At 28.5% G+C, this 115343-nt stretch carries 104 protein-coding genes, 5 tRNA genes and 2 pseudogenes (1 of these 111 cut by a window edge); 93 read left to right on the top strand and 18 right to left on the bottom strand.

The genetic code is table 11. The features are described 5' to 3' along the window. Positions 1-8 precede the first annotated feature (8 nt). The 5 genes from MBSPM3_RS02575 to rpmB form a co-directional block, all read right to left on the bottom strand. Positions 9-1232 carry a CCA tRNA nucleotidyltransferase gene (locus tag MBSPM3_RS02575; RefSeq protein WP_069028383.1) on the bottom strand — a complete coding sequence of 408 codons (1224 nt, stop codon included), beginning with the start codon at positions 1230-1232 and terminating at the stop codon, positions 9-11. A gap of 392 nt (positions 1233-1624) precedes the next feature. Then, positions 1625-2095, bottom strand: coding sequence for a nucleoside deaminase (locus tag MBSPM3_RS02570; protein WP_069028382.1), 471 nt, complete (start codon positions 2093-2095; stop codon positions 1625-1627). Positions 2096-2153: 58 nt separating this feature from the next. Next, positions 2154-2783: a thymidine kinase gene (locus MBSPM3_RS02565; RefSeq protein WP_069028381.1), complete on the bottom strand. Its 630-nt coding sequence runs from the start codon at positions 2781-2783 to the stop codon at positions 2154-2156. 121 nt (positions 2784-2904) lie between these two features. Then, the gene (gene rpmE / locus MBSPM3_RS02560) at positions 2905-3186 is read right to left on the bottom strand and encodes a 50S ribosomal protein L31 (protein WP_069028380.1); all 282 of its coding nucleotides are present in this window, start codon (positions 3184-3186) and stop codon (positions 2905-2907) included. Positions 3187-3411: 225 nt separating this feature from the next. Then, positions 3412-3600 (bottom strand): 50S ribosomal protein L28, encoded by a 189-nt coding sequence (rpmB, locus tag MBSPM3_RS02555; RefSeq protein ID WP_011160481.1) that lies wholly within the window; start codon positions 3598-3600, stop codon positions 3412-3414. A gap of 608 nt (positions 3601-4208) precedes the next feature. Here rpmB and MBSPM3_RS02550 point away from each other — a divergent pair. The 5 genes and pseudogenes from MBSPM3_RS02550 (at position 4209) to MBSPM3_RS02535 (ending at position 6322) form a co-directional block, all read left to right on the top strand. Then, positions 4209-4388, top strand: coding sequence for a hypothetical protein (locus MBSPM3_RS02550; protein WP_232308830.1), 180 nt, complete (start codon positions 4209-4211; stop codon positions 4386-4388). Between the two features lie 302 nt (positions 4389-4690). Then, the gene (locus tag MBSPM3_RS03020; protein WP_157084489.1) at positions 4691-4837 is read left to right on the top strand and encodes a hypothetical protein; all 147 of its coding nucleotides are present in this window, start codon (positions 4691-4693) and stop codon (positions 4835-4837) included. Further along, positions 4838-5230, top strand: a complete 393-nt coding sequence (locus MBSPM3_RS02545) for a hypothetical protein (protein WP_069028378.1) — start codon at positions 4838-4840, stop codon at positions 5228-5230. Between the two features lie 13 nt (positions 5231-5243). Then, on the top strand, positions 5244-5591 hold the full coding sequence (locus tag MBSPM3_RS02540; RefSeq protein WP_069028377.1) for a hypothetical protein: 348 nt from the start codon (positions 5244-5246) through the stop codon (positions 5589-5591). 134 nt (positions 5592-5725) lie between these two features. Continuing rightward, positions 5726-6322 (top strand): annotated as a pseudogene (locus tag MBSPM3_RS02535) (sigma-70 family RNA polymerase sigma factor). Between the two features lie 315 nt (positions 6323-6637). Here MBSPM3_RS02535 and MBSPM3_RS02530 read toward each other — a convergent pair. Continuing rightward, positions 6638-7579, bottom strand: coding sequence for an IS3 family transposase (locus MBSPM3_RS02530; protein ID WP_069028376.1), 942 nt, complete (start codon positions 7577-7579; stop codon positions 6638-6640). Between the two features lie 147 nt (positions 7580-7726). Here MBSPM3_RS02530 and MBSPM3_RS02525 point away from each other — a divergent pair, with 147 nt between their 5' ends. The 35 genes from MBSPM3_RS02525 (at position 7727) to pth (ending at position 47565) form a co-directional block, all read left to right on the top strand. Beyond that, positions 7727-8533 (top strand): hypothetical protein, encoded by an 807-nt coding sequence (locus tag MBSPM3_RS02525; protein ID WP_069028375.1) that lies wholly within the window; start codon positions 7727-7729, stop codon positions 8531-8533. A 53-nt stretch (positions 8534-8586) separates the two neighbouring features. Further along, on the top strand, positions 8587-8904 hold the full coding sequence (locus MBSPM3_RS02520) for a hypothetical protein (protein WP_069028374.1): 318 nt from the start codon (positions 8587-8589) through the stop codon (positions 8902-8904). 201 nt (positions 8905-9105) lie between these two features. Beyond that, a complete protein-coding gene (locus MBSPM3_RS02515) occupies positions 9106-9822 on the top strand; it encodes a hypothetical protein (RefSeq protein ID WP_069028373.1) in 717 nt (238 codons plus the stop codon). A 265-nt stretch (positions 9823-10087) separates the two neighbouring features. Then, entirely contained in the window at positions 10088-10357 is a 270-nt protein-coding gene (locus MBSPM3_RS02510; RefSeq protein ID WP_011160495.1) for a GroES family chaperonin, read from the top strand. A gap of 182 nt (positions 10358-10539) precedes the next feature. Continuing rightward, positions 10540-12150, top strand: coding sequence for a chaperonin GroEL (gene groL, locus MBSPM3_RS02505; protein WP_069028372.1), 1611 nt, complete (start codon positions 10540-10542; stop codon positions 12148-12150). Between the two features lie 158 nt (positions 12151-12308). Continuing rightward, positions 12309-13010: a hypothetical protein gene (locus tag MBSPM3_RS02500; protein ID WP_069028371.1), complete on the top strand. Its 702-nt coding sequence runs from the start codon at positions 12309-12311 to the stop codon at positions 13008-13010. Between the two features lie 407 nt (positions 13011-13417). Next, the gene (locus MBSPM3_RS02495; RefSeq protein WP_069028370.1) at positions 13418-15364 is read left to right on the top strand and encodes an NAD+ synthetase; all 1947 of its coding nucleotides are present in this window, start codon (positions 13418-13420) and stop codon (positions 15362-15364) included. Between the two features lie 119 nt (positions 15365-15483). Continuing rightward, on the top strand, positions 15484-16620 hold the full coding sequence (gene mnmA / locus MBSPM3_RS02490) for a tRNA 2-thiouridine(34) synthase MnmA (protein ID WP_069028369.1): 1137 nt from the start codon (positions 15484-15486) through the stop codon (positions 16618-16620). Positions 16621-16687: 67 nt separating this feature from the next. After that, complete coding sequence (locus MBSPM3_RS02485) at positions 16688-18925, top strand: RelA/SpoT family protein (protein WP_069028368.1); 2238 nt, start codon at positions 16688-16690, stop codon at positions 18923-18925. Positions 18926-19231: 306 nt separating this feature from the next. After that, complete coding sequence (gene hisS, locus MBSPM3_RS02480; protein ID WP_069028367.1) at positions 19232-20500, top strand: histidine--tRNA ligase; 1269 nt, start codon at positions 19232-19234, stop codon at positions 20498-20500. Positions 20501-20503: 3 nt separating this feature from the next. Continuing rightward, positions 20504-22264, top strand: coding sequence for an aspartate--tRNA ligase (aspS, locus tag MBSPM3_RS02475; protein ID WP_069028366.1), 1761 nt, complete (start codon positions 20504-20506; stop codon positions 22262-22264). A 9-nt stretch (positions 22265-22273) separates the two neighbouring features. Then, entirely contained in the window at positions 22274-23584 is a 1311-nt protein-coding gene (gene tilS, locus MBSPM3_RS02470; RefSeq protein ID WP_069028365.1) for a tRNA lysidine(34) synthetase TilS, read from the top strand. Between the two features lie 121 nt (positions 23585-23705). Next, positions 23706-25634, top strand: a complete 1929-nt coding sequence (gene ftsH / locus MBSPM3_RS02465; RefSeq protein ID WP_069028364.1) for an ATP-dependent zinc metalloprotease FtsH — start codon at positions 23706-23708, stop codon at positions 25632-25634. A gap of 332 nt (positions 25635-25966) precedes the next feature. After that, on the top strand, positions 25967-26878 hold the full coding sequence (locus tag MBSPM3_RS02460; protein ID WP_069028363.1) for an RluA family pseudouridine synthase: 912 nt from the start codon (positions 25967-25969) through the stop codon (positions 26876-26878). Positions 26879-26996: 118 nt separating this feature from the next. Next, entirely contained in the window at positions 26997-27692 is a 696-nt protein-coding gene (locus tag MBSPM3_RS02455; RefSeq protein ID WP_069028362.1) for an ATP-binding cassette domain-containing protein, read from the top strand. A 94-nt stretch (positions 27693-27786) separates the two neighbouring features. Further along, complete coding sequence (locus MBSPM3_RS02450) at positions 27787-28830, top strand: ABC transporter substrate-binding protein (RefSeq protein ID WP_069028361.1); 1044 nt, start codon at positions 27787-27789, stop codon at positions 28828-28830. Positions 28831-28842: 12 nt separating this feature from the next. Further along, entirely contained in the window at positions 28843-29544 is a 702-nt protein-coding gene (locus MBSPM3_RS02445; RefSeq protein ID WP_069028360.1) for an ABC transporter permease subunit, read from the top strand. Positions 29545-29664: 120 nt separating this feature from the next. Beyond that, entirely contained in the window at positions 29665-29988 is a 324-nt protein-coding gene (locus tag MBSPM3_RS02440; RefSeq protein WP_069028447.1) for a cyclic-di-AMP receptor, read from the top strand. Positions 29989-30062: 74 nt separating this feature from the next. Further along, a complete protein-coding gene (gene rpsO / locus MBSPM3_RS02435; protein WP_069028359.1) occupies positions 30063-30287 on the top strand; it encodes a 30S ribosomal protein S15 in 225 nt (74 codons plus the stop codon). A gap of 157 nt (positions 30288-30444) precedes the next feature. Then, positions 30445-30987: a DJ-1/PfpI family protein gene (locus MBSPM3_RS02430; protein WP_069028358.1), complete on the top strand. Its 543-nt coding sequence runs from the start codon at positions 30445-30447 to the stop codon at positions 30985-30987. Positions 30988-31326: 339 nt separating this feature from the next. Continuing rightward, a complete protein-coding gene (rplM, locus tag MBSPM3_RS02425; protein ID WP_069028357.1) occupies positions 31327-31785 on the top strand; it encodes a 50S ribosomal protein L13 in 459 nt (152 codons plus the stop codon). A gap of 4 nt (positions 31786-31789) precedes the next feature. Beyond that, entirely contained in the window at positions 31790-32182 is a 393-nt protein-coding gene (gene rpsI / locus MBSPM3_RS02420) for a 30S ribosomal protein S9 (RefSeq protein WP_011160514.1), read from the top strand. Positions 32183-32281: 99 nt separating this feature from the next. Beyond that, a complete protein-coding gene (gltX, locus tag MBSPM3_RS02415; protein ID WP_069028356.1) occupies positions 32282-33631 on the top strand; it encodes a glutamate--tRNA ligase in 1350 nt (449 codons plus the stop codon). Positions 33632-33798: 167 nt separating this feature from the next. Continuing rightward, positions 33799-35115 carry a cysteine--tRNA ligase gene (gene cysS / locus MBSPM3_RS02410; protein WP_069028355.1) on the top strand — a complete coding sequence of 439 codons (1317 nt, stop codon included), beginning with the start codon at positions 33799-33801 and terminating at the stop codon, positions 35113-35115. Positions 35116-35286: 171 nt separating this feature from the next. Next, complete coding sequence (locus tag MBSPM3_RS02405) at positions 35287-36927, top strand: nucleoside kinase (RefSeq protein WP_069028354.1); 1641 nt, start codon at positions 35287-35289, stop codon at positions 36925-36927. A gap of 302 nt (positions 36928-37229) precedes the next feature. Beyond that, a complete protein-coding gene (thiI, locus tag MBSPM3_RS02400; protein WP_069028353.1) occupies positions 37230-38507 on the top strand; it encodes a tRNA uracil 4-sulfurtransferase ThiI in 1278 nt (425 codons plus the stop codon). Between the two features lie 123 nt (positions 38508-38630). Beyond that, on the top strand, positions 38631-39335 hold the full coding sequence (locus tag MBSPM3_RS02395; RefSeq protein ID WP_069028352.1) for a TrmH family RNA methyltransferase: 705 nt from the start codon (positions 38631-38633) through the stop codon (positions 39333-39335). 93 nt (positions 39336-39428) lie between these two features. Then, the gene (locus MBSPM3_RS02390) at positions 39429-39983 is read left to right on the top strand and encodes an inorganic diphosphatase (RefSeq protein ID WP_069028351.1); all 555 of its coding nucleotides are present in this window, start codon (positions 39429-39431) and stop codon (positions 39981-39983) included. A gap of 247 nt (positions 39984-40230) precedes the next feature. Continuing rightward, complete coding sequence (gene smpB / locus MBSPM3_RS02385) at positions 40231-40689, top strand: SsrA-binding protein SmpB (protein WP_198143619.1); 459 nt, start codon at positions 40231-40233, stop codon at positions 40687-40689. Between the two features lie 207 nt (positions 40690-40896). Further along, a complete protein-coding gene (locus MBSPM3_RS02380) occupies positions 40897-42753 on the top strand; it encodes a DUF2779 domain-containing protein (protein ID WP_069028350.1) in 1857 nt (618 codons plus the stop codon). 244 nt (positions 42754-42997) lie between these two features. Next, positions 42998-44071, top strand: coding sequence for a transcription termination factor NusA (gene nusA / locus MBSPM3_RS02375; protein WP_069028349.1), 1074 nt, complete (start codon positions 42998-43000; stop codon positions 44069-44071). 5 nt (positions 44072-44076) lie between these two features. Continuing rightward, on the top strand, positions 44077-44334 hold the full coding sequence (locus tag MBSPM3_RS02370; protein ID WP_069028348.1) for a YlxR family protein: 258 nt from the start codon (positions 44077-44079) through the stop codon (positions 44332-44334). Positions 44335-44493: 159 nt separating this feature from the next. Beyond that, a complete protein-coding gene (gene infB, locus MBSPM3_RS02365; RefSeq protein ID WP_069028347.1) occupies positions 44494-46353 on the top strand; it encodes a translation initiation factor IF-2 in 1860 nt (619 codons plus the stop codon). Between the two features lie 3 nt (positions 46354-46356). Beyond that, positions 46357-46698: a 30S ribosome-binding factor RbfA gene (rbfA, locus tag MBSPM3_RS02360; RefSeq protein ID WP_069028346.1), complete on the top strand. Its 342-nt coding sequence runs from the start codon at positions 46357-46359 to the stop codon at positions 46696-46698. A gap of 300 nt (positions 46699-46998) precedes the next feature. Beyond that, positions 46999-47565: an aminoacyl-tRNA hydrolase gene (pth, locus tag MBSPM3_RS02355; RefSeq protein ID WP_069028345.1), complete on the top strand. Its 567-nt coding sequence runs from the start codon at positions 46999-47001 to the stop codon at positions 47563-47565. 107 nt (positions 47566-47672) lie between these two features. Here the strand turns inward: pth and MBSPM3_RS02350 are convergent, their stop codons facing one another. Continuing rightward, positions 47673-48953 (bottom strand): hemolysin family protein, encoded by a 1281-nt coding sequence (locus MBSPM3_RS02350; protein ID WP_069028344.1) that lies wholly within the window; start codon positions 48951-48953, stop codon positions 47673-47675. A gap of 487 nt (positions 48954-49440) precedes the next feature. Next, entirely contained in the window at positions 49441-51900 is a 2460-nt protein-coding gene (gene priA, locus MBSPM3_RS02345) for a replication restart helicase PriA (RefSeq protein WP_069028343.1), read from the bottom strand. Positions 51901-52937: 1037 nt separating this feature from the next. On the opposite strand from priA, the gene trhA reads away from it, so the two are divergent. From trhA to MBSPM3_RS02305, 8 genes are all read left to right on the top strand, one after another. Continuing rightward, positions 52938-53627: a PAQR family membrane homeostasis protein TrhA gene (trhA, locus tag MBSPM3_RS02340; protein ID WP_069028342.1), complete on the top strand. Its 690-nt coding sequence runs from the start codon at positions 52938-52940 to the stop codon at positions 53625-53627. 241 nt (positions 53628-53868) lie between these two features. Then, positions 53869-55101, top strand: a complete 1233-nt coding sequence (locus MBSPM3_RS02335; protein ID WP_069028341.1) for an acetate kinase — start codon at positions 53869-53871, stop codon at positions 55099-55101. A 46-nt stretch (positions 55102-55147) separates the two neighbouring features. Beyond that, positions 55148-55235: transfer RNA gene (locus MBSPM3_RS02330), tRNA-Ser, on the top strand. Positions 55236-55661: 426 nt separating this feature from the next. Further along, positions 55662-55737: transfer RNA gene (locus MBSPM3_RS02325), tRNA-His, on the top strand. 85 nt (positions 55738-55822) lie between these two features. Beyond that, positions 55823-55897: transfer RNA gene (locus MBSPM3_RS02320), tRNA-Gln, on the top strand. 50 nt (positions 55898-55947) lie between these two features. Then, positions 55948-56029 (top strand) — tRNA-Leu (locus MBSPM3_RS02315). Positions 56030-56049: 20 nt separating this feature from the next. Further along, positions 56050-56124 (top strand) — tRNA-Trp (locus MBSPM3_RS02310). A 348-nt stretch (positions 56125-56472) separates the two neighbouring features. Further along, a complete protein-coding gene (locus tag MBSPM3_RS02305) occupies positions 56473-57162 on the top strand; it encodes a hypothetical protein (protein ID WP_069028340.1) in 690 nt (229 codons plus the stop codon). A 161-nt stretch (positions 57163-57323) separates the two neighbouring features. Here the strand turns inward: MBSPM3_RS02305 and MBSPM3_RS02300 are convergent, their stop codons facing one another. Beyond that, a complete protein-coding gene (locus MBSPM3_RS02300) occupies positions 57324-57953 on the bottom strand; it encodes a DUF2963 domain-containing protein (RefSeq protein WP_232308829.1) in 630 nt (209 codons plus the stop codon). A gap of 317 nt (positions 57954-58270) precedes the next feature. On the opposite strand from MBSPM3_RS02300, the gene MBSPM3_RS02295 reads away from it, so the two are divergent. From MBSPM3_RS02295 to MBSPM3_RS02170, 26 genes and pseudogenes are all read left to right on the top strand, one after another. Then, entirely contained in the window at positions 58271-59044 is a 774-nt protein-coding gene (locus MBSPM3_RS02295; RefSeq protein ID WP_069028338.1) for a S26 family signal peptidase, read from the top strand. A gap of 81 nt (positions 59045-59125) precedes the next feature. Next, positions 59126-59768: pseudogene (locus MBSPM3_RS02290) on the top strand (uracil-DNA glycosylase). Between the two features lie 183 nt (positions 59769-59951). Continuing rightward, a complete protein-coding gene (gene dut, locus MBSPM3_RS02285; RefSeq protein ID WP_069028337.1) occupies positions 59952-60404 on the top strand; it encodes a dUTP diphosphatase in 453 nt (150 codons plus the stop codon). Between the two features lie 596 nt (positions 60405-61000). Next, the gene (rpsB, locus tag MBSPM3_RS02280) at positions 61001-61816 is read left to right on the top strand and encodes a 30S ribosomal protein S2 (protein ID WP_069028336.1); all 816 of its coding nucleotides are present in this window, start codon (positions 61001-61003) and stop codon (positions 61814-61816) included. A gap of 102 nt (positions 61817-61918) precedes the next feature. Further along, positions 61919-62743, top strand: coding sequence for a translation elongation factor Ts (tsf, locus tag MBSPM3_RS02275; RefSeq protein WP_069028335.1), 825 nt, complete (start codon positions 61919-61921; stop codon positions 62741-62743). A gap of 91 nt (positions 62744-62834) precedes the next feature. After that, the gene (pyrH, locus tag MBSPM3_RS02270; RefSeq protein WP_083985320.1) at positions 62835-63560 is read left to right on the top strand and encodes a UMP kinase; all 726 of its coding nucleotides are present in this window, start codon (positions 62835-62837) and stop codon (positions 63558-63560) included. A gap of 2 nt (positions 63561-63562) precedes the next feature. Continuing rightward, complete coding sequence (frr, locus tag MBSPM3_RS02265) at positions 63563-64117, top strand: ribosome recycling factor (RefSeq protein WP_069028333.1); 555 nt, start codon at positions 63563-63565, stop codon at positions 64115-64117. A 75-nt stretch (positions 64118-64192) separates the two neighbouring features. Continuing rightward, complete coding sequence (locus tag MBSPM3_RS02260) at positions 64193-65110, top strand: phosphatidate cytidylyltransferase (protein ID WP_069028332.1); 918 nt, start codon at positions 64193-64195, stop codon at positions 65108-65110. A 261-nt stretch (positions 65111-65371) separates the two neighbouring features. After that, positions 65372-66196, top strand: coding sequence for a triose-phosphate isomerase (tpiA, locus tag MBSPM3_RS02255; RefSeq protein ID WP_069028331.1), 825 nt, complete (start codon positions 65372-65374; stop codon positions 66194-66196). A 178-nt stretch (positions 66197-66374) separates the two neighbouring features. Then, positions 66375-67172 carry an HAD-IIB family hydrolase gene (locus MBSPM3_RS02250; RefSeq protein ID WP_069028330.1) on the top strand — a complete coding sequence of 266 codons (798 nt, stop codon included), beginning with the start codon at positions 66375-66377 and terminating at the stop codon, positions 67170-67172. Between the two features lie 261 nt (positions 67173-67433). Next, positions 67434-68300 (top strand): class II fructose-1,6-bisphosphate aldolase, encoded by an 867-nt coding sequence (gene fba / locus MBSPM3_RS02245; protein ID WP_069028329.1) that lies wholly within the window; start codon positions 67434-67436, stop codon positions 68298-68300. Between the two features lie 283 nt (positions 68301-68583). Further along, positions 68584-68781, top strand: a complete 198-nt coding sequence (locus MBSPM3_RS02240; RefSeq protein WP_069028328.1) for a hypothetical protein — start codon at positions 68584-68586, stop codon at positions 68779-68781. 165 nt (positions 68782-68946) lie between these two features. Continuing rightward, a complete protein-coding gene (locus MBSPM3_RS02235) occupies positions 68947-70143 on the top strand; it encodes a phosphoglycerate kinase (protein ID WP_069028327.1) in 1197 nt (398 codons plus the stop codon). Positions 70144-70303: 160 nt separating this feature from the next. Continuing rightward, positions 70304-71311: a type I glyceraldehyde-3-phosphate dehydrogenase gene (gene gap, locus MBSPM3_RS02230; RefSeq protein ID WP_069028326.1), complete on the top strand. Its 1008-nt coding sequence runs from the start codon at positions 70304-70306 to the stop codon at positions 71309-71311. Positions 71312-71683: 372 nt separating this feature from the next. Next, positions 71684-72364 carry a hypothetical protein gene (locus tag MBSPM3_RS02225; protein WP_069028325.1) on the top strand — a complete coding sequence of 227 codons (681 nt, stop codon included), beginning with the start codon at positions 71684-71686 and terminating at the stop codon, positions 72362-72364. A 349-nt stretch (positions 72365-72713) separates the two neighbouring features. Beyond that, on the top strand, positions 72714-73118 hold the full coding sequence (locus MBSPM3_RS02220; RefSeq protein WP_069028324.1) for a hypothetical protein: 405 nt from the start codon (positions 72714-72716) through the stop codon (positions 73116-73118). A gap of 142 nt (positions 73119-73260) precedes the next feature. After that, complete coding sequence (locus MBSPM3_RS02215) at positions 73261-74949, top strand: M3 family oligoendopeptidase (protein WP_069028323.1); 1689 nt, start codon at positions 73261-73263, stop codon at positions 74947-74949. A 191-nt stretch (positions 74950-75140) separates the two neighbouring features. Then, the gene (locus MBSPM3_RS02210) at positions 75141-75956 is read left to right on the top strand and encodes an ATP-binding cassette domain-containing protein (RefSeq protein ID WP_069028322.1); all 816 of its coding nucleotides are present in this window, start codon (positions 75141-75143) and stop codon (positions 75954-75956) included. Beyond that, on the top strand, positions 75932-76792 hold the full coding sequence (locus tag MBSPM3_RS02205; protein WP_069028321.1) for an ATP-binding cassette domain-containing protein: 861 nt from the start codon (positions 75932-75934) through the stop codon (positions 76790-76792). Before MBSPM3_RS02210 ends, MBSPM3_RS02205 begins: the two co-directional genes overlap by 25 nt. A 12-nt stretch (positions 76793-76804) precedes the next feature. After that, positions 76805-77851 (top strand): energy-coupling factor transporter transmembrane component T, encoded by a 1047-nt coding sequence (locus tag MBSPM3_RS02200; protein WP_232308828.1) that lies wholly within the window; start codon positions 76805-76807, stop codon positions 77849-77851. 93 nt (positions 77852-77944) lie between these two features. Continuing rightward, the gene (gene glyA / locus MBSPM3_RS02195; protein WP_069028320.1) at positions 77945-79192 is read left to right on the top strand and encodes a serine hydroxymethyltransferase; all 1248 of its coding nucleotides are present in this window, start codon (positions 77945-77947) and stop codon (positions 79190-79192) included. Positions 79193-79674: 482 nt separating this feature from the next. Beyond that, positions 79675-80595 (top strand): ribosome small subunit-dependent GTPase A, encoded by a 921-nt coding sequence (gene rsgA / locus MBSPM3_RS02190; protein WP_069028319.1) that lies wholly within the window; start codon positions 79675-79677, stop codon positions 80593-80595. 193 nt (positions 80596-80788) lie between these two features. Continuing rightward, a complete protein-coding gene (gene ychF, locus MBSPM3_RS02185; protein ID WP_069028318.1) occupies positions 80789-81880 on the top strand; it encodes a redox-regulated ATPase YchF in 1092 nt (363 codons plus the stop codon). A gap of 112 nt (positions 81881-81992) precedes the next feature. Then, positions 81993-84695, top strand: coding sequence for an isoleucine--tRNA ligase (gene ileS / locus MBSPM3_RS02180; protein ID WP_069028317.1), 2703 nt, complete (start codon positions 81993-81995; stop codon positions 84693-84695). Between the two features lie 16 nt (positions 84696-84711). Next, the gene (locus tag MBSPM3_RS02175; RefSeq protein WP_069028316.1) at positions 84712-85530 is read left to right on the top strand and encodes a YitT family protein; all 819 of its coding nucleotides are present in this window, start codon (positions 84712-84714) and stop codon (positions 85528-85530) included. A 154-nt stretch (positions 85531-85684) separates the two neighbouring features. Further along, entirely contained in the window at positions 85685-88423 is a 2739-nt protein-coding gene (locus tag MBSPM3_RS02170; protein WP_069028315.1) for a cation-translocating P-type ATPase, read from the top strand. A 74-nt stretch (positions 88424-88497) separates the two neighbouring features. Here the strand turns inward: MBSPM3_RS02170 and MBSPM3_RS02165 are convergent, their stop codons facing one another. The 9 genes from MBSPM3_RS02165 to MBSPM3_RS02120 all read right to left on the bottom strand — a co-directional run bounded on the left by MBSPM3_RS02165 (position 88498) and on the right by MBSPM3_RS02120 (position 102451). Further along, complete coding sequence (locus MBSPM3_RS02165) at positions 88498-89994, bottom strand: carboxypeptidase M32 (protein ID WP_069028314.1); 1497 nt, start codon at positions 89992-89994, stop codon at positions 88498-88500. Positions 89995-90207: 213 nt separating this feature from the next. Next, positions 90208-91074: an ABC transporter permease gene (locus MBSPM3_RS02160; RefSeq protein ID WP_069028313.1), complete on the bottom strand. Its 867-nt coding sequence runs from the start codon at positions 91072-91074 to the stop codon at positions 90208-90210. A gap of 28 nt (positions 91075-91102) precedes the next feature. Continuing rightward, positions 91103-92029 (bottom strand): ABC transporter permease, encoded by a 927-nt coding sequence (locus MBSPM3_RS02155; protein WP_011160565.1) that lies wholly within the window; start codon positions 92027-92029, stop codon positions 91103-91105. A gap of 182 nt (positions 92030-92211) precedes the next feature. Then, on the bottom strand, positions 92212-93750 hold the full coding sequence (locus tag MBSPM3_RS02145; protein ID WP_069028312.1) for an ABC transporter substrate-binding protein: 1539 nt from the start codon (positions 93748-93750) through the stop codon (positions 92212-92214). 67 nt (positions 93751-93817) lie between these two features. Next, positions 93818-95377, bottom strand: a complete 1560-nt coding sequence (locus MBSPM3_RS02140; protein WP_069028311.1) for an ABC transporter substrate-binding protein — start codon at positions 95375-95377, stop codon at positions 93818-93820. A gap of 62 nt (positions 95378-95439) precedes the next feature. Further along, the gene (locus MBSPM3_RS02135) at positions 95440-97011 is read right to left on the bottom strand and encodes an ABC transporter substrate-binding protein (protein WP_069028310.1); all 1572 of its coding nucleotides are present in this window, start codon (positions 97009-97011) and stop codon (positions 95440-95442) included. Between the two features lie 205 nt (positions 97012-97216). Next, the gene (locus MBSPM3_RS02130; RefSeq protein WP_069028309.1) at positions 97217-98020 is read right to left on the bottom strand and encodes an ABC transporter ATP-binding protein; all 804 of its coding nucleotides are present in this window, start codon (positions 98018-98020) and stop codon (positions 97217-97219) included. 11 nt (positions 98021-98031) lie between these two features. Then, positions 98032-99039, bottom strand: coding sequence for an ATP-binding cassette domain-containing protein (locus MBSPM3_RS02125; RefSeq protein ID WP_069028308.1), 1008 nt, complete (start codon positions 99037-99039; stop codon positions 98032-98034). A 325-nt stretch (positions 99040-99364) separates the two neighbouring features. After that, positions 99365-102451 (bottom strand): hypothetical protein, encoded by a 3087-nt coding sequence (locus MBSPM3_RS02120; RefSeq protein ID WP_069028307.1) that lies wholly within the window; start codon positions 102449-102451, stop codon positions 99365-99367. Positions 102452-102980: 529 nt separating this feature from the next. Between MBSPM3_RS02120 and MBSPM3_RS03220 the strand changes: the two genes are divergently transcribed. The 19 genes from MBSPM3_RS03220 to rplE all read left to right on the top strand — a co-directional run. Next, entirely contained in the window at positions 102981-103223 is a 243-nt protein-coding gene (locus MBSPM3_RS03220) for a hypothetical protein (RefSeq protein ID WP_069028306.1), read from the top strand. Then, a complete protein-coding gene (locus tag MBSPM3_RS03215; RefSeq protein WP_232308827.1) occupies positions 103213-103695 on the top strand; it encodes a DUF2963 domain-containing protein in 483 nt (160 codons plus the stop codon). The genes MBSPM3_RS03220 and MBSPM3_RS03215 overlap by 11 nt, the downstream gene beginning before the upstream one ends. Before the next feature lie 396 nt (positions 103696-104091). Next, positions 104092-105768, top strand: coding sequence for an ATP-binding protein (locus MBSPM3_RS02100; protein WP_069028303.1), 1677 nt, complete (start codon positions 104092-104094; stop codon positions 105766-105768). Positions 105769-107640: 1872 nt separating this feature from the next. Then, positions 107641-107847: a 50S ribosomal protein L32 gene (rpmF, locus tag MBSPM3_RS02095; protein ID WP_069028302.1), complete on the top strand. Its 207-nt coding sequence runs from the start codon at positions 107641-107643 to the stop codon at positions 107845-107847. Between the two features lie 170 nt (positions 107848-108017). Next, a complete protein-coding gene (locus tag MBSPM3_RS02090) occupies positions 108018-108335 on the top strand; it encodes a hypothetical protein (RefSeq protein ID WP_069028301.1) in 318 nt (105 codons plus the stop codon). A 732-nt stretch (positions 108336-109067) separates the two neighbouring features. Further along, on the top strand, positions 109068-109391 hold the full coding sequence (gene rpsJ / locus MBSPM3_RS02080) for a 30S ribosomal protein S10 (RefSeq protein ID WP_069028299.1): 324 nt from the start codon (positions 109068-109070) through the stop codon (positions 109389-109391). 195 nt (positions 109392-109586) lie between these two features. Beyond that, positions 109587-110252, top strand: coding sequence for a 50S ribosomal protein L3 (gene rplC, locus MBSPM3_RS02075; RefSeq protein WP_069028298.1), 666 nt, complete (start codon positions 109587-109589; stop codon positions 110250-110252). Beyond that, positions 110239-110862 (top strand): 50S ribosomal protein L4, encoded by a 624-nt coding sequence (gene rplD / locus MBSPM3_RS02070; protein ID WP_069028297.1) that lies wholly within the window; start codon positions 110239-110241, stop codon positions 110860-110862. Before rplC ends, rplD begins: the two co-directional genes overlap by 14 nt. Continuing rightward, positions 110862-111152, top strand: coding sequence for a 50S ribosomal protein L23 (rplW, locus tag MBSPM3_RS02065; RefSeq protein WP_069028296.1), 291 nt, complete (start codon positions 110862-110864; stop codon positions 111150-111152). The genes rplD and rplW overlap by 1 nt, the downstream gene beginning before the upstream one ends. 59 nt (positions 111153-111211) lie before the next feature. After that, the gene (rplB, locus tag MBSPM3_RS02060) at positions 111212-112042 is read left to right on the top strand and encodes a 50S ribosomal protein L2 (RefSeq protein ID WP_069028295.1); all 831 of its coding nucleotides are present in this window, start codon (positions 111212-111214) and stop codon (positions 112040-112042) included. Between the two features lie 12 nt (positions 112043-112054). Next, on the top strand, positions 112055-112336 hold the full coding sequence (gene rpsS, locus MBSPM3_RS02055; RefSeq protein WP_069028294.1) for a 30S ribosomal protein S19: 282 nt from the start codon (positions 112055-112057) through the stop codon (positions 112334-112336). Positions 112337-112356: 20 nt separating this feature from the next. Beyond that, a complete protein-coding gene (gene rplV, locus MBSPM3_RS02050; RefSeq protein ID WP_024563686.1) occupies positions 112357-112746 on the top strand; it encodes a 50S ribosomal protein L22 in 390 nt (129 codons plus the stop codon). After that, positions 112730-113488: a 30S ribosomal protein S3 gene (gene rpsC, locus MBSPM3_RS02045; RefSeq protein ID WP_069028293.1), complete on the top strand. Its 759-nt coding sequence runs from the start codon at positions 112730-112732 to the stop codon at positions 113486-113488. The genes rplV and rpsC overlap by 17 nt, the downstream gene beginning before the upstream one ends. After that, the gene (gene rplP, locus MBSPM3_RS02040) at positions 113466-113888 is read left to right on the top strand and encodes a 50S ribosomal protein L16 (RefSeq protein ID WP_069028292.1); all 423 of its coding nucleotides are present in this window, start codon (positions 113466-113468) and stop codon (positions 113886-113888) included. The genes rpsC and rplP overlap by 23 nt, the downstream gene beginning before the upstream one ends. After that, the gene (rpmC, locus tag MBSPM3_RS03360; protein ID WP_069028291.1) at positions 113885-114205 is read left to right on the top strand and encodes a 50S ribosomal protein L29; all 321 of its coding nucleotides are present in this window, start codon (positions 113885-113887) and stop codon (positions 114203-114205) included. Before rplP ends, rpmC begins: the two co-directional genes overlap by 4 nt. After that, positions 114205-114468 carry a 30S ribosomal protein S17 gene (gene rpsQ, locus MBSPM3_RS02030; protein ID WP_069028290.1) on the top strand — a complete coding sequence of 88 codons (264 nt, stop codon included), beginning with the start codon at positions 114205-114207 and terminating at the stop codon, positions 114466-114468. The genes rpmC and rpsQ overlap by 1 nt, the downstream gene beginning before the upstream one ends. A 12-nt stretch (positions 114469-114480) precedes the next feature. Then, complete coding sequence (rplN, locus tag MBSPM3_RS02025) at positions 114481-114843, top strand: 50S ribosomal protein L14 (protein WP_069028289.1); 363 nt, start codon at positions 114481-114483, stop codon at positions 114841-114843. Between the two features lie 12 nt (positions 114844-114855). Further along, positions 114856-115203, top strand: coding sequence for a 50S ribosomal protein L24 (rplX, locus tag MBSPM3_RS02020; protein WP_069028288.1), 348 nt, complete (start codon positions 114856-114858; stop codon positions 115201-115203). Between the two features lie 15 nt (positions 115204-115218). Beyond that, on the top strand, positions 115219-115343 hold the beginning of the coding sequence (rplE, locus tag MBSPM3_RS02015) for a 50S ribosomal protein L5 (RefSeq protein ID WP_069028287.1). 421 nt of this gene lie beyond the right edge of the window; the window shows 125 of its 546 coding nt (coding positions 1-125); the start codon lies at positions 115219-115221; its stop codon lies off the right edge, out of view.

Genomic DNA, 115343 nt, shown 5'->3' with positions numbered 1-115343 from the left:
TATTTTATTTATTGTTTATCTAGGATTTGATTTTGGCTAAGTACAAAATTAATCAATTGTTCTTTAATGTTGGGTATTTCTCTATTAAGTACTTTGATAATTAGTTGTTTTTGTGTATGTTTAATCCATTTTCCTTTGGGTTTGTGGGGTAATTGTTTTAAGACTTCTTGCCAACTAAAATTAAGTTCAGTAATTGTTTTTATTGGTAAATATTGATAAATATATTGTATTTTGGCTGCTGCATAAGGTTCTTTTTGCAAAAGATAATTAATTTGATTAGCTAGGAGACAATTTTTTAATCCATGTTTAAATAAATTAAAAGTAATATTTTCCCAAAGATATAAACTTAAAGAGGCAATGTTTTGGTAGCTTTTTTTCTTTTGTTTGGTAAAAGGAAAAGATGCAAGGATTTGGTTGTTGAGTAAAAGCGACATTGACCAAAAAATTCTTCTTTTTAATTTGTTGTGTGCTTGAATGTATTTAAGTTGAGTTTCATGTAGATAAGCTAAACAAAGAACGCTTTGGTTTAGTTGGGGTAAAAATAGATGGGTTTTAGTTTCTATCATATTTTTAAAAGTTTGGTGCCAGTTTTTGTGAGTGATGATTTTTTCGATGTGTTCATATATTCTTTGAGAAGAAATTTTAGCTAATAAATGGTTTTTGTTGATGATAGCTTTTTGGGTAGTTTTTTCTATGCAAAATCCTAGTTTAGATTGAAAATAAAAAGCTCTTAAAATTCTTAAAGGGTCTTCTTGGAATCTAATAAAAGGGTCTTTGATGGTGCGGATCAAACCTTGCTTTAAATCTTTTTTCCCTTGTTTTTCAGGTGTGAAATCAAATATTTTACCAGTTTCATCCATTAAAAGAGCGTTAATAGTAAAATCACGTCTTAAAAGGTCTTGATGGACGTTTTTGGTGAAAAAAATTTCACTAGGGTGGCGATAGTCTTTGTAAGTGCCTTCTTTTCTGTAAGTAGTAATTTCGAAAAGATAATTTTCAAAAGTTATTTTAAAGCTACCATAATTAATTTTTATTTGGGTTGTTTTTTCTGGGCATAAAAGGAGTTTTATTTGTTGGGGGGCGGCGTTAGTAGTGATGTCGATGTCTTCGTTAGCATTTATTTGGAGTAAATAATCTCTGACAGTGCCACCCACAATAAAGGCTTCGAATCCGTTTGTTTTTAAGATAGTAATTATTTTTTGAGCTGTTTTTAGTTGATTGGAATGTTTCATATTTTGGGCTTTTAGCAATATTTCTAATTTTTTTATTTTGTTGTGTTTGATTGGTTGGTTGCCTTTGATGATAAATATAGTTAAGATAAAAGTAAAATAAATAATAGATATAAATATTAAAGGTTGTTTTTAGTTTGTTTTATTATTTATTTTTTGGTAAATGTGGTTTAATATAGTATTTTTTATTAGTATTTATTTGTAATTTTAATGTAGGGTGTATTATTTAGAATGTGTCAATATTTAAAATAACAAAATTTTATTATTGGCAAATTAGTTTTTTTGAAAATAAAAGACCATCGGTTGTGATGGTCTAATTTGGTTGTGATAAGAGTTTTTATTGGATTGCTAAAATTATTTTTTTGTTTTTTTGTTATTTTTATCGGGATAGTAAATTATTTTTTTTTGATTCTTATTTCTTGAAAAAATTTTTGTAAAAGTTGCATGCTTTCTTGAGCTAAAAGTCCTGATTGGATATTTAATTTATCCATAAAAGGCATATTTTGGATAGATGACATATCATTAAAAGAATATGATTTTTCCATGCTTGTGCCATAATAAAGGTTTTTGATGCCTGCTTGTATGATGGCTCCTGTACACATTAAGCAAGGTTCTAAAGTGACATAAAGAGATACATCATTTAAAAAACGGCTGTTTATCTTTTTGCCTGCTTTCATGAGGGCTAAAAATTCAGCGTGTCCAAAAAAAAGTTTTTTAGTGTTTCTGTTATTGTGAGCTCGTGCAATTATTTTTTGGTTTAAAACAGCGACAGCTCCGATGGGGACTTCTTCTTTGAGGTAGGCTTTTTGGGCTTCTTTTAAAGCTTCTTTCATAAAAAAAATATGTTGTTGGTTGTTATTTTCCATATTTTAAGTATTAATCCACATTCCAAACGAATTATTGAGATGAATTATTTTAGTGGAGTTATTTAGATTGTTTGGTGAAGTTCCCCCAGTTAATTTTTGTTTTGTCAATATCTGCTAAACAATGGTGTTTGCGACAACGAGGTTCGTGGTATTCTTTTCCGCCTACCAAAACAATAGGTTCATTGCTTTGAGCAGGTTTGCCGTCAATTAATCTTTGAGTGCGATTGGCTTTTTTGCCACTGATAGCACAAATCGAAGTTAATTTAGTAACGTTGTCTGCAATTGCTAATAAATAAGGCATTGGTCCGAATGGTTTTCCGCAAAAATCAAGTTCTAAACCTGATATAATAACTTCAATATTGCAGTTAGCTAAATAATCTACAATAGCGACAATGTCGTTATCTAAAAATTGGGCTTCATCTATTATGACAACATTAATTTCAGGAGTAATAAACGTGAGAATGTCTTTGCTTTTGTCAATTAAAATAGCAGGAATAGTGTTTTGATTGTGAGAAACTATTTCTTCTTTAACAGAATAACGGTCATCTATTCGCGGTTTAAAGGATAAAATTTTTTTGTTGAGTTGTAATGCTTGATTACTGCGTTGAATTAATGCTTCTGTTTTACCTGCAAACATTGGTCCACAAACAACTTCAATAAACCCTTGCCCTTGTTCTTTTTGGGTCATTCTTTTAAACTCCTTTATAAATAAGATAATTTGAATTAATTTTTTTGGTTTTTGTGGTGTGATAGTTGGTCCAAAAGAACTTGGAGGGTGATTTGCTATTTTATTTTTTTTTAAGTATTTATTATTTATTTTTAATCAATTCTTCGGTGGTTTCTTTTTGGTTATCAACATTTAAAAGAACTGTTTTAACTTTTTGGTCTTGTGTAATACCATAACGTTTGTTAAATTTGTCAATTGGCCCTGCTTTAACTACAAAAGTTTGGGCGCCAGTGTAAAAAGGGTGGCAATTAGAACAAGTTTCTATTTTGATGCTAGTAACTGTGGTGCCAATTGGGTGTTGTTTGCCACAAGTTGCACAAGAAACTTCCACTGTTTCAAATTGAGGGTGAATATTTGCTTTCATGTGTTTAGTACTCCTTATTATTTTTTTTGATTTTATTTATTTTTATTTTGTTATGCGATGTGTTTGTATTTTATTATTTATTATTTATTATTTTTTAATTTTTATTATTTGAACTTTTTGATGGGATTTTTGAACTTTTGATTTCTTATTTCTTTCTTTATCTTTATGAAAAAATCATAAAATATAAATATAAAAAATAAGAAAGAAAGGGAAGGCAAAGAGTTTTTAGGCTCTTTGTAATTTGAGCTTTTTGAGTGCCCTAGCAGAGATTTTTACTTTTTGAACCTTGCCGTTTTCGTCAACAATTTTTACGTTTTGTAAGTTGGCTTTCCAAATTCTTTTAGTTGCGTTCATAGCGTGGCTACGACGATTACCAAAAAGGGTGGTTTTTCCAGTGATATAACATTTACTCATTGTTTTTCTCCTTTGTTAATTACAATATATAAGTTATTATATCACAATAAGGGTTTATTTAGGTGATGTTTTTTTGTTTTTTTTGTTAAAAATAAATTTATTGTTAGTTGTTTGGTTTGGGATAATTTTATATTTAGGATAGGGATTTATTTTAATTGGAACATTATTTGATTTGATTATTTTTATTTTATTTTGCGCACGATTATTATCTTTTTTGTCCATCATCTCCATCATCTCCATCATCTCCATTATATTTGTATATTTATTTGATAATTTAGTAAAATAGTTAAAGCCTTTATTTGGTTTGTACATAAACACTTTGTTTTTTCTTGGATTTTTGCTATATTTTTTGCTACAATTAAAATATAATATATATTTAGATGAAACATTCCAATAATTTGCCCCTAGTAGTAAAGAATGGATATTTTATTTTTTTAGTATATTTTGTTTTTGCTTAGGGTTTATTATATTTGTTGTTATTTATTTTATTTATTATTTTCATTCCTAATTATTTTTCCCTATTTCATTTGAATTATTAACATTTGTATTATTCATATTTTTATTAAGGAGATATTTATGTTTGCGAAAAAAATTTATTGATTGTCTTTATGTGTTCCTTAATTGCAATGTTATTTTCGTTGTTAGTTTTTGTAATTGTTGTAAGTAAGTTAGGATATTTGAGTTTTAAAGATGTTAAAGAACCTAATTTATCCAAAGACATAAAATCACCTAAAACACAAGAGCAAAGAGATAATAAGACAAATCAATTGGCTCAAAGAGTTGCTTAACAAGTAAAGGAACAATTTCAATTGACTACTTTAACAGAAAACCAAATTAAAGAAATTAAGGATGGCAAAATAGTTTTATCCAAAGAACAATTAGAAGCAATAAAAGGAGAGTTAAAGCCTTTGGTGGATCTAAATTTTTAACTGAAGAAAATAAATCTAATATTTTAACAATTGATGCAAAAGAACGTTTTAATCGTATTAATAAAGATATTCATTTATTTTGTAGTTCGTTAGAAAATAAAAAAATTGTTAAAGAACATTCAGTTAAGGAAAAAGAAAATTTTATTGTAGAACTTATTATTATGTATTTACAATTAATTTATCCTGCGCAAATAAAAATCAATAAAGAAGCGATGAATTGTGGAGGTAAAGTTGATATTAAAGTTGATTTTGATGATTTTGTATATATTGCTGAATGTAAAATGTTTGATAAAGTTCTTAATAAATAGATGGAAAATATTGATCATGCCTGTGATCAATTAATGAATTATACCAATGGTCAAAATAAAGAAGGTGCTATTTTTTTGTTTAATAAAAACTCTAATTTTGCAGGACAAATAAAAACTATTGAAAAATGGATTAAAGATAAACACAAATTAGAATCTAATAATTGTAAAGGACCAAATCCTAATTCTTGGGTTGTACCAATAAAACACGTAAATGGGCATGATTTTACATTATATATTGCTTGTTATAATTTGAGTAGTTTTGTAGCTGAAAGTAAAAAACATGAAAAGCAAAAAGATGCAGGAATTAAAACAGTTTCATCCCATAAAGAAGGAAATATACAAAGTAATGAAGGCATTCAAGAAAATTTAACGACAAATAAACAAGGAGAATAAAATCAAGTTTTAGATGTCAATAGAGGTACAAGTAATAATGCGAATGTTTCACATGGTAAAGGAAAACGAGGAAGACCAAACAACCCAAACCCAAATAAAGGGACACAACAACAAAAGCAAAAGAAGAACAACGATAAACCCTCAAACCCCAAAAAGGATTACAAAAATCAAACTCAAAACCAACAAGCGAAAAATAGTTTTTCTCAGTGATTCCCCACCGCTATCACAAATACAAAAAAATACACCTAATTTATTAAAAAAAACCAGTGTTATTAGAAAAGATAGAAACAGTTTAAACAACAACGAAATAAAATATAAAGCTGGAGATATTTACAATACTATATTATCTTTATCACATTGAAGTGTTCCAAAAGTTTAGACACTTTTTGTTTTTTAAAAATTCTTTAAGACTAACTATTAAGTTAGTCTTTTTTTTGTTTCAAGACTAAAGTAATTTTCATATCTTTTCTAAAAACTTTTTTAGAAAGGAATGAAATGTTAAGACAAGAATTGTTTAAAGCATTTTTAAAAAACAAAAATAATTTAGAAAACAGAAATCAACTAATCAATTTACATTTACCATTAGTAAATAAAATAGTAAACATATTTAAATATTATCCACGTGTCCTTCAAAAAGAGGATTTATACCAAGAAGGGGTTTTAGGATTAATCAAGGCTTTAGATAATTATGTAGATTTAGGATATGACTTTATTTCTTACGCAACTCCAACCATCAAATCAGAAATAAGAGAATTAATAAGAAAAAGCCATTCGCCTTCCATTCCTCAAAAAACTTATAAAACTAATAACACTTCTTTTCAAGAAAAAAACATACATGGCATTATCAAATTCCTAACCCTCATCAATTATGGTTAAAACAAGTAAATCATGAACTCTTATTAAAAAAACTAAAAACCAAATTAAGTCAAAACGAATTTAACGTTATTAGATTAGGTTTTGGGATTCATTTAGGAAATATTAACGAAGAATATCACCCCTAGTTATTCTAATCGCAAAATATCCCAAATACTAAATTTAACCAGCAAACAAGTAGAAGTTTGCAAGGCTCATGTGCGCTGTTCCGTTTTTTAAACAATATTTGTCTCTAAAATTATTCTTTAAAACTTAAAATTAAGTGATAATTTCATATCTTTTCAAACTAACAAAGTATTTTGATTAGACGGAAAAGTGTCTAATGTTTTTTTATAATTTGCTAGTTTCAAAAGATCTTTTTGCTAATATTTTATCTCTTCATTATATAGTTAGGTAAAAAAAGTTAAAAACTCATATACAAAATGAAAAGAAAATACATTTTATTATTAATAATATCATTTTATTGAAAAAAAAGGCGCAAAAAGATAACCTTTTTTTAAAAGGTCTAGTTTTTAAGGGATTTTTTTAAATGATTTATCTTAAATTTTGTGCATATTGAATAGGTGAAAGATAGTTTAATTTAGCTAAAAGCCATTTTTTATTCCAAAAAGAGGGGAATTGATTAATTATTTTTTTTATTTTTGTTGGATATTTTTGGAATAAAAAAGGATCGCGATAAAATAAAATGCTTTTCATTTGACCAAAAAAGTTCTCAATGACAGCGTTATCTCTAGGCGTTGCTTTGCGTGACATACTAATTGAAAATCCTTTTTTGGTTAAGTTATGTTGGATTTTTAAAGATTGATAAACTGAACCTTGGTCAGAGTGGATAATACAAGGATTTTTTAGTTTAGGAATTTTTTTGATAGTGTTTAAAATTAAATCCTTATTTTGTTGCTTAGAAACATGAGAAGCGACTATTTGATTGTTAAAAGAGTCGATAATACAAGAAAAATATAAAAATCCTTGTGGAGTTTTAAAATAAGTGATGTCAGTGAAGAGTTTTTGCATTGGTTCAGAGCTTTTAAAATCTTGATTAATTAAATTAGGGGCTATATTTAAATTATCCTTTAAAGAATGATAATGATATTTATTTTTTTTGATTCTGAGACGACAACAAATCCCTTTTTCTTTCATTATGAGATAAACTTTTTTCTTAGTGATGGGTTCATTAAAGATTTTTTGATATAAATCAGTAATTTTTCGATGGCCGAAGAAATATTCGTTAATTTTACATAAAGATTTAATGCGTTTTTGTTGTAAAAGGGATTTTTCTTCTTTTTCTTTGAGTTTTGTTTTAACTTTTAGCCAATAATAATATGTGCTCCGTTTAATATTAATCGTTTTTAAAATGGTGCTTAAATTTAAATTATTTTGAAATTTTTTAACCAAATTAAAAACCATCTTTTTTTCTATCTTTTCTATTTTTTTAATAATTTGTTGTAATAAGTTGTTTTTTTGTTTTAATTTTTTCATTTTAACACCAATTTATCTGCTAATTTTTCATTATATCAACAATTATAACTCTTTAAATGTTTTATAACATTTATTGATGAATGTGAAGAAGCTTTTAAAGATCTAAATGTTGGTGATGCAACAGCCAGAGCTAAATACTTAGATTTAATGATTAATGTTTTAAGAAAAAATCCTTTTCACGAAGAAGCATTAGAATATCTTTTAAAAACTGTTAATCCCTTTCTTGATAAGTTTGATGCAGAATCGCGTTCTAATAGACGTTTAGAAAATATGATTGAATCATCTGTTATTAATATGAATAATCGTTTAAGTGCTGAAAGTCGTGCAAAACAAAAAGAAATTGATGATAAAACTAAAAAATTACAATTAGAAGCAAATACTTTATCTTTATCACAAGAAGAAAAAGACCAACTCCAAAAAGACATTCAAGAATTAAAAACACAATTGCATAATAGAAAAATTAAATTAGAACAAATAGTTGAAAATGAAAGCAAAATGGCACAAATCAAACAACAAGAGACAAAAATAGAAAAAGAAACAGCCGAAAAGAAAGCTCAACAAATTATATTAGAAGAAAAAATAGCTAAATTGAATTTTGAAATAGAGTTTTTGCAAGAAGAATTAAACAAATTAAACGAGAAACAATTCCAACCAAAACCCTTACAACCTCCTACCTCATCAACTCTACAAACATCTGAATCAAATGCTTCTTCAACTCCGCCACAAGATGTAACGCCAACTCCTCCAAACAGTGAACAACAACCTCCACAACCAAATCCAGAGGCTGAAAAACTAAAACAACAAATAAAAGATAAACAAAAAGAAGAACTATTACAAAAAGAAGACCCATTAAAATTAGAAGAAGACATAACAAAATTAGTACAAAAACTGGCACAATTGGACCAAGAAAAAAACCTTTTAAAGCAAAAGTTAAACAATTACAAAAGGACTTAGAAAAAGAAGTTAGAGTAGTTGATTTAAGAGCAGCTTTTTATCAAGTTTATGGTATGAAAATCCTTAATACACCAGAAGAACGTTGTAATGAATTACAAGAATTAGCTAAGGTTTATAATAAAAGAAATACACAAGTTCTTTATTTAACACAAGCAATGCATTATTTCAACCAAACCTTAAATCCTAAAATTAATCAATTAATGGAAGAAGCTCAATGTGATAAATTAATTGCTTATTTTGTAGAAGCTTCTAAAAGAAAGTTTTTAGAAACCAAACAAACATTACAACAAAACGATTTAGATGAAGTCTTTAAAGAAGTGTATGGCGGATTAGATGAATTAACACAAAAATTAAATAATAATTATAAATAAATAATGGATATTTTATATCCATTATTTATTTTATCCTAATTGAAATTATTTATCTTTGTTGGATAAATTGAATAAATTATTTATATTAACATTATGTTATTCTATTTTGATATATGTTATAATTGAGGTGATAAAAGAAATATAATATATTCCTTAAAAATAATTTATCAAGTATATTAGAAAACTAAAAGGAGCAATATTTTGTATTTTTACATCACTCAAAAGACTAAAAAGACTTTGCATAAATATATTCTAGCAGCTCATATACTTGCTTTAGCTCTTATATTATTTCATCTTTCTAAACAAATGGGGCTATATGATTATTTTAGGTCTCCTTTAACTTATAAAGCTTATTTTAATCTGGCTTTAGTACCTTTATTTTATTTAGGGTTTTTCTTTGGATTTAAGAAAGCTTATTTAATGCTTCTTATTTATCTGTTTTGTGAATTTGTAACTACTTTGGGACATTTTTGGATTTTAGCTGATTATGATATTTTTTTGATTGAAAAAATAAATATTAATAAAGTAGCTTTTTTTATACTTAATTATCTTTTAAAAACTTTAATACCTCTTTTATCTTGTTCTTTTACAGGATTATTATATTGTAAAGATTTAAGTCATTTTAATATTAATAAAAAAAATATTATACGTTTATTAAGTATTTTAATTATAATTATGTTAATTCATGCTTGTCTTTATGCTATAAATGGTTATTTATGTTATTTGCCAAGTATTAAATATATTCTAAAAGATAATCCATATTATAATATCTTTTTTGCTAATGAAATAACTTCCTTTATCACTATTTTTGTTCTTAATTTAGAAACAGTTATTACTTGTAATTTATTATTATTTGGTTGTGTTATTTATCTTAATCCAAGATTAAAGATTATTTATCAAACTTATTTTTATGAATAAACAATAACATAAATGAATAAACAATAAAATAAATGAAAAACTTTTTTTCAATCCCAATAAGACAAATTTAATAATATTTACCAAAAATATAAAATAAATTTTTGAATCCTCCAAACCAAATTATTTTTTTTAATACTTGCCAATTATTAAATCTTATGATATAATAAAATTGCTTTGGCACTTAAATTATTTAGTGCCAAAATTAAATCATTACAAAAATATTTTATTTGCTATAATAAATTATTAAATTAAAAGGAGTTTAATCATGAAACAAAAAACAATTATCCCTTTACATGACAATGTTGTTTTAAAATTGAAAATGGAAGAAACTAAAACAGCTAGCGGAATTATTTTGGCTTTATCAGAAAAAGAAAAATCCTCTGTTGGGGTTGTTGTTGGAGTAGGTTCCAAAGTTGAAGGTTTAAAAAAAGATGATGAAGTAGTTTATAAAAGCTATTCTGGTAGCAAAGTTACTTTAGGAGAAAAAGATTATTTAATTGTTGCTGTAAAAGATATTTTGGCACAAATTAAATAAGATAATATAGATAAGATAAATAATTATAAACTAAGTATTAATAAATGAAAAGACAATATTTTAAACTTTTTTAAAATTATAAATCATAAAATTATAAATATTAATTAAATATCAATAAATCAATAAATAAAGATATAATAAGATATAATAATCAATAATCAAAATATTTAAGGAGTAATAAAATGAGTAAAAAAATACTTTATGGCAAAGAAGCAAGAAAAGCTTTATTACAAGGAGTAGATGAAATTGCAAATACTGTTAAAGTGACTTTAGGACCTAAAGGACGTAATGTTATTTTAGAAAAAGCCTATGATTCACCTGCTATTGTAAATGATGGTGTTTCTATTGCTAAAGAAATTGAATTAAAAAATCCTTATCAAAATATGGGAGCAAAGTTAGTATATGAAGTAGCTTCCAAAACTAACGATAAAGCAGGAGATGGAACAACTACAGCAACTGTTTTGGCACAAAGTATGATTCATCGTGGGTTTGATGCAATTGATGCAGGAGCTAATCCTGTTTTAGTAAAAGAAGGAATTGAGTTAGCTGCATTAACAGTTGCCAAAAAACTTTTAGTTAAATCTAAAAAAGTAGACGCCCAAGAAGATATTCAAAATGTGGCTGCTGTTTCATCAGGTAGTCAAGAAATTGGTAAAATCATTGCCCAAGCGATGCAAAAAGTAGGAAAAGATGGAGTTATTAATGTTGATGAATCCAAAGGTTTTGAAACAGAATTAGAAGTTGTTGAAGGATTGCAGTACGATAAAGGATATGCTTCTCCTTATTTTGTCTCTGATAGAGAAAGTATGACAGTACAGTTAGAAAATGCGTTAGTTTTAGTAACTGATCATAAAATTAGTACTGTGCAAGAAATTGTACCTATTTTGGAAGAAGTAGTAAAAGCATCTAGACCTTTATTAATTGTAGCTGAAGCTGTGGAAAATGAAGTTTTAGGGGTTTTGGTAGCTAATAAATTAAGAGGAACTTTTAATGTAGTTGTAACTAATGCTCCTGGTTTTGGTGATAATCAAAAAGAAATGTTACAAGATATTGCAGTACTTACAAAAGCTAATTTTGTTTCTAAAGAACTTAATATGAAATTAGCAGATTTAAAAATGGATGATTTAGGAAATATCAATAAAGCTATTATTAAAAAAGATAATACTACTTTGATAAGTAATTCTAAAAGTCCTGAATTAGAAAAACGTATTCAAGTATTAAAAACTCAAATTAAAAATGCTACTTCTGATTATGAAATTAAAAATTTGCAAGAAAGATTAGCTAAATTATCAGGAGGAGTTGCCTTAATTAAAGTTGGGGCTGCAACTGATACTGAATTAAAAGATAAAAAATTACGTATTGAAGATGCTCTTAATGCTACTAAAGCTGCTATTACTGAAGGAATTGTAGTTGGTGGTGGAAAAGCTTTAGTTGAGGTTTATCAAGAATTAAAAGATACTTTGGTATCTGATAATAAAGAAGTACAACAAGGAATTGATGTAGTAGTACAAAGTCTTTTAGTACCTACTTATCAAATTGCTTATAATGCAGGATTTTCAGGTAAAGATGTGGTAAAACAACAACTTTTACAACCCTTAAATTTTGGGTTTAATGCTAAAGAAGGTAAGTATGTTTGTCTCTTAAAAGAAGGTATAATTGACCCTACTAAAGTAACTCGTCAAGCTGTTCTTAATGCTGCTTCTATCTCTGCTTTGATGATTACAACTGAGGCTGCTGTGGTAAGTTTGAAAGAAAATAAAGATAATAACTTTGATTTAGGAACACAAGAATAATTTTTTTATAACTAATAAAGCTTTATTTTTTTAATTATTATCTCCCATTTTTCCTTTTTTCATGTTAAAATAATAGTAGGTTTTGATTGTCTTTTAACTCTTTGTTAGAAAACAACTCAAACCATATAATTATATAACGCAAGAAAGGAGAACAAACAATGCAAAATCAAAAAACTCAAAAATCTTTAGTTGCTAAAGTTTTAGTTTTATTTGCTGCTGTTGCTTTAATGTTTGTTGGCGTTCAAGTTTTTGCTGATGATAAACTAGATTTAAGCACTTTAGAATGTAAAGACGCTCTTGAACTTACTGCTGCTGATGCTGCTAATGCAGAAAAAGTTGTTAAACAATGGAAAGTTCAAAACACTTCATTGAATGCAAAAGTAACAAAAGATTCTGTAAAAGTAGCGGTTTCTGATAATAAAGTAACAGTTACACCTGCAGATGGTGATGCTGGAAAAGCTTTATCAGGTTCAAAAGTATTAAATTTAGTAGGCGTATGTGAATTAAATAAATTAACTTTAGGCACAGACAAAAAACTTACACTTACAGTTAAAAATGGCAAAGTAGATGCAGAAGCTGGTTTAAAAGCTTTAAAAGAAGCTGGAGCTAAAGTTCCTGCAACTGTAAACAAAGACGACGTAACTTTCACAGTTGGTAAAGACGACGATGCTAATAAAGTTACTGTTAAAGCTGTAGATGGTAAAACTACTGTTTCAGGACAAGTTGTCTTTGAATTTAATGTAGCTAAAACACCTTGGTACAAAACAGTGTGGTTCTTAACATTAGTATCTGTTTTAGTTGTTGCTGCCGTTGCTGGTGGTGTGTTTTTATTTGTTAAAAAAAACAAAAACAATAAATAATCTTATTTAATCATTATTTAAAAAGCTAGGTTTTTTTAACCTAGTTTTTTTTATTTATCTTTATTATTAATAATAGTTTTTAGCAATAAAATAATCTTTATAAATACAATTATAATCAAAAATTATTATTAATAATAAAAAAGAATCAATTATAAGATTTTATTTGGGAAAATTATTAAAAAATTATATAATATATATAATGGTTTTATTTTTTTTTATCATCCCAAACCATAAATTAAATATTTATCAATTTATTTAACATCATAAAAAATTATTAAATTATTTAAATATAAACAATAAAAATTATAGTTATTATTATTAATTATCTTAATAAAAAATATTAATTATCATAAATATTAATCTTTAATTATTAAATAATGAATAACTAAGGAAGCAAATTAAAGAAAATGTACAAAAACGGTTCTATTAAAATTGAATTAGCAAGCCCTCCTTTAACAGTAGGTAATCCCTTAAAAAATGCTTATAGTATGCAAAATGTTCTAAACAAAAGTAAAGCCAGTTTTGTTTTGTTCCCCGAACTTTGTTTAAGTAGTTATACAGCAGGAGATCTTTTTTTTGAAACTACTTTTTTAGAACAAAATTTTCAAGCTCTAGATTGGCTTTTAAAAAATAATTCTTTTGAAGGAGTCTATATTTTAGGTATGCCTCTTGCTTTGCATGAAGTTTTATTTAATGTAGCAGTTATCATTCAAAAAGATAAAATATTAGGAATAACCCCTAAAAAAACTATTCCCAATTATAAAGAATTTAGCGAAAAAAGATGGTTTCAATCAGGCAAAACCTGCGAATCCCAATACATCCAAATTTTGGGTCAAACAGTTCCTTTTGGAGATGTTTTATTTATTAATTCCCAATTTGATCTTATTTTTGGAGTAGAAATTTGTCAAGATTTATGGACTGTCTTTTCTCCTGGTGATCTACTTTCCTTAAATGGCGCTCATTTAATTTTTAATCCTTCTGCCTCAACTGATCACATAGGCAAACTTGATTTAAGAAAAAATGCCGTTCTTGATCATTCGCGCAAACAAATTGGAGGCTATTTTTACACTAGTAGCGGAATTACTGAATCTACTGTTGATAATTTATTTTCTAATCACAAAATGGCTGCTTTGTTAGGCGAAATGGTCGCCGAAAAAGATTTATTCAATCAAGATGTAAGTTTAGTAGTTGATGTTTGTGTTGATTTAATTAAATTTCAAAGAAGAATTGATACTACTTATGGTGACCAAAGAATAGGAAAACAACATCCTTTTTTAAAAGTTTATTTTGAACTCCAAGAAACGCCCCATTATCACTTTGAAAAACCAATTAATAAAACGCCTTTTATTCCTCAATCAAATGTTGCTTCGCATTTAAAATTGGCAAATGAAATCCAAGTATTAGCACTCAAAACTAAACTTAACAATTTAAACGCCAAAATAATTGTAGAAATTACTGAAAATATTAATGATTTGTTAACTTTGGTAGTTGCTTTTCAAAGCTTTTCCTTGTTGCAAAAACCGTTAGAAGATTTCATTGTAATCCTAAATCCACTTCTTTTTCCCAACCAAACTCATTATCAACTCCTCAAAGATTTTTTACAAACCAAAGGAGTTTGCCACATTTGTGAAAGTAGTTTTTTAAAGAAAAAAGATTTGTTAGCCTTTTTGGGACTTGACAAAAATGATGCCACCACTAACACAACTAATCTAACTGATGCCACAAATGACACAAGCGCAACAAATGAAATAAATGAAGCAAATGAAACAGCTACTTTATTCAACGATATTAACAACATTTCTACTTTGTCAAACGAACTTGCTTCTTGTCCCAAAGACCTAGATCAAGTTTTTTTAAAGGAATTAGCTTCCCAAACACAAAAGTTTTTGTTGTTAGAAAATAATAATTTTTCGGATATGGCTTTAGGAAAAAACAATCCTCGTAGTCATTACGACCACATTTATAATGTCAATGCTGGCGTTCCTAATGTTTTAGTCAAAGAATTATTACTTTATCATTTAGAAAAAAACTATTTACAAATTACACCTGCCTTAAAAAAATTATATCAAAAATTAGTGCAAGAAAACATCAATCAAAAATTAATTATGGAAGATTTTATTCTTTGTTGCCACATTAAAAAAGGTTTTACCAAAACCAAAATTGCTTGGTTGTTGCAAATTGCCTTTGATTTGAGTCCAGAAAAAAGCAATCAATTAGTTGTTTCATATCTAAAAACTTTTTATCAAAATCAATTTAAAAGACAAAATATGGCACCAGGTCCTAAAGTTTTAGAAAATAGTCTTTCGCCCAGAAACGAATTTTTGCTTCCTATTTATCTACAAAGACAAGAATAAAAAGCAATAAATCAAAGTTCTAAAAATATAAAATCTCAAAACATCAATAAATATCATCAAAATAACAAATCAACACACACACACACATAACAAATTAAAAAAAAGAAAAGGAGCAAAAAATGACAAAAGTTGTTGTTGGTTTATCAGGCGGAGTTGATAGTGCCGTTGCTGCTTTTCTTTTAAAAAAACAAGGTTATTTGGTAGAAGCATTTTTTATGCGTAATTGGGATAGCAATCTTAATTTTGATATCCAAGGTAATCCCACTTTAAATGACATATGCCCGCAAGAACTAGATTATAAAGATGCCTTAAAAGTGTCTGAACAACTAGGAATTAAGTTGCATCGTGTTGATTTTATTGAAGAATATTGGCAAAAAGTCTTTATGTCTTTTATCAAAGCTTTTGAAAATAATCTTACTCCAAATCCTGATATTTTGTGTAATAATGAAATTAAATTTAGAGCTTTTATTGATTATGCAACAACAAAACTTTCCCCTCAATATATTGCTATGGGACATTATGCTAACATTATATATGAAACTTCTTCAGACCAAAAATTAGTTCCACGACTTGCTTGTGCTGTTGACCAAAACAAAGATCAAACTTATTTTTTATCACAACTAACAACTAAACAATTACAAAATATTTTGTTTCCTTTGGGCAATCTCACAAAACAAGAAGTACGCCAAATTGCTTTAGAAAATAATTTAATTAATGCCACTAAAAAAGATTCCACAGGGATTTGTTTTATTGGTGAAAGAAATTTTTTTCAATTTTTAAGCAACTATTTACCTGCTCAAAAAGGTGATATTAAAACTTTGGATGGGACTTTTTTAGCACATCATAAAGGAGTAATGTATTATACCATAGGGCAACGTAAAAATTTAGGTTTGGGTGATGTTCCCAGCCAAAAACCTTGGTTTGTTGTTGGCAAACACCTTCCAACTAACACTTTATACGTAGAACAAGGTAGCAAACATCCTTATTTATACAGCGACAAAGCCTTAATTGGTGATATTGTTTGGCGCGGCAAAAAAACCAATTTGCACCTACAAGCCAAAATGCGCTACCGCCAACCCAATCAAGACGTTATTTTAACTTGGCTAGACCAAAACAACTTAGAAATTCATTATCCTCAAACAATTAAAGCAGTAACTCCAGGGCAAATATGTGCTTTTTATGATAACAATATTTGTTGTGGGGCAGGCGTTATTAAAGAAGTTTATTTTCAAGGCACAAAAAGACTATACACTTAATTTATTTTTTGATTTCTTTTATTTTCTTTGCGTTTTTTTGCAAATCCTTAAAAAAGAAGGTGATAAGATGATTTTAGATTCCGATTTAACTTTAGAAAAAGATACATTATATCAAGATTTAATGGCTGTGATTTCCAAAAATATTCAAGATGTCACCATTTTGCAAAAAATTACTCAAGCCTATCTTTTTGCCAAAGAAAAACATCACGGGCAAACACGTTTTACAGGAGAACCCTATATTATTCATCCTTGTGCAGTGACTAAAATTTTGGCACAATTAAACAGCGAACCCAATACTTTAATGGCAGGATTACTCCACGATGTTTTGGAAGACACTAATGCTACTATGCAAGATTTAACTTCTTTGTTTGGCGAAGACGTGGCTTATTTAGTTTATCGGGCAACTAAACTTACCAAAATTGCTTTTCACAAAAATCAAGGACATGCCGATAATCAACAAAAAATGTTTTTAGCAATGGCAAAAGATATTAGAGTTGTTATTGTAAAGATTGCTGACCGCTTGCACAATATGCAAACTTTAAATGCGATGCCTTCAGAAAAACAATTACGTATTGCCAAAGAAACCTTAGAAATTAACGCTCCTTTAACACATCGTTTAGGGCTTTTTGAAATTAAATCACAATTAGAAGATTTGTCTCTAAGATATGCTTTTCCTCAAGAATACTATCGTGTTTCTAATTTAATTCGGTTAAAAAAACAACAACGTGAAGAATCAATCACCAAAATTATCACCAATATTAAATCTCTTTTAGACAACCACCAACTCAAAAATTACACTATTAAAGGGCGTGTCAAAAATATTTATAGTATTTATAAAAAAATTGTTAAAAGAAAAGTTAGTTTTGAAGAAATCTTTGACCTTTTAGCTATTCGAATTATTGTGCCTACTGTGGATTTGTGTTATCAATGTTTAGGGATTATTCACGGTCATTTTTCGCCACTTCCCCTAAGATTTAAAGACTATATTGCAGTTCCTAAACCTAATCTTTATCAATCTTTGCATACAACTGTTTTAACTAAGGATGGCTCTTTGTTTGAAATGCAAATAAGAACTCAAGAAATGGATGAAATTGCTGAAAAAGGAATTGCTGCTCACTGGGCTTATAAAGAAAATAAAACTTATGCCCAAGAAGCTAAACAACTAGAACTTGCCAAAAAATTAAGATGGTATCAAGAATTAGTTAAAATTACTATGGATGCCAAAAATCATCCCGAAGAAACACCCAAAGAATTTGTAGATTCTATTAAAAATGATATTTTAAGTGATAATGTTTATGTTTTTACTCCTACTCAAGAAGTATTTGAGCTTCCCAAAGGTTCTACCCCCATTGATTTTGCCTTTCGTATTCATTCCGCAGTAGGAAGCAAAATGACAGCAGCCATCATTAACGGGAAAATTGTACCAATTGATTATCAACTCAAAAATGGTGATATTATTTCGATTAAAACCAATAAAAATATTTTATCAGTTAATAAAGACTGGTTGCGCATGGTAAAAACAACACATGCCAAAAGAAAAATTAAAGGTTTTTTAAAAAAAGATATCAAAGAAAATAAAACCGAATATTTAGCAGAGATTCAAAAAGGAAAAGATATTATTGAAAAAGAATTAACTGCCAATAAAATTGAACTTTCCTTGATTGATAATAATTTTGTCCAAAAACATTTTGAGCGTTACAATATTCAAACTCTTAATGATTTTTATTATGAAATTGCTAAAAAACAATTAAATCCTAAGTCAGTAATTAATAAATTGCTTGTTTTAGCCAAAGAAACTTTAAGTCAAAATATTTTGCAAAAACAAATGGCAAAATCGCATAAAAAACTCAAATATCAAAGTGAGACAGGCGTTATTATTGAAGGCCTTAGAAATCCTAAATTAAAATTGGCAAGTTGTTGCACCCCTGTTTATAACGACGAAATCCTAGGATTTGTCACTAAAGGAAGAGGTATTATTGTGCATCGCAAGGAATGTAATAATTTAGCTCAATGTGATGAAAAAAGATTAATTACTGCTTCATGGCAACAAGACCCTACTATTGCTAAATATCCTGCTTGGATTAGTATTATTGCTTCTACCAAAGATACTTTAGTGCAACAAATTATTAATAAAATTAACAGTTTTAATGTAAGTATTTTAGAATTTAATGTTATTAATAAACAAAAATTAGAAACTATTATTAAGATTAGGATTTTAATAGCTAATACTAAAGAATTAAATAATCTAATTACTAATTTATATAAAATTTCGCAAATTTATCAAATTCAAAGAATCAATAATTAAATAATTTATTATTTATAATGCAGACAATTATTTATTCCCCATTTATTTTATTTTACTCCATATATTAATGATGCCTTATTAAAATTATTTTGTTTATTGTGTGTTTGTGTGTATTTTTTAAATCATTTTCATGTATTTTTTAAAGCTTTATTAGCACTAAAAATTAAAAAATATAAAATCTCCAACAACAAAAACCCAAAAAGCCTTATCAAAACTTTTATCCCAAAACAACAAAAAAAAATAACAAAAAAATAATCATCACAAAATTAAAACCCAAACCAACCCCAAAAGCAAAGGAGCCCAAAGATGTTTTCTAAAATTAAAGGTACTTATGATTTGATGTCAGATCAAATGGTTTGTTGGCAAAAAGTAGAAAATCACATTCGCACTTTGTTTGCCAAGTATCATTTGCAAGAAATAAGAACCCCTATAATTGAATATCGTGGTGTTTTTGATAGAGCAGCTCAACATTCAGAAATGGTTTCCAAAGAAACTTATACTTTTGCAGATAAAAAAGGACGTTTTATTACTTTGCGTCCCGAAGGAACTGCTGGTGTTATTCGTAGTTATGTGGAAAATAAATTAGATAAAACCTCACAATTACACAAGTTTTTTTATTATGGACCTTGTTTTCGCTATGAAAGACCTCAAAAAGGACGCTATCGTCAATTTCATCAAGTAGGAGTAGAAATTTTAGGACAATCAAGCCCTTTTTTAGATGTAGAAGTAATTGCTCTTGCCTATGAAACCCTCAAATCATTAGGGATTTGTGATATTACTGTGAAGATTAATTCTTTGGGATGTAAAACTACATACAATAATTATTTACAAGTTTTTAAAAACTATTTACAAACACACTATCAACAATTATGTCCTTTATGTCAAGAAAGATTTGAAAAAAATATTTTGCGTATTTGGGATTGTAAAAATTGTCACAACGAACCTTTTTTAAAGCAAGCACCACGCATTTTTGAACATCTTGTTGAGGACGACAAAGTTCGTTTTTTACAAGTTTTAGAAGGGCTTAAACAAATGAATGTTAATTTTAAATTGTGTCATGATTTAGTCCGTGGACTTGATTATTATACTCATAGCGTTTTTGAAATTGTTTATAATAAAGAACAAGGACATCAAGCAGTTTTAGGTGGGGGTGGTTGTTATGATAATTTAGTTACTTTATTTGGAGGGAACCCTTCGCCTGGTATTGGTTTTGCCTTAGGCATGGAACGTTTAATGTCGATTTTAGCCACTCATTCCTTTTGCAATAAAAATATCTTACCTTCTTTGGATGCCTTTATATTAGTTAGCGTGCCGCAATTTTTTTATCAAGGACTTGCACTTGCAACAACTCTCCGCCATCAAGGTTTTTCCGCCGATATTAATTATCAGTTTTTATCTTTTTCCAAAAGTCTCAAACAAGCCTTAAAACAACAACCCCTTTATCTTTTAATTCTGGGACCAAAAGAATTTGACAACAATCAAATTACAATCAAAAATACTGACACCCAACAGCAAACCACCATATTGCAAAAAGATGTTGTTTCTTATTTTCAAAACAACAAGGAGTTAAATTAATTCATGAAAACTAAATATAGCCATTATAACAATCAATTACAACTTGCCCATCAAGGAAAAACAGTTTTTCTAAAAGGTTTTATTTTTCGTAAACGCAACTTAGGAAAAACTCTTTTTTTTGACTTACGTGATGTTTCTGGTATCGTTCAATTATTAGTTAAAGAAAATAATCCACAATACGACAAAATAGCTTTAATTAAATTAGAAACAGTCGTGCAAATTAAAGGTCAAGTAATTGAAAGAATCAATAAAAATCCTGATTTGCCAACTGGTGATATTGAAATTTTAGTATCTCATATTGAAATTTTAAGTGAGGCTCAAACCTTACCTTTAAATGTGTTTCACAGTCAAGAAAGTTTAGAAGAAACCAGACTTAAATATCGTTATTTGGATTTAAGAAATCCTGAAGTTAAACATTTTTTGATTCAAAGACACCACATTACCCAAAGTATTCGTCAAACTCTTTTGAAAAATGATTTTTTAGAACTAGAAACTCCCATTTTATCTAAATCAACTCCTGAAGGAGCAAGAGATTATTTAGTGCCTTCCAGAATTTATCCAGGTAATTTTTATGCCCTTCCTCAATCTCCCCAACTTTTTAAACAATTATACATGATTGCAGGATTTGAAAGGTATTTTCAAGTAGCACGTTGTTTCCGCGATGAGGACCTCAGATCTGATAGACAACCTGAATTTAGTCAAATCGATATTGAAACATCTTTTTTAAATCAAGATGAAATTATGTCCTTAACAGAAGAAATTATAGTAGATTTATTTGCCAATATTTGGAAAAAACCACTTTCTCAACCTTTTTTAAGATTAACTTATCAACAAGCCTTTGAACTTTATGGTTCTGATAAACCAGATTTAAGAAATCCCCTTAAAATCACCGATTTTACTACTTTTTTTGATACTAACACTTGCCCCCAAAATATTTTTTCATGCAACATTAAAGGCTTTAAAGTTTCTAAAACAGCAGTTTTGACACGCCGAAAAATAGATGAGTATCAATTGTTTTTTAGTAAACATTTTAACTTGAAATTGTTTTCTTTTGTTAAAAAAAATGATAAAATTATAGATGGAATATCTCAATTTATTAAAGATGATTCTTTTTTAAAAAATGAAGAAATTTGTTTTGTCGTTTCTGGCACAAAAGACATTATGCACAAAGCTTTAGGTATTTTTCGCACCAAACTAGCCCTTGATTTATCTTTAGTTGATACAACTCAAGAAGCGTTATTATGGATTGTTGATTTTCCTTTGTTTGAAACTACTCAAGAAGACTTGCCCCAACCAGATCTTACTTTGGAAAACTCAAATACTTCCAACCGTCTTTATTCTTTGCATCATCCTTTTACTGCTCCTTGTGATATTGCTATTTTGAAAAGCAATCCTCAAAAAGCTCTTGCTAAAACCTATGATTTAGTTTGGAACGGCTACGAAGTGGGTGGTGGTTCGTTAAGAATTAACAATCCCCAAACGCAAGAATTAATTTTTAGTCTTTTAGGATTTTCACAAGAAGAAGTGCAAACTCGTTTTGGTTTTTTAGTCGAAGCCCTTAAATACGGCACCCCACCTCATGGAGGACTTGCCCTAGGTCTTGATCGTCTTGTGATGTTGTTTACCAAAACCAACAATATCAAAGATGTTATTGCTTTTCCTAAAACCCAAAGTGCCAAAGATTTGATGTTAGAAGCTCCTAGCGCAGTTGACCAAGAACAACTCAACACCCTAAAACTCAAATTCAAATGCAATTGTAATTAAGGATGTTTCATGAAAACTATCAAACTTGCTTGTAGTCTAGATGCCAATCAAACCTATATTATAGCTGTAAGTGGCGGCGTTGATTCAATGGCTTTACTTCATTGTTTGGTGGCACAAAAAATAAAACTGCAAGTTGTGCATTTCAACCATTTAGCACGCCCTAATGCTTGGAAAGATAAAGAATTAGTCCAAAGTTATTGCCTGCAAAACTCCCTTTGTTTCCATTATTTTGAACTTAACTGCCTCCAAAAAAACTTTCAAGCCCAAGCACGTTTATTAAGACAACAAAAATTAATGCAAATAGCTACAAAGCACCAAACTCCTTTTATTTTAACAGCCCATCATTTAGATGATTTGGCAGAAACTATTTTACAAAAAATAACTAGAAGCAGCACTTTGCTAGGTTATAGTGGCATGCAGATCCAAACTTCTTGGAAAGATTTCATTTTTTTAAAACCTTTTTTATACGTTCCCAAAGCCAAAATCATAAGTTATGCTGCTTTTTACCAAATCCCTTTTTTGGAAGATTACACCAATCAAAACCTCACTTATCAAAGAAACCAAATCAGGCACCAAGTTATTCCTTACTTAAAAACCCAAACTAGTTTTTTGCAAAATATCCCAAAATACCAACAAACTCTTTTGCAAGCCTATAATTTTATTCGCAAACAAACTCTTTTATTTCTTACAAAACACACAAATCATAGTTGTAACCCACCAAACTCTTTTGCACTTGCACCTTTTTTAAACCTTGATTTAGTTATTCAAAAAGATATCATTTTATTATTATTAGAACAACAAAATATTACTAAAAGTTTTATTTTTATCCAAAATATCATCAAAGGCATTAACAATCCTTATAAGCCTAATTTATCTTGGCATCTGAATTTTGAGTGGCATTTAATTAAAGATTACAAGCACATTACATTAATTAGGCCTGCACCACCACTTTCCTTTGCTTTGTCAAAACCTTTGTTGTGTGTTTCTATATGTAATCTTTGTCTTGCTTGCATTTCTCCTTCGTTACAATCCCTCAATTATAATCCTCAAAAAGTTAGTTTTCCTTTAAAAGTACGTTTGCGCCAACCAAAAGACACATTAAAATTTAGTTTTGGCACTAAAAAATTGAAAAAATTTTTAATTGAAAAAAAAGTGCCCCTTACTCAAAGAAATAATTTATGGTTAGTAGTAGACAATCTAGACAATATTTTATTTATTCCTCACTTATATATCAACCTAACTTTAGGAAACCAATCCAAGATTTATTTAGCTTTTAAAAACTTTTTTACTTCTTCAAATTGTTTTTCTCAAACAAATTAAAAATGAGAATCCAAAAAAATAAATGCAGAAATTACATCCATCCCAAATTAAACTCCAAACATTAAAATATTTGATTTCAATGTTTAACTCAAAGATAATTTCTTGCAAGAAAGGTTAATTTATGTCATTTTTTGATAAAATTTTTAAAAAATTCCATATGGGCGTCCTTTATTTTGCTGTAATTTTAATAGGTGCCACTTTTATTTATTGTTATTTTACTAAGAATGCAAAAAAAGATAACAATACATTTGATGAACTTGCAAAAGATAACAAAATTGAAACAATTATTTATGAACCTCACCATTTTAATTCATATTTTTGTAATGTTGTAGTTACTACTACAGACGGCAAAGTAATTGATTTTTTTAATATGCCTTGTGAAAAAGTATTTGAAAAAAAACCAAACGGCAAATACAAATATAAAATTGATTCTGTAGATCCTAGAACTTGGAATGGTTATCAACCTGTTGTTTGGGTATTTAGACAATGTTTAACAATGTTAATTTTTTACTGTTTTTTTCTCTTTTTTGCCGATACTATCAAACAAATGGGACAAGAAATTTTGGCATCAGCCCCTGGTAAAAAAGGTTCTAAAAGTCGCAAAGTTATTATCAATCAAAAAAGATTTACTTTTTCAGATGTAGCAGGAGCTGATGAAGAAAAAGAAGAAATGTCAGAATTGATTGACTTTTTAAAAAACCCGCGCAAATACGCTGCTATGGGAGCAAGAATTCCTAAAGGAGTTTTGTTGTATGGACCTCCAGGTACAGGAAAAACCTTACTTGCCAAAGCAGTTGCAGGTGAGGCAGGCGTTCCTTTTTTTGCTGCTTCAGGTTCTGATTTTGATGAAGTTTATGTAGGTGTTGGTGCTTCACGTGTCAGAGATCTTTTTAAAGAAGCTCAACTGGCAGCTCCTTGTATCGTTTTTATCGATGAAATTGAGGCAGTTGCTAGAAAAAGAGGCTCCAATATTGGTGGGAGTAACGGTTCTGAACAAACCTTAAACCAACTTTTAGTAGAGATGGACGGATTTAACCAAAAAATGGGTGTTATTGTTATTGCAGCTACTAACCAACCCGAAGTTCTTGACTCAGCTATTTTGCGTCCTGGACGTTTTGACCGTCACTTTAATATTACTTTACCAAATGTTAAAGACCGTGAAGCTATCTTAAAATTACATGCAAGTAATAAAAAACTTTCAGAAGAAATTAGTTTAGAAGAATTAGCTAAACAAACCCCAGGTTTTAGTGGTGCTCAATTAGAAGGCACCTTAAACGAAGCTGCTTTATTAGCTGCTAGAAGAAATGCTACTTTTATCAATAAAAAAGATATCAGCGAAGCTTTAGACCGTATTTTAATTGGACCTGCTAAAAAATCTAAAAAATACAACGACAAAGAAAAACGTATGGTAGCTTATCACGAAGCAGGGCATGCTGTTATTGGAATTAAAATTCCTTTTGCCCAAATAGTGCAAAAAATCACCATTATTCCCCGCGGAAACGCAGGCGGATACAACTTAATGCTTCCTCAAGAAGAAACTTTCTTTTCTTCCAAAAAAACCCTATTAGCCCAAATTACTTCCTTTCTGGGCGGACGTGTTGCCGAAGAATTAATGTTTGACGACGTTTCTAACGGCGCTTACAACGATTTTAAACACGCTACGCAAATAGCTAAACTGATGGTAACTAAATACGGCATGAGTGATTTAGGACCAGTGCAATATTCAGGAAATACTTTCCAAAATGATTTTTCTGATCCTAAAGGTTTAGAAATTGACCAACAAATTCAAAAAATTATTGCTAATTGTTATCAACAAGCCAAACAAATTATTCAAGAAAACCAAGATTTGCTTGACACAATCTCTAAATATTTACTTGAAATTGAAACTCTTAATAAAAGAGATATTGATGAAATTGTAGCTACAGGAAAAATTGCTTGGTGGGAAAAAGAAAAAGAAGAAGCTAACAAACCAACCCAACCAACTTCTCAAATGCCTTCCAACAATGAAACAAATAGCACTGATACAACTCCTTTAAATGATGAATTGTGAAAACAACAACCAATTTAGACAACCAAGAATCAAACGAATCAAATCCAAACAATAAGGAAACAACTTCTCCAGAAGTTGTGTCAACAGATTCCGAATAAAACCAAACCCAATCTATTTTTTCATTTCTAAAAATAGTTTTTTGCAAAAACCAAAAATATCTTTACAATTAACACCAATTTTAAGCTTGCTTAGAGTTGGTGTTCGTTATGATAATTTAAATTTATCACCAATGCTTTTTCTTGATTTTTAACCTTTTTATTTTTTTTTCTTTATTTTTGAAACCCAATTCTTTTAATACATTTTTTTAACTTTTAGAAAACAAGGCCTTTTACATGAATGAAAAAAAAGAGTTTCTTATTTCTGCCAGTGAGGCATTTCAACGTTTAGATCATTTTTTATTGATTCACATTAATTTAAATAAAAGTCAATGTCAAAAATTAATTTTGGCACAACAAGTTTTGGTCAACTCCAAACCTGCGAAAAAAAGTTATTTGCTCAAAGCCCAAGACCTCATTACAGTTATTATCCCTCAAACTCAAGAATCTGTTAATTTACAAACTCCTCAAAATCTTAATTTAGACATCATTTACGAAGACCCCTATTTAGCAGTTATTAATAAACCTGCCAATTTGGTAACACACCCTTCTTTAATTTTTCAAGAAACAACCTTAGTTAATGGCTTGTTGTACCAATTTGCAACTTTAAGTCATGTAGATACCCAAAGACCTGGTATCGTGCATAGACTTGACAAAAACACTACTGGTTTATTAATTATTGCCAAAAATAATGATGTAAGCGACAAACTACAAATTGCGTTCCAACAAAGAAAAATTACCAAAATCTATTGGGCTTTAATTGAAGGTTTTTTAGAAGATAAAGGCACTATCAAACTGCCTATTGGAAGAAATCCTCATAATCGATTAAAAATGCAAGTTATTCCAGACGGTAAAACTGCTGTTACTCATTTTAAAACTTTGCAACGTTTTTCTCACTTTTCTTTGATGGAATTTAATTTGGAAACAGGAAGAACTCATCAACTAAGAGCACATTTTTCCTTCCTCAAACGTCCTATTATAGGAGATCTACTTTATGGTTCATCACACCATATTACTCCTTTAGGTCAATTTTTGCATGCCAAAATGTTAAAATTCAACCACCCTATCACCAATCAAAATCTTATTTTAGAAGCACCCTTACCTGCTAATTTTGAAAAGCTTTTACAATCTCTTAACAACTCCAATTAATGCTTTAAACTTTTTTATCTTTACTTTATCATTTGTGTTTTAAACTTTTTATTTTTTTCACACACTTTCCAACTTTCCAATCATTTAAATTAAAAAAACAATAAACAAGGAATTATTTATGATTAAAATTAATAATCTTTCGAAAACTTTTTTCCTTAAAAAAGAAAAACTTCCAGTTTTACAAAACATTTCACTTGCAGTTTTGAAAGGCGAAATCTTTGGGTTAGTGGGAACTTCGGGTTCTGGCAAAACTACTTTATTAAAAATTATGAATGGATTTATGTTGCCTGATAAAAATGCTAATTCTTCCATGCAAAAAGCTTTTAGTCATCTAGAAAGTGCTATGATTTTTCAAAATTTTAATCTTTTGAGTAATTTAAATCTTTTTGAAAATGTGGCTCTTCCTTTAGAAATAAGAAGCACTCCAGAAGAACAAATTACTACTAAAGTAAATAAAATGATAGATTTTGTAGGACTTCGCCAATTTGCAACTGCCTATCCTAAAATACTTTCGGGCGGACAAAAACAACGTGTAGCCATTGCACGTGCTTTAGTTTACGAGCCTAAAATTATTTTTTGTGACGAGCCTACTTTTGCCCTGGATGAAATGACAAGTCAAGAGATTTTGAAGTTATTGCAAACAACCAATCAAAAACTAAAAACTACCATTGTTTTGGTTTCTCATAATGTTGCAGTAATTAAAAGTTTGTGCCATCGTGTAGCTATTTTGGAGCAAGGAAAATTAGCTAAAATTGCTACCCTTAATCCTTCTTGTAAATTTGAAGCTACTTCTTATCAAAACATTTTTATCTAAATTTTATCCTTTTTCTTATCCTTTTTTATCATACAAATGTTTTTGTCCAACAAAATATTAATAAATAAAATTATTTAGAAAAGAGACACATTACATGTTTAAACTATATTCTTTATCTTCCAAAACTAAAAAAAATCTATTATTTGCCTTATTAACTATTTCTCTTTTGTGTAATTTGCTTTTGGGTTATTTTCTTTGGGATGCTAAAAAATCTTTAGCTCATACTCCTTCCAACCAAAAAAACCATAAATTAACAGTAGCAACTGCTCTGCCAACTATTAAATATTTTTTAGAAGAATATGCCAAAGACCGTTTAAAAGAATACAATATTGATTTAGATGTTCAATATATAAGTTCTGGATTTAAACAAACCAATGAATTACTTTTAAACAAAAAAGTTGATGCTAAATTAGACGCTCATGTACATGATTTAAATATTTTTAATAAAGAAAATCCAAATATTCCAGATCAAGATAAATTAACGTTTAGCCAAGTAGTTTATTTAGCTAAATTTGGGCTTTTTGCTAAACCTAATACTTTTAATAATTTAGAAGGAATTCAAAAAAACAATCATCCTAACAACCTTAAAATTTTGATGCCACAAGACAATTTTCAACGTTCTTTAGCTTTGCGCGTGTTGCAAGAATTAAAAATTATTGAAAAAATAAACCCAGAACGCACTCTTAGCATTGAAGAACAATTTAATTTAAAAACTACAGATTTTAAACCTACTAATTTATATCCTGACATAGAATACACTACTGAATCGAATTTAATGACAATTACATCTAGATTTCTTGCTCCTAATGATTTTGATTTATGTCTTAATTATCCTACTCTTATGGGATTGGGAATAAATAATTTTATATCACTAGGAATAATGCAAAAGCCCACTAATTTAGATGATATTATTTATTCTTATACCATTTCTTTAGTGACTACTAACAATAATAAAAATAACTGGAAAATTAAAATTTTACAAGATATTTTAAAAGAAGCAGAAGCTATTGAATATATGGAAAAAAGCCAATTTGCAACCAATTTTTATATGATTCCAAGACAAGAAGTTAAACAAATAAGTAAAAACATTAAAGATAAATATTTAGGCAAAACAGGCGCTGCTCCTGCTTCTAATTAATGGAAAAACTCAATGGAAAATAATATTTTTATTCGTTTGTGGAATGTTTTAGCTAAAAATCAATTGGTATGGAATGGTTTTAAAGAAACTCTTAAAATTACTTTAATAGGTTGTTTTATTGCTTTTTTTCTAGGGCTTATTTTAGGAGTTTTATTATATTTATTCAAAATACAAAAACATTATAAAAGATATTGGATTTTAAATAGTTTGATGAATTTTTTCATTTCTACTCCTTTTTTAATCTTAATTGTTTTATTACTAAAATTAATTTTAATCCCTTATTTTCGCATGGGTTATGGCTTTGGTACTGCCCTTTTTTTCTTAGTATTAGCTATTGCTCCTCTTTTTGCTCGTCATTGTGAACAAGTTTTTTTAACTACTAATCCAGAATTATACCAAACATCATTTAGTCTTGGAGCAACTAAATTTCAATTTGTGACTAAATTTTTGTTAACAGAAACCCGTTCTGATATCATTTTCAAACTAGCTTCTCTTTTTATCACTTCCCTTGCTTATTCTTCTGTTTTGCAAATTGTAGGGCATCAAGGTATTGCAGCAGTGGCAATTGATAATGGCTATAACGGACATTATGATTTTGATCCCTTTTTTACTCGCTTTGATTTAATTATAGTATCTGCTTTGCTTACCTTTATTTTAACTCAAACAGTTTATTTTTTAGGAAATCACATTGCTTTTGCCCTTGATAAACGCTAATTACATCCATTTTTTACCAATTTTTTTCCTCTCACCAACTTTTTTATCATTTTTTTCCGCAATTTAGTCTTTTTTTTCATCAAATAAAGTAAAATAATGTATAATACTCTTGTGGATAATATGAAATTAATTATAGCTATCGTTTCTAGTCACGATGCTAACAAAGTACAACAATCTTTAATAGAAAATAGTTTTTTTACAACTAGATTAGCTACTAAAGGAGGTTTTTTAAAAGAAGCTAATGCAACTTTTATTTTAGGAGTCAAAGAAGAACAAGTACCCAAAGCTTTAGAAATTATAAAAGCCCATTCTCATAAAAAAACTCAAATGATTCCAAACAATATCATCAATGAGTTTAGTGCTTATAATTCTTTTCCTACCGAAGTTTCTGTGGGCGGAGCAACGATTTTTGTTCTTGATGTGGACCAGTTTTTAAAAGTTTAACATTAATTAATAATTTTATCAAACCTAAAACCTATCAAATTCAACCAAATTTAAATTAAAAAAGGAGTTTTTACGTGGCATTAATCAAAGAACAAAAACAAGAAATCATTAAACAAAATTCACGTTTTGCAAAAGACACAGGTTCATCTGAAGTTCAAATTGCTATTTTATCAGCAGAAATCAAACAATTAAGTGAACATTTAAAACAACACCCTCATGATTTTCACTCTAAAAGAGGTTTGTTTATGAAAAACAGCAAAAGACGTAATTTAGTAAAATATTTAGCAAACCAAAATTAATAATTCAAATATCACAGCTTTTGTGGTATTTTTTTATTTTTATTTTTATTTTCCTTGCATTTAATTTACTCAAAACAACCCCACCCCCCAAAAATTACTTACACACACACGCAACTAAACGCATAACAAAGTTAAAAAGGAGACAACAAGGAACAATATGAAAGGTTTATTAGTTTTATATGACGGATTTGAGGATTGTGAGGCTTTAGTCACAAGAGCTTTATTAAATCGCGTAGACCTTCCTTTAACAACTGCAACTCTAAATCCCCAATTAGAAGTTATGTCTTCTAGCGGGCTTTGTGTAAAAGCAGATGCCAATTTAGCTATTATTAATCCTTTAGAATACGATTTTTTAGTTATTCCTGGAGGACCTTACGTAGCGCAAATTATTGAAAAAGAAACTTTTTTATTAAAATTAATTCAAAAATTTGTTGATGCTAATAAAGTTATTGGAGCTATTTGTGCCGCTCCCATGTTTCTAGGCAAACTAGATTTATTAAAAAATCACCCTTTTACTTGCTTTCCTTCTTGTAATCATTTTATTGAAGGCACTTATTTGCCAAACCAAAAAGCTGTTATTAGTGATAAATTTGTAACTTCGCGTTCTCCTATAACCGTCTTTGACTTTGTTTTTGCTTTAGTAGAAGTGCTGAAAGGCAAAGCTTTTGCTTTTGCTTTTAAAAATTCCCTTAATGTTTAGTAAATTTGGGACTTTTTATTTGTATATAAAAAATATCAAAATTATCTGATAACCATCCAACCATTATCCTCTTTTTTCATTTTTTTTACACAATTTATGCATTCTTTTTTAAAAAAAGTTGACAAAATGATTTTTTACTTGACTTAATGACATTATTTTAGTAAAATATTAAGAGAATGTTGAAAATAAAAAATTACTATTTCATAATAATTAAGACTATTTCATATCTAAATTACAAAAGATTTCATAACTCTTTTGTTTTTGTCGCTTTCAAACAAAACACAAATACACACATAAAATTAATCACTATTTTTTCATTAATAATAAGGAGAAAATTCCATGACAGAACAATTGCAACCAAAAAACAATCAAAAAACTTTAATGGCTAATAAAACAACAGTAAAACCTAAATGGCATCTAGTAGATGCTAAGGGAAAAACCCTAGGCAGATTAGCTACCAAAGTGGCTTCCATTTTAAAAGGAAAACACAAAACACATTACACGCCACACATAGACAATGGCGATTATGTTATTGTTGTAAATGCTGCCTATATTCATTTAACTGGCAAAAAGTGGCAACAAAAAACTTACTACAAACATTCAGGTTATCCAGGTGGTTTAACTAAAGTTGTAGCTTCAGAAATGATGCTTAAATTTCCTACAAGAATGGTTGAAAAAGCAATTTTAGGAATGGTTCCTCATACTAAATTAGGTTCACAAATTGGTAAAAAATTATTTGTTTATGCTGAACAAACCCACAATCACCAAGCGCAACAACCAGAAAGTTTAGAGGTTTAATTAGATGAAAAAAGTAAATTATTTTGGTACTGGTCGTCGTAAAAGTGCTGTGGCAAGAGTTATTTTAACTAATGGTACTGGCAAAATTACAATCAATACTAGAGATTTTGAAAAATATTTACCATTACCTGCAACACGCCTAGAAATGATTCAGCCTTTAGAATTAACTGAAAAAAGAGAAGCTTTTGATGTAAGTGTGAATGTAAACGGCGGAGGGCTTTCAGCTCAAGCAGGCGCTATTCGTTTAGGAATTGCACGCGCTTTAATTGAAAGTGTCCCCGAATTAAGAGCCATTTTAAAAAAAGCTGGTTTATTAACTCGCGATGCTCGTTGTGTTGAACGCAAAAAATACGGTTTAAAAAAAGCTCGTCGAGCACCACAATTTTCCAAACGTTAATCCAAAAAAGAACTTTGTCAAAAAGTTCCTTTTTTTTAAATTTTCCACCAACACCTCCTCTATCGATTTTAAATTAAAAGGAAAACCCTTACTGTAACTATGAAAAAAATTAAAGTTCGTTATGCTCCAAGCCCTACTGGTTTTTTGCATATAGGAAATGCCCGCACTGCTTTATTCAATTATTTGTTTGCCAAACACAATCAAGGAGAGTTTATCATCCGCATCGAAGACACCGATTTTTCACGCAATGTTGAAGGCGGCGAGGCTTCTCAATTAAAAAATTTACGTTGGTTAGGAATTGATTGGAGCGAAGGGCCCGATATCCAAGGACCTTTTGGACCTTATCGCCAATCAGAAAGACTTGCCATTTACCAAAAATACGCCCAAAAACTACTTGATCAAGATCTCGCTTACAAAGAATTTGAAGAAGGACACACCACTTTTGCCATAAGATTTCGCGTTCCTACCAATCAAACTTTTGCCTTTGATGATTTAATTAGGGGCAAACTTACTTTTCAAAGTCAAGAAATCGAAGACTTTATTATCCTCAAATCAAACGGCTATCCTTCTTATAATTTTGCAGTTGTCATTGATGATAACTTAATGCAGATTTCTCATATTTTTCGAGGAGAAGAACATATCACTAACACTCCTAAACAAATTATGATTTATCAAGCTTTCCAATGGCATCTTCCTCAATTTGCTCACATGACTTTAATTCTTAACGACAACAAAAAAAAATTAAGCAAAAGAGATGCTAATATTATGCAATTTATTGAACAATATGAAAAATTAGGATACTTGCCACAAGCATTATTTAATTTCTTATCTTTGTTAGGATTTAGTCCTTTAAGCCAAACCGAAATATTAAGTCCCCAAGAATTAATTAATTTATTTGATGTGGCACGCCTCAACAAAGCTCCTGCTATGTTTGATAAAACTAAACTAGATTATTTGAATAATCAACATTTAAGAAAGTTGCTTCCAGAAGTAATTGCATCATTTATTTTGCAAAAAAAATATTTAGCTCTTACAACCGCTCCTACAAATGACAAAGAGTGGATGACTAAATTTGTGGCTTTGTTTCAAGATAGAATGAATTATATGCAACAAATCACAGATTTTTATCAACTTTTTTTTCAATCCACACCTTTTTTATCGCAAGAAGCTACACATTTTTTACAAACTAATCCCCAAACAACCCTTATTTTAAAAACTTTTTATAATGTTTTTGATGTTATTGTATTTGAAAAAGATGTTATTGCTAATTCCATTAAACAAGTTACTAACCAAAATGATTTTGCTAAAAAAACACTTTTTATGGCTTTGCGTATCGGAACTACTTGCAAAATGCATGGTCCCAGTATCGCCCTTTTATTAGAATTGTTAGGAAAAAAACAAGTACTTAAAAATCTATCTTATGTTTTAGAACAAGCCCAAAAATTTTAATTAATTCCATTTGAAAAATAATATTTATATATTTCATATTTAATTTAATTTACTTATCATTTTATTTTATATAATTCATCCCATCGCAATTTAACCCTTATTTTTTTCTTTTATTTGCCACCCTCATTTTTCTTTATGCCATTTTCCAAACAAAAAGGATTTCTTTAATGCTAAAAATTTATAACTCTTTAACTCGCAAAAAAGAATTTTTTAACCCTGCCCATCCGCCCCAAATTAACATGTATGTTTGTGGACCTACTGTCTATAATCACCTGCATTTAGGAAACACCAGACCGTTAATTTTTTTTGATACAGTGAAAAGATATTTAGAAATGCTTAATTTTAGGGTATATTATGTAGTAAATATTACTGATATTGATGATAAAATTATTGAAAATGCCCTTAAAAACCAAGTTTTGGAACAAGATTTAGCCAATAAATATATTAAATCTTTCAACAATCTCCTCAAAACTCTAAACATTCAAACCATTAATTTTAAACCTCAAGCTACTCAATATATCAATTCTATGATTGTCTACATCCAAACTCTTTTAGACCAAGGATTTGCTTATTTTACCGATCAAGGAATATATTTTCGTGTATCTAAAATTGATGATTATGGTAAACTCAAAAAACAAGATTTATCCCAACTTAAACAAAATGCACGTAAACAATTAGACCCCCAAAAAGAATTTCCAGGAGATTTTATTTTATGGAAAAAAACTTCGCAAGGTATTACATACCCAAGTCCTTGGTTTGCAGGGCGTCCTGGTTGGCATACTGAATGTGCAACTATGATCGAGCAACTTTTTAAATTGCCTTTGGATATTCATGGAGGAGGTACAGATTTAAAATTTCCTCATCATGAAAATGAAATTGCCCAAACACACTCCCATAGCCACCAAAAACTAGCTAATTTTTTTATGCATGTAGAAAGATTAGATTATCAAAATCAAAAAATGTCTAAATCTTTAGGAAATATTATTTGGTGTAAAGATTTATTAAAACAATACAATCCTTGCATAATAAAGCTTTTAATTTTGAGTACTCATTACCGCAAGCCAATCAATTTTAGTTATGATTTGATGGAACAAGCCCAACAAAAATACCAAAAAATAACTGATTTTTTAACTAAAAATAATTTTTATTTAAAAGTTAATCAATTTTCTTGCCAAACCTTAGACCAAGATATAATGCAGTTATTTCATCAATTAATGCAAGATGATTTGGCTACTCATAAAGTAATTGATTTAATGGAACAAACAATTAAACAAACCCATCAAACCCAAATTTTGGATAAGTTATCCCAATTTCAAAACTCTTTATTATTAATTTTAAATATTTTAGGAATTGCAATTCCATTTAACAAACCAACAAAAATAGACTTACAAACATATTTTTTGTGGCAAGATGCAAGAAAATGTAGAGATTTTGCCCAAGCAGATATTTTAAGAAAGCAATTATTAGATAAAGGCTTTATTTAAAAACTTTGAAACGCTCCAATAATTTGCCTCCACATTTTAATTATTTTTTTTACCTTTTTTTATTTTTCAATATTATTTATTGCAATTCACAAACATTACAATAATTTTATTTATTTAGAAAAAGACCTCTTAATTGAGGTTTTTAATATATTATCAGTATCAGAGGGAATCGTGCTAAAAGTTTATTATAATCAAAACATCCTAAATGTTCCTTTAAACACTAGTTTAGAGACTTTAAAAAATCAATTAAACCTTAAAAATGTTTATGCTGCTAAAGTAAACAATAAATTAAAAGAACTTACCTTTAAATTGCATGCCCCCATCAATCAAATTACTTTTTTAGGCGCTTGGAACGCTGCGGCTGTAAATATTTATGAAGCTAGTTTAAGATATTTAGTTGCTATGGCATCTTACAAACTTTTTGAAAATATTTCATTACATTTTACTTATTATAGTTATTCTAGTATTTTGGTATCTTTTCCCAAAGAAATTACCTTTTTGCCAGAAATGTTTCAAAAAATTAAAGAAGAAATGCATTTGTTAGTATCGCAAAAATTAGATATTACCAAAAAGAAATTTCCCCTTGCAAAAGCCTTGCAAATTTATCAATCTTTGGGATTTGGGGATAAAATTAGTCTCCTCAAACAAAAAGCTCCTTCCTTTGCTACCCTTTATTTTTGCCAAAACTATTGTAATTATATGTATCAAGGTTTAGTTCCTAACACTAGTTATTTAGATAAATATCATTTATTTTATCATCAAAATGGGTTTGTTATGCAATTTATAACTCCTTTTAGTGATGAAAAAATTCCTCCTTTTCAACAAGAACCTCTATTTGAACAAATGCTTACTCAAAGTTTGGCTTTTAAAAAAACTATTCAAATGCAAAATGTTTCCCAAATTAATCAATTTGCCAAAACTGCTCAAAGTCAATTTAATTTAATTAATCTTGCAGAAATTAATCATCAAAATCAGTTGCAACAATTAAGTGCTAAAATTGCTAAACGTGCCTCCAATCTTAAAATTATTAATATTTCGGGTCCTTCTTCTAGTGGAAAAACTACATTTGCTAAAAGATTACAATTACAATTACAAGCGTTTGGAATTTGTACTTTTATTATTGCTATGGATAATTATTATTTGCCTTTGAAAGATATTCCCAAAGAAAAAGATGGCATCTCCTTTGATTTTGAAAGTATTGATGCCTTAAATATTCCTTTATTTAATCAAAATATCTATGATTTGCTGACTTGCAAAAAGACTACTATTCCCCAATTTGATTTTGTTACTCGTAGTCATACCCAAAAAGATATTCAAACCCATAATCATATTATTTTGGTAGAAGGAATACATGCCATAAACCCTAAACTTACTCCTTTTATTCCAAGATTACAAAAATTTCAAATCTATATTGCCCCACAACATCAATTATCACTAGATTTCCACAATCCTTTACATTTAACCGATGTGAGGTTTTTAAGAAGAGCTATAAGAGATTATATTTCTAGGAATACTACTATTTTAAGGACTTTTGAGTTTTGGGATTCTGTGCGAAAAGGGGAGTTTAGATGGATTTATCCTAATCAACAAGAAGCTGATTTTGTTTTCAATTCTGAATTAATTTATGAATTTAATGTTTTGAAACCATATTTAATTCCTTTGTTATTGCAAATTCCTGAAACAAGTAAGTATTTTGATAAAGCTCAGTATTTTTTAAATTTGTTAAGTTTTTTTAAATCTTTTGATTCTAATTTAGTGTTTCATGAGTCTTTGTTAAAAGAATTTATTGGTGGGAGTCCTTTTTATTTTTAGATTATTTTATAATTAAATATTTTTTTATATGGAAAGATTAACTTTTGCAAAAGTTAATCTTTTTTGTTGAAAAAGATATATTATATAAATGAGGATGTATAAATTATAATTGCAGTATTTAAGGCAAAAACTTATCAATATGCAGTTGTATCACAAAAATAGTTATATTCATGTTATAATTAAGCTGTAAAAAGTTATTATATTTTAATATTTAAGTGTATAAAGATATTTAAATATAATTTATTCAAAAATATTCATACACAAAATATTGATGTGAGGAACTTTATGTATCAAAAAAAAAAATTTTAATTAGATTTGGAGAATTATTTTTAAAAGGAAAAAATAAAAAAGCTTTCATTAATACATTAAGACAATTATTACAAAATAAAATTAAAGACCTTTGCAACGTTCAAATGTATTTTAAACACGATTATGCTTATCTAGAATATATTTATGATGCAAGTTTAGAAAAAGAAATTCTTAAAAGATTATCTTATGTATCAGGGATTTCTTCTTTTGTTGTAGTAAGTCAAGCAAGTAGACAATTAGATGATATTGTTCAAAAAGCTTGTTTATTGTTGCAAGAAAAAATTACAAAAAATACTTCTTTTAAAATAGAAACCACTAGAAAAGATAAAAGTTTTGCTTTAAAAAGTTTGGAACTTACCCAACAAATTGCTCCTTTAATTTTAAAGCAGTTTGAAGGTAAATTAATAGTTGATGTTAAAAATCCTCAAGTTATTTTACATGTTAGTATTAGAAAAGAAAAAACTTATCTTTATTTAAAAAGTGATGAAACTCAAGCTTTAGGAGGGTTTCCTGTTTCTTCTGTTAGTAGAGGAACTGTTTTGATGAGTGGTGGTATTGATTCTCCTGTAGCTGCTTATTTGGCGATGAAAAAAGGTATTACAGTAGAGTTATTACATTTTGAATCAAGCCCTTTAACTCCTTTAGAATCAATCCAAAAAGTAATTGATTTAGCTAAAGTTTTGAGTCGTTATGCTTTTGGTAATCAAATTAAATTGCATTTAGTGCCTTTTAGATATTTGCAAGAAACAATTACTAAAACAGTTCTAGATTCTTATATCATTAATGTTATGCGTCGGATGATGTATCGTTTAGCTTCTCAATTTGCTTTTCAAAAAAATCATTTATGTTTAATTAATGGTGAATCAGTAGGACAAGTAGCAAGTCAAACTTTGGAAAGTATGCAGACAACTACTCAAGTAACGAGTATGACTATTTTAAGACCTTTAGTTACTATGGATAAAAATGAAATAATTAAAATAGCTAAACAAATTGATACTTTTGATATTTCTATTCGTGCTTTTCATGATTGTTGTACTCTTTATTTGCCTCAAAATCCCACCACTAAACCAACTATTCTAAAAGCTAAAAGAGAAGAGCAAAAAATAGATTATTTCCCCTTATTAAATGATGCTTTTCAAAATACAATTACTCTAAATATAGACCAACATTTGCAATTTAATATCTGTGATTATGGTTTTTTTGATGTAAAAGAATCAATTAAGCATTTTTGCGAACAAAATCCAGAGCAAACAATTGTAAGTCAATATTAAAATACAAAAGATAAAAAACAATTCAATAAAAAACAATTCAATAAAATAATATTTAAAAAGATCGTAAAATGCAAATTAATTTTATATTTTTATGCTTTACTAATTTCATTCAAAGGAACATTTATGATTACATCGAAACAAAATCCTACTTTTAAAAAATTAAAAAAATTACAATTAAAAAAATATCGCGATTTATATCAACAATTTTTAGTATATGGTGATCATCTCATTGAACAAGCACAAAAAAACAACGCTGTTGTTACCATTTTTACTTCTAATGAGGAAAAACCAGGGACTTTTATTGCGCCTTCTTTGATGAAAGAATTATCTCAAACTAAAACTGTCTTTGAGCAAATGGCTCTTTGCAAACCTACCTCAGAGAATAATTTATTGTCTGATAAAATTTTAGTTTTGGATGATATTCAAGACCCTGCTAATTTAGGAGCTTTAATGCGTTCTGCTAGTGCTTTTGGGTTTAATCAAGTTTTTGCCAGTTTTCATAGCGCTGATTTTTATCATGAAAAAACTATTAGATCAAGCCAAGGTGCCTTATTTTCGCTTTTCTTAAAAAAAGGCAACACCAAATCCTTTTTAGAAGAAATTAAAGAAAAAAACTATTCTATTTTTAGTGCTTTTCCCCAAAAAGCCAATATTACTATGGAAGATGCTAAAAAATATCCTAAAAAAGTATTAGTTTTAGGAAACGAAGGACAAGGGATTTCTTTGGAAACAGAAGCCCTTTCTGATTATTTTGTAAATATTTGCACTCAAAATGTCGAAAGCCTAAATGTTGCAGTTGCAGGAAGTATTTTAATGTATCTTTTGTAATTACCAAAGATAAAAATTTATTGAAAAAAAATAAAACAATAAAATATCATAAAACAAATTATAAAATAAATAAAATAATAAAGAGGTTTAAAAATGAATATATTACATGATATTAATCCTGAAAGAATTACCAAAGAAGAGTTTATAGTAGTTATTGAAATTTCTCAAGGAAGTAAAAAAAAATATGAGATTGACAAAGAAACAGGTCTTTTGTTGCTTGATCGTTTTTTGACAACTGCTTTTCGATATCCGATTAATTATGGATTTGTTCCTTTAACTCATTGTGAAGACAATGATCCTTTAGATGTTTTGGTGTTATCTCAAGAAATCCTAGATCCTATGACTTTGGTAAAATGTCGTCCTTTGGGAGTAATTAAAATGATTGATAATGATGAATTAGATGAAAAAGTAATTGCAGTTCCTGTTTTTGATAAGTATTTTTCTCATTTACAAGATTTAAAAGATATGCCTTTGCCAATGATTGCAGAAATTAAGCATTTTTTTGAAAATTACAAAGCTTTGGAAAAGAAAAAAGTAGTTATTGAAGCTATACAAGATAAACAAGCAGCATTTAGTGCTATTGAAACAAGTCTTTTAACTTATCAAAAAGTTATTAAAACTTCTTTAAAGAAAGAAAAAAAGCAATAAAAACCTTCTTATATTTTTGCAAATAAAGTTTATTTGTGTTTTGCCTCCATATCATTTTTCAGTTTTAATAAGGCTCAATTGTAATTAAATTATTTGATTAATATTTGATTAAAATGTTTGAAAAGAAAAGATTTGACAATAATATTGGTGATAAATATACTGTACAACAAACTTATTTTTAAAAAAACTTACTAACTCAATTTTGATTATTGCATTTATTTCATTTTGCAAAGGAAAAGTTTCAATTATGAAAACAATTATCACTAATAAAAAAGCATTTTATGATTATTCTTTAGAAAAGAAAAAATATCAAGCAGGAATCAAATTATTAGGAAGCGAAGTAAAATCAATTAGAATAGGAAAAATTAATTTATTAAACTCCTATATTCATATCAAAAATGAAGAAGCTTTTATAGTGAATATGACTATTTTAAAATATCCTTTTAGTTGTTGTTTGGCATATGATGAAAATAGAACTAAAAAGCTTTTGTTGCAAAAACATGAAATTATCCAAATTCAAAACAAAATTAAAACTGAAAAATTGTCTGTTATTCCTTTAAAAGTTTATTTTAATAAAAATTTAGTTAAATTAGAAATTGCCTTAGCTAAAGGTAAGAAACAACACGATAAAAGAAATGCTTTAAAAGACTTTGATGCTAAATTGCGTATTCAAAAAACATTAAAAAAATTTAATCAAAAACAATAAACCTTAACCCTTGTATTTTTTAATGAATAAAAAACCAATTTTAAAAATCCCCAACTTAAATTGCTTAATATTTTGTATTTTTTTGTAGTTTAACAATAATTTATAACAATTAAATTTTTGCGATAATAATGATACAAAATAATCAATTATTTTGTATTTTTTGCTTTTATGCAGATATCAAATTAGACAATAATTAAGGACACATGAATGAAAATTTCTAAAACTCGTTTTATTAAGTTTTTAAAAGTTTTAAAATATTTGAATTTTAAGTTTTTGTATCAAAATAAATCTCAGTTTCTTTTGGATTTTTCCAATGAACTCAAAGATTTAATTAATGAAGAAACTTATGCTAAAAAACTTGCTTTTTTACAAGAAAATCTAAGCGAGCAAGACGAATATCAAACTGTTTTAAACCAAAAACATTTAAACATTATGCAACCTTATTACAAACAATTAGAGCTTTTGGTAGGTTCTTATTTGGAAAAACATTTTCCAGGAGAAGTTATTTTTTCTTTGGAAACTTATCAACAAAAAAAGTTTCAAATGAATAAACAAGGATATCAATTTTATTGTTTTTTAGATGGATATCAAGAAGACAAAACTACTATTCGTATTTTTGAAACTAAAACTACTACTAGCAAAAAATTCTTAAAATTGCAATTTGTAAACGATAACAAAGAAAAAATGCCTTTTTTCCATTATACAAGTCCTAACACCTTATCACCTTTTTGCAAGGGCTCCAATCAAGACAACCCATCTTATCAAAAAAAAATGCAAACTTTTTTTAATCCCAAATCACAAGAAGGAAAATACATCTATGATTTAACTTATCAAAGATGGGTAATTGAAAACAATTTAACTGAGGCACAAAAAAAGAAAAAAATAGAGTATTATTTGGTAGTTCTTAATTCGGATTATGTTTATGATTGCAAAAGTTGTAATGCGGCTTTGGATCCTAACTTGCTTACTTTTATTGATTTGACTTTGATTACACAACAAGGAACTCAAATATTAGAAAATGATGCCAATCTTTTAATTTCTTATTTGTCTTCAAAAACTAACAAGCCAAACGGCACTTCTGCTTATTATTTGTTGCCTGAAAAAATACTTCATTTTTATGAAAACATCCCTTCCAAAGACAGTATTTTTACTTATTTTTATAATCATTTAGGTTTTTTTGACTCCCAAAACAAACAAAAACACGAAACACAACAGTTAATTTTGCAACAATATTATCATGTTTCTGACATTCCTTTTGCTTGGTTGAATCGTTTTGATAACAAAGTGCAACAAAAAGTTACCCAAAAAAAGCTTCCTTATTATTGTTTTGATAAGATTAAAGCAGGGTTGCAAATTCTAAAATACCCTCTTTATTATTTAGATTTTGAGGCTTTTCCGTGTCCCTTTCCTAGATTTAAAGGCGAAAAACCCTATACCCAATCCTTATTTCAATTTTCACTTCACATCGAAAAAGCCCCTGGTTTGTGCAACAAAGATAAAAATCACGTTTCTTTTTTGGCACCCGATCACGCCGATTACAGAAAAACCCTATTAGAAAAACTAACCAATGCCATTTTAGATGATGGAGGCTCCATTATTGTTTATCATAAAGCTTTTGAAAAAACACGACTTCAAGAATTATCTTTGCTTTTTCCTGAATATTCCTTGCAAATCCAAAACATTATTACGCGTATTTTCGACCTTAAAGACCTTCTAAAAGGCAGCAAAACTTTTTATCAAAACCTAGGATTTGATTCTGAACAAGCCGCAGGCATTAATTTTTATCATCCCCATTTGCAAGGTTCTTTTTCTATCAAAAAAATTACTCCTTTATTTTGCAATTTGAATTATAAAAATTTAGTTATTCAAAATGGTATTGAGGCTTTTTTAACTTACATTCAACTGCCTAAAATGTCTCCTTTGCAATTTCAAGCGCAATTTCAAGCCTTAGAACAATATTGCAAACAAGATACTTGGGTAATGGTAGAAATTTTGAAAGGACTTATCAGCCAAACCCAAAAACCTAATTTCTTATATTTAACTCCTAAAGATATTGTCCAATAGTCAAATTTATTATTTTTTTATCTCCTTTTTACTCACAAAATTCCTTAAGGATGCATAAAAAATTGTTATTTGCCTTGGGAAATGATATAATTATATTATGAGTTATTTTTTTTCATCAAAAGATAAAAATGGTGCTTGTAACAAATCACTGTTTTTTTTATTTTGTATCTGGTTTTAGTTGGTTGCGTTTGTTAATGTTAAATTCGCCCACATCTAACAAGATATATTTACTAGGAGGTATCGTTTGATTAGTAAGAATTTTTTTAAACTTTTAGATAAAATCGCTCAAGAAAGAGATTTAGATAAAGACCAAGTTATTGATGCTTTTGCTAAAGGATTGATTTCTGGTTGCAAAAAAAATCATAAAGTTAAAAGCTGTAAAATCCAGTTAAAAGAAGACAAAAGCGAAATTATTTTATATAAACAATTTTTGGTTGCCGACGAAGCTACTATGAGCACTATTAATTTAAAAGAGTCAACTCCCATTACTCTTGAAGAAGCCCAACAAATTAAGCCTCATGCCAAAATAGGTCAAGTAATTGATATTAAAGTTGATCCTAAAGATTTTAATCTATACGCTGTCAAAGAACTTAAAAATCAATTCAACGAAGAGCTTACCAAAAAGAAAAGAGAAAACATTTATAATTTTTTCAAACAACAAGAAGGCAAATTAATTAGCGCTAAAATTATTTCGGAAAACGATAAATTTTATAATTTGGAATTAGAAAAAGAAATTACTACCTTGCTGCCTAAAAAAGAAATTGCTTCCAATAATGAAATGCAAGTAGGCGAAAGAATTCAAGTTTTTTTGTCAGAAGTAAGAAAAACTACTAAATGGCCTAAGATTTTTGTCAGTTGTAATCATGTGGGACTTGTAGTTAAAGTGTTAGAAGAAAATATTCCTGAAATCCAAGAAGGCATCGTTAAAATTGCAGGGATTGCCCGCATTTCTGGCGAACGTACCAAAATTGGTTTATTGTCCTGCGACGCTCAAGTAGATGCCATTGGCTCTTGTATTGGCGAAAGAAGTAACCGTATTAAAAATATTATCAAAATACTTAAAGACGAAAAAGTTGATTTATTTGTTTGGAGCGACGATCCCCAAGAACTTATTTCAAATGCCCTCAAACCTGCTTCATGCATTCAAGTTGTCATCAAAGACGACATTAACAAATACGCTCTTGCAATTGTTCCTGACGACCAATTTTCTTTAGCGATTGGTAAATTAGGTAAAAATGTTAAATTAGCAGTGGAAGTAACTAAGTGGAATATTGATATCAAAACCTTAGATCAAGCCCAAACAGAAGGATTAATTTAATTGTAATGACTGTTTTGCGAACTTGTATAGTTTCTAAAAAAATTCAAGATATCAAAAAAATGATTAGAATAAATAGCACTAAACAAGGAAAAGTAGCTATTGATTTTAATTTAGCACTTCAAGGAAGAGGAGCATATCTAACTTTAAAACTTGAATATGTTATTTTGTCGCAAAAAAAGAAACTTTTAGATAAAAAACTCAAAACCAAAGTTCCTGAAGAAATATATCAAACTCTTTTAAAATTGATTGCTTTACAAACTTAGCAAACATTTTTATATTTTATTTATGCATTTTTCCATCTTTGAAATATTTTTTGTTCACTTCACACTTCATATTTTTTATTTTGTGCCCAATTTATTTTTTATGTTGCAATCTTTTATTTTCATGCATTAAAAATTATTAAAATTAAAGGAGGGATGTAAATGACCCTTAACAAAAAAACAAATAATGAAAATTCATCCAATACTACCCCTAAATTATCCAAGAAAACGGATTTGAGAAACGATTTTGCTAGTAAAAACTATGTTTTTAATCCCCAAGACAAAGTTTTTCAAATCGCTCAAGTTTTTGGTATTACCAGTGCTGTTTTAATTAAAAAATTATTACAATTAGGACTTAAAGCAGATGTTAATCAAACCTTAGAAAAAGATATTGTTGAACTTTTAGCCAAAGATTACAATATTCAAGTAAGCGAACCCCAAGAAAAACACACCCCACCACAACTTCAACCGCAAAAGCCTTCCCTCACTAAAACCAAAACCAACCAAAAACTTAATTTTCAAAAAAAACCGCCCATTGTAACTATTATGGGACACGTTGACCACGGCAAAACTACCCTATTAGATGCCATTCGAAAAACTCGTGTAGTTGATCAAGAATTTGGAGGCATTACCCAACACATAGGAGCTTATCAAGTTGAATACCAAGGCAATAAAATAACTTTTATTGATACTCCAGGACATGAAGCTTTTGATAAGATGAGGGCTAGAGGAGCTAAAATTACTGATATTTGTATTTTGGTAGTAGCAGTTGATGATTGTGTCAAACCACAAACCTTAGAAGCCTTGAAGCACGCCCAAAAAGCCCAAATTCCTATTATTGTTGCTTTAAATAAAATTGATAAACCCAATAATAACACACAACAAATTATGCAAGAATTATCTAGTTATGATTTGTTGCCTGAAGAATGGGGCGGCACTACTCCTTATATTGCTATTTCTGCTTTAAAAAGAGAAGGTTTGGAAAAAATATTAGAAATTATTCTTTTAGTTAGTGAAATCCAAAATTTACAAGCTAATCCCGATCAAAAAGCTCAAGGAACAGTTATTGAGGCAAGCCTTGATAAATCTTTAGGACTGGTGGCTACTTTTATTGTAAGTGATGGCAACCTCAAAGTAGGCGATATCGTCGTTGCTGGAGCTTCTTATGGAAAAATTCGTTCCATGGAAGATGAAAACAAAAAAAAACTAACCAAAGCCTTACCTTCGCAACCTGTGCGTGTTGCAGGATTAAAAGAAGTGCCTCAAGCAGGAGATATTTTTTACGCCGTTGCTAATGAAAAACAAGCACGCCAAATTGTAGCCGAAAAAAAATCCCAAACTAAAGAAACTTTAGCCAAAACCCCTTCACCTCTTAATTTAGAAGATATTTTACAAGACTTAGAAACCGAAAAAACGCAAGAACTAAATATCATTTTAAAAGCTGATACTCAAGGAAGTTTGGAAGCGCTTCAAGGTATGATTGCTAAAATTAAAGTATCTGATCTTAAAGTGCAACTTTTGCGCGCTGCTGTTGGCACCATTACAGAAACAGATATTGCTTTTGCCAAATCATCAGACAGTTTGTTAATAGGATTCAATATCAAACCTGCTTCTTCCACACTCAAATCTGCTCAAAGACAAGAAGTAAAAATTACTATTCATAATGTTATTTACCGCATTATTGAAGATATTGAACAAAAATTAAAATCTATGATTAAGCCTACTTTTGAAGAAGTGGTTACTGGTAAAGTAGAAGTAAGAAAAATTTTTAATATCAGTAAAGTTGGCAATATTGCTGGTTGTTATGTGACACAAGGTATTGTCAATAATAGCGATTTTGCCAAAGTAATGCGCAATGATGAAGTTTTATTTAAAGGTAAAATTGCATCCTTAAAACATCTCAAAGACAACATTAAATCTGCCAAACAAGGTTATGAGTGCGGCATTTTACTTGATGGTTTTAATGATTTTGAAATTAATGATATAATAGAAACATCTAAACTAAGCAAAGTAGAGGAATAAAAAATGGTAACAACAGCTGAAAGATTGTCTAGTCTAATTCAAAAAGAATTGGTATTAATTAATGATGTTATTCAAGACGAACAAATAGGATATATTAATTTAACCGATGTTAAAGTAACAAAAGACTTGTCTTTTGCTAATATTTATTACACTATTTTAAGCGATGATCCAACTGTTTTGAAATTAACAGAAGAAACTATTGAACAAAATAAAGTTGTTATTCGGTTAGAATTAGCTAAAAAAATTAAAAATTTTCGTAAAATACCTGATTTAGTTTTTAAATATGATAAATCTTTATCTTATGGACGCCGTATAGAAAATATTTTAAAAGATATTAATAAATAATTCTTTCTTTGTTATTTGTTTCAATAATTTATATAAGAGATGCTTTAATAAAGGCATCTTTTTTCTTTATTGGTGTTGGTATTTTGTTATCTTTGTTATTAAAAATAATTTGCGCACAAAATACAAAAATTAAAATCACTTTTCTTTGTGCAATTCCAAAAAATAATGTAATTAGTAAAATAATTCAAATATATAATTGCAAAAATAAATTTGTAAACGGCTTTTGTTTTGCTTTTTGTTTTTGCTTATCATAAATAATAAAATGAAATAATAAAACACAACAAAAAGAAAGGAAAAACGATGAAACTTATTGTAGGTTTGGGCAATCCAGGTACCAAATTTCTAAAAACTCGTCATAATGTTGGTTTTGCTGTTGTTGATTCTTTTTTAAGTCAAAATAAATATCAAATCTTGAAGGAAGACAAAACCGCCCACATTTATCAAATTAATTTTAACCACCACCAATCATTATTGATTAAACCACAAACGTATATGAATTTATCAGGTGAAGTGGTAAAAAAAATTATAAATAAATATCGCATTAAGATAGAAAATATTTTAGTTATTGTAGATGATATTTATTTGGATGAAGGCAAATTAAAGTTAAAAATGCAAGGTGGTCATGGAGGGCATAACGGATTAAGGAATATTATTGATCGTTTAGGCACTAAACAATTTAAAAGGTTAAAAATAGGAGTAAGTTTAGATTCTTGCATGCCTTTGGATCAATATCTTTTAACGCCTGTCAATGCAAGCAGTCAAAAAAATATTTTAAAAAACATTAATATTATTAATAAAATTATATTTAATTTTATCCAAGATGTGGATTTTAATATTTTAATGAATGGGTATAATTCTAAACTTTGATTTTGTATTACCCATTATTATTTATTTGAAAATAAATGATTTCTTAATTGAACAAATTTATAAAGGTATAAAAAAAGAGCAAATATGAAAATATTTGCTCTTTTTATTTATTTTATTTCTTCTTGTAAATCTATTTTTGTGATTTTGATTTGAGAAATTACTTTATCATTGTGTTTTAAGATTGTAAATTTAAAATTCTTGTAAATGATTTCGGTATTTTTGTCATTTGGTTTGGGGAATCTTCCCAATTGTCCTATTAAAAAACCACTTAAAGTATCATAATCTTCAGTGTTAAATTCTAATTTAATTGCTTCTGCGACCTCTTCTAAATCAGCAAATCCATTAACAATATATTCATTTTTGGCAACTTCTTTAATCATTAGATCTTCGTTGTCGTATTCATCCGAAATTTCACCTAAGATCTCTTCAATTAAATCCTCAAAAGTAATTATTCCAGCTGTGCCACCATATTCGTCAATTACTATTGCCATATGGGTTTTGGTTTTTTTCATTTCGCGGAAAAATTCATTAGTATTTTTTGTATCTGGGACCAAATAAGGTTTTCTAATGAATTTTTTCAAATCAAAAATTTTATTTGGGTTTGAGGACATTAAATAATTAAAAATATCTTTAACATGTAAAATGCCTATAATATTATCAATACTATTTTCATAAACTGGAAAACGTGTGTATTTTTCATTTTGGATAGTTTTAATTAATTCTTTTTTGGTAATTTCAACATCAATTGCAACTACTTCGGTGCGGTGGCGCATTACTTCAGAAATGTTTGTGTGATCAAATTCAAAAATATTTTGAATCATTTTATTTTCATCTTTGTCAATGATGCCTTTTTGATAACTTGAAGTTAACATTAAGCGTAGTTCGTCTTCTGAGACTTGTATGCTATTTTTGTTAGGATTTAGTCCGAAAACAATAAGAAAAAGATTACTTACTTGAGTCAAAATCCAAACCAAAGGCGTAATTAACCAAGCAATTAAGGAAATAGAACCAGAAAAAAGATAAGCAATTTTGGAAGGTGCATGCATTGCTATGCGTTTAGGAATTAATTCTCCAAAAATAATAGAAAGGGTAATAATTAAAGCCTCAATTCCGATGTTATGTAATGAAAAATGCCCTTCTGTTTCTCTTAGCCAACAAGATGTTACAATATTTCCTTGAAAAAAAGTAATGATGTGAATCATAATTTGAATTACTGATAAAAAAGTGGTTGGTTTGGCTTTGATTTTTTTGACTCTTAGAGCATTTTTATTGCCCTTTTTGATATCTAATTCAATTTTGCTTTCGTTAGTAGAAATAAAAGATATTTCGCAAGCTGCAAAAAAAGCATTTAATGCGATTAAAATAATCAATATGACTATCGGATTCATAAGAAAAAATAACTTTTGGCATTAATGCACATTTTTTTATTTGCTAAATTTGATTTTTTACCCACAAATGTCTTTTTTTCAAAGATCTTTATTGTGCTAAATTTTATACTATCACTATCGTCCATATTTTTTTGAAACAACACCTCGCTTTTAATTTATATTTTTAATAACTAACTAATCTCATTTTAACATAAATAATAAAAAATGTCAATTTATAAAGTAAAATAATTGCTGGTTTTTCATTGGTTTTTGATCGCTTTTTATGGTACATATTTTTTTGTTAATGGAAAATAAAAGCAATAAAAAAGAATAGTAATTTTATTTGGGTGTTTCTTTTGGTTTTGTGATTTTTTTGTGATTTGTGGTAATTGAAAAAATTGATGACTATTTTCAAAAACTTCTGTTTGCTATTATTGTTGCCTTTTGGTTTGGCGTTTCTTTTTTGCCTCCATGCAATTTTAATTTATCTTTGGATTTTATAATTTGTTCACAATAAATTAGCAAACCTATCAAAAATAATTAAAGCATCTTGGTGAATGTTGTTTTCCAAAATAAAATCTAGATCCAAAGGCCAAATGCTATATTTTAGTGTCAATAAACAGCGATAACGGTTATTTTTTTTAGGAATAAGTGATAAAACAGGACCTAAAACAGTTATTTTGTGTGAAAAGCGATTGGACAATGCTGCTTTGATGCGATAAGCAATATCAAAAGTTTTTTTAAAATCTTTATGAGAGATTAAAATTTGGCTCAGGTATCCAAATGGAGGGTTTTGTGACATTTTTCTTTCTTCTAAAAGTTGTCTCAAAAACTCCTTTTCTTCATATTTGACTGCCGCATTAATTGCAAAATGGTCTATATTATAGCTTTGCACAATTACTTTGCCTTGTTCTTTTCTGCCACAACGTCCTGCTGCTTGAATGAGTAATTGAAAGGTTTTTTCTGAGCCTTTAAAACTAGGAATTTTAAGTAAAGAATCTGCCATTAAAATACCTACTAAAGTAACTTTGTGAAAGTCAAGTCCTTTGGCAATCATTTGAGTTCCTAACAAAATATCTGCTTTTTCTTGATTAAAATCGTTCCATAATTTTTCGTATTGACTAATTTTTGTGATAGTATCTGAATCAAATTTGATAAGTCTTGCTTGCAAAAATTCTTTTTGGAGATAAGCTTCGATGTATTCGATACCAACGCCTACTTCTTTTATTTGTTCTTTGGAGCAGCGCATGCATTTTGGTGTAAATTGCTCTTTATAGTTGCAATGACTACATTTTAATAGTTCTTGTTTTTGATAAAAAGTAAGGCTATTGTTGCATTTATGGCATTTGGGGACAAAGCCGCAAAAACGACATAAAACAAATGGTGCAAAACCTTTAGTGTTGATAAATAAAATGGCTTGTTGTTGTTTGGCTAGAACTTCCCTTAATGCATGTTTTAGGGTTTGGGAAAAAGGTTCTAAATTGCCTTTTTTTAATTCTTCTTTCATGTCTACAAGTTCGATGGGAGGTAAAGCATCAATTAAAGCTCTTTTGGTAAGGCTTAAAAGTTGATAATTTTGTTGTAAAACTTGATAATGACTTTCCAAAGAAGGAGTAGCGCTTCCTAAAATTAAAGGAATTTTGTGGTATTTAGCCCTTATTTGTGCCAAGGTTCTTGCATCATAAGTGGCGCGCTCTTTTTCTATTAAAGCCTCGTCGTGTTCTTCGTCAATGATGACAATTCCTAAATTATTTAAAGGAGCAAAAATAGCACTACGAGTGCCTAAAACAATGCAGGCTTGTTGTTCTTTGATTTTTAAAAATTGGTCTAAATGTTCTTTGGGGCTTAAATAACTGTTTAAAATAGCTATATTTTTGTTTGTGAATTTGGCTTGGAGGCGTTGCATTAAAGGAGCTATTAACATTACTTCAGGTACCAATAATAAAACTTGTTTATTTTGATTGAGAACTTTGGTAATTAAATGGAGATAAATTTCAGTTTTGCCTGAGCCTGTTTTTCCGTGTAAAAGATAAGTTTTGTGGTAGTTAAGATTTATTTTTTGTGCTATTTGTTGTTGTTCTTCATTCAAAATTATTTTTTTGTCTTCTGCAAGTAAATCAAAGTTGTGATTTAGAACTATACTTATTTTTTGTTCTGTTTGTAAAAGAATCTTTTTGCGGATTAAGGATTGAATAATGCTGTTTGAAGTCAATTCTAAGGCTTTTTTTCTTGTGATTTCTTGAGTTTTTATTTTTGGTTTGCTATGTTTGATTTCATTTGAGCTTGTTTTATCTAAAATTTTTAAAGGTTTTAAAGGTTTTAATTGTTTTAATTCTTTTAATTTTGCAATAAAATCTTTTTGCTTGGGTGTTAATTTTATATCTTTTTTTTCACTTAATTGCGGATTAAGGTGGTAAATGCATATTTTTTTTTCATTGTTTTTTTCTTTGAGTTGTAAAATATCTTTGATTATGACAATTTTTTTCTTAGATAGTTTTGTAAAATGTTCTAATAGTTTTTCTTGGGATTTGTTTTTGGGATTTAAAAAAAGTTCCTTTTTGTTTGCGAAAAAACCTTTGAGATTTTCAGGAAATAACTCCTTATTTATAATTTTAATTTCTTTTAAAAAAGATTTTACAAATTCTTTGGGGAAAATAGTTTCATAAACTAAGGCTTTAATAATGAAAGGAGTTTTTAACATTTCTTGGGATAATAAAAAAAATTCTTGATCAAAATAAGGAGTTTCATCTAAAATAGTTATTATTTCTTTTAAGTTCTTATTGAACTTGCTATTTTCTTTTAAATTGATAATATAGCCTAAGCGTTGCGAATTAGTATTACCAAAAGGAACTACAACTCTCATTGTTTTTTTGATTATCTTTTCAAAATGGGGTGGTACCAAATAATCAAAAGGTTTGTTAATTCCTTGATATGTATTTTTTATATCTATAATTACTTCAGCTATCAATTTTTTATCCTTGCTTTCTTTATTGATTTAGTTTTTGAGAGTTTGATACTTCAATTATAACAAAATTATAAATCATTTGGGATTAATAAAAAAAGAGACTTTAAAAAGCCTCTTTGGGATTTGTTTGATTGTAATTAATGTGTGTAAACGATTTTAATTTATTTTTTTACAGTAGCTAATTTATTTTTGTTAGGTTTATTACCTACTTTAGTTTTAGTTTTTGCAGAATTTTCTTTTTGTGCTTTTGGTTGTTGTGTCTCATCTAAAGCATAAATTTCTTTTTGACTTAAAGTATCTTTATCTAATAAAGCTTGGGTTATTTTTTCTACTTATGATTTCATTTTTTCATCATTAAAGTTTAAAAAATAGCAAAAATTTTGTGTTGGATAGCATCAGTAATTTTTTGATTTGCATTACTTTTAGAAAGAATATGATAATTATAAGCAAAAACTTCTTGGTTTCAATCAGGGTTTATTTTTCTAAATTCGGTTTTTAAATTTTCTAAATTAGGATTGAGACCTAAATAATGTTCAATAATGTTTGTCTTGGTATCGGGTTTGATTTCAGGAAGGATGTGGCTTAATTTTGCATTAGGGACAGATTTATTTTTTGTTTAATAAAAATAATTGCAGATAACAAAATTATTAGTGCGATAATAAATGTGATAATTATTAAATACTTGTAGTATTTAGTTTGAATAGATTTCATGAAAAATAACAAAATCCTTTCTATAGAAAACTAGTTTCCTTAAATATTATACTATTATTTACTGACTATACATTATTATATTTGGAAATGTTGAAAAATTCATATTTTATCTTTTGTCAATTTACAAATTTAGTTTAGCAACTACTTTTATGTGGTAAAATATATAAGAATTAGTTTTTATTATAACTTAATCTAATTTATAAATTATTTAATAAAGTTAATTATTATTTTTTAAATGTTTCCTTATTTTCCTTATAACTTATTTAATTTCTAAACTTTTTATAATCTCAGTAATTGCTACATATTCCAAGCAAGAAGGGAGTTTTATTGTGAAATGGGCTACTAAACCAAGTGATAAACAAACTTTGGGCGAAGAAATTGCCAATGCCATTTCCCATGGTTTAATGATTCCTTTAGGAGTTTTTATTCTTGTTTGTTTTTGTCTTAAAGCCTCTTTAATGTCAAATCCTAACGGTTATATTGTACTTGTTTTTGGCATATCGATGATTATTCTTTATTTGATGAGTACTTTGTATCATTCTTTATCCTTTACCAAAGCTCATAATTTTTTTCAAAAGACCGATCACATTAGTATTTATTTATTAATTTGGGGGACTTTTGCCCCTATTTTGTTACTTTTGCCAGAATTGCAAAAACCCTTATTTCCTCAATCAAATGTGCCAATTTCCAAAGGACAATGCTTTTTTGTTTGCCAATGTATTTTGGCTTTTTCAGGTATTATATGTAAAGTTTTTTGGATGAATAAAGGAAAAATCATTCATTTAATCTTTTATGCTTTGCTTGGATGGAGTGGGCTTTTGTTAGTGCCTGCAATGTGGAAAGCCAATATTTTTCATTTTGTTTTACTGGGCGGTGTTTTTTACAGTTTGGGCATCTATTTTTATGTTAAAGATAATAAAAAATATTTTCATTTTATTTGGCATCTTTTTGTTATGGCAGGAACTTGTTTTCATGCTTGGGGCATATATCGTTTGCTTGAAATTTTGCCCAAAAATTAATAACAAATTGAAAAATTTCCAACAATAAAAAGAAATCAAACTTGCAAACAAATAATTACAAACCCAAAAATAATTCCACTCATTAAAAGAAATTATTAATTAAAAATAAAAATAAATCAAATAACAAATAATTAAAATCCCAATCCCAAACCCAACCCAAAAAAATTAAGTCAAAAAACAATTAAAATTAATATACAAACAACAAATAAATTATTACACAACAAAAAACGGAGAAAAATATATGAAAATTATGTCGGTAAATTCTGGTAGTTCTTCTTTAAAATTTCAATTATTAGAAATGCCACAACAAGAAGTAATTGTTTCGGGTTTAGTTGAAAGAATCGGTAGCAATCAGGCTGTTTTTACAATGAAGACCAAAGACAAAAAAGAAAAACAAGTATTAGAAGTGCTAAATCATCAAACAGCAGTAGAGTTATTGCTAGATGCTTTGATTCAAAAAAAAGTTATTAATACTTTCGAAGAAATCGAAGGAGTAGGGCACCGCGTAGTTCAAGGTGGAGAAATATTTAGCGATTCTGCTGTTTTAACTGAAAAAACTCTTGCTCAAATTGAAAGTTTATGCGACCTAGCTCCCTTACACAATCCTGCAAACATCATAAGTATTAAAGCTTTTCAAAAAGTACTTCCCCAAGTTTTTCAAGTAGCTGTTTTTGATACTACTTTTCATCAAAGTATGCCCGCAGTTAATTTTTTATACGCCACTCCTTATTACTGGTACCAAAAATACCAAATTAGAAAATACGGAGCTCATGGTACATCTTATAAATATATAACTGAGCAAATGCAACAAATTTTGGGTAAAAAAAACGCCAAAATCATTATTTGTCATGCTGGCAACGGCGTTTCTTTATGTGCAGTTGATTCTGGTAAATCAGTTGATACTTCTATGGGTTTTACTCCGTTAGAAGGGGTTCCTATGGGGACTCGTAGTGGCAATATTGATCCTGCAATAGTGAAATTTATAGCTGAAAAAGAAAACAAAACTGTTGCTTGTGTTATCGATGATTTGAATAAAAAATCAGGTTATTTAGGAGTATCAGGTATTTCTAATGACACTCGTGATATTTTGGCAAGCATTAAAGAAGGCAACCAGCAAGCCATTTTGTCACACGACATCCAAGTTAAGCGTATAGTGGATTATATTGCTAGTTATTACGTATTATTAAAAGGCGTTGATGCTTTAGTATTTACAGCTGGTATTGGCGAAAATTGTTCTTTTTTCCGTTCTGAAATTATTAAATGTTTATCAGTTTTAGGAATTAAGTTAGACGAAGAAAAAAACAAAGTTCAAGGCAAACAAGAACTTATTACAACTTTTGATTCTGCAATCAAAGCTTTTGTTGTTCCTACCAATGAAGAACTTGCTATTGCTCAAGATGTTTTGCGTTTACAACAAAATCAAACTAATCAAGATAAAGACGATCAGCAAGAATGTTTTTGCTGTTGCGGCTAATAATTAAATCACAAACCCAATCACTTTTATAGTTTTTGGTCTTTTTGGAGGAATACTCAAGTGGCCGAAGAGGCACGCTTGGAAAGCGTGTAGATCCAAAAGATGCGAGGGTTCGAATCCCTCTTCCTCCGCCAACTAAAATTAGCTATTTTTTGTTAGTTTGCAAAGTCAGTTTCATTTTGATAAAAATAATTTCCATAATTTCATCGCTCATATTATTTTTTTAAGAACTTGTTTTTTAAGAATTTGTTTTTTAAGGGCTTGTTATTGGGAAATGTTTTGGTAATTTGTTTTTTGCGTTTTTTTGGCATTTGTTTTTGGAACTTTTTAGACTTATCTTTTTTTCTTTTGAGATTTTTGGAATGCACATTTTTTATCTCAATTTATTCCCTCAAATCTTTTTTAAACATCGCCACCAAAAATATTGACTGCAAAAAACTTATAAAAAACACTCAATTATCATTAAAAAAAACAACCCACCTAACTTTTTTACTTTACAAATTAACAAAATCAAGGTATAATATTCTATGTTATTGAATTTTAATTATTAAAATTATTTGGCGGTTATGGCGAAGTGGTTAACGCGGCGGCTTGTGGCGCCGATATGCGTGGGTTCGATTCCCACTAGCCGCCCCAGAATATATTTCACAAAATATAAAAATACAAAAATTATTACAAACATTATTTAATGATAAAATATCCAGATTATAAAGTTATATTGAGGCCCATAGCCAAGTGGTAAGGCAACGGACTTTGACTCCGTGATTCGTTGGTTCAAATCCAGCTGGGTCTGCCATTTTATAAGTGTTTATGAGTGATTAACGAACAAAAATAACAAAGGTAAACGCGGGTGTGGCGGAATGGAAGACGCACTAGACTTAGGATCTAGCGCTTAGGCGTGCAGGTTCAAATCCTGTCACCCGTACCATGCAACCTACTTGTAAATGAAGGGATATGATGTCAATGGTAGCATAACGGTCTCCAAAACCGCTCGTTCGGGTTCGAATCCTGATATCCCTGCCAAAAAAAATTACCCCAATAAAAATATTTTAATAAAATAAAAAAACAATTAATTTTTTTGACAATCATTTTTTTACTTTATTAAGATATTTTAAAACGCATTTTTTAATCATTTTGCTCTTAAAATCTAAAAAAAAACCTTATTTATCTTTTTCAAACTACCCAAAAAAAAACAACTTTATCTTAAAAAACCACCAAAATCAATTGACAATTGTTTCTTTTTTTGATTAAATAAAGGTGTAGATATAAAGTTTTATGATAAAATAAATATAAGCTATATTTAAGTTTTTTATAAAGCTAACAAATAAAGTATAAAAGTTTTACAAACGCTTTTATTAGGAGGTTGGTTTTTTGAGATTTGAAGAATTGGGAACTTGGGTTTCCAATAATCCTTGGATTTGGGTTGTTGGCGCTGTTTTGTTCCCTGTATTGATATTTCTTTTAGTAAAATTAGTGATTAAAACGCTAATTTTCATTTATGTTGTTAATTTTCGTATTGCAGCTTTTTTTAGTCCTTCCAAACCGTCTAAAGAGAGCAAAAACAACGAAAATAAAAACGAACAACCTCAAATTCCCAATGTTTTGATTAATAACAAAGACTTTGATTCTAATTGTTTAATTAATTTAAAATTAATGGAGATGATGGACAAAAAAAATAACAACCTTTCGCAAACCGATCTTTTAGAATTAAAGCATAAAATGCTTGAAACTTATTTTAATCAAAAGATCTTTGAATTAGAAATGAAACAAAAAATTAAAGAATTAGAAGAAAAACAACAGCAATCCAAAGCTGATACCATTCCTAATAATGCCCAAACTTTTAACTCACAAAAGAATTTTTGGGATGAAATCCCAGAAACTTTAAAACAAGTTTTAGAAAAATTAAATAACATCGAAGAAATGCAGTTCGAAATTTTACAAGATTACACTAAAAAAACTTATTACAGTTCTGATGATAGAGTTTTGTACGTTCATCCAGAAGACTTTTTGCACATCAATAAAGCTTTAGGACATAAAAAACAAAAACAATTAAAAAATTAAATAAAAATATTAGGATGAAAGTATGTAAAAGCTCCTTTTTGGATGCTTTTTCTTTTTATCATTTCGAAAAAACTACCTTTTTTAAACTAGTTTTGATTTTGCCTGTAAACAGATTACCTGATTTTTCCTTGCAAAATCTTTACAAACAATTCTAATTACCATTATTTTTTTATGACATCACCACTATTAGGATCATAATCATAAAACTCTTTATCATCATTTTTGCTTTGATATTTGTATTTTGCACGCCAAATTCTTATTTCTGTTTTGGGGTCATATTTATTTATATAATCAATATTGCCATTAGGGAAATACTTTGTATGTTTAATTTTATTTTGGGTTTGAGGATCATATTCTAAAACATATTCTACTTTGCCATTTTTACTATTATGGTGAGTTTCTTTTATAACATTTCCGCTTTTAGCATCATATTCATACATATATAAAATATTTGATTTGTCTTCTGCAAAAATTATTTCTTTAATTAATTTTTGCGTATGCGGATCGTATTCTTTAATATCTAAGATATTTCTGTCATTTTTAAAGACAGTATGTTTCATTTTATTGGCAGTTTGCAAATCATATTCTATGATATACCAAACACACTTTTCATCACCATTAAACGCTGTGAGTTTAATTTTTTTATTTGTTTTGCTATCATAATCTAAAATATGGTCAATGTTTCCATCCATGTTATAGATTTTTTCTTGAATAACATCCACATTATGATTAGGTTTGTTTTTTGTTAGGATTATATTATCAATATTGTCAAAAGATTTAAAAATTAGCACCACTAACAACAATAATGTAAAAGTAGTTGTAACAGTTGCGAACCTAGTTCTTAATTTTATAATTTTCATAGATTTAATTTAATTTATCTTTCATTTAATTTATTTATTGTGAGATTAAGCATTTTTATAATACTTTGGATTATATTGTATTTTCAGTAATATTATAACATTTATTTTATAATAATAATATTTTTTAGCACTTATAATTGATTCATCAAAAAAAAATCTTGTTCTATGCTATAATTAATTTGTATAGTTAAAAATAATTCATAGTTAATAAATAAAAAAGGAAACAATTATTATTATGGTAATTATTTATGTTCAAAAATAAAACAAAAACTCCGCCACAAAGTCAAAAAAACCAATCTATCCTTTTAATTTTAAAAAAAAGTATGATTATTATTTTAGATTTTTTTATAATCTATCTTTTTATTGCTTCTTTGGGTAATGCTTTTTTTCCTAAATATTCAGCCAAATATCTAGGCATTGCTGCTTTTCCTGTGGCTTCTGGTAGTATGGAACCTTTTTTACATGGTCCTAAAAATGAGGATTCAGGACAAATAGGGGATTTAGTTTTTATTAGAGGTGTTTGGGATGCTTCCAAACTTATGCCTGTTGGTGCTTTTGATGGGAAACAAATCACCAAAAATCCTACAACCAAACCTTATAAAGTAGGCACAACTCATCCAAAAAACGGCGATGTTGTAATTTTTGAAAACCCTAATTATAATAATCCTAATGTTTCTGAACAAGAAAGACAAGCAGCCCAAAAACATCGTTTTATTATTCATAGAGTCGTTTATAATGATTCAAAAAACGAATTAATTGGCACTTGGGGTGATGCAAATGATACCCAACACAAATACGAACAAAAAATTCCTTATCACAAAATTGTAGGCAAATATGTTTGTAAAGACCGTTATATTTTTCCATCCATCAAAAATTTCTTTTCTGATCTGTTTGCTTATATTGGTTCTTTCTTTGCTTTTTTATTCGAAAATCCCTTATATTTGTTTTTAATAATCGTTTATTTAATGATTATGGCGTATCTCTTATATTCCTTAATTAAAGAATTAAAAGCAGCCAAATAATTACAAAAATGCAATCAAATAACACCAAATTACAAAATAATACAACAATTTTACAATAACAAACCAAAAGGTAAACAATTAATGTGGCAACAAATCATTAATAATCAAAAAACTAAACCTTATTTAAAAAAAATATTTACTTTTTTGCAAGAAGAAAAAACCAATCACAAAATTATTTATCCCAATCAAGAAGATATTTTTGCAGCTTTTAATTTAACTCCTTTTGAAAAAGTGAAAGTAGTTATTTTGGGGCAAGATCCTTATCATGGCAAAAATCAAGCTCACGGGTTGTCTTTTAGTGTAAAAACCTTCCAAAAACCACCTAGTTTATCCAATATTTTTAAAGAATTACAAAATGATTTACAAATTACTGCTCGCACCAATAATTTAACTAAATGGGCGCTAGAAGGCGTTTTGATGATTAATGCTATTTTGACTGTTGAAAAAGATAAACCTTTAAGTCACCATCAAATTGGTTGGCAAGAATTTACCAAAACTATTTTTCAAGCTTTGCAAGCTAAACCAAATATAGTCTATATTTTGTGGGGAAAATTTGCTCAAACCTACGAACAATATATTTGTCAATCCCAAAATTGCATAATTAAAAGCCCCCATCCTTCCCCTTTTTTTCGCTCATAGAGGTTTTTTTGGATCTAAACCTTTTTCTCGTGCTAATACTTATTTACAAACTTGTGGAATTAAAGTTGTTGATTGGAATCTTTAACTTTTTTATAATATTTTTAATTTTATAATATTTAAACCTATTTTGTTGAAAATTTTTATTTTTGCCACCTTTTTAATTATTTTTTGTCTCTCGTTTTGTATTATTTTTATTTTGTGATTTGCATTTATTAATTTAAAAGTAAAATTACTAACTACCCCAAAAGAAAGCCAAGGTTTCATTTTTATGAATAAAACAAACCGTTTTTTTGAAAAAGTAAGCAGTTATCAAAATCAAGGAATCAACCTTCCCCAACGTCAAACCAAATTCAGCGCTGGTTATGATTTTGAAGCAGCCCAAAGCATGGAAATCCCACCGCAAACAGTCATTTTGGTTCCCACAGGAATTAAAGCATCTTTTCCTTGGAACGAAGTTTTATTAATTTATGTAAGGTCTTCTTTGCCCTTGAAAAAACAACTAACCCTTGCCAACGGCGTGGGAGTAGTCGATAGTGATTATTATAATAATTTGCAAAATGAAGGTCATATTTTTATTGCCTTGTATAATTTTTCTAAAAACCCAGTTCAAGTTTGTAAAGGCGAAAGAATTGCACAAGGAATTTTTCAACCCTTTTTTCAAATTACCCAAGAAAAAGAAAATAATTTTGCCAGAAAAGGCGGTTTTGGTAGCACAAAGTAACAAAATTGTATCCAAATCAACAAAAACATTGTTAAATGGTTTTAAATATGGTAAAATATGTTAGGAAAAAAGTTATTTATTTTTATTATTTCAAAAACATTTTATTGTTTGTTCTTTGTTCTTGGTTTTTTAATGCATTTGTTTGTTTGTTGCCGTTTTTGCTACTAGGCAAACCATTTTGCCCGTCAATTTTGATTATTTAATTATTTTTTTAATTGTTATATTTGTGATTTATAAATTTATAATTATCAAATAATTATTAAAACGCCATTTTCCTTCCCCAAACAAACTTGCAAAAAAGCTTTTATTTAATTATAAGAGATGTATAAATGCATTGCTCAAACATTTTTGACACAATTAAAAAATTTAGCAATTTAGCAATTTGGCACAATATTTGCAAATAGAAATAAAAACTTGATGATGCATCATCATTTTGGATCAATTTTGATACACAATTCACAATTAAAAAATGTATTAAATAGTTAAAATGCAAAAGCCCAAACACAAACAAAATTATCATTTATTTATTTTTTATCATAATTTAACACAATATTTCAAAAAATATCAATTAAAATAAAAAGGAGTTTTTAATAACAATGGCAGTAGTTACAGCAAAACAATTATTAGAATCAGGAGTATATTTTGGTCATGCCACTCGCAAATGGAATCCCAAAATGAAACCCTACATTTTTACTTCTAGAAATGGCATTCACATTATCAACTTGAAAAAAACCTCAGAAGAAATTGAAAAAGCTTATCAAGAATTGCTAAACATCATTACTTCAGGCGGCAAAGCTTTATTTTTAGGCACTAAAAAACAAATTCAATCAGCGATTAGAGAAGAAGCGCAACGTTCACAACAATACTACGTGGATCATCGTTGGTTAGGTGGCACATTAACTAATTTCAAAACTATTTTAAAAAGAATCGAATTACTTCATTTGCTCCACAAACAAGAAGAAGAAGGACTTTGGAAAAAACTTCTTAAAAAAGAAGTAGTGCAATTAAAGCGTAAAAGAGACAAATTAGAAAAATTCTTAGGCGGCATCAAAGACATGAAAGACTTGCCTCAAGCTATTTTTGTTGTTGACCCAGAAAAAGAAAGCATCGCAGTTGCCGAAGCGCGCAAATTAGGAATCAAAGTTTTTGGAATTGTAGACACTAACTGCGACCCTGATTTAGTAGACTACATTATTCCTGCTAATGACGACGCTATTAGAGGAGTGAAATTAATTATTTGGTTAATGGCTAATGCTTGTGTTGAAGGCACTGGTGGCGTTGCTGAAAAAGCAGAAACTTTTGATGCTAAAAACCCATTAAAACCTCAAAATTACAATACCTCTAACAAACGTCCTTACCAAGATTCACCAAGAAAACCATATTACCAAAATCAAAATCAAAACCAAAGATAATTAAACTTTTTTTTGGTCCTTAACTAACCAATACTCAATTTTTATTTTTACAATTTATAATTAAAAGTAATTAAATTATTAAAATTTAGAATGGAGCAACAAATGAAAATTACAGCCGAAATGATTAAGGATTTACGTCAAAAAACGCATGCGGGAATGAATGAATGTCACAAAGCTTTACAACAAACTGAAGGCAACATCGAAAAAGCCATCGTGTTTTTAAGAGAAAAAGGCATCATTAAAGCAGCTCAAAAACAAGGACGTGCAACTTCTGAAGGCATCACTAATATTGTTTTTGCTGGCAATAACGCTTTTTTATATGAAATCAATTCTGAGACGGATTTTGTTTCCAAAAACGAACATTTTCAACAATTAGTAAAAGTTCTTGGAGAAATTATTTTAAAAAACCAATTATCTAACGCCAAAGACCTTTTAGCCTTTAATTACCAAAATAAAACCGTTCAAGAATTATTGTTAGAAAAAACCTCAGTTTTGGGCGAAAACATTACTCTTAAACGTGTTTTAAAAGTTACTAAAAAGCCTCAAGAATCTTTTGGAACTTACAAACACCAAGGCGGACGTATTTCTGTTTTGGTAGTTTTAAAAAACGACTGCCCTTCTGTATCAGAAGACATAGCGATGCATATAGCTGCTTCCAAACCGCAATTTTTAACTCCTGACAAAGTAGATCCTACATTTTTAGCAGAAGAAAAAAAGATTTTACATAAACAAACTGCCAAAGAATTATCTGACAAACCCGCACAAATGATAGAAAAAATTGTTGAAAATCGTTTAGGCAAAATGTTAAAAGACATGTGTTTATCAGAACAACCTTTTGTCAAAAATGCAGATCAAAAAGTAAAAGATTATCTTAAAGCCAACAACACTGATGTAGTTTCTTATGTGCGTTGGGAAATGTGCAACTAATAATTCCAAAATCTTTATTTCATACTTTATTTTTAACAAACTCAAATTTAGACTCTTTTAAAGATGTTGCAGATGTTTATGAAGAAAGGTTTTGTGGATGCATAAAAAAATTCTTTTAAAATTAAGTGGTGAATCCCTTAAAGGCGAATCTTCATACGGAATTGACCCTCGCACCATTAAAAAAATTGCTTGGGAAATCAAAGCAATCAAAGATTTAGGAGTCAAAATTGCCATCATTGTAGGAGCAGGTAACCTTTGGCGTGGACGCATTGGTGAAGAACTGGGTATGGATCGTTCTCAGGCAGATTATATGGGAATGCTTGGAACTATCATGAATTCTTTAGCTTTGCAAGATGCCTTAGAACAAACAAATACCATCACACGCGTGATGACTGCCTTTCCTGTTTCTTCGGTAGCCGAACCCTATATTCGCCGTAAAGCTATTCGTCATTTGGAAAAAGATAGAGTAGTTATTTTAGGTGCAGGGGCTGGTTCTCCTTACTTTTCCACCGACACTGCTGCTGCCCTAAGAGCTGCTGAACTAAACATTGATGTTATTTTAATGGCTAAAAATAATATTGAAGGTGTTTACAATAAAGATCCCAAAAAACATCAAGATGCCGTTTTAATCAAACACATGAAACACCAACAAATCTTATCTCAAAGACTGGCAGTTATGGATATTACAGCCGCTTCTCTTTGTTTAGAAAATAACATCGATATTTTAGTTTTTAATATGTTAAAAAAAGGTAATATCAAAAAAGTTGTACTCAAAGAAGGCAACATAGGTACTGTTATTAGTTCAAAAGGAGAATAAATATGCAACAACTTGCCAAAGATATTCTTGCGTCGTTAGAAACTAAAATGACTAAAGCCCAAGAAGTAATGTTAAAAAACTTTTGCGATATTCGCACTGGAACTGCTAATCCTAATATTTTAGATAAAATTACTGTTAATTATTATGGAGCACCCACTTTTTTAAAAACGTTAGCCTCTATTAGCGTTTCTGAAGGTAATCAACTCAACATCAAACCTTACGATAGCACTTTAATTCCTAATATTCAAAAAGTTCTTTTGGCATCTAATCTAGGAATCACTCCTCAAACTGATGGGGGAGTTGTAAGACTTGTTTTCCCCAAACCAACCGAAGAGAGAAGAAAAGCTTTAATGAAAGAAGTAGAGCAACTAGCAGAAAAGACCAAAGTAGCTATTAGAAACGTGCGTCGCGAAGGCAATGACAAAATCAAAAAAGTGGAACTTACTAAAGATTTAGAAACTTTTTATTTAAATCAAATTCAAACATTAACTGATAAAAACATTAAACTTATTGAAAAACATACCACCACTAAAAACACTGAATTATTAAAAGCTTAAAATGATTTCGTTTTCCAAATACAACAATTTTACCCAATTTTTTTTACCTTTCGCTTTAAAAAAATGGAGGTTTATATGATAAAAAAGAGAATAATAACAGGGGCTACCTTAGTTTTATTTTCTTTTTTCTTTTATTATTATTCCCCTTTAGAAATCAAATTTGTAGTTTTTGCCCTTTTAGCAATAAAAGCAGTGCAAGAAATGTTTTTTATACTCAAACATCCCAAAGATACCCAAAAACAGACCTTTATTAAATTTGGATTAGTTTCCACTTCTACTTTATTATTTTTTACAGTTGTTTGTTTGATTTTGTATCCAAATATTTGTCAAAATCAAAACTTAATAAAAGACGCAAAACAATTAAACTTTTTATTCCTTAATAAAAACACATTTGTATCCCTAACAAAATCAACTCCCTCGAACCTAAATTTTTTCCTTCTTTTATTCTTGCCTTTTGTGTTAGTTTTAATAATGCTAGTTTTTTTACCTTTTTTGCAAACTAAAGATGTAAGCAAAACCTTTCTTATCACCTTTTATATTGGTTTTTTGATGGCTTGTCTTTTTTCTTTGTTTTTCCTGCATTGGCATTATTTGCTTTTGTTTTTTTTAGCAGTTATGCTCACTGATTCTTCTGCTTTTTTAGCACGTTTCCCGCGTTTTTGCCCCTTTTTAGGAACAAGACCTCTAGCTTTTCACCTAAGTCCTAAAAAAACTCAAAAAGGTGCTATTTTAGGTACTTTTGGCTCTACTATAACAGTTTTGATGGTCTTTTTATTTATTGATTGCAACTCTTGCATTAGTTTCCCCATCTATGCTTTTTTAATTTCTATTATTTCTCAAATTAGCGATTTGTTAGCTTCCAAATTTAAAAGAGATTATGGCATCAAAGACTTTGGAAGTTTCCTTCCAGGTCATGGTGGTTTTTTAGATAGGTTTGATTCTTGGCTTTTGAGTTCTTTTTTTGCTCTCATACTCTTTAATTTACCTTTTTAAACAAATCCAAACTACCATATTTATTTATATTTTTTCAACATTTAATCTTTTTGCCCTTGCCTTGTTATGATATAATTTTATTTGTAAATGTTAATATAAAATAATAACTCTTTTCGCGTTTTTCCTTTCTCTTTATCAAAAATTTAAATTCAATATTTTAAAACTTTTTAACAATTTTCATTTCAAAAATATTGATTTAAAAAATTAGTTCAAATTTGTCCACCATCTATTTTTTGTAAAAAAATATTAAAGGAGTAATTTATGAATTACAAACCAAGAACAAAAGTGATTGCAGGTAATTGGAAAATGTACAAATGCAAAGACGAAGCCCTGGAATTCATCCAAAAAGTAAGCTTGCAAGTTCCTGACCAAACCCAAGTCCAAACTTTAATTTTCCCCCAATTTACCTTATTGGATTCCTTAGCACAACTCCAAGGCACTAATTTACAAGTAGGGGCCCAAAATGTGTTTTATGAATCCGAAGGCGCTTTTACTGGCGAAGTTTCACCACAAAATTTACTTTCATTAGGTGTCAAGCACGTTTTATTAGGACACAGCGAAAGAAGAACTCTTTTTGGAGAAACCGATCAAACAGTTAATCTAAAACTTTTATCAGCTCTCAAACACAAATTAGTTCCTACTGTTTGTGTGGGCGAATCGCTTCTTACCAAGGAAAATAACCAAACCCAAGTGTTTTTAGACCAACAATTAACCAACATTTTTTCAGGTGTTCCAGAAGAAGCATTACAAAACATAATCATCGCTTATGAACCGGTTTGGGCAATTGGTACAGGCAAAAGTGCAACTCCCCAAGATGCTAACAAAGTCATTGAACAAATCAGAGACAAAGTCACTGCACTTTATTCTTCCCAAGCATCTTGTGCCATGAGAATTATTTACGGCGGTTCTGTGTCTGTTGCCAACATTAAAACCATTTTAGAACAACCCGCTATTGATGGCATTTTAGCAGGAAAAGCTTCCCTCCAAACTGAGGATTTTTTATTTTTTGCTCAAATAGCAAGCAAACAAACCTTAGCTTCCACTAAAGATATTTTTCAAAAAAATGATTGTCCCTTTTGCTGTTAATTCCAATTTACAATTAGGAAAATAAGACAAAAATTTAGCAAAAGTTTTTATTTTAATTTGCTATAATTAATTAATTCATCCCCTTTTTTTCTAATTTCATTTTTGCATTTTTTCTTTCATTTTTGCATTTCATCATTTTTTGTGTTTCTCAAATACGATAGGATAATAGGAGTTTCAAATGAAACAAAAAAAAGAATCTTTATTTATTTTTGATATTGATGGCACCCTTTTAAGTTCTAAATATAAAAAAATATTTCCCCAAACAATCAAAGCCATCCAAACTTTAGCCCAAAACCCTGATAATGTTTTAGCAGTTGCCACAGGAAGAAACATTAAAAGAATAGATGTTTTAGGCAATTTGCTACCTTATTTCAAACATTTTGTCTTTTTTAACGGCGGTCTTACTAAATATTTTGATAAAGTAATTGATGATAGACCTTTTAAAAAAGAAGTAGTCAAAGAACTAATCGCAAAAGCCCATCAAGCCAAAATTCACATAGGTCTTACAGGAATGACACAAGAAATTGTACCAAGCCCACAAGACTTAATTCCCTCTTCATTAGGAGAACTTTACTGCACTAATAAAAAATCTGTAGTGGACCCTGAATTTCATCTGCACAACAATGTTTATCAAGTGTGGTTATTCGAACCCAACAAAGAAAAATTGCAAAATTTTCTTAAAGATTTGAAAGATTTGCAAGCGTATTATTGGAGAACTAATGGTGGTGTTGATTTGGTGCCTCAAAGTGTGAATAAAACTTGTGGTATTAAAAAATTAAAAGAACTTTACCCCCATCATCAATTAGTTTGTGTAGGGGACGGCTATAATGATGTTGAAATGCTTAAATTAGCTGATGTAGGAATCGGATTGGAAAACACCAATTGCCAAGAAATAAAAGATAATTGCAATCTTTTAGCTCCTCATATCGACGATAATAAATTCTATGATTTTTTAAAACTACATCATTTAGTTTAATTTTTTCTTTTGGATTTTGATTTTAAAACAGCATGCATTTTTACTTACTTTTATAATTTTTATATTTTTTTCTCTGTTTTGTGATTTTAAAACTGTTAATTTGCATTCCTTTTGACCAATAATAATATATTTTGTTTTTTGCACTTATACTTGCAAAACTACCCATAATCCTAAATTATTTTTTAGTCCAAAAGCCAATTAACAAACCTCATTAATTACAATTTAGATGCAAATCTAAAACCAAAGAAAGGATTAAGTTAAATGTTAACTTCCGATAAAAATGTTCTTTTAAAAGCGCATCAACAAGAATACGCTATAGCTCAAGTAAATATTAATAATTTAGAATGGACCAAAGCTGCTTTACAAACTGCCGAAGAACTAAAATCACCTGTTATTTTAGGAGTATCCGAAGGAGCTGCGAAATATATGGGAGGGCTTAGAACAGTCGTTGCAATGGTAAGAGAACTAGACGCCTTTTATAAGGTTTCTGTCCCTGTTATTTTGCATTTAGATCACGGTTCTTATGAAGGTGCCAAACAAGCAATGGAGGCAGGATTCACTTCTGTTATGTTTGATGGCAGTCATTATGATTTTGCCCAAAATTTAAGTAAAACCAAAGAAATCACCGAGATATGTCACCAAAAAGGACTTTTAATAGAAGCAGAAGTTGGGGGCATCGGCGGCGAAGAAGACGGCATTATTGGTCAAGGAGAAATTGCAGATCCTCAAGAATGCAAACAAATTGCTGATTTAGGTGTTGATATGCTTGCTGCTGGAATTGGTAATGTGCACGGTAAATATCCTGATAATTGGACAGGACTTGATTTTAGTGTTTTTGCCAAAATTAGAGAACTTACCAACAAACAAACGCCCCTAGTACTGCACGGAGGCACTGGTATTCCTGAAGACATGATTAAAAAAGCTATTTCTTTGGGAGTAGTAAAAATCAACGTCAACACTGAATTTCAATTAGTTTTTGCCCAAGCTACTAGACAATACATTGAAGAAAAAAAAGATTTAACAGACAAAGGCTTTGATCCGCGTAAGTTATTAAATCCCGGCTTTTTAGCTATTAAAGAATTAATGAGACATAAATTAGCTCTTTTTGGTTCAATCAACAAAGCTTAATTATTGAATATCAATATTTCCCAATTTTAAATATTTCCCTTAAGAAAATATAGCTACAATTATAAAAAATTTCTTTTTTACATTTTAGAATTGTGTTATTAGCAATTAAAACACTTGTACCTATTGTTGTGGGCATTTTAGCCTTGCGCAGTTATTTTAAAGGCAAAAAATTGAAACTAAACGTTGTTTTATTAAGTGGTTAATTAAAGATATTAAAATTAGGTTAACTGAATGCGATAATTTTAAACTAAAAGAAAAGTTTTCTTTAAAAATTCAATTTATTGTGGAAAGAATTGATGATTTTGAAAAGCAATGGTTAATGGGAGGTGAAATGTTTTTAACTTTTGTAATAGGAGCTTTTACCAATCGCAAATACAACCTTATAGAAGACGGACTTGATCAATACTTAGAAGAACTAAATGCCATTAAAGACGAATTGCCAGAATCAACAATTGAAAAAATTAAAAAACATAAACGATAAAATAATACCAATATTTAAAAATTATTATTCCTCTAAACGATGGATAAAATAAATAAAATAAAACAACAAAAAATAAAATTAACCATTCAAACAAACTATTTACTAATTTAGATTAAAAATAACTTAAAAATAATTAATATTTCCTAATTGAAAGGCAATAAATGCATGACAAAATCCTTAACTAATATGAATATTACAAATAAAAAAGTTTTATTGCGAGCAGACCTAAATGTTCCTTTAGAAAACAGCGTTATCACAGATGACAACAGAATTAAGGCTATTTTACCTACTTTAAAATATTTAGTTCAGCAAAAAGCTAAAGTTATTATTTTTTCTCATTTGGGACGCGTTAAAACTGAAGCTGATAAAGCCCATTTTAGCTTGCAAGTGGTAGCTGAAAAAATTGCTTTTTATTTGCAACAAAAAGTAAAGTTTGTTCCAGAAACTCAAGGCAAAACCTTAAATCAAGCTGTTGGCCAGATGCTTCCAGGGGATGTTTTAGTAGTCCAAAATACTCGTTTTGAAGATGTTCCTTTCAAAAAAGAAAGTAAAAACGACCCCGAATTAGGCAAATATTGGGCATCTTTAGGTGATGTTTTTGTCAATGATGCTTTTGGTACATGCCATCGCACCCACGCTTCTAATGTAGGTATTGCAACATATATCAAAGAAAAATGCTTTGGTTTTTTGGTCGAAAAAGAAATATCTTTTCTCAAAAAAATTGTCCAAACTCCTCAAAGACCTTTGGTTGCTGTTTTGGGTGGTTCCAAAGTATCTGACAAAATTGGAGTTATTCGTAGTCTTTTGCAAAAAGTTGATGTTCTTTTGATAGGTGGAGGAATGAGCTATACTTGTCTTAAAGCCAAATGTTTTAACATAGGGACTAGCTTGTTAGAAGCAGACAAAATCCCTTTAGTAAAAGAATTATTAGCTTCTCCAGAAGGCAAAAAAATCGTTTTACCTAAAGATTTTGTTTGTGGCAAAGAATTTTCGCCAACAACACAAGCAGCTGTTTATAGTTATGATAATATTTCTGATGATGTAATGGGACTTGATATCGGACCTCAAACAATTGAACTTTTCAAAACACATTTACAAACGGCTCAAACAGTTGTTTGGAATGGTCCTGTAGGAGTGTTTGAATTTGAACAATTTTCTAAAGGAACCAAAGCTTTAGCCCAAACAATAAGCAATCTTTCGCCCAATATAACTACCATTATTGGTGGTGGCGATAGCGCTGCTGCAGTCTTTAAATTCGGTCTAGATCAAAATTTCAGCCATATTTCTACGGGTGGAGGCGCTTTTTTAGAATTTTTAGAAGGAAAACCCATGCCAGGGCTTGCATGTATGGAGAAACTGTAATCACAACTCCCCTATTTTTATTTTATTTTTTGATCATTATTATTCTTCAAATTACCAAATATTACAAACATCACAAAATAAAACAATCCACACAACCAACAAATAGATCCATCATTTACATTAAAAAAGGATAAAAAAAGAAAAAGAGGTTTAATTAATTATGAAAGTTAAAGTAGCAATTAATGGTTTTGGGCGTATCGGTAAATTAGCCTTTCGTCTTGTTTTTGGAAATCCTAAATTTGAAGTAGTAGCTATCAATGATTTAGCAACTTTAGAAACTATTTCTTATTTATTAAAATACGACAGCATTCAAAAATCTTACAAATTAGACTCTGTTAGTTTTGAAGACAACTATTTAGTAGTTGAAGGACAAAAAATTCCTATTTTTCAAGAAAAAAATCCTCAAGATTTACCTTGGAAAAAACTAGGAGTAGATATTGTTTTAGAATGTACAGGTTTTTTTACTAGCAAAGAAAAAGCAGCTCTTCATTTAGAAGCTGGAGCTAAAAAAGTGTTAATTAGTGCTCCTGCTACTGGGGATGTAAAAACAGTTGTTTACAATGTTAATGACCAAATACTTACTAAAGAAGATGCCATTGTAAGCGGGGCTTCTTGCACTACTAACTGTTTGGCGCCCGTTGTTAAAGTCTTAAATGACAACTTCGGCATCAACCAAGCTTTTATGACTACCGTTCATAGTTACACCAGTGACCAAAGTTTAATTGATCAAAACCATCCCAAAGGCATTTGGACACGTCGCGGTAGAGCTGCAGCCTTTAATATGGTGCCAAGTTCTACTGGAGCTGCCAAAGCTATTAGTTTAGTTATTCCTGAATTAAAAGGAAAACTGGATGGTACAGCAATTAGAGTTCCTACAATTACAGGCTCTTTAGTTGACCTTACCGCAGAACTGACTCAAGAAGCTACTCCAGAAGCCATCAATGAAGCTTTCAAAAAAGCTGCTAATGAAACCCTAGCCTACGTTACAGATCCTATTGTTTCCTCAGATGTTATTGGAACAAGTTATGGTTCTTTATATGATTCTCACACTTTGCAAGTCCTCAAAGAAAAACCTAAATTTATTAAATTAATGTCTTGGTATGACAATGAAATGAGTTATGTTAGTCAATTAGTAAGATTGCTTCACAAAGTAGCAACTTTAGTTTAATCCTTTTTGAATCTATCTTTATTACAAATAAAACCCCTTATACCATTTTTTTGAAAGTGGTCTATTTTCTTTTTTCTCTCCTTTGCAACCCTTCAAAAATATTGTTATCACCTTATTATTAATTAAATTTATTATCAATATCTTTTATTAATGATTTTCTATTGGCGATCATACCACTATTTTTTCTCCACTTTTTTCCCTTAGTTTATATTTTTATTTGCAACATTATATTATTATAAAATATTATCAAAACCAATAATTATTCCCTTGCTAAAAACACCCCTTCACCTTTATTTTATTTTATTGCCCCAATTATTACTTTGCCTGATGAAAAGTAATTTTGATATTTCTTTAGAAAGAAATTAATCTCATATGCTAAAAACCAACAACAAAGAAACAAAAGTTTTTTTCTCCCCCTTGCAAAAACACATTATTGCTTCTACTTTGTTAGGATTCACAATTGTGTTAGAATTTGCTTATGATAAGTTAGGGATTGCCAAAATGGGAGCAAATATTGGCTCTTTTATTAAAGTTTCTCTCCTTCCCTTAATTTTAATTGGTTTTTTATTGGGCAAAAAACATAGCTTTCTTTTTTGTACTCTTTATGCCTTATTTCATCTATTTAAAGCTATTTTTTTAAGTGAATCCACCAATATTTTAGCTTATATGCAAGCCCAACAAATGCGCTCCTTACAACAAATTGCAGTTTTACTTTTGGATTATTTTTTAGTTGATTTATCTTATAGTCTTTCTTTTGTTTTTTATACCCCTAATTTAAAATATTTTGATAATTATAAAAGCATTTTACTTAATTTATTAATAGTTTTTACCTCTGTTTTTGCTTTTAAATATTTGGTTTCTTATTTTATTTGGTTGCCCCTTATTGCAAATAAACAAAATTTTTTCCCCTTTTTAGCTCCCCTAAACAACTACCCTATTATTTGGTGTTTTTGTTATAATTTAATCCCTGTTTTTGCTACTTTTATCTTTATTTTTATTTTTTTATTTTTCTTAAATCCTAGAATTAAAACTTACCTTAACTATTATAGATAATTTTTGCCCCCCTCCTCTTTTTTCCTCAATGTTGTCAAAGAACATTTTATTAATTCAATATAAATAATAAAATTACACACACAAAGAAAAGAGAAAAACTATGAATAATAATTTTAATCGCAATCAAAAACTTTTAAGACAAATTATCCTAACTTCTTTTTTTAACTTCCTTATCTATTGTTTTATCTAAAATACTAAAAATTATATTCCCAGATAAAACAACATCTTTTCCAGGGTTTCATTTTATTAATATAGATGTAAATATTCTTGTCTATGTGCGTTTTTTACCTTTAATTGTAATGTCTTTTTATGTTATGTTCCTTGGCATCTTTCTTGTCTGGGTGCTTGTTTGGCTGAAACAATTGGATATTTTGTAGGATATGGTTATGAATTTGGTTATCAGTTTGAACTGATTGCTAATTTAGCTTGTGTTTTATCGTTTGGATTATTACCTGGTTTGTTGTTAAGACCCCAAGATAATTTTTTAAAAATGTATTTCGTTGTTGTCCTGTTATCAGCTTTATATCAAACATTATATTGGTATGTAATGTTAAAATGGTGGTGGACAGCCGAAATAAATATTTTTTCCCAAGATATTACCATCCAACAAATTGCAACAACTATGGTAAATAAAGGGCTCTTTATTGCTTTGCCCCTTGTCTTTGTGACTTTCCTTTTTGTAGTTATCCTTTTAAAAGAGCTGTTTAAAAGATTGCAATTTTTAGCAGATACTTACGAATTTTATAAGAAATAATCAAATTTATTAGTTTATAATTAAAATGTAGTTATTCGACAATAAAATATTTTTTCAAACTAACATAAATAAAATTAAACTTGCCACACCGTTGCTATTTAGATATTTTTCATAAAAATTAAAAAGATAGGATTAAATCAAATTGAAATTTCAAGATTTTGAATATCAAAGAGTGGATATTGCTCAAACCAAACAAACTATTTTGCCTATGATAGAGGCTTTTTTGGATGCTTCCTTACCAGAACAAATTAAAATTATTAACCGTCTTAATTCATTAATGGATGAAATTAATTCCATGTTTACTTTGGCAGAAATTAGGCATAGCCTAGATGTAAAAGATACTTTTTATCAACAAGAAAAACATTTTTGTGATCAAAATGCCCCTTTGCTAACCGAATTACAACATCAATTTAGCCAAACTATGGTAAAAAGTAAACATTATGACGCCTTAGTAAAAGAATTTGGGCCCCTGTTATTTGACAAAACCAAACTATTTTTAAAAACATTTGAACCTAAAATTATTCCTTATTTACAAGAAGAAAATACTTTAACAACCAAATATCAAAAATTAATTTCTGATTCTTCTGTTGCTTTTGAAGGCAAACTTTATAATTTAAGTCAAATGGCTACTTTTTTGGAATCGTCCCAAAGGCAAACTAGAAAAAATGCCCAATTAGCTGTTTCGCAATTTTTTGCTAAAAACGAGCAAGAATATGACCTTATTTATGACCAATTAGTCCAAACACGAACCAAGATGGCTCAAATATTGGGATATTCCAATTTCGTTGCCTTAGGTTATGATCTTTTAGGGCGCACTGATTATGATGCTAACCAAATTGCAGATTATCGCACCAACATTTTAAAATATGTTTTGCCGTTTTATACCATGACTCAAAAACGTAAATCCAAACGTTTAGGTATTGCTAAATTGGAAAGTTATGACAAAAGTTTTAATTTTTCAAGTGGCAATCCCAAACCTCAAAGAGGAGTTGATTTTCAGTTAACCCAAGCAAAAAAAATGTATCATGCAATGTCTCTCCAAACCAAATTATTTTTTGATTTTCTCTTAGAAAAAAACCTATTAGACCTAGATAGCAAACCCAACAAAACAGGCGGTGGATACTGTACTTACCTTCCTAAATATAGCGCTCCTTTTGTTTTTGCTAATTTTAATGGCACAAGTCATGATGTAGATGTTTTGACTCACGAAATAGGACACGCATTCCAAGTTTATCAAAGTCGTCATTTAATTCCTGAGTATCGTTGGCCTACTTTTGAAGCAGCTGAAATTAGTTCTATGGGGATGGAATTTTTAGCTTATCCGTGGGTAAAAGATTTTTTTGCCCAAGATGTAGACAAATATCAATTTCTACATTTATCCCAATCCCTTAATTTCTTACTTTATGGTGCTTTAGTGGATCATTTTCAACATGAAGTTTATCAAAATCCTCAAATGACTCCTGCTCAAAGAAAAGAGTGTTGGCGTAATTTGGAAAAAAAATATTTGTTGTTAGAAACTTATGAAGGCGATCCTTTTTTAGAAAAAGGTACTTTTTGGTTCCGTCAAAGCCACATTTTTTCTACTCCTTTTTACTACATTGACTATACTTTAGCCCAAGTTTGTGCTTTAGAAATTTGGCTTTTAAGCAAGCAAGATTATTCCAATACTTGGCAAAAGTACTTAAAATTATGTCAATTAGGCGGTTCACAAACTTTTTTAAACCTTTTAAAAACTACAGGACTTACTAATCCTTTTGAACCTAATCACTTAAAAAACATTGTTTCTTTTGTAACTTGTTATTTGCAAAAAATTGATGATACTAAATTTTAATTACACCATTTTATAACAATTTTTCACTCCTTCCACAAAAACTCAATCTTATTTTATATCTTATATTACGATTTGCGATTCGTTGCAAAAGTAGTTTTGCCTTTTTCAAACTAACCTCCCATCGAAATAAATCAACTACCTCAAAAATGCCCCATCAAAACTACCAAACAAAGAAAGAAAAATTTAAAGTTATGATATCTATTCAAAATTTAACTTTTTATTACGGTTGTAATCCTATTCTCAAAGACCTTAATTTAACCATTCAAAATAATTCTTGGGTTTCTATTGTTGGTCATAATGGCTCGGGAAAATCTACTTTAGCCAAAATTTTAGTAGGGCTGCTTTCTTGTACCAAAGGACAAATTTTAATTGATAATATCGTTTTAAATGAAAAAAATTTGCCCCTTTTGCAACCTAAAATAGGTATGGTTTTTCAAAATCCTGATTATCAGTTTACAGGACTTACTGTAAGAGAAGATATTGCGTTTGGATTGGAAAATTATAATGTTTGTAGAGAAGAAATTATAGCCAAAGTTTGGCAATATGCCAAAATGGTAAAAATAGATGATTTATTGGACACAAACGTGAATCAACTTTCAGGGGGACAAAAACAACGTGTAGCAATTGCCTCCATTTTAGCGATGGAGCCCGAAATTATTATCTTTGATGAAGTAACTTCTTTTTTAGATCCTCAAGGCGCTTTGGAAGTGCAAAAAATTATTCAAACCATTAAAAATAAAATTTTGATTACCATTACTCATGATTTAGAGTTTGCTGCCAAAAGTGATGAAATTATTGTTCTTGATCAAGGAAAATTAATTACCCAAAACCCACCCCAAAACCTTTTTCAAGACCCTTTATTTTTGCAACAATATAAATTAAAATCTCCTTTATCATTAGATCTTTACTATGAAATTTTAAAAGACAGCACCACTAAAAACATTAAAAATGATCAAATGTTAGAAAATTTAAAGGATATTTTATGGCAATACAATTTGAAAAAGTAAACTTTTATTATAAAAACCCCCCCCACCCTCCAAAAAAAACTACTGCCACTTTATCTGACATTAATTTCAAAATCAATTCTCAAAATGAATTTATTGCTTTAGTGGGGAAAACCGGTTCAGGCAAATCGACCTTAGTGCAATTAATGAATGCTTTGCTTACAACAAATATAGGAAAAGTAACAGTTTGTGGCACTACCATAACTTCTAAAACAAAAAAAGAACTCTTAGTGCCCTTGCGCCAAAAAGTAGGTTTAGTTTTCCAATTCCCTGAATATCAATTATTTGAAATAACTGTTTTAAAAGATGTAATGTTTGGTGCTGAAGTTTTTTTAAATAACAAACAACAAGCCCAAAAGCAAGCTTTCAAAACTTTAGAACAAATCAACATTCCTCCCGCTTTACATCAAAAATCTCCTTTTCAAATTAGTGACGGACAGCAAAGAAAAGTCGCTATTGCAGGTATTTTAGCCATGCAACCTGATATTTTAATCCTTGATGAACCTACACGTGGTCTTGATTTGGAAAGTAGCTCTGATATTATGGATTTTTTACAAATTTTGCATCAAACATTTCACAAAACTATTATCATTATTACTCATGATATGAATTTGGTTTCCCAATATGCAAAACGTGTTTTGGTTTTGTCTCAAGGAAAATTGCTTTTTGATGGCACAAAAGAAACTTTTTTTGAACACCCCCGATTTGAGCAATTTAACTTAGATATTCCTGATACTTTTAAAATTTTAAAACATTTAAATCAAACTTTAGGAATCCCCTTTCAAGCACACTATTGTTTTAGCACCCTTGCCCAATATTTAAAAGAATTTTATTGTTAAAAGGTATTATTGATGAAAAATAATGATTTTAAAAATAATAATTTATCCCACCCCTCTTTATCGCGTTGTTTTTTGTACCAACTCCATCCTTCTATCAAAATTCTTTCTTTTGTGTTGCTGTTAGTTTTTATTTTAAAACTGCCCATTAATGTTGAAAATATTGCTCCAAATCAAGTTTTTATTTTTGCAAACCCCAAACGCATCACTTTATTTTATCTTTTTTGTGTGGTAGCTTTAATGAGCCTTTGTTTCTTTTTTGGAGTAACTTGGAGTTATTTTTGGCAAAGAATTAAACATTTAAGATTTGTTTTTATTATTTCTTTGATAATAAATTTAGTTCCTTCGGAAGATACTTATTTTAATGCTTTTATGCGAGCTCAAATTCCTATTTTAAGTTATGATGCCATCCATTCTTTTTGGTTGTTTTTAATATGTATTTTATTGTATAATTTCAATAAAAAATATATTCCCTTTAAATTATCTTATTTGTTATTTTTGCTTTTGTTCGTCTTTGTTATTCCTTCGTATTTTCCTTCCAATATACAAGAAATTTTGGGTTGCAAACCTAAAAATTATATATTGCAAACGACTTCTTTTCTAAGAATTTGTTTTATTATGACAAGATTGTTTTTAATTGTGATGTTGTTTTTTTTATTCAATAAAATAACTTCTTTTATCGAAATTCAAGATGGTCTAGATATTATTTTGTCTCCTTTAAAAAAACTCAAAATTTCTACTGAAACTTTTACTTTAATGCTTTCTTTAATTTTTATGGCTAATTCTTTTTTATTGCAAGAAACCAATAAAATTTTAAAAGCTCAGACAGCAAGAGGCATGGATTTGCACAAAAAAAATATTTTTAAAAGAATTAATCATCTTTTAGCCTTGTTGGTTCCTATTTTTGTGTTGGTTTTTAAAAGGTCTTTGGTAATTTCTAATGCTATGGAAGTAAGAGGTTATGTTTTGGGAGCTCCTCGCACCAAAATGATTACTTATCGTTGGAAAATGCTTGATTTTATAACCATAACTACCATTTTTGCTCTATTGTTTATCAAATAAATTCGTATTTGTAAATGCTTTTATAAAACATTTTGTTTTTCCAATAATTACATTGAATGCCCAAAAATAAAAAAAGAAAAAGGTTGTGCCCAAATGAATCAAAAGTTAGGATTAAAAGACCAAGATCAAGAAATCTTTGATCTTATTGAACAAGAAAAAATTAGACAAAAAGAAAATATCTTATTAATTGCTTCGGAAAATTTTGTTTCTCAAGCAGTTTTAGATGCCCAAGGAAGCATTTTGACTAACAAATATGCAGAAGGTTATCCTCAAGCTAGATATTATAATGGTTGTAAAAATGTAGATCAAATAGAAAAAATTGCCATTCAAAGAGCAACCAAGCTGTTTGGTGCTAAATATGCAAACGTCCAACCTCATTCAGGTTCACAAGCCAATATGGGAGTATTTCAAGCCTTATTAAAACCTGGTGACAAAATTTTAGGATTATCTTTAATGGATGGAGGACATCTTACTCACGGTCATAAATTAAGTTTTTCTGGTGGTTTTTATGAAGCTCATTTTTATAATGTCAATCCCCAAACTGAAATGCTTGATTATGATGAAATTCGTAAAGTGGCCTTAAAAGTTAAACCTAAATTAATTATTGCAGGGTATTCGGCTTATTCTAAAACTATTAATTTTAAAAAGTTTCGTCAAATTGCTGATGAAGTTAATGCCTATTTAATGGCAGATATTGCCCATATTGCAGGTTTAGTTGCTTGTGGGCTTCATCCTTGTCCCTTTGAAGCTAACGCCGATGTTGTTACTTCTACTATGCACAAAACGCTGAGAGGACCGCGTGGAGGTTTGATTTTAACCAATAAAGAAGAAGTATTTAAAAAAATAAATCGTGGTATTTTTCCAGGTATTCAAGGAGGACCTTGTATTCATACTATTGCAGCTAAAGCTGTTGCTTTTCAAGAAGCGATGATGCCTTCCTTTAAAGAATATCAAAAGCAAGTTATCAAAAATGCAAACACTTTTGCTAAAGCCTTCCAACAAAAAGGTTATCGCATTGTAAGTGGAGGCACTGATAATCATTTATTTTTAATTGATGTTAAACATAAAAATACTGAGTTTACAGGATCCAAAATTGCAAACATGTTAGAAAAAATAAATATTGTTGTCAACAAAAATACCATTCCTTTTGATCAAGAAAAACCTTTTGTGACAAGCGGTATTAGAATTGGCACACCTGCTATGACAACAGTAGGTTTTAGAGAAAATGATTTTATTTTAGTTGCAGATTTGATGGACAAAGCTATCAATCACTTGGACGACGAATCTTATTTAGCCCAAATTAAACAACAAGTTTTGGCTTTATTAAGTAAATTTAATTAAGTAAAAAACAACATCCCTATTTTCAAACATAAAAATAATTATTTTGTAATTCTACATTTTTTCTTGCCTAATGCCATTAACAAAATATTAATAAAACATTAACAAAAGACTCCTTTTTATTAAGGGGTCCTTCCCTTTTTATGTAACAATTTTTGCCACCCCCCAAAACTTTTTTATTTTGCAACAAACATCCCATTTGTCAAAGTCACACCCATAAAAACATTAGCAAATAAACTCTGCTTTTGCTTATTTAAACCCAATTTATCTTTATATGTAATTATTGTTTTTTTATATGTTATAATAAAAATAATTAATGTTTTTTTAATTAATTATAAAAAAAGCTACTCAAATTAGAATAAATTAGTATCTAGCATTTTTTATCGCACACACACAGACAATTTAAAAATTTTTAAAAAGTAATTTAGACAAAATAAGAAAAAAATAATTAAAAAAGATTTCAAAATATAAAAAGGAGTTATTATTTGGAAAAAGCTTTAGTATTAAGATTTTTGGCTGGAGTTTATTATATTAAAGATTTAGAAACTCAAATCATTTTGGAAGCTAAAAAAAGAGGCAAATTAAAAAACCCTGATATCAAAACTACCCAAAAAGAAAATAGTTCTACCTCTGACTTTATTATTAAAGTAGGCGATATTGTGTTTTATGAACTTTCTTGTGATACTTATTTAATTCAATCTATTTTGCCTCGTAAAAATGAATTAAAAAGACCTAATGTTGCCAATATTGACCAGGTATTGCTAGTTTTTTCCTTAGTAAAGCCCAATTTTCAATTTCTTTTATTAGATAAGTTTTTATTAATTTTAGAACAACAAAAATTAGATGTAGTTTTGGTTTTTTCTAAAATAGATTTGTTAAAACCCGAAAACTTTACAACAATGCAACAACAATTATCTTATTATCAAAAATTTCAACCCTTTTATTATATTAACTCCAAGCAAAAAATAGGAATAGATGCCCTTAAACACATTTTTGCTAATCAAATTACAGTTTTGGCAGGACAAACCGGAGTAGGAAAATCGACCTTACTCAAAGCCTTAATTCCAGATGCCAAACTCAAAACACAAGAAATTTCTGAAAGTCTTGGCAGAGGCAAACATACCACCAAAAACGCCCAATTATACGAGTTTAATGGTGGATTTATTGTTGATACTCCTGGTTTTTCCAAACTAGACTTAACTACTTTTTGCCCTAGGACTTTAAAGAATTTTTATCCTGATTTTGTAGAACATGTTTGTGATTGTTTTTTTGGTGAAAGTTGTCTTCATTTGCAAGAAGAAAAATGTGGCGTTAAAAAAGCCTTAGAAAACGGCAAAATACTTCCCTCTCGATATCAAAATTATGTGAGCTTTTACGAAGAAATCAAAAACCAACTCAAATATTAGTTATTTTTTATTTTTTGCACATTTTTTTATAGCATCATTTTAGAACTCAATTTAATAATTGCTACAAGATTGCATTTTATCTATTTTTTACACAATTGTAAAATCGCATTTTAACCCCAACCAAAAAATCACCCCCCCTTTTTTACCAACCAATTATTTTTTACAAAATAAAATACCATAAGGAAACTCAAAAATGAAAGTCGGAATTATTGGTTTGCCAAATGTGGGTAAATCTACCTTATTTAATGCTTTAACTAAAATGCAAGTTTTAGAAGCTAATTATCCTTTTGCCACTATCGAACCTAATGTTGGCATTGTAGAAGTGTCAGATTCGCGTCTCCAAACTTTATCTCAAATTTTTCAATCTCAAAAAACTATTTCTGCTTTGATAGAATTCAAAGATATTGCAGGTTTAGTAGCGGGAGCTTCCAAAGGCGAAGGGCTTGGCAATCAATTTTTAAGTCATATTCGCAATGTAGATGCTATTTGTCATGTGGTTAAATGTTTTGAAGACCCCAATATTGCTCATGTGACAGAAACGAATAATCCTGTAGAAGAAATTGATATTATTCAAACAGAACTAGCTTTAGCAGATTTAGAACAAATTGAAAAACGCTTAATTAAACTGGGTAAACAAAAAAATAAACTTGACAAAGAATTATTGCAAGAAAAAGCGTTATTAACCAAAATTAAAACCCATTTAACTACCCAAGATTTAAAAAATTTGGTTTTTTCGGATGAAGAATTAAAGCTTGTCAAAACCTTTAATTTGTTGTTTTTAAAACCTTCCCTTTATTTAGCCAACATTAAAGAACATGATTTATTATCTTTGGATTCCAACGTTTTTTATCAACAAGTTTTAGCGTATGCTACTAAAGAATCCAAAAAAGTAATTCCTTTGTGTGTGCAATTAGAAAAAGAAATATCGTCTTTAGACTTTGCAGAAAAGAAACTTTTTTTAAAGGACTATGGTCTTGTAGAATCAGGGATTACTAAATTAATTCAAGAAAGTTATGCTCTTTTAGGTCTCCAAACTTATTTTACTGCAGGACCTAAAGAAGTTCGCGCTTGGTCTTTTAAAAAAGGTCTTAAAGCTCCCGAATGCGCCTGCATTATTCACACCGATTTAAAAAAAGGTTTTATTAAAGCCGAAGTTGTTTCTTACCTTGATTTATTAGAGGCCCAAACTTTTCAAAAAAGCAAAGAAAAAGGCAAAGTTCGCATTGAGGGCAAAGAATACATAGTTAAAGATGGTGATATTATTACTTTTAGATTTAATGTTTAGTTTAATATTCAAACTTTTAATTTTGAAATTCGTTTTTTTCTATTTTCAACTTTAACCCCCCAAATAACAAATTATCAATTTAACAACCTAAAAATAAGGAGATAAAAAAGATATGACAACAAATTATAAAACAACTCTTTTGATGCCAAAAACTGATTTTCCTATGAAAGGAAATTTAGGCAAAAACGAAATTAACATTCAAAAACATTGGCAAACACTTGACTTATATCAAAAAAAATTACAACAAAATCAATACAACAACCCTTTTATTTTGCACGATGGACCTCCTTATGCTAACGGCAATATTCATATGGGACACGCCTTAAACAAAATTTTAAAAGATTTTATTGTTCGTTTTCGTAGTATGCAAGGTTTTTACACTCCTTTAATTCCTGGTTGGGATACTCATGGTTTGCCAATTGAGGCAGCAGTTCTTAAAAAAACTTCTAAAAATGCTTTTACCAGAAAGTCTTTCCTAGATAAATGTCAAGAATTTGCCTTGGAAAATGTTAATAATCAAAAACAGCAATTTCAAAGATTAGGTATTTTAGGAGATTGGCAAAATCCTTATTTAACGTTGGATAAAACTTTTGTTGCTGATCAGGTAAGAATTTTTGGACAAATGGTTGACAAAGGCTTAATTTTTAAAGCCCTCAAACCCATTCATTGGTCACCTACTTTAGAATCTGCTTTAGCAGAAGCAGAATTAGAGTACCAAAATCACCAATCTCCTTCTGTTTATGTTGCTTTTAGCATGAAAAAACTAGATATTTTTGACAATGTGGCTTTGTTAATTTGGACAACTACTCCTTGGACTTTGCCTGCCAATGTAGCAATTGCGGTGCATCCTGAAAAAGAATATCAATTAATTGAAGTTTTACAAAAACGCTATTTGGTAGGAACTAAAAACATTCCTTTTCTTCAAAAAGTTTTTGCTTGGAACAAAGAACACATCAAAGTTGTTGCCACTTTTGAAGGAAAAACCTTAGAACATTTAACTTACCAAAATCACCTTGTTTCCAAATTCGGAAAAATAATTTTATCACAACACGTTTTGGATGAAGAAGGAACAGGACTAGTCCACATCGCTCCAGGACACGGTTTGGACGATTTTTTAGTAGGTCAAAAATATAATTTAGATGTTGTTTGTAGTATTGATAAAAAAGGTATGATGACAGATGTTTCCAAATATCAAGGTCTATTTTACACCAAAGCCAACGAAGCTATCATCTCTGATTTAGAAAAAGACCATTCTTTGCTTAAAGCAGATGTAATTTTGCACTCCTATCCTCATGATTGGCGCACTAAAAAACCAGTTATTTCTCTTGCACTTCCTCAATGGTTTGTCTCTATTAAAAAAATTAAATCTCTTTTGCTAGAAGAAACCCAAAAAGTTAAGTGGATTCCACGTTGGGGAGAATTAAAAATGACTAATATGATTACTAATCGTGAGGATTGGAATATTAGTCGTCAAAGAACTTGGGGCGTTCCCATTCCTATTTTTTACACCGAAACCCATCAACCCATTCTGGATTTAAAATTAATTAATCATGTAGCTGATTTATTCGAACAGCATGGAATGGATATTTGGTATGAATGGGATGTTAAAAAACTACTTCCTGAAAACTACACTCATCCCCAAAGTCCTAACAATTTGTTTACCAAAGAACTAGATATTATGGATGTTTGGTTTGACTCAGGAACTTCTTATAGTGTTTTTAAAAAACGTAATCAAGTTTTACAAAGTGATGTTTATTTGGAAGGCTCTGATCAATATCGTGGTTGGTTCAATTCTTCTTTAATTACTTCTGTAGCCACTCAAAATCAAGCTCCTTATAAAACTGTTATTACTCATGGTTTTGTTTTTGATGGTGAAGGCAAAAAAATGTCTAAATCTTTGGGCAATGTCATCGATCCATTAACTGTTGCTGAACAAAAAGGAGCAGATATTATTCGTTTATGGGTTGCAAACACTAATTATAATCTTGATGTTCGCATTAATCCTTCCATTTTAAAACAAGTAGAAGATCTTTATCGCAAAATTAGAAACACCTTCCGTTTTATGTTAGGTAATTTAGATAATTTTAAAAAAGATACTAATTATATTGCCTTTGAACAAAGAACTTTTATACATCAAGCAATGATGCTAGATTTTGAAGAAGTGTTAAAAAACGTAATACATTCTTATGATACTTATAATTTTGAAGGTGTTTTAAGGCATCTATTCCCCTTCATTACTAATAAAATCAGTGCTTTTTATCTCGATTTTGCCAAAGATATTTTATACATCGAAAAAGAAGATCACAAAGAAAGAAAGATGATTCAATCAACTATCTATGATTTGTTATTATCGCTTTTACAAGTTTTAACTCCAATTATTCCTCACACTACTTCAGAAGTTTACGGCTTTTTTCCTTTTGCTTTGGAAAAAGATATTTATTTAGAAAAAATGCCACAACTCAAAGCACGTCCAACTTCTCATCTTTTGTTAGAATATCATAAATTTTTAACATTAAGAAAAAACGTTTTACAATATTTGGAAAAAGCAAGACAAAGTGGGCTTATTAATTCTTCTTTGCAAGCCCATATTACGTTATCATTAACCCAAGAAGAAATGCATGCTTTGGATGTTTTACAAATTAAAGATCAATTGCATCAATTTTTTATAGTCTCTAAAGTAACACTTCAATTAAAAGATACTTTTGATGTTAAAGTTGCCAAAGCTTCTGGGTATGCTTGTCAAAGATGTTGGAATGTAGTAATCACCAAACCCTTTACTCCTTTGTGCACGCGTTGCCAAAATATATTAAAATAAAAGAAATAGGTTTATTATGAAAAATGGTATGGAAAATATTGAAAAATTTTCTCCAATAAAGAAAAAAATTCAATATGTTCAAGAATTTAAAAAAATATTAATTTTATCCTTATCCTTAATAGTATATGTTTTAGTTTCTGTTTGGGCTTTTGATTGCACCCGAGATGGCGGATATAAAAATGATCTTTTTCCTACTGGGGTTATTGGTTTAGGCAATGTAATAGGTAAATTATTACATAAAGCAGGAAAGATTGAAACTAATAATATTATAGTTATTGCTGGTACTTTTTACTTTGTTGTTAATGTTTTCTTATTGTTTTTTATCTCTCGTCGTTATTTGGGTAAATATTTTACCATTACTACTGCATTTGCAACTGTCCTTCTTTTTGTTTCAGTGTTTTTTATTGAAAACCAAGTTAAACAAGGTTTTTTATATCATACTGAACGATTTTTTGGAATATTCAAAACTGAAAGTGATTTTTTAAGCGATCTTACCAGAGTTTTTTTTGCAGGTATTTTAATAGGTATTTTTAATGGTATTCCTTTAAGAATTGGTGCTTCTACTGGAGGACTTGATATTGTTGCTAAATATTTATCTATTTATAAGAAAAAAGATATCTCTTTTGTAGTAGAAATGTTTGGCTATACTCTTATGATTTTTGGTGCTGTGGGTGTTTTTATTATTGAATATTTTTATAAAGAAACAGGTCTAAAAGAACTTACTACACAAATATCTTTATCACTTTTTTATACTGTTTTACGTATTAAATTATCTGCCTTATTTATGGGATTGATAACTTCTGTTCCCCAAAAAGAAACGAAACTAAACTGCTAAAACAGTTTAGTTTTTTTTATTTTATTTGCACGCTTCACTTATTTTTATTAGTTGTAAAACTCAATTTCATAATACATGCAAAACAAATTGAAATTTTTACTTTTTGCTTTGCACAAAATATTTTTTGTATTTATATTAAATTAAAGGAATTTTAATGAAACATTCATTTAGTCAAAAAAACCCTGAACAATCGCAAGCATTGTTACAAACCAAAATCACAAAAGGGCTTACTTCCCAAGAAGCCTTGCAAAGACTTCAAATTAACGGTAAAAATCAAATTCAATCCCTTACCAAACCCACTTTTTGGCATCAATTCCAACAACAATTTAAAGATTTTTTAGTTATTGTCCTTCTATTAGCAGCTACAATTAATTTCGTGATTGGTATTTTACAAGGAAACAAAGAAGAACTTGTGGAAGGCTGCTTTATTTTGATTATTGTCCTTCTTAACGCCTTTTTAAGTATTTATTACGAAACTAAAACCCAAAAAGTTTTAGCTAATGTATCAAAAAAAGCTTCCCTTAATGCCAAAGTAATAAGAGATAGCAAACCGCTTTTAATTCCTATGCAAAATTTAGTGATAGGAGATATTGTCATTTTAGAAACTGGTGATATTATTCCAGCTGATATGATACTTTTAGAAACATTTAATTTATATGTAGATGAATCTTTGTTTACAGGAGAATCGCAAGCTGTTTTAAAAAGTGCTTGTGTTTGTGTCCAAAATGCAGCTCTTACTAATCAAAACATGGCTTTTATGAATACTGTTATTTTAAAAGGAAGAGCTAAAGGAGTGGTTTTTGCTTCAGGAATGCAAACTGAAATTGGAAAAATTACCCAGTTTATTTCTCAACCCCAACAAGAAAAAACACCATTAGAAAAAAATATTGCCAAATTAACTAAAAAGTTAACTTTGATAATTGGTATTATTATTTTCCTTAATGGCTTGTGGACGATTTTTAAAAACATTTACAGCTCAACTTTTAGCTCTCACATTTTGAAACATACTTTTTTGGATGCCATTGCTCTTGCAGTTGCTGCTATTCCTGAAAGTTTATTAATTATTATGACTTTAATTTTGGCTTTGGGAATGAAAAAACTTGCTCTTAAAAAAGCTATTGTCAAAAATTTAAAAACCTTAGAAACTTTGGGGGCTGTTAATGTTATTTGTACTGATAAAACAGGAACTTTAACCCAAAATAACATGACTGTTAAAAAAATTATAGTTTGTAATTCTTTGGAAAAAATAAGTCCCTTTTGTGTGGAAAATATTAATGAACCAAAACCCTTTAATTTAGAAAAGTTGCTTTTATTTGGTATTTTATGTAATGATGCTTTGATTAGTGTTGCAAAAACAACCAACGATAAAACTTCAAACAACTTAGAAATTATTGCTGATCCTACTGAAAAAGCCTTTATTAATTTAGCTTTGTTTTATCAATATGATGCGTTTTTACTCCAAAAGCAATATCCTCGATTTGCAGAAATTGCCTTTGATTCCCAAAGGAAATTGATGACTACTTTTCATCATAAAGACGGATTTATTTATGCCATTACTAAAGGTGCTCCAGAAGTTTTGTTGCAAAAATGTAGTCAAGTTCAATATCAAGAACAAACCATTGCAAAAGATACTAAAATAATAAAAATATTAGAAAAACAAATTAGTCAATTAAGTGAGCAATCTTTGCGAGTTTTGGGAGTTGCTTATCGTGTATTTTCTCTTGATTTAGAGACGAATCTTAAAAACAATCCTGATATTTTTGAACAAGATCTTATTTTTTTAGGGGCAGTGGCGATGGAAGATCCCATTCGAAAAGAAGTTATGCAAGCCATTTTTAAATGCAATCAAGCACGCGTCACTCCGATTATGATTACAGGGGATCATTTAAAAACTGCTTTTGTGATTGCCAAAAAATTAAATATTTTATCCCAACCTCAAGATTTAGCCATTACAGGAGATGAATTAGCTCAAATGCCAGAGGAAGAATTTTTGGAAAAATTATTGCAAATTAAAGTTTATGCAAGAACTAATCCTCATCATAAATTAAAAATTGTGAAAGCTTGGCAAAAAAAAGGTTTTGTGGTGGCAATGACAGGAGATGGCATAAATGATTCTTTAAGCATTAAACAAGCCAATGTGGGAATTGCTATGGGAGTTGCAGGTACTGATGTTTGTAAAATGGCATCAGATATGATTTTAACAGATGATAATTTTGCTACTATTACGAATGCTTTAGAAGAAGGGCGAAATATTTTTAATAATATTAAAAAAAGTTTAGTTTTTCTTTTGAGTTGTAATGTTGGTGAAATTATTTTGATTTTGCTTGGTAATTTTTTAGGAATTTTCTTTTTTGGGTGTGATTTTAAAATTTTGACTGCTTTACAAATTCTTTGGATTAATTTAGTTACTGATTCATTGCCAGCAATGGCTTTGGGAATCGAACCACAAGAAACAAATTCTATGTCGCCAAAAACTTATAATCCTAAAGGAAGTTTTCTAAATAAAAAAACTTATAAAAAAATTATTTTGGAAGGATTTTTAATTGGTCTTTTGGCTTTTGTGGCTTCTTTAATAGGATATTATAATCATGATAGTGATAAAATAAGATATGCTCAAACTTTTGCTTTTATGGTTTTGGCGTTTTCACAATTGATTCATGTATGGAATTTGCGAAGTTTTTTCACTTCTGTTTTTAAGTTAAAAATAAATTCATTTTTGATTAAAGCGTTTGCCATTAGTGTATTTTTGCAATTAATCATAATTTTTGTCCCTTTTTTAAGAGATTTATTTCAATTAATTTCTTTAACAACAAAAGATTTTGTAATCATTTTATTACTATCTTTGTTGCCTTTGTTGTTTATAGAAGTTAAAAAAAAGATTTTGTCATTGTAAATGCCATAAATGTAGATGATATTAAAAAACAAAAAAGACTCTTCTTGAAAGAGTCTTTTTTTTATATTCTTAAATTAATTATTCAAATATTTATTTTCTAAATATTGTAAAAAAGTTTCAGGGTTAATTTGGGGCGTGTCTGTTGCTTTGAACACAAATTCTTGGTTGGTATAAAAAGAACCCCAGTTTCTTATTTTTTGATCTAAATATTGATTTAAAGTTTCAAATTTGCCTGCTTTAAAGCCCTCTTTAATATTAGGATTTGCTTTTTGAACGTTTTTCATTATCATGGATGCTAAAATAGCTCCATTTAAATAGCTAGGGAAATAACCAAAACTTCCTTGAGGCCAGTGAATATCTTGCAAGCATCCAAGACCTACGTTGGGTGGGGTAATTCCTAGATATTCTTTCATTTTGCAATTCCAAAAGTGAGGTAAATCACCCAAAGACAACTGATCAGAAATTAATAATTCTTCAATTTCAAAACGCAAAATAACATGGAAAGGATAAGTTACTTCATCAGCATAAATGCGAACAAAATCAGGTTTTACTTGGTTGGCTTGTTTAAATAAATTTTGTGGAGTTAATGAAGGATTGTAAAAATTTAATTCTGTTTTTAAAATATCTACTAAGTAAGTTAAAAATTCTTGAGATTTAGCAACTTGTTTTTCCATTAATAAAGATTGGCTTTCATCAAAAGAAAAGCTTCGTGGAGTGCCTACTGGTTGATTTTTGTATTGTTGGGGTAAATTTTGGGCGTATAAACCGTGTCCTACTTCGTGTATAGTGGCTAAAAAACTATCTAAAAAATTGTTTGTATTATAATTGGAAGTAAGGCGAACATCATAAGGAGTGCCTCCACAAAAAGGGTGGATGGATTCATCTAGGCGACCATAATTGCAATCAAATCCTATTTTGGGCATAATGATTTGATTTAATTTTTTTTGGTTTTCTAAAGTCATTGCAATATCTTTGTAAAGGTGTTTTTCTTTTTCTTGTTTTTGCAAAATAGTTTTCATTAAAGGTGGTAATTTTTCTTTGATGACGTTAAATATTTGTTTGATTTTGGTAGCAGTCATTCCAGGGTCATATTGATCGATTAGAGCATCATACAAAGATATGCCTAATTTTTGGGATCTGAGATTTGCTACTTCTTTGGTGTAATTTAGTACTTTTTGAAAATAAGGTTTGAAGCTGTTATAATCGTTATTTTTTTTGGCTTGTCTCCACATTATCTCTGATTTGGTAGTTGCTAAAATTAAATTATTTTGTAGTTCTTCAGGGATTATTTCTTCGGATTGCATTTTGGATGTTATTTCTCGTAGATTAGCTTGTTGCCAAGAATTGAGAGTTTCTTGTTCTTGTTGTGCTTGTAAAAGCAAATTTTTGGTTTCTTGTGAAGTTAATAGTTTTTTTATAATTTGGGTTAAATCGATGATTTCTAAAGTGCGGCTTTCTTGGGAGCCCTTTTTAATGTTGCAAGCCATATCCCAGTTTAATATATTGATAATATTTTCTAAACGACCAATTTTTTCAAATCTTTGTTCTAATTTTTGATAATTAATTGACATATAAGAATTCCTTAGTTATTTATATTATTTGTAAATAAATTTTTTTTTTGCGATGGGTTCATGAGAGGTTAATTTTTGAAAAAAGATTTGTTTTTTTATTAAAGTTGAAAAAAATAGTTTGATTTAAGTATAAATCAAACTTTAATTTTTAATAAATTATTATTTTGTTTATTGCGATTTTAATGGTGTGTAAGTTTGCAAATATTTTATTTTCTAATTTGCATCTTTTGGATTAAAAATTTGGATCAAACCTTTACCTATTAAATTAAAAGATAAACTAGTTAATAAAATAATGATAAAAGGTCCAAAAAATAAATGAGGATAGAATCTAATATCACTTCTACTAGCATTTAAAATATTGCCCCATTCAGGAATTGTAGGATCGAGACCTAATCCAACAAAACTTAACCCCGATATTGTTAAAATAACTGTTGCCATACCTATTGTTATTCTTGTGATAATAATAGACCATAGATGAGGCAAAACATGTTTGAAAATTATACAAAATTCATTTGATCCTAAAGCTTTAGAAGCTTTGATAAAACCTTTTTGCCTAATTTTCATGGTATTTGCTCTTATGATTCGAATAAAAGTAGGAGCATTAGAAATACTTAGAGCAATTATTAATGATAATTTTTTATTGTCTTTCAAAAAAAACATAATTAAAATAGCTAAAATAACATCGGGAAAAACTACTAAAATATCACATATAAAATTAATGATATTATCAAAAATATTTTTGAAATAACCTGAAATAATTCCTAATAACGTTCCTATTATACTAGCCATCATAATAGAACAAAAACCTATAGTTAAAGATTTTTTAGTTCCTTCTAACATTCTATTAAATAAATCATGTCCAGTAGAATCTGTTCCCATGAGATGTTTTAAACTAATGCTTTGTAAACGTTTATAATCAGATGATGCATCAGGATTTTTATATAAAGGAGTAAAAGGAATTAAATAAACAGCTAAAAATAAAATAGTTAAAAATAAAGAACCAAATAAAATATTTTTATTTTTTGCCCAATATTTTAATTTTTTTTGAAAAAAAAGAAATGGTTTAAAGTTTTTTTTCATAATAAATGATTGTATCCTTTTTGCATATTTATCCCTTTTGTTTAATTTTGGGATCTAACCAAGCATACACTAAGTCTAGAAATAAATTCCAAATAGCTATAAATAAAGCGAGTAAAATAATACAACATTGAATAACAGGATAATTTCTATTATCAAATGCATGTTTTATTAAAACACCTACCCCTTTTATTTCGAAAATATTTTCTGTAATAATAGAACCACCGATTAAAAAACTTAGAAGTAAACCGATGTGTGCTACAACAGGAATTAAAGCATTTTTTAAAGCGTGCTTAAAAATAATATTTTTTTTAGACAATCCTTTAGAATAGGCCGTTTTGATATATGGTTGTGACAAACATTCTTCCATGCTTGTTTTAGTAGTTTTAAAAACAGAACCCGATATTAATAAAGAAAGAGTTAAAATAGGCAAAACCACATGTTTAGGAGTATCAAAATCAGCTACTGGGAATAATCTTAAATAATGACCTAATGTAAGTTGCAATAAGATGCCAATGATAAAACTAGGAGAAGAAATGATGATAATAGAATAAAAATCTAGTATAAAGCTTTTTTTGGACCCTTCATAAAAAGCGGATAATGCTCCTAAAAAAATCCCTAATAAAGAACCAAAAAAACAACTTAAAAAAGCCAATTTAAAGGTATTAGTAAAAGCTTTTGTAAAAAGGTTGAAAACTGGCTCTTTTGTGCCATAATAAGATTTTCCAAAATCTCCTATAAAAATATTTTTGAAATAATTTATAAATTGAGTTTTTAAAGGCTTATCTAATCCTAATTCCTTTTCCTTTAATTTTCTTAGTTCAGGAGTAAGTCCTTTTTCAAACATAGCATCAACAGGATCACCTGGTATCATTTTCATAGTAAAAAAACTGATAAATATGACTGTTATAAATAATGTTATAGTGTATAAACTTTTTTTAAAAATATATTTTATCAACGAAATTTACCTCAAAAATTTAGAATATTTCATTTATGAATTTTTATTGGGTGATTTAAATAATATAAAAAATTATAGGTTAATTTTAATTGATGTATTAAAAAACATATTTGTTTTCTATAATGAAATTAACCATTTTTTTAATATTAAATTTTTTTTATAAATGTATTAATCAAAACCCATTATTTTTTTATGATTTTTGTAAAATCAAAATGTGAGAAAAGATCTGATTTAAAGCCTTGTTTGATATTTTTGGAAGTAATTACATAATTAGGATAACTATATAAAGGAATAACATAAAATTCTTTATATATATATTGGCTTATTTCTTTTAATAAATTAGTATATTTTTCTTCACTTGTTTCTTTTTCAACTTGTAATAATTTATTTTCTATATCGCTTTTATCATCATTATCAATATGACAAAAATTATTGGGATTGTTGTTAGTTAAAAAATAATCACGTAAAACTTTATGCCCCCATTTTGATTCATAGTTTTCACCTAAAAAAATCATATTATAAGAAGAGTTATCTTTTTTGGCTTCTGTTAATAAAGTTTTAAAATCCATAGGAGCAAATTCTATTATAAAACCAACTTTTCTTAGTTGTTCTATTATTTTATGTTCAAAAAGATACTCAGATTTTGTAATGCATCCTATTTTAAGTTTTTTAGCAGTTTTATCTAGTTTTTGGACATATTTTTTAGCTTGTAAAAAGTTTGTTGGATAAGCATCTAATTCGTTATCGAATCCTTTCAAGGTTTCTGGCAAAAAAGTTTTTAATTTTTGAGCAGGGATTTCCAAATCAGATATTATTTTTTCAATATCTAACGACCAAGAAATAGCTTCTCTTGTTTCTAGAGAGGTTTTAGCTTTATTAATGTATAAATATCTAGCTGAAACATCTTTATTTTCAACTACTTCAACACTATGGCTTAATTTATCTTTTATAATTTGAATTTTATGAGATGGATAATCCAGACAAGCGTCTAAAGAACCATTTTCTACTTGTTGTAAATTAGTATCATTATTTTTATTAATTTTGAAAATGATTGTTTTAGGACTGTATTTAATTGTGTCTTTATTGTAATAATTATTAAATTTTTCCATTTTGATTTCATCATCTGATTTATATTCAACTAATTTATAAGGTCCAGTGCCAATTTGTAATCCTTTTTCTTCGTTTTCTTCTACAGCTTTTTTATTTAGGATTCTGATAAAATTACAAAAAGTAAAGTGCCAATAAGGTGTTTTTTCTTTTAATTCGATTTCAAATTCTATGTTGTTTATTCTTTTGATTGATTTGATTTCTTCAAACTGAGGATGTTTATTTTTGTGTCCTCTTTCGATTGTAAATATAACATCATCAGTTGTTATATTTTCGCCATTGTGAAATAAAATATCATCTCTAAGTTTAAACTTTAATAAAGTTTTGTCTTGGTTTTGATTTGCATCACTTTCAACTAATTTAGCTAATTTACTTATGATTTTACCTTCTTTTTCTTCTAATAAAGTGTCATGAACTAAACGTAAATATCTATTAGAATAAGTAGAAAAAGTGTTTTCTGGAGAAGTAATATCAAATCCTTGGATATCTGATATAACAGCTATTTTAATTGTGTCCTTGTCGTCTTCATGTTTTTTGCTTGGTAATAACTGCCACCACAAAATGATTAAAATTATAACTGTTAAAGCTCCAACACTTATATATATATTTTTCATTTTGCTTTGTTTTTACTTTCCTAATTATTTAATTATAAATCTATTTATTATTTATTGAATATTTTTTTTATTTAATTAATTGAACTTTTGTAAAATCAGTTCTTGTGAAAAGATCACATTTAAGACCTTGGACTTTTTTGCTTGTTAAGAAATATATGTTTTGTTGATAAAAAGGAACAACATATTTCTTTTGGTCTAAATGAGTTTGAATTTGTTGAATTTTTTGTACGTAAGTACCTAAATCTATATTTGTTTGAGATTGTTCTAAAAGATCTTTTAGTGTTTGGTCTCCTGAAATATGAGCCCAAGTTCCTTGGGTAGAATCCCCCTCGTTTTTTGGTGTCATATAATCTGTTAAAACTTTATGACCGTATGCCATTTCATGCATATCACTCATAAAAAAAATGTCATAATCTCCTTTTTTTAAATTTGTTTTGAATGTATTAAATTCTGGTATGTCTAATGTTACTTCAAAACCTACTTCTTGTAGTTGTTCTTTTATTTTGTTTGCTACTTCTGGAGTTTCCTTAGCAGAAAACCCGAATTTAATTTGTTTATTTGGAAGTTGGCTAACTTGGTTTTTAACTTCTTGTGTGTTTGTATTATAAGCATATGAAATATTTGTATTATGACCTTTTTCTCCTTCGGGGATAAAAGTTTTTAAAGGTTTAACTGGTAATTCCAGTTGAGTAATTATTTTTTTAATATCTAAAGCTTGAGCAATTAATTTTCTTTTTTCAAGTTCAACTTTTTGATTATTCATCATTAAATAACTACATTTAACAGCGGCATTTTCAACAACTGTAATATCTTTTTGTTTTTTTGCATCGGCTACTTTATTTACTGGAAAGTCTAAGACAGCATCCACAGTCCCTGCGCTTAACTGTAATAAAGCTGTATCCTGATTAGAAATGGTTTTAAAAACAATTTCTTTTTGGCTGTTTTTTATTTTTTCTTTGTCAAAATATTTATCAAAAAGTTTTAAATTTATTACTTTTTCAGAAGAATCCCATGAAACTAATTGATAAGGACCTGAACCAACCTTAAGTCCTTCTAATTGATCTTTTGTTTGGTCTTGTTTAACTGCTTCTTGGCTTATTATTCTTTGCTTAGCGATGCTTTCATAGGCAAAAGCAGGGAATGCTTTAAGATTTAGTTTTACTTTTGTGCCGCCTTCTAATTCTTCAACTGATTTAATATTTTCATATTCATCGTGTTGTTTTCCTTTTGCTCTTTCAAAAGAAAATTTGACATCTTTTGCAGTTAATTTTTTACCGTTGTGAAATAAAACATCATCTCTGAGAGTAAAAACAACTGCATCTTCATTTTCCACTTTAAACCATGATGTAGCTACTTGAGGCAAAACATCGCCATTTTCATTTGTAGAAACTAAAGTAGAGTGGATGCAGTAAAACAATCTATCTCCTTGTGCACTTTGAGTGTGATCTTTATTTCCTGGGTCATAACCTACAATATCATTTGGCATTGCTACTACAAAATTATTTCTTGGGGGAGTTGTTTTAAAAAGCTTTTTGTAGACTACAAAACCCATTACAACAAATAAAATAACTGCTGTTCCTATAACTAATTGTTTTTTATATTTTTGTAATAATTGTTTAAAATCCATTTTTTTATTTCCTTTTTTGTTTGTGTTTTGAAAATAAAATTATTTTTATTATGAATAAAATTTTATTCACTTACTTTAACTTGGGTAAAATCAGTTCTTGTAAAAGGATCGCATGTAAGACCTTGGACTTTTTTACTCGTTAAAAAATATATGTCTTGTTGATAAAAAGGAATAACATATTTATTTGTGTATAAATGAGTTTGAATATCTTTTACTGTTTGTTCGTAAATGTTTTTATCAGTGATTGTTTGGGTTTCATCTAAAAGTTTTTTTAGTGTTGTGTCTCCTTGAATGTGAGAATGGCTTTTGGGAGTTTGTTTTCCTTCTTTTTCGAATATTGGGTTCATATAATCTATTAAAACTTTATGACCGTATGGCATTTCATTCATATTACTCATAAAAGATATGTCATATTTGCCATTTTTGGAATTTGTAAAAAAAGTAAGCGATTCTGGTATGTTTACTATAACTTCAAAACCTACCTCTTGTAATTGTTCTTTTATTTTGTGTACTACTTCTTTTATTTCTTTAAAAGAAGCTCCTAATTTAATTTCCTTGTCTTTTTCGCTTAAAAGACTAACTTTGTTTTTAACTTCGTTTTGGTTTGAATCATAAGCGTATTGAATATTTTCGTTATGTCCTATTTCTCCTTGAGGAACAAAAGTTTTTAAAGGATTAACGGGTAAATTTAGATCAGCAATTATCTTTTCGATATTTAGAGTTTGGGCGATTAATTCTCTTTTCCCCTTTTTAACTTTGTTGTTGTTGATAAATAAAACACTACATTTGGCACCTTTATTTTGGACGACTTCAATATTTTTTTTTTTGCTTGCATTAGTTATTTTGTTTATTGGAAAATCTAAGATAGCATCCACAGTTCCTTCTTCTAATTGCAATAAAGAAGTATCGTAGTTAGAGTTAACTTTAAAAAGGATTTCTTTTTGGCTGTTTTTTATTTTGTCTTTATTAAAGTATTTGTCAAAAAGTCCTAATTTTATTATTTTGTTAGAAGAATCTTCATAAATTAATTGATAAGGACCTGAACCAATTTTTAGTCCTTCTAATTGATTGTGTGTTTGGTCTTTTTCTAGTGATTCTTTACTAAGTATTTTGTATTTAGCAATAAGTTCATAGACAAAAATAGGTAAAGCTTGCAACTTAAGTTTTACCTTTGTATCATTTTCTAGCGTTTCGATTGATTTAATAATAGCATATTCGTCATTTCCTTTTTCTTTGGCTCGTTCAAAAGAAAATTTGACATCTTGCGCAGTTAATTTTTTGCCGTTATGAAATAAAACATCATCTCTTAGAGTAAAAATAATGGCATCTTCATTTTCCACTTTATCCCATGATGTAGCTACTTGAGGCAAAACATCGCCATTTTCATTTGTAGAAATTAAAGCAGAGTGAATACAACAAAATAATCTGTCTCCTTGTGCGTTGGAAGTGTGTGCTTTTTGCCCTGGATCAAATCCGTTAACATAATTAGGAATTATAACTATAAAATCATTTCTTAGGGGTTGTTTTTGAAAAAATATTTTGTAGATTGCAAAACTTATTATACTAAGTAAAAAAAATGTTCCACTAATAATTAAATATTTTTTATATTTTTGTAATAGTTGTCTAATGCCCATTTTGTTCCTATATTCTTCTTTTTGATTTTTTTATATTGCAATTATTTAATTTTTGCGGTAAAATAAGTATTTTTTTATTGTTGTAAAAGAAATAAGAATTCAAAATATGGATGAAGTGTGGGGAAATAAAAATAATATTTAGTAACAAATAATATTAATAAATATTTAGGAGATATTATTGTTGATTCACTATTTTTTTAACAAACTAAACATTATGATAATCAAGCCCAGTTTTTAAAAAATTATTAAGTAAACTTTTAGTGTAGGGGTGTTTTGGATTTTTTAATATTTGGGATGTTTTAGCACTTTCTACAATTTGTCCTTGATACATGACAATAATATCATCGGCTACTTGAGAAACTACTCCTAAATCATGGGTGATAAATAAAACAGCAGTGTTTTGTTCTTGTTGTAGACAAGCAATTAAATTAAGAATTTCTTTTTGGACAATTACATCTAGGGCAGTAGTTGCTTCGTCAGCAATTAAAAGTTTAGGCTTACAAACTAATGCCATAGCAATCATTATTCTTTGACACATTCCGCCTGAAAGTTGATGAGGATATGAATTCATTATTCTTTGAGCGTTAGGAATTTGGACTTTTTCCAAAATATCAAGAGTTTTTTGATAAGCTTGGGTGTAATCAAGTTTTTGATGGAGCATTAGAACTTCTATAATTTGATTTTTGATTTTAAAAACAGGGTTAAGGCTAGAAATGGAATCTTGGAAAATCATAGCAATTTTGTTTCCCCTGATTTTTTGCATCTCTTTTTCACTAAATTGAGAAATAATACGATTCTCAAAAATAATTTCGCCTTGGTAAATTTTTTGATTTTTTTCAAATAATTTGAGAATAGAAATTGCAGTTTGGCTTTTTCCGCTACCAGATTCTCCAACTATTCCTAAAGTTTTGCCTTTTTGGACTTCAAAAGAAACACCACGAACTGCTTTGATTAGACCTTTTTGGGTTTCAAAATAAGTATGTAGATTGCTAACTTTTAATAAACTCATATTTTACTCCTTTATATTTTAGTAACTTTATTTTTTAAAGTGCAAGAAATAAAATGATTAGGGGCTACTTGATACCAATCTAGGTCTTGTTTTTGAGTGTGAAATAAAAATCTAAATTTGTTAGTTTCGTAGGTGATTGGCATTTCTTCTAAAGCTTTATTTTGAGTTTTTAATTTAGGGATAGCATTTAGAAGTTGTTTGGTGTAGGGATGATAAGGTTTTTTAAAAAGGCTTTCTGAAGGTGCTATTTCAATTACTTTTCCTAAATGCATTACACAAATGCGGTCACTTAAAAAACGAGCAACTCCTAAATCATGAGTAATAAACAAGAAAGTTAGTTGGTAATCTTTTTTTAAATCATTTAAAAGGTTTAAAATTTGGGCTTGAATTGATACATCTAATGCTGATACTATTTCATCGCAAACAACAAATTTAGGTTTAATAATTAAAGCTCTTGCAATTGCAATTCTTTGTCTTTGTCCCCCTGAAAGTTGATGAGGATAAAGGTCATAAAGAGAAGTATCAATGCCACATTTTTTCATGATAGCTAGAATCATTGTTTGATATTTGGGGTCTTTTTTGCCTTTTGTCATTTTGTGGATTAAAAGTCCTTCGCCAATGATATCTGATATTTTGAGATGAGTGTTAAGAGAAGAAAAAGGATCTTGGAAAATAATTTGTAAATCTTTTCTTAAAAAGCGCTTTTCTTTATTACTTAAAGTAGTTAAATCAATTTCTTCAATGTCTTTTGTCTGTGTTTCCTTAGTTTTGGGGATTGTTTCTTTGTTATAAAAAACATTGCCTGAAGTAGGTTTTACAAGTTGTAGAAGAACTTGTCCTAAAGTTGATTTTCCTGAACCAGAGCCTCCAACTACGGCTAATGTTTCGCCTTTGAAAATGGATAAATTAATATTTTGGTTGGCTTTTAGTAAGGTATCTGGTTTTAAAAAGTTTTTTTTGATAGAAAAGTTTTTGGATAAGTTTTTAATTTCAATTAAAACTTGGTTTGAGGATGTCATTTTTGCCTCCTTTCTTAGTTTTTTGCTTCATTTTGTGAAAAATTTACTTTTTGCCTTAATCCTTAATTATTATTTTTTTGATAAATTATTATTTAAAATGTTTTTTTAAGAAATTAATATTTATCACAAAATAATAATTACTTTAATTATACACTAAAAAAAATAAAAATGCAAATAGATTTTAAATATTGTTGTAATAAATGATTTTTTGGGTGGTTTTGGTAAACTGTTTTATTCCTATATTTTTTAAGAAATTTGTTATTACATTTATTTATAAATTATAATTTCATTTTATAATATTTTATAATATCAATATTTTTTTGCTTTAAGAAATTTGTTTATCAAGGGCAATAGTTTTTTTGATTTGTTTGGTAATTTGTTTTTGGTGATGTTTTATTTTGAATTTTCCTTTTTGTTTTTGCCAAAAAAAAGACCATTTTAAAAAGATAGTTTTGAGTTTGGTTTCGAAATTAGTTAGTTTGATTTTAGTAAGTAAATTTTTTTTGGTTTTTTTGATTTGTTTTTCTATTTTGGTTATTTTTTTGTGATTAGCTTTTTGTTTGTGAGTAAATGATTGGGATATTTTTTCTTTTTGTTTGGTGAAATGTTTAAAGATTTGGTTGTTTTTTTGTTTGATGGCTATTTTTTTATGTTCGAAAAATAATTTGTCTTTTTTTTCAAAATTGAGGAGAGCTTCTTTTTTGAGGTTTGATAGTTTTTGGTGTAATTCTTTTTGTGTTTGTTGCCATGATAAATTAAGATTGATAAGAGCATCACTTAGATTTTCGTTTAATAATCCTAATTTTTCTTTCATTAAATTAGTTGTTTGGTTTAAACTTTTTTCTTTTGATTTAACTGTTTTAGTAATTTCTTGTAATAAAGATATTTGATTTTGTTTAAATGTTTTTTCCAAAGAAACATTAATAACATTTTTTATTAATTCATTTTGGTTGTAAAAAAATTTGTTAAGGTGTTTAGTTGTGTTAGTGGTATTTGTAGTTGTTTGAATTAATTTTTGTTCTTTTTTTATTTGTTCTTGGAGTAAAGTATTTAAACATTGATAAATGTTTTTTTGATAATTATTATAGAATAAAATATCTTGGATAACATTTGTGATTGTTTTTTGGCAAGCATTGAAAAAAGATTTGTTTGATATTTTGAAATTGATTAAAGGAGTAAGAGCAATGTTTTTGGAGGCAGGTTTTAAATAGTGCCATAAAGTTAAAAGTTTGGTTATTTTAAGTTTGATTTTGTTGATTTTTTTTTGGTGTTTGTTAGTTGTTTTTTCTAAAATATGTTGGTGTTTTTTGGTTGCTTTATCTTTTTTTGTGGTGAGGTTTTTGATAATTTTTTTATAAAGTTCTTTGTGAGTTTTGATTTGGTATAAAAGGGGATATAGTTCAGTTCCTTTTTGTTTGTATTTGTGGAAAAACCCTTGTATTCCTTTCTTTTTGTCAGTGTGTATTTTTTGATTAAGAAAGGTTAATTGTTTGTCATAAAAAGCTATTATTTTTTCGTTAAGATTAATTTCATTTTGTAGGGTAGTTTGGTTTAATTGGTGTTTTTTTTGTAAAAGATTAATTGTTTGATTAAATTGTTTTTGAATGATAGGAAATAAGTTAGTTTCAATTATAGTTTTTATTTGGTCTAAGATTATTTGTTCGATAAGACAAGTTTTAGTTTGATAATTACTTGTAAAAGTATTAATTTGTAATTGGATTTGTTGTAAAGTTTGTTCTAATAATGTGCTTTCTTTTTGCCAAGATGGATAAGTGTTGAGTAAATTATTTAAAGTTTGTAAAAGTTCTATATTTTGGGTTTGTAATAATAAATAGATGTCTTTTTGCATTAAGGTGATGTCTTGTAAAAAGAGATGTTTTTCTTTTTCTTGGGTAAGTTTGAAGGTTAGAAAATCATCTTTTTGAAATATTTTATTAAGTGTTAATTGGGTTTGGAAGTTGTTAATTTCTTTTTTTAAAGTAGTTATTTGTTCTAAATAATAATGTTGGATTTTGGTTTTTTCTAATTTTAGTTGTAGGGCAATACTTTTAGTTTTAAGGTCAAATTCTTGTTTTTTTGAAAAGAAATGATAATGATAATCTATTTGGTAATTGTTTTGTTTACGTTGTAAGGCTAAAAGAGTTTTTTGATAAGCAAAGAAAGTTTCTTGATAGTCTTTTTGATTATCAAAGATAGCTGTTTCTTGGAGATGTAAGTTAAGGACTGTTTTTATTTGTTCTTTGATACCGTTTATTTTTTGGGAGAATAAATAATTTGTTTTTTGGTGGATGAGATGATAAATTTTTTCTAAGGTTTGTTGGTAGATGTGTTTGTATTTGTTTTGTTTGTGGTATTCTAAATGCCACATATTAATTGCTTGTTGGTGTAAAAGATTGATGAGGTGATATTGTTGGCTCCATAAAGATTTTTGGTTTTGGTAAGAAAGGCAGTTTGTTTGTTGTTTGTAAAAAAGATCTTTTTTGGATGTTTCAATTTGGTAATTGGAAAGAATTGGTATATTTATAAAAGGAAAAGGTCTTATTTGAAGAAAAAAAGTTTGTATTTGTGCTTGGATGATAGTTTTTTCTTGTTGGTAAGCATCTTTTATGGTGTCTAGTTTTTTGTCGTTTATACTTAGTTTATTTTGGTATAGTTTGTGAGTTTTGGTAATGGTTTTTTGATAAGTTTGTTCTTTTGTAGTCTTTATTTGTTCTAAGATGCAAATTGATTTGCCTTTTTCTTTTTCTTGTAAATTAAGAGTTGTTTCTAGTTGTTTTAATAAATTGGTGTTTTTTTGATTGAGGTTAAAATCAGTATTATAAAAGTTTTGTTTCGATTCTTGGTTTTGTTTTTGGTTTTTGAGTTCTAATTTTTGTTTGTCTTTTTCAATTTGAATTAATAAATTATTAATGTTGTTATTTTTGTTGTTGAGATTAGTTATAAGAGTAGTTTCTTTGTGATTGTTTTTTTTAGTAATTTCCTTAAGTTCTTTTTGTAAGATTTCTTTTAATTGGAGGTTTTTATCGTTGTTTTTGTTTTTTTGATAAATAAGTTCTTGCGTTAAAAGAGTTTGGGTTTTTTGTTGTTGTGAGTTGTATTTTTGGAGGATTTTTTTTTTATGGGTTTGGAGTTTTTCTATTTGTGCGTAAATGTTTAATAATATGTGATGGTATTTTTCTTGTAATTGTTTTGTTTGGGCATTGTGCTTGTTATTTAGGGTTTGTAGTCTTTGATTTAATTGTTTGTTTTGGTTGTTTGTAATAATGTTTGGGGTTGTGTTTTTTTCTTGGATGTTTTTTAGGTTTGTGATATTATTTGTTAATTGGGATAAAAAAGGAGAGAAAAAATCGCTTGATAATGTTTTATTGCGTTTTAAGAATAAAGCCAAAAATCTATTATAATATGATGACATAAAATTTTTCCTTCAATCTAAATATTGATTAAACAATATAAAAACACTTAATTGTATTTTATTATTAATTTTTTTTGTAATTTTATATTATTTTAGTTTTTCAAAGAAATAAGTTCTAAATTATTTTATCATTTATCTTTATCATAACATAAACCAAATTAATTTGGGATGTAAAAAAGAATACTTAGCTTTTATATTTAGATCTTAAAAACAAAAAAACTATCCTGAAGGATAGTTTCTTTCATTATTTATATTATTTTTATTTTTTAAATAGTTTATTAATTTATTTTAAATATGGAAATAATTATTTCTTACGATAAGTTTTATACCAAGTTGTTTTTTTAGGATAGAGATATTTTTGGATTAAAGTTGGTTCATAGTAAAAAATATATAAATAGAAACCGAAGAAAGACGAGTATTATTTCAAAAAGATGTTTCTGAAAAAGCAAAAGATTTAAATAATCAAATACATGAAGAAAACCAAAAATTAAAAAATGAAAACGAAAAATTAAAAAGTGTTCCTTATGAATTGATAAGAGATAATGGAGATAAAGAGTATTATAGTTTAATTACTGGTAAATTAGGTAAAAAAATTGATAAAGATGATACAATTTGGGAATATCAACCTAATAATGGGATGTTATTAAAAACAACTGACAAATACCATAAAATTACTGAATATGATTCTAATGGCAAAAGAATTAAAGAAATTTTAAGAGATGGTGTTTGGATTGAATATAATCCTGTTAATGAAAAAAATAGTGAAACGTAAAAATATTGATGGTTTTATTGAAGAATTTGATGATAATGAAGAGAAATATAAAGAAATAGATAAAGACAATAATGTTAAATTTTTTAAAACAAAACTTTATCAATATCCTCCAAAAACAAATTATCGATATGATGGTACAATTAAATATATTAATTTATATTATCCAGATACAGGTAAATTAATGAAATCAACTTATTATACATTTGATAGTAAAACAATTGATCTTATTAAGGAATATAACCCTGAAGGCAAATTAATCAAAAAAACATTTTACAACTTAGATGGCAAAACAATTTTCTCTATTGAGGAATACAACCCCGAAGAAAAACTAATCAAAAGAACTAATTACTATGAAGATGGCAAAACTATTTCCTCTATTAGGGAATTCAACTTCGAAGGTGGAATAAAAAAAGAAACCTACTTCAACCCAAATGGCACAATTAAAGAAGAATTTTTTTTTAATTATGAATAAGAAAATAAATTAAGTCTAAAAGTATTCAAAGACGAGCAGAGCGAACTAGGCGTCCAGCTGAAGTACATCCAAATTAACTCTTACCCCCCTCTTATAAAGTCCCCTTTGGGGATTTAGGGGGTTTAAAAAACGAACCAACCGCCTTTGCGTGATAACGTAAAGGAGCAGTTTGGAGAGTCCATTTTTAAATGCTTTAAATAGAAAGGAGAACAAACAAATGCTACATTTAAATGATTTAACTATGAATAAAGAAGATGTTAGTTTATCTTTTCATGCTCTTAAAACATTTAATTCAATTAAAAGAGGTACTTTAATAAAGAACAAATTAAAGCTTTTGAGAATAATTTATTTTTTGTTAAGACTACTGATTTCGGTCAAGGTTGCTTTTCTAAGTTTATGTCTTTGCATTTATATCGTCTTATAAATTATATGCAAGAATCTCGTTTAAAAAAACTTATCAACCAAAAAATAGCTTTTATTCAACAAGAATTACAAGATTTAAATGAATCTAATGATTGGGATTATTTTTTTGATAATCAATATATTTTAACTAATTTTAATTATTTTTATAAATTGGCTAATATTATTTATGAAGAAAAAGAAATTCAAGAAAAAATAGAATTTATTAGATTACATATGAGACCTATGCCTGATAAATATTATTCATATTTAAGAAATAATCCTAAGAAAGTTAAAAAACTTTATCAATTTATTTGTTTAATGTGTACTGAAAATAAAAATGAATTAACATCAATTGATATTGAAAGTAAAGTTAAAGATATTATAAAAAATATTCGTCAAAGTAAAAATAATGCTCGTTATAAAGCTATTTATAATTTTGCTTCTGAAAAAGAAATTAGTTGGCTAACACTTACTTTGGCTCATCATAATAATGATGGTACTATTTCTAATGATGTTAAAGATTTAGATAAAGCTAAACAATTAGTTGTCAAATTTATTTCAAAATTACGTTATCAATATAAAAAATATTTAATTAAACAAAAATTAAAGAAACATATTGTTAATAAATATTTAACTAAATTTAAATATTTTTTTGCTTCTCAATTACAATTTAAAGGTGTTTGGCATTTTCATATTATGTTTAATATTGATTTATTAAGTATTTTCGGATACACTAATAAAATGATGTGTCAAAGAAAAGGAATAATAAATAATTCAGAATTTTTAGAATCACAAGAATATTACGTTGAAAATAAAGCTAAATATAATTCTAATAATGGTTGGTTTGAAAAAGAAAATAAAAATTTAATTATTCCTAATGTTTTTAAATTATGGGCTGATATTGTACGTGATAATTTACCTAATTTAAAATTATTAAATCCTCGTTCTCAAAATTTACAGATATTTTATAAAGGTAAATTAAATAATACTAAAAAAATTGAAATTAAGGAATGTAAACAATTAGCAACCATCATTAATAAAAATGTTGTTGAAATTACTTCTGAATATGTTAGTAAATATGATGCTGGTTTGAGTGAACGAGAAATTAAAAAATCCATTGCATTAAAGAAAAATTATTTAACTGGGAAAAAGTTATTTCAATTTTCTTATAATTGTCAAAAATTATCTATTACTAAAAATATCAAATATTTTCCATTTGATCTTCATTATGATGATTATAAAATAACTGGATTTTACTTATCAAATATTTTAAAATTTGGTAAAAATCATATTTTGTATGATTTATTAAGAAATAATGTTTTAAAAACAATTAATAAAAAAGCAGTAAAAGTTCCAGGAAAAGATTTTTCTGAGGATAAAAATATTACTTTTGAAGCGTTAGATTTTGATAAAAACCAAGATAAATATATGTTTGAATATAATTCAAATAAAGGTAAATTATCATGTTTTTATGGTACTATTTTTTATGCAAAAACTTTATTTAAAAATTTTTTAACTAGTAATACATATATTAATTTATGTAATAAATTAAATAAATTATTTAATTTGTCTAAATTATCAGTTTTAAAACCTTTAAATAATTATTTAGAAAATCAAAGAACTTTTACTTGTTTTAATCAATATATTAATCCTTATTTATCTTATCCTTAATAATAAAATATAACATTTATTCTGTTTAATCCAAATTATGTTATTAAAAAAAGAAAGATAAAGGTATATTTTAATTTTAATTGTGTTTTTGAAATTAAAAAAAACTCATTTAAATTTTTATTTTTCAATTAAATCTTTTTTAACTTTTACCCTTTTTTGATAAGGGTTTTTCTTGTAGATTTTTATTTTTTTACGTTTTATAAATATAAAAATATGTTATAATAATAATATAAATAATAAAAATTAGATATTTCTAAGAAAAAAGTAAATTTCAATTCAAATAATTTTAATCCTTTATTTTCTTAGTTATTATCAGAAATTATCACCTATCCCCCCTTGATAAGTATATTTTTTATCTAGGTCAACTCGAATTTCTCCATCAGGATATAAACAAATTGTACTTGGCTCGCATGTTCCTGTAGCAATTTCGAACGATATATTCCCATCTTTTATTCTATTTATTGTTTTTCTTTTGGTTAATGTTCCATTAAAATTAGGATTAATCTTTTCTTTAATATGTTTTATTACTTTGTCCAGGTGGGTATCCCAATCCCCTTCAATTTCTACAAGGTGTAATTTTGGTCCTTGTTGTTCTTATGTTGACTCTTCTTGTACTTGTGTTGTTGTTGTTTGTGCTTGTCTTTCTTTTTTTCTCAAACTTATTTTATACTTGTTTTATAATCATATCTTAATTTAATATTTGATTGAGATTTGGTAAAATGAGGGATAATAATAAATAATAAATAAAATAAATATTATAATAATTAAAAATAATAATTAAAAATAAAAGTTTTTTTTGTTATAAGTATTGGATAAAAACATTTTGGTTAATGCCTTTTTTTAGAAAATTGATAAATTTTTGGAAAAATATCCCCTTCTTTCTTTCTAAAATTTACGGTTTTTTAATTATTTAAGTTAATTATAAAGTATTCATTAGGTTTTTAGTTAGTTAAACCATCAAAAAAGATAAAGAGTTTAAGACATCAAAGACTATTAAATAATTAATAGCCTTTGAATTGATTATTTGATATTTATTTAAGTTAATGAAAGATTATAAAATAATGTTATTAAAGAGTAATTTATTCAATTTATACATGTTTGTTAATGGAAAGTGTTTTTTAGTATGTGTTAGTGTAATTTATTTTGGATTTAGCTGATTGAGCTTCTGTTAGTTTGTTATTTTCTGCAATTACATTACCATTTTCATCCACTACTTCATATTGCATAGTTAATTCAAAATCAGCAGTGTAGGTGTTATTTTCAACTAAACCATCAAGAGTTAATAATTCTACTTCTAATTGAACTTCTGCTGAAACAAATTTGTTATCTTTGGTAAGAGCAAATTTGGAGTCTTTGGTATATACTTCAAAATCATTGTTATCTTGTGTTTTAACTTTTACTCCAACTCTAAATTTGTCAGTTTTGTCTACGTCGTTAACTTTGAATGTTGGTAAAAATACTTTTAAGAACCATTTTTTAGTAGTTTCTTTGTTTTCAAAACCTTTTACGGAGGTGAAACATAAAAATGGGACTTCAACAAAATTAATTTATTAAAAAAACTCAAATTATTTTAGTTATATTGTTGTAATTTGACAAAATAATAATTAAAGTAGCAAATAAATAAGAAAAAAGTAAAAAAAACTCAAAATAGATTGACAAAATAGCTTTTTTAAGATAAAATAAACTTAGGTTTAAAATTAATTTTTGCACGCTTTGGCATGATTATTAATTTTTTAAGCTTGATTAAAGTGCTAATAATAATTTTTGGAAGTTATTAATTGGGTTTTGATTAACCTTTTATTTGTTAAAAGTTTTATTATTATTTACAATAAATGCTAAAAACAAAAAATTATAAAGAAAGGATTTGATAAAATGGCTGTTCCTTTTAGACGCACCGGAAAAACGGCAAAAAGAAAAAGACGTACTCATTATAAGTTAAGCAATCCTGCTTTAGTACTTTGCAAAGAAACTAATACTTTTACTTTGTCTCATAGAGTTACTAAAAATAGTGGTTATTACAAAGGAAAACTTATTTTGGAAAACAAACCTTCTAAATCTAAAAAAAAAACTGACAATTAATTTATCATTATTAGACAAATTATTTTGTTTAAATAATTTTTTTCTTAGATGACGATATTGTTTTTTTATTTGATATTATTTTAATTTATAGTTTTAATATTTTTTGGATTTATTTATTTTTTGATAGTTACTATTTAATTTATTTTAAAAGAATTATTTTATTTTTAAGTGTGTTTGGGTCTTATGTTGTTTTAGAAGCATCAAAAAAATATCAAGAAGCAGATACGGCATCATTTTCTAAAACTTATAATGATAATTCAACGAAATTTTACAAGGAGAATTCATATTCAGCTTCTTTGGTTAATGAAGAAGCTAAAAAATCTTATGATGCCAAATTAGAAAAACATAACGAAGATCAAAAAGCCCTCAAAGAAAAACAAGAAGTAACTAAAAAATACGTTTTCCTTTTTGTAGAGTTTTTCTTTGTATTGGCGTTAGTAGGATTTAATGGTCATTTCTGTTATTCTAAAGCTAAATCATTTAAATAATTATAAGTAAAAATATGTCTGATATTAAACAAAACATATCTTCTTTATTAAAAACATCAATTTTTTATTATTAAGTGTATTTGGAATGATTGTTACTTTTTTGATATATACGTTTTTTGAAAATCTAAATACTCAAAAAGTTTTACAACAATATCTAGATTCATTACAATCTAATACAAATATACTATCAAATTATAATTTATTATTACAACTTACTAAAAAACAAATGTATACAAGTTATTTAAGAGTTGTTATATTAGTTATTATTCGGGTTTTAATTATAATATTTATTGGTTATATGTGTTTTGCCAAAATTAACCCTTTTAAACAGTTTTTTAAATTTGTTAAAAAAGTTATCAATAAATATAAATATAAAAATGGACCTTTTCATTAAATAATTTTATCTTTTAATATAAAGATATTTGAATTAACTTATTGTATTTTTTAACAAACAAAATCCAAAATAAATAAATCTTTTCAACATTTTACTTATTTGAAACAGCTTTTTTTATTTTAAAAAACATTATTAATTACTTTTTTAACTTTTGTAATTAAAATGACTTGCAATAAAATCTTTTTTAAGGTATAATAAAAAAGCTTGCTTTAAATATTTTTTCTTTTAATCCAAAAAAACAAAACACCAATGTCAGTTGTCTAAGAAAAAAATTATTTAAGCAAAATATTTGTCTAATAGGCAATATTTTCAAACATTTCTAAAAAAGGAGAATATAAGTGAACAAAAAAGAAAAAGAAATTATCAAAATAATTCTAAGAGCCTACGACCATCATTTAATTGATCAAGCAGCTAAAAAAATTATTGATATTGTCACTAAAACAGGAGTAAATATTGAAGGTCCAATACCTCTTCCTACCAGAAAAGAAGTATTTACTGTTTTGCGTTCTCCTTTCGTTAACAAAGATTCAAGAGAACAATTTGAACGACGCACTCACAAACGTTTAATTCAAATTATCAATCCTAATAAAAAAACAATTGAATCTTTAATGCACATTAGTTTGCCACCTGCAATTGATATTTTGTTAAAAAAAAACCAATAGCAAAAGCAAAATTTAGGCACTATTTATTTTAATATGAATAAATATTTACTTTTTTATAACCATTTCATTTAAATCATTTCATTTGGTTAAATCACAATCACGATTGCAATTACAATTTCAATCAACTTTTGAAAATCACTTTAAAAAACTTTTTACAAACTTTAAACCCAAATTAAAAAAAGAAAGAGGAAGAACATGGCTCAAGGAATCTTAGGTAAAAAAATAGGAATGACTCAAGTTTTTAACGAACAAGGAGAATTAGTTCCAGTAACAATAGTAGATGTTGCACCTAACGTTGTTTTACAACAAAAAAACGTTGACCAAGACGGATATCAAGCTACTCAAATAGGTTTTTGCGACAAAAGAGAAAAAAACACTTCTAAACCTATGTTAGGACATTTTAAAAAAGCAACTACTGCCCCTAAGCGCTTCATTAAAGAAATTAATTTTAGTTCGGATGTCAATTCAAACCTAGCTAATTTAGCAGTAGGCGCCCTAATCACAAACGATTTATTTCAAGTAGGTGATTTAGTTGATGTAACAGGAACTTCCAAAGGTAAAGGTTTTGCTGGTTCTATTAAGAGACACAATCAAAGCAGAGGTCCTGAAAGTCACGGGTCTCGTTATCACCGTCGTCCAGGTTCAATGGGACCTATTAAAGGTAAATTAAAAGGTAAAAAACTACCAGGACACATGGGACACGAAACTGTTACTATCCAAAATTTAGCTATTCTTTCGGTTGATACTGAAAAAAACTTATTCTTAATAAAAGGCAATGTCCCAGGACCTAATAAAGGTTTTGTAATTATCAAATCTGCTGTAAAAAAATTGACAAAGGAGCAAACGCATGCCAAAAATTAATATTCTTAATCAAAAAGGCGACTTCGTTTCTGAAAAGGTTTTAGCAACTACTGTTTTTGACATTAAACCTAATCAACAAGTTTTATATGACGTTGTAAATGCTCAAAGAGCTGCAATGCGTCAAGGCACACATGCTACCAAAACTCGCGCTTTAGTTGCTGGTGGAGGTAAAAAACCATGGAGACAAAAAGGAACTGGTCGTGCTCGTCATGGCTCTATTCGTTCTCCTTTATGGCGTGGTGGTGGAGTTACTTTTGGACCATCCCCAAGAGATTATTCTGTTAAAGTAAACCAAAAAGTACGTAGTCTGGCTCTAAAATCAGCTTTATCACTCCAAGCTAAAAATAATCAATTAGTAGTTGTAGACAACATTAATTTAGCAACTCATAAAACTAAAGATTTCCAACAAATGTTACAAAAATTAAACATCACTTCCAAATCCTTAATTGTAGTTACTCAAATGACAGAACAATTAGCTTTGGCTTCTCGCAATCTATCTTATATTACTTTAGAAACAGCTTCTCATGCAAGTGTTTATCAAATCCTTAATTGCAAACAATTAGTCCTAACTGCTGATGCTGTTAACTATTTTGAAGAGGTTTTAAAATAATGAATAAATACTATGATTTAGTTAAAGAACTAATCATTACTGAATTAACTAATAAATTGATCGAAAGACAAAATAAATACACTTTTAAAGTTGCCAAAACAGCTAATAAAGTAGAAATTAAAAAAGCTTTAGAAAACATTTTTCAAGTAAAAGTTTTATCAGTTAACACTCTCAACGTTTTACCACAATTCAAAAGAAAAGGTAAATTCGAAGGCTATACTTCTGGTTATAAAAAAGCTATTTGTAAAGTAACTCCAGGACAAAAAATCGAAATCCTTGCTAACGAATAAACTCAAACCCAACCAAAACAACGATTAACGATTAAAAAAATACAAGGCAGGTATAAATTATGGCAATTAAAAAATATAAGCCTACTACAAATGGATGTCGTAATATGAGTGTTTCTGCTTTTTCAGAAATCACCACTCAAACTCCTGAAAAAAGATTATTGGTATCTCATAAAGACCAAGCCGGACGCAACAACCAAGGTAAAATTACAGTAAGACATCGTGGCGGCGGCGTTAAAAGGAAATACCGTTTAATTGATTTTAAAAGAAACAAAGATAACATTGTTGGCAAAGTAGCTACCATTGAATACGATCCAAACCGCAGTGCTAACATCGCTTTAATTCACTATGTAGACGGCGAAAAAAGATACATTCTTGCTCCTAAAGGACTTACAGTAGGAATGCAAATTGTCTCTGGTAAAGAAGCAGATATCAAAGTTGCCAATTGCCTTCCTTTAATGAATATTCCAGTAGGAACCACCGTTCATAACATTGAATTAAAACCAGGTAAAGGCGGACAAATTGCTCGTAGTGCTGGTTCTTTTTGTCAAATTATTAGTAGAGAAGACAAATACGTGCTATTACGTCTTCAATCAGGCGAAGTTCGCAAAGTTCTTGGAACTTGTCGTGCTACTATTGGAGAGATCGGCAACGAATCTTATAAACTAATTAATTACGGTAAAGCAGGCAAAAAACGTTTCTTAGGAATAAGACCAACAGTAAGAGGTTCTGCGATGAACCCGAACGATCATCCTCATGGTGGTGGTGAAGGTAGAGCTCCTATTGGACGCAAATCACCAATGACACCTTGGGGCAAAAAAGCTCGTGGGGTCAAAACTCGTGACCGTAAAAAAGCATCTAATGCTTTAATTATTAGACGTCGTACAAAATAAGGAGTTGTTAATATGCCACGTTCAGTTAAAAAAGGACCTATTGTTGCTAGCCATCTATTAGCAAAAATAGAAAAACAAAAAAACTTAAAAAACAAAAAAGTGATCCAAACTTGGTCACGCAGTTCTACAATCACACCTATTTTTGTAGGACATAAAATCGCTGTTTATAACGGACGCGAACACATTCCAGTCTACATTACAGAAAACATGGTAGGACATAAGTTAGGTGAATTTTCCTCTACACGTACTTATCGCGGACACAACAAAAAAGACAAAAAAATGCAAAAAAAATAAAATAATGGGAAGGAATAACTATGGAAACCAAAAACGCCAAAGCGATTGCTAGAAAAGTTTCAATCGCCCCTCGAAAAGCACGTTTAGTTGTTGATTTAATTCGAGGAAAAAATATTGCACAAGCTCAAGCCATTTTAACTTTTACCCCTAAAGTAGCTGCTCCCGTTATTTTAAAACTTTTAAACAGTGCTGTTTCCAATGCTGTTAATAATTTAAAATTAAACCGCGAACAACTTTATGTTAAAGAAGTTTTTGTCAACGAAGGTTTGCGTTTAAAACGTATGTTTCCAAGAGCTAAAGGTTCTGGTGATATGATTAAAAAAAGAACCAGCCACATTACTTTAGTAATAACTTCTAGCACAAACTTGCAAACATCAAAGGAGGAAGAACAAAGTGGGTCAAAAAACTAACCCTAACGGCTTAAGATTAGGCATTATTAGAACTTGGGAATCTCAATGGTGTGTTAATGATAAAGAAATTCCTAATTTAATTAAAGAAGATTTTTTAATTCGTAAACTAATCAATAATTTTACTAAAAAAAGTGCTATCAGTCAAATTGACATTGAACGCCTAAAAGAAAAAAATAAAAACCGTATCACTATTTCTGTCCACACCGCTAAACCAGGCGTTATTATTGGAAAAGATGGCGATACACGCAACAAATTAGTTAACAAACTCAAAGAACTTACCCAAAAAGACGTTAATCTTAACGTGTTAGAAGTTAAAAACTCTGATAAAATCGCTTTATTAATTGCTCAAAATATGGCTGAACAACTAGAAAATCGTATGTTTTTCCGCCGTGTTCAAAAAATGGCAATCCAAAAAGCCCTAAAAGCTGGTGCCAAAGGAGTAAAAACTTTAATTTCTGGTCGTTTGGGCGGTGCTGAAATAGCTCGTAGCGAAGGACATGCCGAAGGCAGAGTTCCTCTACACACTCTAAGAGCAGACATCGATTACGCTGCTCTTGAAGCTCACACTACTTATGGAGTTTTAGGAATTAAAGTATGGATTTTCCACGGTGAAGTTTTACCAGGACAAACCATTCTAGACACTAGAAAACCGTTTACTTCCCAATCTTCTAACACTCCTAACAGACGCCCTCGCAATTTCAAAGGAGGCAACAATAATCATGTTAATGCCAAAAAGAACTAAATATCGTCGTCCTCACCGCGTTAGTTTTGAAGGCAAATCCAAAGGTAAAAACGTTATTGCCAACGGAAACCACGCTTTGGTTGCCAAAGAAGGTGCTTTTATCACTAACAAACAAATTGAAGCCGCTCGTATTGCAATAACACGTTACATGAAAAGAACAGGAAAAGTGTGGATCAACATTTTCCCACATCTATCCTTAACTAAAAAACCTTTAGAAGTAAGAATGGGTTCTGGTAAAGGTTCTCCTGAAGAATGGGTAGCTGTGGTAAAAACAGGTAAAGTTTTGTTCGAAGTTAAAGACACTACTAATTCTTCCAAAGTAGAAATGGAAGCTTTAAGACTTGCGTCTCACAAACTACCGATTAAAACTAAAATCGTTAAAAAAGGTGCTGAAGTATGAAAACTCAAGAAATTTTAAAATTAAATCCAGAAGAATTAGAAAACAAAGTAGACAAGTTAAAACAAGAACTGTTTGATTTGCGTTTTCAATTAGCTTTAGGCAAACTCACTAACACTGCCAAAATCAAAAAGCTTAAAAAAACCATTGCTCGCATCAAAACAATCCTAACCCAAAAAAGCAATCAACAAACAGCCACTACTCCAACTTTTGTCACTTCCACTGCCAAACCTGTTTTAGCAAATCAAAGCCCAACTCCACAACCAACTACCCCTGATTTAGATGACACTGTAGAAACTATCAAGGAGGAACAACAATAATGCAACGCAATTTTAGAAAAACTTTCGTAGGTAAAGTAGTTTCAGATAAAATGGATAAAACCATTACTGTTATTGTTGATATTTACAAAAAAGACCCTTTATATGGCAAAAGAGTGAAACAATCGAAAAAATTCCACGTCCATGATGAAAATCAAGAAGCCAAACCAGGCGATTTAGTTAATTTTATGGAAACAAGACCTCTTTCTAAAACTAAAAGATTTCGATTATTCAAAATTCTTTCCCATGCAAAGAGCGTAAAGTAAGGAGATTTTGAGATGATTCAACGAGAAAGTCGTTTAGTTGTAGTTGACAACAGCGGTGCTAAAGAAGTTTTAGTTATTGGTATTTTAGGAGGCACTCGTCGTAGTCATGTAAATATCGGAGATATTGTATTAGTAACTGTTAAATCAGGTTCTGGTACAGTTAAAAAACATGACGTTCTAAAAGCTGTCATTGTACGAACCAAAAAAGGTATAAGACGTAAAAATGGCTCTTACATTAAATTTGACGACAATGCTGTAGTACTTTTAAAAGAAGATTTAAATGTTATTGGCACCCGTATTTTTGGTCCAGTAGTTAGAGAATTGAGTGATAAGAAATTTTCCAAAATAGTTTCTTTAGCCCAATTAGTTTTGTAAGGAGACAACTCAATGCGTATTAAAGTAGGAGAAACAGTAGCTATTTTAGCTGGCAAAGATCGTTTTGTAACAGACGAATCAGGTAAAAAAATGACTAAAACAGGCAAAGTATTAAAAGTTTTTGCCAAAACTCAAAAAATTATTGTTGAAGGTGTCAACATCAAAACCAAACACCAACCCCCTTCCCAAAACGAAGAAAATGGCACCATCGTTAAACAAGAAGCTCCCATTCATGTTTCTAATGTAGCTTTAGTTTGCCCCCAAACACAAACTCCCACTAAAGTAGGAATTCGCATACAATCAGGTAAAAAAGTTCGTTATGCTAAAAAATCAAATCAAACATTAGACGAAAAAAATTAAGGAGGCTTTGCATCAATGTCAATGAAAAAAGAAAATACTCTAAACTATTCCAAAATCACTGCCACCTTAATGAAAACTTTTAATTATAAATCCGTTATGCAAGTCCCAAAAGTAGAAAAAGTTGTCATCAATATGGGCGT

It is taken from the genome of Candidatus Phytoplasma zeae, assembly GCF_001712875.1.
GTDB classification, from domain to species: Bacteria; Bacillota_I; Bacilli_A; order Acholeplasmatales; family Acholeplasmataceae; genus Phytoplasma; species Phytoplasma asteris.
Note: the sequence above shows the minus strand (reverse complement) of the source record. Positions and strands in the feature narration are given on the sequence as shown.

Bases quoted from the DNA above. Each gene is read 5' to 3' on its own strand.
- MBSPM3_RS02570 (WP_069028382.1), bottom strand. From the start codon at position 2,095: ATGGAAAATAACAACCAACAACATATTTTTTTTATGAAAGAAGCTTTA.
- cysS (WP_069028355.1), top strand. From the start codon at position 33,799: ATGCTAAAAATTTATAACTCTTTAACTCGCAAAAAAGAATTTTTTAAC.
- frr (WP_069028333.1), top strand. From the start codon at position 63,563: ATGCAACAACTTGCCAAAGATATTCTTGCGTCGTTAGAAACTAAAATG.
- smpB (WP_198143619.1), top strand. From the start codon at position 40,231: ATGAAAACAATTATCACTAATAAAAAAGCATTTTATGATTATTCTTTA.
- MBSPM3_RS02540 (WP_069028377.1), top strand. From the start codon at position 5,244: ATGTCAATAGAGGTACAAGTAATAATGCGAATGTTTCACATGGTAAAG.
- MBSPM3_RS02125 (WP_069028308.1), bottom strand. From the start codon at position 99,039: ATGACATCCTCAAACCAAGTTTTAATTGAAATTAAAAACTTATCCAAA.
- mnmA (WP_069028369.1), top strand. From the start codon at position 15,484: ATGACAAAAGTTGTTGTTGGTTTATCAGGCGGAGTTGATAGTGCCGTT.
- MBSPM3_RS02335 (WP_069028341.1), top strand. From the start codon at position 53,869: ATGAAAATTATGTCGGTAAATTCTGGTAGTTCTTCTTTAAAATTTCAA.
- MBSPM3_RS02525 (WP_069028375.1), top strand. From the start codon at position 7,727: ATGATTAATGTTTTAAGAAAAAATCCTTTTCACGAAGAAGCATTAGAA.
- rplW (WP_069028296.1), top strand. From the start codon at position 110,862: ATGAATAAATACTATGATTTAGTTAAAGAACTAATCATTACTGAATTA.
- MBSPM3_RS02485 (WP_069028368.1), top strand. From the start codon at position 16,688: ATGATTTTAGATTCCGATTTAACTTTAGAAAAAGATACATTATATCAA.
- MBSPM3_RS02145 (WP_069028312.1), bottom strand. From the start codon at position 93,750: ATGAAAAATATATATATAAGTGTTGGAGCTTTAACAGTTATAATTTTA.
- MBSPM3_RS02165 (WP_069028314.1), bottom strand. From the start codon at position 89,994: ATGTCAATTAATTATCAAAAATTAGAACAAAGATTTGAAAAAATTGGT.
- rplD (WP_069028297.1), top strand. From the start codon at position 110,239: ATGCCAAAAATTAATATTCTTAATCAAAAAGGCGACTTCGTTTCTGAA.
- MBSPM3_RS02130 (WP_069028309.1), bottom strand. From the start codon at position 98,020: ATGAGTTTATTAAAAGTTAGCAATCTACATACTTATTTTGAAACCCAA.
- gltX (WP_069028356.1), top strand. From the start codon at position 32,282: ATGAAAAAAATTAAAGTTCGTTATGCTCCAAGCCCTACTGGTTTTTTG.
- rpmB (WP_011160481.1), bottom strand. From the start codon at position 3,600: ATGAGTAAATGTTATATCACTGGAAAAACCACCCTTTTTGGTAATCGT.
- MBSPM3_RS02450 (WP_069028361.1), top strand. From the start codon at position 27,787: ATGTTTAAACTATATTCTTTATCTTCCAAAACTAAAAAAAATCTATTA.
- MBSPM3_RS02565 (WP_069028381.1), bottom strand. From the start codon at position 2,783: ATGACCCAAAAAGAACAAGGGCAAGGGTTTATTGAAGTTGTTTGTGGA.
- rbfA (WP_069028346.1), top strand. From the start codon at position 46,357: ATGGTAACAACAGCTGAAAGATTGTCTAGTCTAATTCAAAAAGAATTG.
- gap (WP_069028326.1), top strand. From the start codon at position 70,304: ATGAAAGTTAAAGTAGCAATTAATGGTTTTGGGCGTATCGGTAAATTA.
- MBSPM3_RS02140 (WP_069028311.1), bottom strand. From the start codon at position 95,377: ATGGATTTTAAACAATTATTACAAAAATATAAAAAACAATTAGTTATA.
- ileS (WP_069028317.1), top strand. From the start codon at position 81,993: ATGACAACAAATTATAAAACAACTCTTTTGATGCCAAAAACTGATTTT.
- MBSPM3_RS02350 (WP_069028344.1), bottom strand. From the start codon at position 48,953: ATGAATCCGATAGTCATATTGATTATTTTAATCGCATTAAATGCTTTT.
- aspS (WP_069028366.1), top strand. From the start codon at position 20,504: ATGAAAACTAAATATAGCCATTATAACAATCAATTACAACTTGCCCAT.
- tilS (WP_069028365.1), top strand. From the start codon at position 22,274: ATGAAAACTATCAAACTTGCTTGTAGTCTAGATGCCAATCAAACCTAT.
- MBSPM3_RS02390 (WP_069028351.1), top strand. From the start codon at position 39,429: ATGAATATATTACATGATATTAATCCTGAAAGAATTACCAAAGAAGAG.
- MBSPM3_RS02530 (WP_069028376.1), bottom strand. From the start codon at position 7,579: ATGAAAAAATTAAAACAAAAAAACAACTTATTACAACAAATTATTAAA.
- MBSPM3_RS02380 (WP_069028350.1), top strand. From the start codon at position 40,897: ATGAAAATTTCTAAAACTCGTTTTATTAAGTTTTTAAAAGTTTTAAAA.
- tpiA (WP_069028331.1), top strand. From the start codon at position 65,372: ATGAATTACAAACCAAGAACAAAAGTGATTGCAGGTAATTGGAAAATG.
- rpmE (WP_069028380.1), bottom strand. From the start codon at position 3,186: ATGAAAGCAAATATTCACCCTCAATTTGAAACAGTGGAAGTTTCTTGT.
- rpsS (WP_069028294.1), top strand. From the start codon at position 112,055: ATGCCACGTTCAGTTAAAAAAGGACCTATTGTTGCTAGCCATCTATTA.
- ychF (WP_069028318.1), top strand. From the start codon at position 80,789: ATGAAAGTCGGAATTATTGGTTTGCCAAATGTGGGTAAATCTACCTTA.
- rplP (WP_069028292.1), top strand. From the start codon at position 113,466: ATGTTAATGCCAAAAAGAACTAAATATCGTCGTCCTCACCGCGTTAGT.
- MBSPM3_RS02455 (WP_069028362.1), top strand. From the start codon at position 26,997: ATGATTAAAATTAATAATCTTTCGAAAACTTTTTTCCTTAAAAAAGAA.
- MBSPM3_RS02170 (WP_069028315.1), top strand. From the start codon at position 85,685: ATGAAACATTCATTTAGTCAAAAAAACCCTGAACAATCGCAAGCATTG.
- MBSPM3_RS02440 (WP_069028447.1), top strand. From the start codon at position 29,665: ATGAAATTAATTATAGCTATCGTTTCTAGTCACGATGCTAACAAAGTA.
- MBSPM3_RS02575 (WP_069028383.1), bottom strand. From the start codon at position 1,232: ATGAAACATTCCAATCAACTAAAAACAGCTCAAAAAATAATTACTATC.
- ftsH (WP_069028364.1), top strand. From the start codon at position 23,706: ATGTCATTTTTTGATAAAATTTTTAAAAAATTCCATATGGGCGTCCTT.
- rpmC (WP_069028291.1), top strand. From the start codon at position 113,885: ATGAAAACTCAAGAAATTTTAAAATTAAATCCAGAAGAATTAGAAAAC.
- MBSPM3_RS02510 (WP_011160495.1), top strand. From the start codon at position 10,088: ATGAAACAAAAAACAATTATCCCTTTACATGACAATGTTGTTTTAAAA.
- MBSPM3_RS02550 (WP_232308830.1), top strand. From the start codon at position 4,209: ATGTGTTCCTTAATTGCAATGTTATTTTCGTTGTTAGTTTTTGTAATT.
- rplX (WP_069028288.1), top strand. From the start codon at position 114,856: ATGCGTATTAAAGTAGGAGAAACAGTAGCTATTTTAGCTGGCAAAGAT.
- MBSPM3_RS02205 (WP_069028321.1), top strand. From the start codon at position 75,932: ATGGCAATACAATTTGAAAAAGTAAACTTTTATTATAAAAACCCCCCC.
- MBSPM3_RS02260 (WP_069028332.1), top strand. From the start codon at position 64,193: ATGATAAAAAAGAGAATAATAACAGGGGCTACCTTAGTTTTATTTTCT.
- MBSPM3_RS02100 (WP_069028303.1), top strand. From the start codon at position 104,092: ATGTCTTTGCATTTATATCGTCTTATAAATTATATGCAAGAATCTCGT.
- glyA (WP_069028320.1), top strand. From the start codon at position 77,945: ATGAATCAAAAGTTAGGATTAAAAGACCAAGATCAAGAAATCTTTGAT.
- fba (WP_069028329.1), top strand. From the start codon at position 67,434: ATGTTAACTTCCGATAAAAATGTTCTTTTAAAAGCGCATCAACAAGAA.
- rplM (WP_069028357.1), top strand. From the start codon at position 31,327: ATGACAGAACAATTGCAACCAAAAAACAATCAAAAAACTTTAATGGCT.
- MBSPM3_RS02295 (WP_069028338.1), top strand. From the start codon at position 58,271: ATGTTCAAAAATAAAACAAAAACTCCGCCACAAAGTCAAAAAAACCAA.
- MBSPM3_RS02175 (WP_069028316.1), top strand. From the start codon at position 84,712: ATGAAAAATGGTATGGAAAATATTGAAAAATTTTCTCCAATAAAGAAA.
- tsf (WP_069028335.1), top strand. From the start codon at position 61,919: ATGAAAATTACAGCCGAAATGATTAAGGATTTACGTCAAAAAACGCAT.
- hisS (WP_069028367.1), top strand. From the start codon at position 19,232: ATGTTTTCTAAAATTAAAGGTACTTATGATTTGATGTCAGATCAAATG.
- rplV (WP_024563686.1), top strand. From the start codon at position 112,357: ATGGAAACCAAAAACGCCAAAGCGATTGCTAGAAAAGTTTCAATCGCC.
- rpmF (WP_069028302.1), top strand. From the start codon at position 107,641: ATGGCTGTTCCTTTTAGACGCACCGGAAAAACGGCAAAAAGAAAAAGA.
- MBSPM3_RS02160 (WP_069028313.1), bottom strand. From the start codon at position 91,074: ATGAAAAAAAACTTTAAACCATTTCTTTTTTTTCAAAAAAAATTAAAA.
- MBSPM3_RS02250 (WP_069028330.1), top strand. From the start codon at position 66,375: ATGAAACAAAAAAAAGAATCTTTATTTATTTTTGATATTGATGGCACC.
- infB (WP_069028347.1), top strand. From the start codon at position 44,494: ATGACCCTTAACAAAAAAACAAATAATGAAAATTCATCCAATACTACC.
- MBSPM3_RS02225 (WP_069028325.1), top strand. From the start codon at position 71,684: ATGCTAAAAACCAACAACAAAGAAACAAAAGTTTTTTTCTCCCCCTTG.
- rplB (WP_069028295.1), top strand. From the start codon at position 111,212: ATGGCAATTAAAAAATATAAGCCTACTACAAATGGATGTCGTAATATG.
- rpsQ (WP_069028290.1), top strand. From the start codon at position 114,205: ATGCAACGCAATTTTAGAAAAACTTTCGTAGGTAAAGTAGTTTCAGAT.
- MBSPM3_RS02495 (WP_069028370.1), top strand. From the start codon at position 13,418: ATGTACAAAAACGGTTCTATTAAAATTGAATTAGCAAGCCCTCCTTTA.
- MBSPM3_RS02445 (WP_069028360.1), top strand. From the start codon at position 28,843: ATGGAAAATAATATTTTTATTCGTTTGTGGAATGTTTTAGCTAAAAAT.
- rplC (WP_069028298.1), top strand. From the start codon at position 109,587: ATGGCTCAAGGAATCTTAGGTAAAAAAATAGGAATGACTCAAGTTTTT.
- MBSPM3_RS02460 (WP_069028363.1), top strand. From the start codon at position 25,967: ATGAATGAAAAAAAAGAGTTTCTTATTTCTGCCAGTGAGGCATTTCAA.
- MBSPM3_RS02545 (WP_069028378.1), top strand. From the start codon at position 4,838: ATGGAAAATATTGATCATGCCTGTGATCAATTAATGAATTATACCAAT.
- MBSPM3_RS03020 (WP_157084489.1), top strand. From the start codon at position 4,691: ATGTATTTACAATTAATTTATCCTGCGCAAATAAAAATCAATAAAGAA.
- rpsB (WP_069028336.1), top strand. From the start codon at position 61,001: ATGGCAGTAGTTACAGCAAAACAATTATTAGAATCAGGAGTATATTTT.
- MBSPM3_RS02210 (WP_069028322.1), top strand. From the start codon at position 75,141: ATGATATCTATTCAAAATTTAACTTTTTATTACGGTTGTAATCCTATT.
- rpsI (WP_011160514.1), top strand. From the start codon at position 31,790: ATGAAAAAAGTAAATTATTTTGGTACTGGTCGTCGTAAAAGTGCTGTG.
- MBSPM3_RS02370 (WP_069028348.1), top strand. From the start codon at position 44,077: ATGACTGTTTTGCGAACTTGTATAGTTTCTAAAAAAATTCAAGATATC.
- dut (WP_069028337.1), top strand. From the start codon at position 59,952: ATGAATAAAACAAACCGTTTTTTTGAAAAAGTAAGCAGTTATCAAAAT.
- MBSPM3_RS02520 (WP_069028374.1), top strand. From the start codon at position 8,587: ATGAAAATCCTTAATACACCAGAAGAACGTTGTAATGAATTACAAGAA.
- MBSPM3_RS02200 (WP_232308828.1), top strand. From the start codon at position 76,805: ATGAAAAATAATGATTTTAAAAATAATAATTTATCCCACCCCTCTTTA.
- MBSPM3_RS02500 (WP_069028371.1), top strand. From the start codon at position 12,309: ATGCAAAATCAAAAAACTCAAAAATCTTTAGTTGCTAAAGTTTTAGTT.
- groL (WP_069028372.1), top strand. From the start codon at position 10,540: ATGAGTAAAAAAATACTTTATGGCAAAGAAGCAAGAAAAGCTTTATTA.
- pth (WP_069028345.1), top strand. From the start codon at position 46,999: ATGAAACTTATTGTAGGTTTGGGCAATCCAGGTACCAAATTTCTAAAA.
- MBSPM3_RS02430 (WP_069028358.1), top strand. From the start codon at position 30,445: ATGAAAGGTTTATTAGTTTTATATGACGGATTTGAGGATTGTGAGGCT.
- MBSPM3_RS02395 (WP_069028352.1), top strand. From the start codon at position 38,631: ATGATTACATCGAAACAAAATCCTACTTTTAAAAAATTAAAAAAATTA.
- MBSPM3_RS02235 (WP_069028327.1), top strand. From the start codon at position 68,947: ATGACAAAATCCTTAACTAATATGAATATTACAAATAAAAAAGTTTTA.
- rplN (WP_069028289.1), top strand. From the start codon at position 114,481: ATGATTCAACGAGAAAGTCGTTTAGTTGTAGTTGACAACAGCGGTGCT.
- MBSPM3_RS02120 (WP_069028307.1), bottom strand. From the start codon at position 102,451: ATGTCATCATATTATAATAGATTTTTGGCTTTATTCTTAAAACGCAAT.
- MBSPM3_RS02135 (WP_069028310.1), bottom strand. From the start codon at position 97,011: ATGGGCATTAGACAACTATTACAAAAATATAAAAAATATTTAATTATT.